Below are 115,343 nucleotides of genomic sequence, written 5' to 3' on the forward strand. Positions count from 1 at the left end.
CCGGGCTGGCAAATCAGCCTCTCCGGCACAGCTTCGCGCAGGAACGAATCTTCGTTGCTGCCTGCATCGCCTGCGCGACCTGTGCACTGTCGTGGGCGTTTGCCGCGTCGCTCGCGCTTGGCGGCGCCGGCTGGGTAACGGCGTTATCGGTCCTCGGCGTAAACTGCAATTCGCCAGTCCGCGCTGGGTGGCGGGGCGGACCATCTCGATCTACAGCGCCATCACCTATGGCGGCATCGCTGGCGGCAGCTGGCTCAGGGGACGCGCCGAGACCCACTCGCTTTTCTCTGCGCTCGCAGCTTCCGCCGGGGCGTCGCTGTTCGCCGCCGCCTCGGGTGTCAAGCTGTCGATCAGCAATCGTCTCGACCCGGCACTCGAACCGTCCGGGTCGTTCGTCGCGCCGGCGATCGCGCTCGATCTCAAGCCCAGAGACTGGCCGATCCTGGTCATCATCGAATATTCCATTGCGGACGACAACGCCGATCGGTTCTGTGCAGACGCCGGCATGTGCAAAGCCGGGCTGGGGCAAGGCAATGGACGTTCACCTGCGATGTCAGCGAACCTTCGCGCTGGCTCGAGACCTACCGCACACCAACCTGGATGGATTATCACCGGCTGCATCACCGCCCGGCCGCGGCCGACAAGCAGTTGGACCGGGACCTCATGGACCTCACCCCCGCCGCCCAGCCGCCGAAAACCGCCATTCTCGTGAACGCCCGCCAGGCGCCGCCCGCAAGCCGGCTCCGCTCGTTTCCTATGTTTCGCAGAAGTGAGCAACGCAATGGATAACGGTCGCCCCCTGCGACACCACCCGCGCGTAGCGCAGCTAAAGGTTTCCAAATGCAGTATTTTCGACCCTCGCACTGTCGGTTGACCACCGGTCTCGCCGGACCTCCGTCCCGGCCAAGCGCTGCCGCTTGCGTCAACGTCTAAAGAAGGGCGTCCCACAGGACGCTCGTGTTGTGGAGATTTTCTTATGCAGACAAACGAATCCGCGCTGTTTCGCATCACTTCCGCCGGCATTGAAGGCGCACCCACCGTCGACGAGGCGATCAGAGTTGTTCAGGCGAACTATGGAGTCGACTTCGTCACTTATCATCTCGCCCAGACCATCGCAGGTGCCGTGGACACGCCCTTTGTCAGGACCACCTATCCCGATCCCTGGGTGGCACGCTACCTCCTGAAGGACTTCGTCAAAGTCGATCCTATCCTGCACGAGGGTCTCGTTCGGCAGTTGCCCTTCGATTGGCGCGAGGTCGAAATCCCGAAGGCGGCGCTGGCATTTTATGCCGACGCTATGACGTTCGGTCTTGGCGAGAACGGGTTCTCGATTCCGGTCGTCACCAAGTCGCGCCGCGCGCTCTTTTCGCTGAACTCCAAAAAACCAGACAGCGAATGGAGTGCCCTCGTCGTCGAGCAGCGCGAAGAATGGGTGGAGCTCGCCTTTCTCATCCACAAGAAGGCGGTCCGTGAACTTTATGGCGAAGACGATCCGGTTCCTTTGCTAGGGGGCCGCGAGGTCGAATGCCTGCACTGGGCCGCGCTTGGAAAGGAAGCTCCCCAAATCGCCGCCATTCTCGGCCTGTCAGAGCACACCGTTCGTTCCTACCTCAAATCGGCACAATTAAAACTGGAATGTGCGACCAGATCAGCCGCAACCGCACGCGCAGCACAACTGCGCCTGATCAATCCCTATGGCAATACCCACACTTGAGAGTATCAGGTTGCGGACATTTCCTCCCTGCACTTTCGATTGCATGTTCTCGCCGACATCCAAATGGAGGCGACCATGTATGCATTCGTCCAGGGCCATCAGTACGGCCGATATGAACACTTGCTGGATCAATATTTCCGGTTGAGGAAAACAGTCTTTGCCGATCAGCTGGGCTGGAAGGTCAAGACATCCGGTCCGTATGAACGCGACCGCTATGACGGCCACAATCCGGCCTATCTCATTTGGTGCGATGACGATCGAGACCAGCTCTATGGGGCGGTGCGGCTGATGCCGACCACCGGCCACACCCTTCTTCACGACGTTTTCCGCTCCACTTTTCCCCATGCCGCCGATCTGATCGCACCCGGCATATGGGAGGGCACGCGCATGTGTGTCGACGAGGAGGCGCTTGCCCGCGATTTTCCTGACATGCGGTACGAGCGGGCGCTTTGCCTCCTTCTGCTGGCGCTCTGTGAGCTGGCGCTCGACAACGGTATCCACACAATGATTTCGAACTACGAACCGCATATGCGGCGCATCTATGAAAAAGCCGGCGCAGCCTTCGACGAGCTCGGGCGGTCAGATGGCTTTGGCAAGCGTCCCGTCAGCTGCGGTGCTTTCGAGGTGTCAGCCCGAGTGTTGTCGAACATGCGTGCGAGAATGCAAATCGCAGTGCCTCTTTACCAACACCGTATAACGCCTCGGGCTTTCCGCCCGACTTGCGAGGCGCATCCCGCCTGAACCACGCCGGTCGACCTGCTGCAAGAAGCCAGAAGTGGTGGGCCTCTCCGGAGATAGGCAATTGTATATACACGCTATGGAAGCATTCGTCGCGACCAACGATGCACCAAAGATCAGGTCAGACATCCTCGCATGTATGATCGAGAGATTTCAGTCGGCCGCGCCGCGCTTGAGCGGCGAGCAACTCGACTTCGACGCAGGCCGTGCGATGATGGAAGCTATTAGCGACGGTTTGCTGTTCTGGGTCGGCGCGAATGATTTCTCGGCTTGCTGCGGCATTCGCGCTTTGGTTGAGACGAGTACACGGATGGTCGCACCTAACTTGGATTTTGACACGTGGTATTTTGCGGAAGGCAATCCTTTCGAAACAGTGCGGCGCACTCTTCTGGGACCGCCTGCGGGATGATGCGTTGTGAGCCCTGGTCACATCGAGACGGGTCCAAATGGGCTCCTACTTGTCTAAGTGCGTGCCTACGGGTGCATAGCTGCGCAAGATCTGTCGAAGCACCTAGTCGGTTGATCTGTTGATGTCGCCATTTGCGGCGAAAAACTCGATCATGTCCTTGGGAGTGGTGTAGCTTCGGCGATCGCCGTGCCTTCCGGACAGAGCCGGCAATTGGTCAGCTTGGGGCTGGCAGGCTGATGAGCGGATCCTCGCTCATTGCTGCTATGCCCGCACGCTCAAGCGCACCCTGCCCGCCGTGTTGCAGTTCGATACTGGCATGTCACGGCTCGGTTTTCCGGCGAAGGAGCGTTCTGCCCTGGCGAAGGCGCTCGGCGATAAAAGCAACCTCGAAGTGCTGTTCATCATGAGTCACCTCGCCGCGGCGGATGAACCGGATGAGGCACAGAACGCGGAACAACTCGCCGAGATGCGCCGGGTTGCCGACGAATTGCCGGCCTCGACATCTCCTTCGCCAATTCCGGCGGTGTGTTACTTGGCGAAGCCTATCATGGTGTTCTCGCCCGCCCCGGTATCGCGCTCTATGGCGGTGCGCCGACGACAGGCGTGCCAAATCCGATGGAGCCGGTGGTCAGCCTCGATGTTGCCGTCGTCCAGACCCGCACCGCGCCGGTCGGCACCAAGGTCGGATACGGTGGCGCCCACGTGACAGAGCGCGAAACACGGCTTGCGACCATCGCCGCTGGCTATGCCGACGGGCTGCCACGGAGTTTGAGCGGTCGCGGCGCGGTTTACTATCAAGGGATCCGCCTGCCCATCATTGGCCGCGTGTCGATGGACAGCATCACCATCGATATCTCTGCGCTTCGGAAGGCACGTTGACACTTGGCAGCCTCGTCGAGGTCATCGGCCCCCACCAGACGCTTGAAGACGTCTCGCGCGACGCCGGCACCATCGCCTACGAAATCCTGACCGGTCTCGGTCATCGCTATCACCGTCAGTATCGCTGAGAGCCATACTGCTTTTCAGTCTTGAGGAAATCATGAAAGTCGTTGTTCTCGGGTCCGGCATTGTCGGGGTCACATCCGCCTATCAACTGGCAAAAGCAGGCCATGAGGTCACAGTCATCGATCGTCAGCCCGGTCCTGCACTGGAAACGAGTTTCGCCAATGCTGGCCAGGTTTCGTTTGGCTACTGCTCGCCATGGGCCGCACCCGGCATTCCGATGAAGGCGCTGAAGTGGCTGTTCATGGAGCATACGCCACTGATCCTCAGGCCCAAATTAGATGCCGCCATGCTTTCCTGGCTGCTCAGGATGCTGTCGAACTGCACTTCGGAGCGTTATGCCATTAACAAGAGCCGGATGCTGCGCCTGGCAAACTACAGCCGCATCGCGCTCGCCGAACTGCGCTCGGAGACCGGGCTTGCCTATGACGAGGGCATGCAGGGCACGGTGCAGCTCTTCAGGACCCAGCAGCAGCTCGATGCGTCCGCGAAGGATGTGAAGGCGCTTGCTGCCGACGGCGTTCCCTATGAGGTGCTGGATCGGGACGGCTGCGTGTGGGTCGAACCGGCGCTCGCCCATGTCCGCGACAAGATCGTCGGCGGCCTGTTGACGCCCAAGGACGAAACAGGTGACTGCTTCAAGTTCACCAATGCGCTCGCCGCCAAGGCCGAAGAGATCGGCGTCCGCTTCGTCTAAAATACGGTGGTCAAGCGGCTCGATGTCGAGGGTGGCCAGTTGCGCGGTGTCGTCACCGATCATGAGCGGTTCGGTGCGGATGCGGTCGTGGTGGCGCTCGGCAGCTATTCGTCGGTCTTCCTTGAGCGCTACGGCATTAAGCTACCGGTCTATCCGGTTAAGGGCTATTCGCTGACGATCCCGATCACCGACGCGTCGCGGGCGCCGAAGTCGACCGTGATGGACGAGACCTACAAGATCGCCATCACCCGGCTTGGTGACCGCATCCGGGTCGGCGGCATGGCGGAGATCTCCGGCTATACCAACGATCTCGGCCAGGCCCGCCGCCGCACGCTTGAGCATTCCGTCACCGACCTCTTTCCCGGCGGCGATGTTTCGAAGGCGAGCTTCTGGTCGGGGCTGAGGCCGATGACGCCGGACGGCACACCGGTGATCGGCCCGACGAAGATCGCCGGCCTCTATCTCAATACCGGACACGGCACGCTCGGCTGGACGATGAGCACCGGTTCGGCCCGCCTGATCAGCGATCTCGTCAGCGGCCGCAAGCCGGAGATCGACGCCACACAACTCGCGGTCGCCCGATACGCCTGACGAACCTTCCGACAATGCACACATGGAGTAAAGAACGATGATCACCGCCATTTCCACCGACGAAGCACCGGGCGCTGTCGGCCCTTATTCGCAAGCGATCAGGGTTGGCCATCTGCTGTTCGTCTCCGGACAGCTGCCGATCGATCCGGCGACCGGCGAATTCAACTCCGCCAATGCCATCGAGCGGGCCGAGCAGTGCTTGAAGAACATGGCTGCCATTGCCAGGCAAGCCGGAACAGACCTCTCGAAGACGGTCAAAACCACTGTGCTTTTGACCGATCTGGGGGATTTCGCGGAGGTCAACCGCGTCTATGCCGGCTTCTTTTCGACCCCCTACCCGGCCCGTGCCTGCTATGAGGTCAAGGCGCTGCCAAAGGGCGCCAAGGTTGAGATCGAGGCCGTCATCGCCATCGACTGATTGGGTTGAAGAGAGTTCTGACGCTGCTTGGCCGGAGCGATCGGAAAGGATCGCTCCGGTGCTGCCGTTTTGAGGACGACCGGCTATAGAGTGCGGCTGTTGCAAACCCAAGAGGGGGATCACCGTTGACGCTTTCGCAGTCACTGATGCGGCATCTGAGCAAGCCAGACCTGTTCGCGGACCTGGTATCCGTTGTCGACCTCACCGCTTTGGGGAAGCGTCGGCGCTTTCCGGTGTTCAATCCGTCCACCGGCGAACACCTGGCGGAGCTTCCCGACATGGATGAGGCGGACGTCGCCGTGGCGATTGATCGGGCTGACGCCGCACGGGAGCCCTGGGCCGGTCTCACCGCTCGCGAGCGCTCCGAAGCCCTGTGGCGTTGGCATCAGCTGATCCTCGAGCACAGCGATGATCTTGCCGCCATCCTGACCGCCGAGATGGGCAAGCCGCTTGCCGAGGCGAAATCCGAAATCGCCCATGCTGCGGCCTATTTGCAATGGTATGCCGAGGAAGCCAACCGCATCTATGGCGAGCCGATCTGGGCGCCATCCAACGACCGTCGGATGCTGGTGATCAAACAACCGATCGGTATCGTCGGTGCGATCACGCCATGGAACTTCCCCGCATCGATGGTGGCGCGCAAGATCGCGCCGGCGCTTGCCGCCGGCTGTACCGTCGTTTTCAAACCCGCCGAGCAGACACCGCTCATCGCCGGCGCGATGTTTGTCCTGGCGCGGCTCGCCGGCTTTCCGGACGGAGTGCTCAACCTCATCTATGCCTCCGAGGGCGACGCGGTCGGCCGCAAACTCTGCTCAAAACCCAAGGTGCGCAAGATCAGCTTCACCGGTTCGACGGAGGTCGGCCGGCTGCTGATGCGGCAGTGCTCCGACCAGATCAAGAAGGTGAGCTTCGAACTCGGCGGCAACGCGCCCTTCATCGTCTTCGACGACGCGGATGTCAATGCCGCCGTCGACGGCGCGATCCAGACGAAGTTCCGCAATGGCGGCCAGACCTGCGTTTCTGCCAACCGGCTCTATGTCCATGCCAGCCTGCACGACGAGTTCGCAGCAAAGTTCGCCGATCGGGTCCGGCGTTTACGCGTCCGTGACGGCTTTGACGCCGACGCCGCGATCGGTCCGCTGATCGATCAAGCAGCACTTCAAAAGATCGAAGCCCATGTCGAAGATGCCGTGGCGAAAGGCGGGACGATCCGCTGCGGTGGCAAGCGGATCGGTCAGTCCGGAACATTCTTCAAACCGACCGTGATCACCGGGGTGACAGGCGATATGCGGGTCGCCAAGGAGGAGACGTTCGGGCCGCTGGCGCCGCTCATCGGCTTCGACGATGCCGACCAGGTGGTGCGCGCAGCCAATGACACGATCTACGGTCTTGCCGCCTATTTCTACGCCTCCAATCTCAAACGCGTCTGGAAGGTCGCCGAGGCGCTCGAATACGGCATGGTCGGCATCAACACCGGCCGTATGTCGTCGGAAGCAGCCCCCTTCGGCGGCGTCAAGCAGTCAGGCATCGGTCGCGAGGGATCTCGGCACGGCCTCGAGGACTATCTCGAGATGAAGTATCTCTGCATGGGCGGGCTTTAGTCCGCGGGCCATGCTCATCAACGTCACAGATATCCAACGGATTCCGTGGCCGCGTCTTGCTCAATCAGTCAACTCCATTCCTTGGCCTGAGTTGCTAAAAGAAGGTGAGTGGTGACGATCGCGGTGTCCCTTCCGCTTGGCGCATGAACCGCCTCGCTCATTCGGTTCCCATGCTACCGCCAGGTCACTGCGACGGCACCATCGAAGCCCGCCATCCGTTTCACCGGGGGAAGCGAAGATCTGCTGCAACGGTCGATCACCTTGTCGACGCGCAATTGGAACCGCATGCTGTTGACTCCCACCTTCAACCGTTTGAAAAGAAGTTTCCAACCGGGAGCGTACCATGGCGGACGAAGAAATTCTGGAACAAGCCGAGCCCTTGACCGAGACCGAGACGGCTCCTCCCCCGAAGAAGCGCACATCATCGGCGAAGGGGAAACGTTTGTCTGCCGGCGCGAAAGCGAGCAAGGCTGAGCCGGCGGCGATCAGTGTGCGGCAGCGCCGTTACTCCGACAGCGAGCGCGCCGAAAAGCTCGCGCAGATCGAGGCGCGCGCATCGGCCGGTGACACCCTGAAGGCGGCGATCAAGGACGCCGGGATTTCCGAGCAGACCTATTACCAGTGGAAACGGACCGACGGCGCGGTGGAGGCGCCAGCCGCCAAACCCCAGCCAGACGCCAGGGTCGAGCCAAGCGCCGGCGTCGATACTCTGGCGGACCTGGTCGCGCTCGAAGAGGAAAACAAGCGGCTGCGCCAGCAGCTCGCGGAAAAGCTTCGCGCTGAGAATGCCGAACTGCGCAAGCGGCTCGGTCTGGACTAGGCTGACAGGCTATACCGCCCGCGTGGCAAAAACGCACGCCTTTGCCTATCTGTGCGGTGAACCCTACGTGTCACCGGGTCACTTCCTTCATTTCCGGATAAAGGTCCGCATGAAAGCAAGACGCAATTTCATTGTCGAATTCAAGTCGGGCCGGCGTCAGCAAAGACGCCAAGGCGCCTCGATCTGGGGTGATACCGACCTCAAGGCGATCGCGCGTGCGGTGGAATCCGATCTGGCGGTGACCGGCGGTAGCGCTGACGCAGAGCTCGGTGCGGTGCGGCCATCACCTGCACCCCATCGATCCGAGTCCAGAATTCTCGAGACGATCGTGAAACCCGACGAACAACCGTCCGGGGCGGCCCTCGTGAAGGCGACGACCTCTGACTTGCCGACGCAGCCGGCGGATTTGCCACAACCATCGGCGAAAACGGATGACGCTGCAAACGTGCCAGTGCTCGTCCCCGCGCAAGAAGAGACAGCTCCCGCCGCTCCTGCGAGGCGCCGCGCCGCCTCGAAAGCGATGGGGCCGAGGAAGAAAACGCAAGCCCGATCCGCTTCCGCGGGGATATCGCAGCAGGCTGGCGCCGACGACCTCAACGCGCTCGAGGCCGAAAACCGCCGGCTGAAGGCGCTGTGGCGGGCGCATCTGCATGCGGAGAATGCTGAGCTTCGGAACATGTTGGCCCGCCTTTCCGTGATCTAACGCATCAAGACCCTTGCCGTTGACAAGGACGGTCGGCGATCCGGCAGACCGGAGCGATCGATGGTGCAGCGCCGCTCGCGGTCCCGGTTGCGCTCGCTAATTGTCGGCTGGTCAACGTCAATTCGTTGGTGCTGAAGCTCCCGTTTCGTGCCGCGGCCGCGACCTATCGGAGATGACGGAAGCCCATGTCGTACGCGTGACCCATTGGTTTGGGAGCTAGTCACTTTCGTAGGGTTGATTGCGTTCTTGCCATTCGCAGGGACGATCATTGTCAGACACCATCTTGCCTCGGCTTAGCCAGGTGGCAGCTGCAGAACTCTTGCATGCGGCTGCGACCGCTTTGATGCCGATGGACCCGTAGTTTTGCAGGATGGCGTCCCGCTCTTTGGAGCACGGGGCATTCGGTGGCATGGGCGTTCCCTTTCTCATCATTGGAATGTCGGCCTATTCGTGGGTGGCGAGTGCGTGCTTCACGCGAAGCACCGTGGCCGCCACCGCGACGAATACGAGCGGGATCGACCCGAGAATCAGCAGCGGACTGACTTCCCATCCGGCGTGCTGGCATGCCTCGAAGGCAGTTTTGATGAGGCCGATGAGGTAATAGCTGATGGCAATGATCGAAAATCCCTCGACCGCGCGCTGGATCTTCACCTGCGTCGCCGCCCGTTCCGCCACCGACTTGATCTGGATTGCATTCTGGAATTCGATTTCGACCTGAATGCGGGTTTGCAGCAGATTCAGAAGATGCATAGTGGCGCCAGACAACTGTTCAAGCCGATGGGACGTGGCTTCGCAAGTGCGAACCGCTGGTTTGAAGCGTCTTGTGACGAATATGCCAAATCGTTGGAAGCCCGGCAGATGCGTCTCGCGCAGCTCGCTGATGCGTTCCTCGACGATTTTCGCATAGGCTGCGGTCGCACCAAAGCGGCTGCGGGTTTCCGCCGAAGCCGTGATAATGGCGGAAGAGAATTCCGAGATTTCGTTGAGGAGGCTTTTGTGCTGGTCCGCCGGCGTCGATTGATTGCGGTCTGCCAGGTCTCCAAGGCGCGCCTCGAACTCGGCAAGGCGCGGCGCGAGACGCCGCGCGAGTGGCAGGCCGAGCAGCGCCATTGAACGGTAGGTCTCTATCTCGTAGATCCTGCGGACCATTCGGCCGAGGCGATAGGCGTTCAAATCCCTGTTGAAGAGCAGAATATGGCTCCATCCGTCTGAACGAACACGAAAGTCCGAACATACTTGGCCGGCCCCTGCCCCAATTATTGAAGCGGCGGTGTCACCAAAGCCGAATTTCGCCAGGACATCTCCCAGTTGTTCCGGGGCAGGCCCCGTCACCAGAATACTAACCTGACTGATAACTGTGATTAGGCATGGAATAAGGACCCCGCAAATGGGGTGATCGGCGTCCAAACGGGACCCCCATCTGCGATGGGGTTACAACAGCCTCCGGTTTCATCGGAGGCTTTTTATTTGGATGCTTGTTGTGGAGACAATTCTGAAGATACGGCGGCTTTCCCGTGTGCAGGGTAAGTCGATCAAGGCGATCTGCCGGGAGCTGGGCATATCGCGGAAAGTGGTGCGGAAGGTTCTGCGCACCGATGAGACGGAATTCAAATACGAGCGGACCCGTCAGCCTCAGCCGAAGCTCGGCCCTTGGCGCGATCAGCTCGATGGAATGCTGCTTGCCAATGAAGCCAAATCCTCCCGCGAACGGCTGACGCTGATCCGGATATTCGAGGATTTGCGCGATCTGGGCTACGAAGGCGGTTACGACACCGTCCGACGCTATGCCCGGACGTGGGCGAAGGAGCGCGGGTCCGTGACGGCGGAGGCCTATGTGCCACTCTATTACGCGCCGGGCGAGGCCTACCAGTTCGATTGGAGCCACGAGATCGTCGTGCTGAACGGTGTGACGACGACGGTGAAGGTGGCGCATGTCCGGCTCTGCCATAGCCGGATGATGTATGTGAGAGCCTACCCGCGCGAGACGCAGGAGATGGTCTTCGACGCCCATGACCGGGCATTCTCCTTCTTCGGCGGGGCCTGTACGCGCGGCATCTACGACAACATGAAGACCGCGGTGGAGACGGTCTTCGTCGGCAATGAACGGCAATACAATCGCCGCTTCCTGCAGATGTGCAGCCATTATCTGATCGAACCGGTGGCTTGCACGCCGGCGTCGGGGTGGGAGAAGGGCCAGGTCGAGAACCAGGTCAATCTGGTGCGGGAACGCTTCTTCACGCCGCGGCTGCGCTTCAAATCCTACGACGAGCTGAATGGCTGGCTGCTGGACAAGTGCATCAGCTACGCCCGTGCTCATAAGCATGTCGATCAGACGGAGCGCACGATCTGGGAGGTATTCGAAACGGAGAAGCCGCATCTGGTCAGCTATCCGGGTAAGTTCGACGGCTTCCATGCTGTGCAAGCCTCGATCGGCAAGACCTGCCTCGTGCGTTTCGACAACAACAAATACTCAGTGCTGTCGACCGCGGTCGGTCGCCCAGCCGAGATACATGCCTATGGAACGTTCGCAAATCCTCGACATGATGGGCACGCTGAAGCTGTTCGGCATGCGCAGCGCCTATGACGAGATCATGGCTTCCGGCATCAAGCGCCAGCACGAACCGCCGCGCATCGTCGGTGACCTGCTGAACTCGGAGATCGCCGAGAAGCAGGCGCGCTCCATCAAATACCAGATCACCGTTGCCAAGCTGCCGCTGGCCAAGGACATCGACGACTTCGACTTCACCGACACGCCGGTCAACGAAGGGCTGGTGCGCCAACTCGCGACCGGAGCCTTCCTCGCCGAGCAGCACAACATCGTTCTGGTCGGCGGGACCGGCACGGGAAAGTCCCACCTGTCCATCGCGCTTGCCCGTGCCCTGATCCGCAACGGCGCACGAGGCCGCTTCTTCAACGTCGTCGACCTCGTCAATCGGCTCGAGACAGAAGCACGTAGCGGCAAACAGGGGCGGCTTGCCGACTTCATCACCAGGCTCGACTTCGTCATCATGGACGAGCTCGGCTATCTCCCATTCGCCCAGGCCGGTGGACAGCTCCTCTTCCATCTGATCAGCAGGCTTTACGAGCGGACCTCGATCATCGTCACGACGAACCTGGCGTTCGGCGAGTGGCCGGCCGTGTTCGGCGACGCGAAGATGACCGCCGCTCTGCTCGACAGGCTCACCCACCATTGCGAAATCGTTGAGACCGGGAATGAATCCTGGCGCTTCAAAAACCGCTCTCAAAGCTAAAGCCGAAAAGACAAACAACCCGCGCCCGCAGGCCCCTGCGCTAAATGGACAGCTCCGGGCCTACGCGCGCTGACCCTATGCAACCAGAGGAAGGGGTCCCTTTTGGAAGCTGATATGGGGTCCCGTTACGAAGCCGATTGACACGCAAGAATGCGTCGGACAACAGTGCGGTTGTCCCCTCCAGCCTAGAGTCCGCTTCATTGGCGTGGACTTTCATGCCCGCTCGCCGTACGTCATCAGTATTCTGGCTGTTAAAACCACCTCCCCTCTTCTCCGCGCCTCGTGCTCAAACCCGCTTTTTGATCGCGCATGACGGCCATTCAACATTCAACTCGCGGATAAGGAACACCCGTTTCGGGCCTGATCTTATAATTAATCAAGCATATGGACTGCGCCACGCATGGGGAGAGAAAGTGCGTTTCCGCATATCTGAGTTCGACAAGGCACCATGGTACTCAGCCAACCCGATCCATGAGTTCGGATTGAAGCGTCCTCGCGGTGTACAGCGAAGCGTCCAAGGGCAGGTTCCCAAACGCCACCTGACAAAGGAGATAGTTTGCTCCCGCCTCTTCGACCTGATCTAGCAGAGCCCGTCGGACAAAATCCGCCGTTCCCACCACGCACAATTCATTTTCGATTGCTGCATCGAAGCTCAAGGGGAGATTCGGTGGAACCGGGATTCCATTTAGGACGTACAGGAATTTGAAAGTTTCAAGCCATCGTTCGAAAGCAGGAGCGGCGAGCGAATATGCATGGTCTGCAGACTGCCCGACCACAATCATGCGAAGCAGTCCGAGGAATGGCGCCTGGTTGTTCGCGTCACTGTTGTGTCCTTGCTCGCAGCGGAAGGCGTCGGTGACCTTGCGGACGAATGTGGCAGGACCTAGAGACGCGATGTTCGCGCCGTTTGCAGCGGCCCAGCGTGCAGACTCGGGTTTGTTGGTGGCGATCCATGTCGGCGGGTGCGGGCGCTGATGAGGCTTCAGTGTCAAAGGAACATCGTTTAGCTCAAAATGGTGGCCGCTGTAGGAAAGAGTGCCGCCCCTCATCGCCTCCATCAGAATTTCGCTGGCTTCGAGATAGCGTCCTGGCACTGCGTCCGCACCAATCCCGAAGTAAGCTAGCTCGATTGGAAGGGACCCGCGCCCTATGCCCAACTCGACCCTGCCACCGCTCAAATGGTCAAGCATGCAGATCTCCTCAAATGCACGCAGCGGATGACAAAGGCTAAGCAGCATGGTGAGGGGGCCAAGACGAAGGTGACGGGTGCGCTGCGCGACACTCGATAAGAACAGGTTCGGTGATGGGCCTCTTCCATGCGGCGAGCAATGGTGCTCCGCTACATGGTAAGCATAAAAGCCGAGCCGATCATACGCTTCCGCCAGCTTGAGACGGTCTGCGTATTGTCGCGCAACGGCGTTACCATCCTCGTCCAGATGGTCGAATATGCCGAAAGTTAGGTTTGAAGGAAGGGCTTTTCTCATTGAACTGTCTCCGACTTTGTTCCGATAGCTCCGGACCTTGATTCAAGCGAAATTAGATTTGGGGCTTTTCTTGGCCGGACATCGCTACTGATGCAGAGTCCGGGCCACACGTCCTTCCACGCTCGGCTGTTGCTCAACATCTTTAGTGCTTCTGCCGGGGAAAGCTTCATTGCCTTCGCGGCTATATGCTGTTCTGCAGTTTGACGGCTGGAGAACATGACGTACGACACGTGCAAGCGGGCTATGCATCTGCCTCCTCCTCCCAGGGAGCGGTAGAGCTGGTCAACGCTGTGGGGAGATCTTGCGATCGTTGCTCTGTGTCTTATTGCCGCGATCATTCGCACAGAATGGAATATGTAGCTGCTAAACGGCCGATCGTGTGGAGCTCTCAGCTCCCAAAATCTCATCGACAGCTTCAAGGAACGCATCCATTTGCGATTTTGTCCCGATGCTAACGCGAATGCAATCTTCCAGACCCTCATCAGGGAGGACGGCCACTAGTATCTTTTTTTGCTTCAAGTAGGTTTGCCACCAAGCGCCGTCTCGCCCTGGTGGCACACGGGCCAGCAGGAAATTCGCATGAGAGGGAGTTACAGAGAACCCAAGTTGCGACAGTGCGAACATCACGCGCTCTCTCTCAAACTTAATATGTCTACGGTTCTCCTCGTAGGCCGTGCGGTGAGCAAGGATGCTGACACCAACCGCATGGGCGATCACATTCATGTTGAACATGTTCTGGAGATTGCGCAGCCGCCCTACAACCTCAGGATGGCCGAATCCGAAGCCAACGCGAAGGCCGGCCCCCGCATAGCTCTTAGAGAACGTTCGCAAGATCAGAAGGTTCGAATTGCGGTCAATTAAACGGAGAGCGCTGTCAGGCGCAAAGTCTACATAGGCTTCGTCCAGCACGATCAACCGGTCAGATTGTGCGACGAGACTTTCAATATCCGCAATCGGGACAAAAGTGCCGGTAGGATTGTTCGGATTAGCCAAGAGAATAAACTTGGCCTCCTTTGCAGGACCGAAAAGCAGTTTGTGTATCGGCAACGAGCAAGACTCGCCGGATCTGATTTCAAGCAATCGAGCACCTTGCAGCAGCGCGAGCTTGTGGTTGTATGCAAAGCCAGGGGACAACATCGCGACGCTGTCACCCGGGTCAAGGAATGCTCTGTATAGAAGCGAAAGAAGTTCGGAGGAACCGTTGCCGGCGATCACCTGATCCGGGGAAAGGTTATAGGATGCGGCAGCTGCTTCCCTCAAGCTGACGTTATCATCCTCCGGATATAGATACTGCCGTTCGAGAGCAGCGACAGCGCTCTGCATTACCGCTGCCGGCAAGGCAAATGGATTCTCGTTTGTGTTTAGTTTGACACAGTCGGCATCTGGTCCCGGACGACCGGACGGAAGAGGATTCAGCTGTCTATACACCTCTGAAAGAGACGAAAGCACGCGTTGCAGTTTGGTGTCAGACATAGTTCTTATCTTTTGCAGTCGCAGACGATAGTCGCTTTCTCAGCCATTCACCGCGAGCCGATTATCAGGTGCCGTGCGGTTACTGGCCTAAAAACTCAATGGACGATTCTTCTAGTTCAGGTCTGCCGCTCCAGCAAAATCATTTGTTTGCATCGCAGCCATAGATGCGATGAATAGTGAGCGCGACGAACAGCCCACGGCTTTCGGCGTTGACGGGATCGCAATAGCGCTTTCTTTCAGAACTTCTGCTTTGCCCGCTTCGGCATAAAGTAGGTTCGGATATTGACGAGTGCTTCTGCCACGGCACCAGCATCCTGGCGGGTCGCTTTCCGTTTTGTCTCGCCGAGCTTGCGGATGGGCGCGATGATATCGCCCGTGACGGCATGGCCTCGAAGAACCGGCTGCCAAAGCCTCGGCGCGTATCCTGTTCCCAGCAAAAAGCAGAGGTCCCAGTCGAATGGATCAAAGGTCTGATCATCAATCCTGGTGAACCTGGGCCGGTGGTCTTTCGGTGTTTCGGAAAGGCTCGCAGAGATGCGGTTATACTCTGCAACGATCGTCTGTACGGCCTGATGTTCTGTTGTCTCCATCGGCAGGTTGAGGGCATCCGGACCGGTCAGTTCCGGTATCCATTTGCGTGGGTCGATGAACTTGGGACCGATGATGAGAGCCGTAAGATAACCATCGAGACCGCTCATTGACCAGATTGGCGATGCTGGACGACGTGCCTTATAAACGCCTCGAACGCCTCATCATCAAGCTTCGGTCGTGCGGTCGTCTCTTGGCCGTTGTGCGTCATGCCGCCCGTCGCTCCTGCTCTGTCATCGCCTCGCGCTCAGCCTTCCAGGTCCAAGGCAGGAGACTTTCCATCTCGTTGGCTTTCACCTTGCCCGCAATGATGCGTTCCAGCACATCGTCAAGCCAAGCCTCGGGGTCCACGCTGTTCAATTTACAGGTGTTGACGAGCGATGCGAGGACCGCGAAGGTCTTGCCACCGCGCTCGTTGCCCACGAACAACGAGTTCTTCCTCGTCAGGGCCACCGATTTCATCGAACGCTCGACCACATTGGAGTCCACTTCGATCCGGCCATCCTCCAGGAAGGCTGCCAGTCCGCTCCAGCCCAGCGCCGATTTAGCCGACACCTCGTCGCGCAGTTCGGTGAGATGGACGTTCAGTTCTCTCATGACCGGAGCTGCCTCGCGACGCCTCACGACGAGCCGGATATCGGCACTTTCGCCGAGCAGTCTCGCTTCAATCCGATAGATCTCGGCAATCCTGGCAAGGTTTGACAAAGCCTCCGAAGAGCCGGTCAGCTTGACGACATCGACGAACTTCCGCCGGGCATGGGCAAGCCAGAAGGCCAGCCGCATCGGGGCGATATTGCTCTTGCCCCGACGTTTGACCATTGTTTTATAGGCTTGGTATCCATCGACTTGCAGCACGCCGGCGAATGACGACAATTGTCGCTCGATCTCGCGCGCGCTGCGGCTTTCGGCAAAAATATAGGCGACCGCCGGCGGCGCCGGACCATTCCAGGGGCGGTCGTCAACCGCTTGTGCCCATAACTGGCAGACCTTGGTTCGTTTACGCCCCGAGCCGCGGGAGCGGCGTCTCGTCACCGAATGCCCTCGGCTGCGAGCGGATGAAGGCAGTGAGCGCATCATAGAGAAGCTCCAGCTACCAGGCGACCCGCCCGACCCAGGCGCAGAGCGTCCCGCGATCGATGATGACGCCGCAGGAGGCCAGCATCTGCGCCTGTCGATTGAGCGGGAGATGTCAGGCAAACTTCGAAACAGCGACATGCGCGGCAAACGCCGTGGTCACCATGCCACCGTCCATCACGCGCGCTGGTGCCGACGCCTGCACAACAACGCTTTCGCAGGCCCGGCATGCATAGCGCGGCCGGATCGTCCGTTTGACCCGGACAACCGCGGGCACGATGTCGACCGCCTCGCTGACGTCCGTGCCGATGCAATGCAGTTCGAACGAACAGCACGGGCAAGTCTTGCTTTCCGGCTCGATGACCTCGTCATAACGCGGAAGGTGCTTGGGCAAGCGGCCGATATTGCGGGCTGGTGATCGCCGTATCTGCGCTTTGTCGTCACCGACCGGCGCGACATCGTCATTGGCAGCAACGGGAATGTCGCTCACATCGCCAAGGTCGAGCATTGCCTGCGTCGGATCGATGATTGTCATCTTCTCCGATTTCGTCCCGAAGAGCTGGCGCTCGAGGAAGGCCACGCGCGCCTTGAGATCGGCATTCTCTTCGTCGAGCGAGAGAATGATCCGGGTCAATCGCGCAGCATCCTGGGGCAAGGGATCGGGTCGAAGCGGCATGACAGACCCTGTCATATGAGCCTGAATCTTTAAGCCAAACCAATCGAATCAGCCTGCTTTTGAGGGTTTCCTCACCGCGTTTCGTTTGACGCGCGTCCAGTCAATGCCGGCCAGCAAAAGCGAGAACTCCTGGGCACTCATCTGCATCGCGCCATCGCGGATCGGCGGCCAAACGAACTTGCCCGCCTCCAGCCATTTGTACCTCACAAGAGAATGCAGCCGCGACCAGCGCAGATGAGCAGCTAGTGCGGGTCACACATCCGTTTCATCCACTACTTGGACAGCAGTTGCCGTGTGTCGGCAGGCGCTGCAATTCGCATGGGGAGCGTCTTTTACTGCAGACAGAGGATGCCACCGTTTGGTCCGTTCCCCCGCAATGGACTGACCTTGTGAGCCCAGATCCTGAAGTTGTCATGGGCAACGGACGGTCGCTCTTGCGGGTCGCCGACTTAATGGAATTGGCCGCCCTGGTAGAGCGCCTTTCCAGAACACGATGATGTGCGGATGTGTAAAGATAAATATGCCGCATCTGTAAAGCGGATTATGCCGCATATGTCTTATTTTTGTGGAATTATTCCCGCAATTACAGGACTGAATGATGCTAAACCATGAGGACCACCTTGACGAGGCAGAAAAATACGTCATAATTAACATTACGATTACGTCGCTTCATGTCCTCGGAGCCATCGATGTCTGCGAAGTACGACAGCAAGCGCACAAAGACGGATGCCCTCATCGAAGAGGGTACGTTCAATCCCACCCCCGAGAAGGTGCGCGATCCAAAGTTTCGGGGCAGCGAGTTCTTCGATCCGCACGACGCCGTGCAGGTCAAATACGAGATGCTGCGTCGCGTCTCCATCGACAAGGTGTCGGTGACGGAGGCCTCCGACGAGTACGGTGTTTCCAGGCCGACCTACTACCAGGCCAAGGTGAACTTCGATATGGCCGGCATTGCCGGACTGGTGCCGACGAAGCCGGGGCCCCGCGGTCCCCACAAGATCGACGACAAGGTCGTGGCATTTCTGCAGGCGCAGCTCGCTCCAGGAGAACCCGTTCGCGCCCGGGAACTTGCCAAGCTGCTTCGCCAGGAACTCGACATCGAGCTTCATCCCAGATCGATCGAGCGGGTTCTAAAAAAAAGCGGCAGGTAAACATTGCCGCGACGGCGGCATGCCCGATCCTACCGTCGACCATCGCCTCCCAGTACGAGGTCTTGCGCAAGGCTGCTCTCGGCGCAGCGCTGCCGCTTATGGCCCGTAGCGGCCTGATGCTCTTTTTGCGCCGGGGCATGTGGGGATGGGCTCAGACGCTGACCGCAACAGCAAGCACCCCGCGAGAGCAGAATTACCCATCGTCAATTGCTTGGCCGCTGCACCGCGGACACAGCGCCGTCGTCCACGTCCTTGCGACAATCGCCATGAGCATCAACGATCGGAGATCACGATGAATGTACATCTCAAAGTCCAGCCTCATCACCTCGAACGCAGCGCCTACCTCTACATCCGCCAATCTTCGATGCGGCAAGTCATCGACAATACCGAGAGCGCCATGCGGCAATATGCGCTTCGCGGGCGCGCTATCGCCCTTGGTTGGCGCGAGGAGCAGATTATCGTCATCGATAACGATCAGGGTGAATCCGGCGCATCGGCGGTCTGGCGCGAGGGATTTCAGCGGCTGGTCAGCGATGTCGGCATGGGGCATGCCGGGATCGTCATGGGCCTGGAGGTCTCCCGTCTGGCCCGCAACAATGCCGACTGGCAGCGTCTGCTGGAGATCTGCGCCCTTGCCGACACCCTGATCCTCGATGAGGACGGCGTCTACGATCCGGCAAGCTTCAACGACCGCCTCTTGCTCGGCCTCAAGGGAACAATGAGTGAGGCCGAACTGCATGTGATCAAGGCCCGGCTGCGCGGCGGCATCCTCAACAAGGCGCGGCGCGGCGAGTTCCGCTGCCCCCTGCCAACCGGGCTGGTCTATGACCATTCCGGCAATGTGGCACTTGAACCAGACATGCAAGTCAGAGAGACGATCGTCCATTTCTTCGAGACGTTCTCTCGCGTCGGATCCGCCTCCCAGACCGTCAAGGCCTTTCGTCAGGAAGGCATTCTCTTTCCCTCACGCCTGCACGACAGCCAGACGGTATTCCGGCCACTGACGACTTCGACGGCGATGCGTGTGCTGCACAATCCACGTTACGCCGGAGCCTATGCCTATGGCCGCCGCCGCTATCGACGCACCATTGATGGCAAGAGGATTGTGCGTGAACAAGATAATGATGATTGGACGGCATGTATTCCAGATGCCCATCCCGGCTACATCAGTTGGGAGCAGCATCAGGAGAACCTGAGGATTCTGAAGTCGAACATCTGCCATAAATGGAACGCGGGGGTCGCATCACCTCCGCGCGAAGGTCCGGCACTGCTGCAGGGGCGGGCCGTGTGTGGGCAATGCGGCAGGCATTTTCGCATGCGCTACGCTGCCCGACGCGGCCGGCAGGAAGCCTGGTACGTTTGTGATCGCGCCCGTAGCGATCGCGGTGAACCCCTGTGCCAGGCGATCGCTGCACCTCCTGTCGACGAAGCCATCGGTATGCTGATCGCCGAGCAGATGACGCCGGCAGCCATCGAACTGGCGATTGAAGTCCGCAAAGAGATCGAAGCGCGACATGAAGAGGCGGATCGGCTGCGCTGTCGCGCGATCGAGCGCGCGCAAACTGAAGCCGATCTCGCCCAGCGCCGTTTCATGCTCGTCGATCCCAATAACCGCCTCGTCGCCGACACGCTCGAAGGCGAATGGAACGAGAAGCTCCGCATCCTGGCCAATGCCCGCGAAGAGCGCGAGCGCGCCCGGGAGCACGAATTCATCCTCGATAAGGCCGTCCACGAGCGGTTGGTCGCAATGACGGCGGACTTCAAAAAACTCTGGACCAATCCAGAGACCCCGAACCGCGAACGAAAGCGCCTGCTTGCCCACATCATCGAGGACGTCACCCTCCTCAAACTACCGAAAAGAGGCACAACCAAGGCTCATATTCGCTTCAAGGGCGGTAAAACCGAGACACTCGTCACCATGAGCCCAAAATCTCCCAGCCAGCAGATCAAGACGAACCCCGATATCATCGCACTGATCGATAACCTCCTCGACAATCATATTTTTTCCGAGATCGCAGAGATTCTCAACGATCAGGGATATCGTCCGGGCTCGGTGACGCGCCGTGACCAGCGCAATGCACGCTTCACAACCAAACGCGTCACCTATCTCGTTCGCGAATATAGGCTGAGATCACGCTATGACCGGCTCCGGGATCGCGGGATGTTGACAAAAAAGGAGGCGGCTGAACACCTCAATATCCATGAACATACACTCGCCAGATGGGCTGAACACGGCCTCGTCACCAGCCACGCCTACAACGGGCACTACTACCTGTACGAGCTTCCGAAGACGGATTTACCGCAAAAGCAATGCAGTCGATGGAACCAGCTCATCGATCGCGTCGCCGCCCGTAAGCAAAATGCCGGACACGCCAAAACCTTCAACTGAATGCGAAAGAGAGATGCAGTATGAATGCAGATCGTTCGTTGCCAGGATCATGCCTGATCCATCCCAGTAAATGCAGCGAAGTCTATCCAGACGCTTGGCGCGGAACACGAACACGTCGCCGCAATAGGGATCGGCCGCAAGAGCTGACGCCACCAAAGCCACCAGGCCATTCATGCCGCGCCGGAAGTCGACAGGTTGCGTCGCAACCATGATCTTCACGCCATTTGGCGAAACTCCGATCACCGGCACCCTCTCAACGCCGCCACCATCGCTTGTGCCAGCTCAGGCGCTACCGAGCCGATAACCGTCATGCGCGCGCCAGCAAGCTCGATCTCAATCCGACCCGCGGCGAAGTGGGCAAAATCCGACGGCGAGCTCTCGGGAGGCGTTCGATCGCCAACCACCGTCACCGGCACGAACATCGCCTGCTGCGCGCAGGTCTTGGCAGAGCGAAGAGAGGTCAGGCCAGCTTCCCGACGCCAGACGTTCAGCAAGCCGCGATTGACGCCCCAGCGCCGGGCAACGGCCGAGATGTTCACGTCAGGTTCTGCGCTTTCCGCAAGAATCCGCGCATTCTCCTCGTCAGTCCAATTCCGCCGCTGCCGCCGACCGGTGATCACCTCGATCCGACCTTTCCCTCATGCCTGGCTTCATGCATGCCTTCAAGCATGGCATCAGCGCGATCTCCAACCATTCCATTCCGCTCCTATCGATGAAGAAGCTTATCTCGCGGCCTCAATCTCAAAAGGAAAGGTGGGGTGTTTGTCGCGCTCACATTTATGCAGGGCGCGGATGGTACCATGCGGATAATTAATTTGACCCCTCTTCTCCAATGTTACGACTAGAATCGCATTTAGGCCGGAGGAGACAATTAGCACCGCCGCGAGGCTCGTCGCAGTTGTCTCAAGGATGAGTCGGCAGGATTTGGGCCATGAGCTTAACGACGGATTTTATTGCAGAGCTGAGCAGGGCTGCAAACGGCGTAGAGAAACTCACGCATTATGAGGTAAGCCGCCTCTTAGAGCTATCAATCGATACCATCCGCGACAAGCGTAGGCAGACTGGCGTCGCAGGAATACACAGTGCTCGAGACGTTCAGATTGATCTCAGGTTATCCTCGGAGCGCGCTCGCGACCTGCTGCCGGAACAAGTCCAGGACGCTCTCATGGACGCAGCCGACGTCCTTGGGTCATTGAAAATCGTACTGGACCGGGACTGAGCGAGTTGTTGACGTCACTTGTCCCGACTGAAGCCGATCTGGGACAGCGTACTTCATTAATCAAGCCCGCAACAAGTCATTGCGGCAGGATCCCGCCGGTCACCACGGCATTACCAAGGAAATGAATGTATACTGGGGCCTAAAAGGCTGTGACAACCTAACCGCTTCCTGCGTTCTTGGGGCTTGCGCCGACAATACCGCTGCTGAAGAACGCACTCTTTCTGTTGGCATGTGTCATGGTTCGATGGACGTAGCTATGAACAGCTGGGCGAGTGAGGTGGAGAAATACATGAGGCGGTCAGTGATGTAGTCGCCATGTGGAATGTGGGGGCTGTGGGCGCGCAATCGACAGCGGGGGTGGAAATCGCTTGAAAGCGAGCTATCACATGACCGCCATCTGCAAGCACGTAGCCGAGGCGCACGCCGGCCGCGCGAAACGTTCAGCGCCGCACGCAGGTCTTCGACTTGCTGGTCTGGCGCATGATCTAGACGAACTCACTGCCGTTATCCACGTCCAGGACCAGAAGGGGAAAAGGCAAACCGGCGCGGATGCGCTCGAGTGTCTCAACGACGAAACTGCCTTTCCGAACCACAATCGGGCAGCCTCCGTCCAGCCGGTGGTGATATCGGTCAGCACCAAGCTGTGAATGAAGCTGCCGCGGTTGGCATTCCCGCAATGGTCAACCAAGTCCATTTCCATGCTGCCGGGAAGCGGTTCATTTCAATCGGCGAACGTCCGCATTTTGATCTGACGTTTTGGTTCTGGTACGATGCGCGGCTTTTTTGCTCGGCTGCTGTGCCTCGGCATCCTGAGTAGGCGGTCGATCGTCGCGGCACTCATCGACAGCGTCTTGTGCCGAATCTCCTCCTCGAGTTTCAGGTGACCATTGCGTTCCAGCGCGGGCAATAAGACCGGCAACAACGCCTTGAGGCACTTGCCGCAAACTCGATCGGAAGCCTCCCACAGCACGATCATCGCGCTCCGAGCGGCCTCGTCGTAAAGCGGCCGGCGCTGACGGACCTGCCGGCTCGTCGGCGCCGGCTGATGATTCAGAACACGGATGGCGGATTTCTCGTGATATCCCGTCGCGGCAATGAACTCCTCCAGGATCCTGCTTTTCTCTTTTCCGGTCGCATTGGCGAGTTCCATGCGCATCGTGCGCGGCATCGCTGTTGTCATCGTGATACCCTCCCTGGCGGTCAGGGTATCCATCACGTGCAGTCACAAGTAACATTCTAGATGAGGAAACGAACGCGCTTGGTAACATTTTCACTGAGGCAACGCGACTTGATGTTTGGCGCCGATTTTATGACATTAGGCGTCGCCGAAGTAAGGCAGTCGATACGAAGAAGGGCAATACGCCAAAAATGAAAAGTATACCAAAATGGAACATCACGTCGGCGGCTGGCCGGCCGAACATTGCCGGGCGAATGAGGTCGATCGCATGTGCCAGCGGCAAGAATGTCGCCATCTGCTGAACTTTACCGGGCAATTGAGTTGCCGGGTAGACAGCACCGGACAAGAACAGCATCGGCGTGAGAATGAGGGTCTGGTAGAAGATGAAATAGTCGTAGCTGGGCGCGAGCGCCACAACGATCATTGCCAGACTCGCAAACGCGATTCCGGTCAGGGCTATCACCGGCACCACATAAGGAATGGATGACCAAACCGCATAACCCAGAATGGCTGCGACGACCGCAATCGCAGTTCCGGCCAAAAGGGCCTTGGTGGCTGCCCAGGCGACTTCTCCCAGCACTACGTCGCCAAGGGTCATCTGCGTGTATAAGATCGCCTCCCAACTGCGTTGATCGCGCATGCGCGCGAAGGCCGCATAGATGGTTTCGAACGTAGACGCCGTCATCGCGCTAGCCGCGACCATGCCAGTTGCCAGGAAAGCAATATATGACATGCCTTCGACTCGTCCGACCATCAAACCAAGACCGGTCCCCAGACCAAAAAGATAGACCATGGGATCTGCTAGGTTGCCGAGAATTGACACAAGCGCGGCTTTTTTCCACGCGAGGTAGTTGCGGCGCCACATCGCAGTCCAGTTCCAGCCATTGGCAGGCAGAACTGCCGCATAATTTTCCCACATCTTTCAATCCTTCATCTCGCGCCCAGTCAGTCGTAGAAAAACGTCCTCGAGATTGGGGGGGCGCTGTAAAAGACGCAGATCCGTACGCTCCCGCAATTGTATTCGCACCTGCTCAGGAGCGGAGGAGTAACAAAAGAGGGTTTCTCCGCTTACCTCAATGCGCTGCGCGCATGTTTTGATACGCGCGCGCAGTTCATGTGGATTGCCGCCATTGATCTCAATGACTTGGCAGCCAATCTGCTCGTCGATCAGCTCTTGGGGCCGACCTTCGGCGATCTTCTGTCCTTCTTCAAGGACGCATAGCCGGTCGCATAACCGCTCTGCCTCCTCCATGAAATGCGTAGTAAGCAGGATCGTCTTGCCGCGTGCCAACAGCGAGCGCAGCCGCTCCCAAATCAGGTGGCGCGCGTGCGGGTCGAGACCGGTGGTGGGCTCATCTAATATGAGCAGTTGTGGGTCGTTGATGAGCGCGCGTGCCAGCATCAGGCGCCGTTTCATACCACCGGAAAGGCCTGCGACCCGCGCATCCGCCTTACTCTCAAGTCTGGCAAACTCTAGGAGTGACGGGATAACGGCTTCGATCTGACGGGTGCTCATATTGAAGTAGCGCCCAAAGACCAACAGGTTCTCACGCACTGTGAATTCCTGATCAAGGTCGTCGAATTGCGGAACCACCCCAATGCTTGCCCGCGCCAGACGAGCCTGCGCAGGCACTGGTGCGCCAAGCACCGTGATCTTGCCTGCGTCGGGCGGCGTCATACCAAGGACCATGCGCGCAATCGTGCTTTTGCCGGCACCGTTGGGCCCGAGGAGCCCGAAGCACTCTCCTTTTTTGACGGCGAACGAAAACCGATCGACAACAGTTCGGTCGATATAGGTTTTCGTGACGTCAATCAAACTGATTGCTATCGCGGCCATGTGCTTGCCGAGAAAGCCGTGCAGTCCACCGGGGATACATCGGTTTCGCTCGTCCTTGTAAGCAGCAAGCCATCGCACCATACGTGGCCTATTTGTCCCCACTCGCAAGCCGCTGCAGCGTCGGGGAAAAAACCCCGGCCGTGATAGTTGGCACTCGTGTTGCAAAGCAGCGGAATACCGGTGAGACTTTCATATTCGGCCAAAAGCTTCGAGACTTCGTGCTCGGAGTTTCGCGAGATCGTTTGAAGTCTCGCAGTTCCATCAAGGTGCACTACAGCAGGGATCCGTGCTCGCCATTCCGGGCGTGTCGTATGATCGAAGAGCATGTAGGGATCTGGAGTGCCGGGGTCGAAGATATCCTGTGCGCGGTCTTCGAAGCAAATTGGGGCTACAGGCCGGAAATGCTCGCGGAATTTCACTTCGTTGAGATGATCCTTCATTTGCGGGGAAGTCGCGGCGGCCAAGATGCTTCTGCCTCCCAACGCCCGTGGCCCAAGTTCTGCACGGCCGGCAAGAAAAACAACCGGTTTGTTAGATGCCAATATCCTGGCGAGTTCGGCCAAGGTGCATGGAGCAGCTTTCCACCCTGGCGGGATCGCGCTACTCTTCAGCTCAGGGCCGCTGTAAACTGACCAGTCAAGCGGAGCGAGACCACGCTCGACAGCAAGCGCGCAGCAGGCGGCGCCAATAGCCGATCCGCTGTCGTTGGGAAATGGGGGCACCCAGACTGATTCAAACAGACCACTGGCTCTGAGCGCGCTGTTCCATTTGATGTTAAGGCCGCATCCGCCGGCCACGCACAAGTTTCGGGATTCGAATTGCGACTGCGTCTGTAAAGCAATCGTCATCTCTCCAACGAGGAGGTGTTCAAGGAAAACATGAAATGAAGCAAGTACATCCTGGGGTTTTTCAGACTGTAACCGGGACGCGCTTGCGTCGAAGTAATCATTCACGCGTGCAAGCAATGCGTCTGCATTATGAATGTTTTCCCTATAACCGACCGCGCGCAGCGTTTCTCCGGCGAAGTGTTCCTTGTAGAGCTCCCGAAACACGTTTAGGATGTTCTCCTGAGCCGCGCCAAGTGCAATGTAGGCCATTAGCTTTCCAGCGACACCCAGGTCCCAGCTTTTTGGATCCGCCTTCCTGTACGGCCCGAAGTGATGGCCGGCGACAGCATAGGCATGACCTATCATCGGGAACATGCACTTGATTGATCGGATCCCTTTGGGCTCCGCATAGTAGAGCCGTGGAAATATGCAGCCATCCCATACCAAGCAGAACGAAGGTTCTCCGGCTCTGGCAAACGGACTGGTGCAGTACGCGGAGACGACGTGGCTTATGACGTGCGGAAAACTTTTGTAGGGGAGGATCGAACCGCTGAGCGAGAGACCCGAGCTGTCATGGGACTTTAGAGGGCTCTCTGGCCACCGTTCGATATAGGGAGCTCCACTGAGAGTTATGGGGAGGCCTTCGCTGAAGACCTGGAACTCTGATTCAAGTTCTCCGTCCCACCCGTCGATGACGAATTGATCAACGTCCCCTACGCTCAAACCGTGTTCGTTCAGGGCTTGGACAATCGCGTCAAGGCTGTCGATAGCTTGATAGCGGAGATTGTTGTTGCGCTTCTCCTGCTCAATACAGAAGATAAGTTTCCCGTCTTCGATGAGGGCAACTGCACCGTCGTGTGTGAGTTTAATTCCGCAGATGCGCATAAGATCTCCATATCTAACGCGGTAGCCGGATCATTGAGAAACGGGGTGGCGATATCGGGTAAGCAAACAGTCTTCGTTGGTGGTTTGGCCGACGCATCGCACACGATCAATTTGGACCAATTCCTGATCCAACATCGTAATGACGGTTTCGGCACCAGCCACGTGACCCCAACGTTGGCAGCTCGCATCACCTGCCGATCCGAATATTAGATGCCCGGATGGCGCGAGCATTTGTGCCAAGTTGCGGACAGCCGTTCGCATCTCAGCAACGCTCTCAAGGTAATAGAGCACCTCAGCTACCACGATCAGATCAAAGAGTTTTCGTGCCGAGAACTGGAGGATATCGCGGCTTATCCAGGAGATATTCGGCGGATCCTTTAGTCGTCGACGCGTTCGAGCGAGCGCATGGGGCACCACATCAATTACGGTGAGTTGCTCGCAATGCGGCGCAAGTCTTTCGGTGAACGCCCCGGCTGCGCATCCGACTTCGAGCGCGTTTGTTATTGATTGCTGCGCAAGCGCCAGCCGTAGCATTTGACTATGTCGCTCCTGCTCGAACGGGTTGCTGTCAAGCCGCCATGGATCGTCTTCAGCCAACTCATCATGCAGCAACTGATAATGCTTTTTCTGATTCAACTTCCTGCACCTCTTTTGGCCAATCCCGCAACTGATGTTAGGTTTGTCCGCCTTCAGCCTCGCCGTCAGCTGGAACATCCAAAGCCGACCAAGACTTCGGATGCTCGCGAAAAGGTTAATCCATCGGTAGAGATTTAAGGGATGATGTTTCCGCGCTGCGGGGGGGGGGGTTGCAAGACATCAGTGCGAGAGAGCCAAGCACTATTGCTTAACGTACACAGCGCATATGCTTTAAGGGGAAGAATGAGGAAAAGGTTGATTGGCGTGTGGGCAGCGAAAGTTAGAAATCGAAGCTGGCGAGCGCGAAGCGCAGCCACACAGGTGCGCACCACCGTCATGAATGCTATCATCGTTATCGTCGACCACGGTATCGTGGCTGCCACCGCAATCTGCGCAAGCCCCATCAATACCGACACAGCAAGAAGCAGCGGCCCGAGATTCTGCCCGATCACGTCCAATGTTAGATACCGGTCAAGCCTGCGTAACAAGCGCAGCGCTAGCAACGTGTCTCGGAAGGTGCTGCGCGCCCAGCGCAACTGTTGGCGCAGATACGATGCGAGCCGGTCTGGCACGACTGTGGCTGCAATGGCATCCGCAACATACTCGGTCCGAAAACCAGCTTTGAGCATTAGGATTGTAAGATGACGGTCCTCACCAAAATCGCTTGTTTTGCCGCGAAACAGTTGCGTCTCGTATTGGTCGAGCACCAAAAGCAGTGCAGATCGGCGGTACATGGCGCATGGACCACAACAGCACATCACCGCACCAAAACGTGCCTGTGCCGCCCGCTCCTCGTTGCAGGCCAGCCAGTATTCCATGTCGATCAGTCGTGTCAGCCATGTGTCGCTGCGATTTCTGGCTACTAATTGTCCCATAACCGCGCCTATCGATGGATCGCGCATCTTGTGGACGAGCTTCGTGACCATGTCGGGAGCAAGCGTGGTGTCTGAGTCGACGTTTAGAAGCAAGTCACCGGATGAGCGGCGTATCGCGGCGATCTGCGCCTTGCGCTTTCCGGCATTTGTAGGGAGCAGAATGAAGTTGAACCGCGGATCTCCCGCATATGTGTTGTGTACGGGTGCGAGGTCCTCGCGGTTTGTAGAACCATCATCTACCACAAAAACCTGCAGCTGCCCAGAATAATCCTGATTTGCGACAGACTCGAGGCACGCCGAGAGAATGTCCGGGTGTTCATTGAAACAGGGAACAATCACGTCGACGCTTGCCAGCGCGGCGGAGGGGGGGGGGCTTTCGGAAGAGGCAGAAAAAGAACTTGCCGTTGGGGCATACAGGACCTGCATGCCCTTATAGACGCCAGAAAGAAGCGCATACAACGAAATTGCCACCGTGCCGGCTGTACCAAATAGATCCATGCAGATACCGTCCGTTAATTATCCTGGGAGAGCGTTCGGATGACAAAACCACGGTCGTGCAACCCGGTAATGACACGGGAAAGCGCCATGAGCGTCTGGTCGCGCAAGCCAGAAAGCTTGTGTCCTACAAGCTCGTTAGGGGGGCACCCGTCGTGCAACAGCACGATGGCGCCTGGCTCGACTGAAGCCAGCACTGCATCAACAATGGCGTTGACACCAGGGCGCGACCAGTCCCGCGGATCTACGGACCAATGTACAGCTTGGAGCCCCATGCGCGCTGAGATGCTTAGCACGTTTTCGTTCCAGAGCCCGTATGGAGCGCGGATAAACTTGGGTTCAGCCTGAGGAGAGGCCGACTTGATGGCCTCTCTTGCTTCGGTGATCTGATATTTTATTTCCTCGATTCCGCATGTCGTCAGATCCGGATGGGTCATAGTATGGTTGCCAACCTCGTGCCCTTCGGCAACGATTCGTCGGATAAGTTCTGGTTGATCCGCGGCATAAGCACCGATGACGAAGAACGTAGCGGGTACGCGTTGCTCCGCCAGAACATCCAGGATATCAGGCGTGCAATATGGGTTTGGTCCGTCGTCGAACGTCAGATAAACGCTACGGTTGGCGCTGTTGCCCGAGACTTTGCAACTACAATCCAGCTGTTTCATAGCTCTGGGCCATTACGATCAATTAGCGTGCCGGAAGGCCACTCGTTCATTGAGCGCGCTATGGGAAACACGACAGCGAGGGGGTCCTCAATTCGCGTGGCTGGCAGATCGAGGTAGACCTCTGGGAGAGTGGAGCGGACGCGGACCCCTGGGAGGATGGTCGCAATACCGCCGCGGCACAGTCTCTCAACGTGCTTGTACAGCGCGTGCCGAACCGTGCCGAACGCGAATGGGACGCCGAGCCGCTGCAACTCCGGATACAGCGTAAACATTGAATGACTAAGCCCAAGTCCTTCAAGATCGGCACGCACTCCCCACAACCCCAGTTCCCCCACCAGGAGATCCACCTCCCCGACCTTGATGAAACGCCGCAACATGCCCATGTGGGCGGCAACGCCATGCGAGTCGTAAGCAATCACGCGCATTTCAGGCCGCGCTCCGGCCCAACTCCGGCCACCTTCGAAGGGCATTGCATTGAACGCGCCTGTCGGCCCGTAGGTATTACGAAAGAATGCAGAAAGTTCTGCGTGATCATCGACCTGCAGCTCATTTTCCCAACAAAGGTTCCATTGCACGTCAGCAGGCATTTTTGTCTCTCTATGCTTCTGGCAAAACTTGCGGTTATCCGCACGCGTCTAGTATGCAGCATATGAATAACCAGTGGTATTAGTTCTATGCAGTAATGGCTGCAATCAGTGAAATTGATTGTTTGGATGAAACTCATCCATCCCGTGGATGGAGCATATGTGCAGAACCTGTTTGGCCCGCGATCGGTTTCTTCTCCACTTGCAGCTCCTGCGTGCTTTGGTTAATCAAGCATCAAACTTTTTCCGAACGCAGATGGTCCAGTTGGAGCTGCGCATGGATGTCTTGCTACTCTAGCTTCGGTAAAGCCGAGATGGGAAACTCGCGGTCGTTGCTATACTTCCCTGAACGCTAGAACTGCGTTCAGGCCCCCCATGGCAAAGGCGTTGCTTAGCGCTATTCGAATCTTCCTTTCACGCGCAACATTTGGCGTGACGTCGAGATCGCAATTGGGGTCGCGTTCATTGTAATTTGCCGTGGGCGGAACGATCCCTTCGCGGATCGCCATCACACACGCAATCATTTCGAGGGCGCTCGCCGCACCCAGGCAATGTGCGTGCATGGACTTGGTAGACGAGATCGCCATTGAATATGCGCGCTTACTGAAGACGTGCTTGATCGCTGCCGTCTCGACTTCGTCATTCGCTTTGGTGCCAGTGCCGTGCGCATTAAGATAATCGACGTCGTCAACATTCAACCTCGCATCTTTGAGACAGGCGCGCATCGCTGCTTCGGGTCCCTCAGCCGCCGGCGCCACAATGTCGAAGGCATCCGCCGAAACGCCGATACCGGCGATCTCAGCGAGGATAGATGCGCCACGTCGTGAAGCGTGCTCATAGCTTTCCAAGACGGCCATGCCTGCACCCTCTCCAAGCACCACTCCCTTGCGGTCCGCGGAGAAGGGGCGACAAGTGTCCGGGGCAAGTATGCGCAGAGCCTCCCATGATTTCAGCACGCCCCACACAAGCGGCGCATCGCTGCCGCCGGCGAGCATGATGTCGGCCCGTCCAAGCCTGATCTGATCCGCCGCCAAAGCAATCGCGTGATTAGCCGAAGCGCAGGCAGACGTTGCGCCAAAAACTGGTCCGCGCAGACCGAATTGCATGCTGACCTGGCCGGCAGCTGCGCAAGGCATCACCTTTGGCGCCGTAAGAACTTCAGCCCGCTTCGCGCCACTCAGAAGGAGTGCGCGGTAATTCTCCTCAATCGCCTCCCAGCCGCAGACACCGACGCCAACGGCGGCACCAAAGCGGTGCGGATTTCCTTCTTCACCGGAGAGCCCGGCCTGTTGCATTGCTTCTCGCGCGGCAAGCACGGCAAGAAGACTGAAGCGGTCCATGGTCGCGAGCTGCCTTCGACTGATGTCGTGCTTCGGCAACGTCTTGATCTCAGAGCCAACGACACCCGCCAGCTCACGGAGCTGAGGATTGGCCATCGGCCCGATGGCGGAGACGCCTTTACACATGCTACGCCAGATAGAGGCGGCATCCGTACCGAGCCCGCACAACCCACCAACTCCGGTGATAACGACGCGCCCATCCATTCAAGCCTCCTTGGCAAGCAAGCTTCGGACAGCCACGACCACATCGCCGACCGTCTGTAGGTTCGACCAAGCATCCGCCGTATTCATCTCGATCTTGATGTTGTAGGCTTGCTCAAGGTCCCAGAGGATATCAGCGAACGCAAGAGAATCGAGGCCGAGCGAGGTCAACTCGGTTGCCATAGTCAATTCGGCGCTCGGAGTGGCGGTTGTCGACTCATCTCGCTCCGCTAGCGCGCGATTGTTGATTGTGGCAATAACCTCCCTAGCAAGTTGATCAGACATACTGTTCCTTTCATCATAAGTTTCAATTTAGACGCCGCCTGATCCTGAACTCGTTGCTGAATTGAACCCAGCAAGCTCGTGCCGTCGATCAAGCCGATTGTGAATGGAAATCGGATGTGAGCCGGCCGGATCTTGGCTGAGCATCGAGACCATCGAGGGTTGCCATTGCCCTGAGCATCAGTTGCTTTTGCTATGCAGCATTGATGGGGATAAGAAAAATCTATTGTTTCGATTGCAGCCATCCATACCCTGGATGGAAGGATCTCTTTGTTGAGGCGGATGGAGCGGATGCGCGCCTAGACTAGATGCCGTAATGGGCCGGCGTCTCATGAGTAGCCAGTTGGGTGGCTGTCCCTCAGAATGATGATGTTTGGAAACGAGGTCCGAGCGATCGGCCTCAAGCATCATGAGAGGAACAGCCATGGAATATTATGCAGGAATCGACGTCTCGCTGAAAGAGAGCAGCGTGTGCGTGGTCGACGCGACGGGCAAGTTGGTTCGCGAGGTCAAGGTAGGCAGCGAGCCTGAATGCCTGGTCGGGTATTTTGATCAACTGGACTTTCCGGTAGAGCGCATCGGCCTTGAAGCGGGGCCGTTGTCCCAATGGCTACACGCGGCTCTCGTTGCTGCGGGTCATGAGGTGGTTTTGCTGGAAACGCGGCATGTGAAGGCGGCGCTTTCGGCGATGACGGTGAAGACCGACCGCAAGGATGCACGGGGGATCGCGCAACTGCTCCGCATGGGGTGGTATCGTCCGGTCCACGCCAAATCGTCGCCGGCCCAGGACACTCGGGCTCTCCTGGTTGGCCGCAAGCTTCTGCAATCCAAGCTGCTCGACGTCGAGCTCAGCATCCGGGGTATCCTGCGTGGCTATGGATTAAAGGTCGGCGAAGTCAGCCGAGGGCGTTTCGAGGCGCGCATCCGCGAACTGATTGCAGGGCATGCGATATTGTCGATGGTGATTGACGCGATGCTGACGGCGCGAGCAGCGCTGTGGAGCGAATTTACGAAGCTGCACCGCGAGATGCTCAGGATCGCCCGCGCCGACAGAGTTTGCCAACGGCTGATGAGTGCGCCGGGTGTCGGTGCCTTGGTTGCGCTGACCTACCGCTCCGCGGTCGATGATCCAGCCCGGTTCGAAAAGTCCAGCACAGTGGGTGCCTACTTCGGGCTGACGCCGAAGAAATATCAATCCGGCGAAACTGATCGCGATGGCGGTGTCAGCAAGGTCGGCGACGCGATGGTGCGAACCGCATTGTTCGAGTCTGCGCACATAATGCTGACGCGGGCGACGCGCTTTTCCAGTCTAAAGCGCTGGGCGCTCGATGTGGCCAGGCGTCGCGGGATGAAGCGCGCGAAGGTTGCCCTCGCACGCAAACTGGGTGTCGTACTTCACCGCATGTGGATGGATGCGACGTATCCATCCGAGGTGGGCCGCGGGACTTGGGGTCTCGCGCGTGGTAGCATAGCAGAATGGAGATCGACGAGGACAAAATCGATGACGCGGTCCTGTGTGATCCGTTGAACAAGTCGAAGTCGCTGGTCCTGACGGACGAAGGTCTACGGCGTTCGGAAGAACTATTCCGCCGGTTGTTTACACGGTAAAATCCAGTTTCGGCTTTCACCCACAGCCCGGTGTTCAGGTTTTGCGTCGCGCTTTTCGGACCCATTTTGCGGCGAGGTCATCGACGGCTTTGTTGAGCTGCGAGAAGTTGGCGCTGTTGGGATTGTAATCGCTGCTGCCCCACCATTCTAGGATTTCGGCATGTCGCTCGTGCGCCGGGTCTGCAAGCGCCTCGCGGAACTCCTGATAACCCCATGGACCACCAACGTCTTCTGGCGGGCAGTGTCCCGTTGCTTCGAGGAGCATCGGTCCTTCCGTGCCGACTGCAGGAAAGGTGCGCTCGATCTTGATGCTGTGTTCCCAACCGTCGCCAAAGTCGTAAAGGTATTTGAACGATTTCGCACCGGTGTCCTGGACTGCCGACAGCAGCGAGACCCTGCGGGCATCGATCGGACCATCCCCCCATTCCTCGTCTGGCAAACCAAAGCCGACGTCACGCATGCGGAATTCGTAAAGGTGGCTGTTGGTCCAGCCCATCGCCGCCTGCAATACCTCGTGCAGCCGACTGAGCCTGATGGTGAACGGTACGACAACGCGCCGCATCACTATCGGCTCGACATGATCGAGGGTGACCTTCAGGCGGACGGCAGAAGCCACCATCGTCAGGCCGCCAGCATTACGGTTGCCGGCGATGCACGTTTCCACTCCCAGGGCAGCAGTTCGTGCAGGCGCGTCACAGGATGGTCGGCGATGCGAGCCAGGACATCGGCAAGCCACGCCTTTGGGTCGACATCGTTGAGGCGGCAGGTGGTGATGACGGTCAGCATGACAGCGGCACGATCGGCCCCACGCTGGGAACCGGCGAAGGTCCAGTTCCGTCTTCCCAATGCGACACTTCTCAGCGCCCGCTCGGCTGCGTTGTTCGTGAGACAAACTCTACCGTCTTCGAGGAAGAGGGCAAAGCCCTCCCAGCGCTTGAGCATGTAATCGATCGGCTCGATGACCTCGGACGATCTGCTGAGCGTGGCGCGTTCCTTCGTCAACCACTCGTGCATGTCATCGAACAGCGGCTTGCTTCTCTCCTGCCGCGCAGCCAGTCGTTCTTCGGCACTCAATCCGTTGATCTGCCGCTCGATCCCGAACAATTCGTCGTAGCGCTTGACGGCCTCAAGCGCGATCGGCGAGATCGGCTTGCCCTTGCGTTTGCGATCCCGCGCATTCTTCTGGATATCGGCCAGCTCAAAGAATTTACGCCGCGCATGCGCATGGCAAAAGGCGAAGGTGATCGGCACCTCTTTCGTTGCGGCAACAGCGATCGGCTCGAAGCCATTGTAGCAATCGCTCTGTAGAATGCCGCCGTATCTGGCCAGGTGCTTCTGCGGATGTTCGCCGCGCCGGTCACTCGACGCATAATAGATTGCGGCTGGCGGCGCTGTTCCCCCGAATGGCCGGTCATCGCATACGTAAGTCCATATGCGTCCGGTCGTGCATTTGTCCCTGGCCTGAATGGGAATGGTGGTGTCATCACCGTGAAGACGCTCGGCCGCAAAGACATGCGCCTCGATCAGATCGAAGACAGGCATGAGAGCGGCTGTTGCGTACCCGACCTGGTCGGCCAGCGTCGAGGTCGAAAGATCGATCCCCTCGCATTTGAACCGGGCACTCTGCCGGTTGAGCGGGCTGTGCATGCCGAACTTGTCGAACAGGATCGTCGCCAACAGATGAGGACCGATGAAGCCGCGCGGCGTGGCATGGAACGGTGCCGGCGTCTGACTGATCGCCTCACAGTCACGGCACGTGAACTTTTCCCGCACCGTCTCGATCACCTTGAACCGGCGCGGAATCTCTTCCAGCGTCTCGGTGACGTCCTCGCCCAGCTTCGACAAGCGTGAACCACCACAGCAGGCGCAAGTCGTCGGCGGCTCGATGACGATACGTTCGCGCTCGATATCGTCCGGCCATGGCTTGCGCACCGGTCGTTTGCGCGTGAACGAACGTACGCTCGAGGTTCTGGCGCTTGCTGCCTGTGCCGCGACCTCGTCCTCCGTCGCCGCCGTCACGAGTTCCTCGAGCTGCAGTTCCAACTGGTCGAGCAGGCGCGCCGTGCGTTCAGAGCGCTGGCCTCGCAACTCGCGCCTGAGCTTCTCGATCTTCAATTCCAGAGCAACGATCAGCGCCTCGTTGTCAGAGAGCATCGCCTGCGCATTGGCCGCTTCCGCAACTGCGATAGCGTGTTTAGCCTGCAAGGCTTCATGCTCGCCAAGCAGCGCCAGGTAAGCGCCAACAACATCCACAGGAAGATCGACAGGCTTTGAGATCATGAAGCCATTCGATCAGATTTCCCCTGTATTTTCAATTGAATAATGCTAGCCGACCTTCGTCGGCCGCCAGGTTTCTTGAGGGTGCCTCCAGTCGATCCCGGACAGAAGATAACTCAGCTGCGCGGGTGATATCGCGATCGCGCCGCCTTCCGCAGACGGCCAGACGAACCGGCCGCGGTCCAACTTTTTTGTAAAAAGGCAGCTCCCCTGGCCGTCACTCCAGATCACTTTTATCAGCGATCCGCTACGACCGCGGAATACAAAAAGATTGCCGTCCAGAGGGTTCAGTTTCAGCACCTCCTGCACCCGCAACGCAAGCGATGGAAACCCACACCGCATGTCGGTATGGCCCGTTGCAATCCACACCCGCACATTTTGACCGGAAGGAAGCGTGATCACCGCAACGTCTCCAGACCCCGCATGATCCGCAGCAGCGCCTCAACGTCGACGCTGCCGTCCACGACCACACGACGGCCGTTCGCCGCGACAATCTCCATGCGGCCGGAAGGAGGCGCTACCGGATGCTCCATCGCAGCAGGTGGAGTGACCTGCTTCACCGGCACAAAAGTTTCCGGCATGACGAACGCCGGCACAAAACCATCGGTTTGTTTCTGGCTGTGCAAACCCTGGCGAACCGATTGCGCCAACGGTTTAACAGCGAGCGGCTGATGCCGTACTGACGGGCCGTGGCCGACGCCCGGCCTCTCCCCGCAAAGCTTTCTGCGACAATCCGCAGCTTCTCATCCTCAGTAAATCGACGCCGCCGTCCGGTGTTGATCACCTCAAGACGGCTCACCCGAGACCCGCTGTCCCCTTCAAAAATCTCCATCTGCCCAACTGTCCTTATGCCTGGGAATAAGGACAGGGTCTGAACAGTTTTATCCAATATTCAAAGGCGGTCTCGCTCGGACGGATACGATGCGACGGACTTTCGCTGGAGCGCAAACCCTATGGCGGCATGAAGAGAGCTACGTGATTGACGCGGGCAAGTGCAAGGCTTGCGTCTGATGAGGTCCCGTCGCTGGGACGCAGGCTTGGCAAGGTCGTGTGTAGTGCTGTGACCGCTTCGGCGAAGCACGCTTTCTAGATTGACCTGTCGGCTTGTTGATCTGATGGCATAGTGTGGCGGTCTTCGTGCTGACCACGGACAGAAGCATGGCCTCAGCGACGAGATAATCATTCAGAGGGACTTGACGAACAAAGGCCCATTACAGAAGCATTACAGTTGCATTTATTTGCATTGCCTGAATCTATAGGTCTCCATGATTCGGAGGTCATGGATGATTGGTGCATCGATAGAGACGACGCTGGAGCTTTGGGCATCCTCGCTGCGCGAGGTGAAGGGTCGTATGAGCGGATTGTTTACGCAGGAGCGCGTTGCCGCATCGGCAAACCTTTTTCTGGACGGCTTGCTGGGTGACGAGCGGCGCAAGACGGGATGGATGCGCGCGGAAGCGGCTGGCGATCCCGGCCCGTGGCGGCAACAGGCGATTTTGGGCCGGGGACACTGGGATGCGGATGCTTTGCGCGACATCGTTCGTGGCTATGTCCTTGAGACACTGGCTGATCCTGATGCAGTCCTGGTGATCGACGAGACTGGTTTTCTCAAGCAAGGCAAGGCGTCCTGCGGGGTCGGTCGGCAATATACAGGTTCGGCGGGCAAGATCACCAATTGCCAGATCGGCGTGTTCGCATCGTATGTCTCCCTGCATGGTCATGCCTTCATCGACCGGGCACTCTATCTGCCGAAAGCCTGGACGGATGACCGGGAACGTATGGCCAGGACCCATGTGCCGGACAATATCGGCTTTCTGACCAAGCCGGCATTGGCGCTCACGATGATCGAGCGGGCGATCGCTTCGGATGCGCCGTTTTCCTGGGTGGCTGCCGATAGTGTTTATGGCGTGGGCGACATCGAAATGGCACTCAAGCGAGCCGCCAAGGGCTATGTGCTGGGCGTGAACGCCAACCATCCCTTCCGCTCCTGGGGTAAGCCGCTTGCTGTGGCCGGCACGGCGAAGGACATCGCTGAAGCCCTGCCTGAGAATTTCTGGCGACGCCTGTCGGCAGGCGATGGCACAAAAGGCGCACGGTTGCATGATTGGGCATATCTCGAACTGGCCGATCTCGACGCCGATGTTTTCGACGCGGCATTCCCCGGTATCTGGACACGCGGACTGCTGATCCGCCGCAGCATCGCCGATGGCGATCTTGCTTTCTTCTCCACATGGTGCCCGGTTGGCACGTCCATGGAAAAGCTGGTGACGGTGGAAGGCCATCGTTGGGCGATCGAAGACAGCTTCGAGACTGCCAAAAACGAGCTTGGTCTCGATCACAATGAGACCCGATCATGGCATGGCTGGCATCGCCACGTCTCCCTCGTCATGCTCGCATTCGCCATGCTGGCAGTGATCCGGTACCGCGCCAACGACGCGACACCCCAAAAAAGACCGAGGATGCCGACCATCAAGATCTGATCCGCTGGTCCGTCCAGGAAATCCGGCGCATTGCCACCAGGCTTGCCAAGCGTCGCATAAAGCCAGCCTACATCATCGCATGGTCATGCTGGAGGCGAGCCCATCAGGCCGCCGCTCGACGAGCTCATCTGAAAACTAAAATGCAACTGTAATGCTTCTGTAATGGGCCTTTGTTCGTCAAGTCCCTCTGAATGATTATCTCGTCGCTGAGGCCATGCTTCTGTCCGTGGTCAGCACGAAGACCGCCACACTATGCCATCAGATCAACAAGCCGACAGGTCAATCTAGAAAGCGTGCTTCGCCGAAGCGGTCACAGCACTACACACGACCTTGCCAAGCCTGCGTCCCAGCGACGGGACCTCATCAGACGCAAGCCTTGCACTTGCCCGCGTCAATCACGTAGCTCTCTTCATGCCGCCATAGGGTTTGCGCTCCAGCGAAAGTCCGTCGCATCCATCCACATGCGGTGAAGTACGACACCCAGTTTGCGTGCGAGGGCAACCTTCGCGCGCTTCATCCCGCGACGCCTGGCCACATCGAGCGCCCAGCGCTTTAGACTGGAAAAGCGCGTCGCCCGCGTCAGCATTATGTGCGCAGACTCGAACAATGCGGTTCGCACCATCGCGTCGCCGACCTTGCTGACACCGCCATCGCGATCAGTTTCGCCGGATTGATATTTCTTCGGCGTCAGCCCGAAGTAGGCACCCACTGTGCTGGACTTTTCGAACCGGGCTGGATCATCGACCGCGGAGCGGTAGGTCAGCGCAACCAAGGCACCGACACCCGGCGCACTCATCAGCCGTTGGCAAACTCTGTCGGCGCGGGCGATCCTGAGCATCTCGCGGTGCAGCTTCGTAAATTCGCTCCACAGCGCTGCTCGCGCCGTCAGCATCGCGTCAATCACCATCGACAATATCGCATGCCCTGCAATCAGTTCGCGGATGCGCGCCTCGAAACGCCCTCGGCTGACTTCGCCGACCTTTAATCCATAGCCACGCAGGATACCCCGGATGCTGAGCTCGACGTCGAGCAGCTTGGATTGCAGAAGCTTGCGGCCAACCAGGAGAGCCCGAGTGTCCTGGGCCGGCGACGATTTGGCGTGGACCGGACGATACCACCCCATGCGGAGCAGTTGCGCGATCCCCCGTGCATCCTTGCGGTCGGTCTTCACCGTCATCGCCGAAAGCGCCGCCTTCACATGCCGCGTTTCCAGCAAAACCACCTCATGACCCGCAGCAACGAGAGCCGCGTGTAGCCATTGGGACAACGGCCCCGCTTCAAGGCCGATGCGCTCTACCGGAAAGTCCAGTTGATCAAAATACCCGACCAGGCATTCAGGCTCGCTGCCTACCTTGACCTCGCGAACCAACTTGCCCGTCGCGTCGACCACGCACACGCTGCTCTCTTTCAGCGAGACGTCGATTCCTGCATAATATTCCATGGCTGTTCCTCTCATGATGCTTGAGGCCGATCGCTCGGACCTCGTTTCCAAACATCATCATTCTGAGGGACAGCCACCCAACTGGCTACTCATGAGACGCCGGCCCATTACGGCATCTAGAGCTGGGGCGCCAGGTTCGAGACCCCAGCCGCAGGAAATCCGGGCCGAAACCGGAAAGCTAGGGCGGCGCGCCGGGCAGACGGTGGCGAAGGTGTAGGCATTTGTAGCCGGTCCCGCGGCCGCGCGAACAGGCTCCACGTGGGGCTAGACCCGTATCAATGTTCCTTATTGGCCGATTTGCCTCATGTTTTTGAATGAGGTCGCCTCCTCTCGGGCGACTACGCTTCGTCATCCAAAAAGAAGGAGCCACCGCATGCAAATCAGGCAGATCGGGGCCGACATCGTTTTTCGTCAATAATTCACCAGATCACGGCTGATCACGTTCTTCGAACAAAATGGCCAAAAGCGTTTCGTCGCCTTCCAGGCTTGTTCCGGCGCATGTTGGCTGGCATTCCAGCGGCTCCCATTGTGGCTTGGGCAATTTCGCCCAAATAAGCCGGATTCGCTGAAGCAGGATCTGACGGGACTGTCGTTTCTTCTTGCAAAGCGGAGGCGAACCATACACTCGAACCAATTCGATCATTTTACCCTTGGCGAGGCCACCGGCGATTTCTGCCACTGCGGCGGGGAAGTCTTTTTGCATCCCCCTGGGTCCCTTCCCCTGGCTTCGGGTGACGGGGACGCGGCGTCAGCCGCACGAACGCGAGTTCGGCCAGTTGCGCGGCCACAGTGCGCTCCTGCATGACAGCCCCGAGCATCTCCTCGATCCGTCGCTTCAGGTCTTTGCGCCGCCAGCGCATTACGCCGTAGCGCTCGGGATCGGGGTCTTGTTCCACCAGCGCCACCAACGCGGCCTTCTGCGCCGGCGTCAGCCATGGCGGGCGCCCCGGTGACCTACGGTTGGAAAGCCCGCTCAGCCCGTCCGCATTGTAGCGATGGACCCAGTCGCGCGGCGTCTGGCGATCCATGCCACAGGTCTCGGCCGCCGTCTTATGGTCGACGCCCTCCAAGACCAGAGCAGTCGCCAGCATCCGACGCGCCCCAGGGCATCCCGCATCTTCGCTGCAGCAGCCCGAACTTGCGCCGCCGTCAGGTCCATCCCTGTGACTGCAATCCCTGCCATCCAAACCTCCTTCAGCTCGGGTCGTTGCTATCATTCCATGTTGGCGCAGATTTTCCACGGCAGCGCCGATCTGCTGCTCAGTCCTAGAGCCGGTTGACCTGTGTTGAACAAAGGATCGAAGCAATGGTCGCGCTGGCTTCTCCCAAGGCTTCCGCCATCTCCATCGTGCATGTGCAGGGGGCAATCTCGGCGGCTATGGTACGCTTTTCGTGAATGCAAAGCGGATGCGTAGGAACTCCATAAGGGCAAGGACTTCGCGGCCCGATTAGGCCCAAAGCTTCAACACGGTGAGCTTCGCCTCTCTCATTACTCGGCTAGTGGAAAATAGCGGCCGCCACGATAAACCAATGAGCCGCCGTTGCCGATGCAAATGCCGACGACGCGGCCGAGCACAATTACATGGCTGTATCGTTCTATGGCTTCCTCAACCTTGCAGTCCACGGCCGCCACGGCATCCTTAAGGACAGGCGCGCCGCTGATCAATTGCGTCCACTCAGCACCGCGATAGCGTTCCGCGCCTTTCAGCCCGCCTCGACCGGCGAACTGGTTCGCCAGTATCTCGTGGGCGTGGCCCAGGATGTTGACGCAAAAATGCTCGAACCGCGCGACGGCAGGCCACGTCGACGAGGAACGATTGAGGGAAACGAGCATGCATGGTGGCTCGATCGAGAGGGCAGTCGCGGAAGTAACAGTTGCTCCTGTACGCTCTTCACCCTCCCCTGCGGTGATGATGCTAACGCCACCGCCCATCCTGCGCAAAGCACATTTCAGGGCGTCGGAGTTCACCGGGTCTGCGCCATTGCGGATCACTATGTCGGTGTGCACGTGCAACTGGTCCGGCATGGGATTACTCCTTTGTTTAGGAAGCAATCTTCCTCGAGCCGCCTCACCCAACGGGGTAAACGAAACAGCGTGCCCATTGCTGCGATCTATGGTGCTGTCGCAGGATTATGCAGCATGCGGCGAGATGCGAGAAATCGCTTGTTTGCATGGCAACCATCGGTGCCGTGAATGCGCCAAGGCATGCATCAGGTTCGCGTAATCATAGCAGAGCTTGATCGCCCTTGCCGAACAGGCCTTCGCGAAGTCCGGATTTGTGCCAGGTTCGATGTCGCGAGGCCAGCGACAAGCATTTCAATTGCACAAAAGCGTCGGCTTACCCATCGGGCTTATGGAGCGTCGACCTTGAGCTCCGTAGAAACGTCTGGTGTGAGGGCGCTAGAAAAGCGCGACCAGCCTGCGCGAGTTGAGGCGTGCGATGGATGGGCACACCTTGGTGAGAGCTAATAGCGAGGCAGTCGCTATTAGCTCCGGGTGCTTCAGTCGCTTAAGATATTCAGTCTCAGACCCGGTGCGTTCGGGCAGCGCGAGCGCAGGATTTGAGCCACTTTGATGGCAAAGCCGTTTGCCACAGGCCCTTCCCTCACAGCTCTTGACCACGGTGGCATACTCGTTACTCTGATCGAGATAACCTAGGTGCAATGTCCGGCCGCCACATTTGTTCCCGCGATCAAATGTGAGCCTTTGCAGAAGCCTTATATCCAGCATCGCTGGTGTGCCTGGGCCCGATAGCGCCGCCGCGAGAAGGGGCTCGCGCGCGCACCGGCAGTGCCTGTGCGGCGTGGCACTATTCAGCTCGCTTGGCGCTTTCTCCAGTTCCAGAAGGACGGCGCCGTGCCCGCTGATTCGACGAAAGCGTGCCTACGACCGCAAAACCACTGGAAGAAATGATCGCGGCGCTTGCCTGCACGTTGCCGATTGCACTCTGGCCTCTTGCCACTGCAGGCGAGGTGCCCGAGGGCATTGTCCTGCGGCCGGCTTCCTGAGAGACGCGCCCGGTCCAAAAGCCCAAAGCCTATCATTCAGTCTCCTCACCCCTTGATTTGTCGTTTGGTGCGTTCCGGTCAGGTCGCGCTGCCGCGGCGATTTCGTGGCGGAGCCACTGATGTTCCGGGTCACGATGGGAACGCTCGTGCCAGATCAACGCAACCTCATATGGCGTCAGGTCCACGGGAGGATGGAGAACCGCGAGCGGCAGCATGGTAGCGATCTGGGTAGCGATGCGATGCGGCATGACGAGGACAAGATCGGTCGCCGCAATCACAACTGCCGCCGTCAGCACATTGGAGACCGCGATCGGATACCGGCCCAATATCCCCAGCTTGGAAAGTTCGTCATAGACCTGACCGAAGCGGTCGTTGGCGTCTGACAAAATGGAGGCGTGACGCAACTCAGCGAAGGCACTTATGCTCCACTCTCGCTCTAGCACTGGGTGGTCGTGGCGTAGCAGACAGGTGAGGCGGTCCGCGTAAAGCTTACGCCGCAAGAAGCCCGGCGGTGCGGCACTGATCTGCCCAACAGCTAAATCAATCTCACCTTGCTCAAGCCGCCGCAGCGCACAGTCCAACAGCGGATTGGTGACGATGTCGAGATGAGGTGCACGCTCCTGCAGACGGGGCAATAGACGCGGAAGCAAGATGAGCGCTTGATGGTCGGGAATCGCGATAGTTGCCTTCCAGCGCATGTCTCTGGGGGTTAAGCTACGATTCACCATTTCGCGGATCGCGTTCAATACAGACGGCAGCATATTGCCCAGGCGTTCGGCCCGCGGCGTCGGCACCAAACCGCGCGAGCCGCGAACCAACAGATCGTCATTGAACATGCCACGCAGTCTTGATAGTGCCCGGCTCATTGCCGGTTGACTTCGGCCGATGTGTTGGGCCGCATGTGTTATATTCCGGTACTGCAATAGCGCTTCGAGCTCCACCAGCAGGTTCAGGTCGATTGATGTCAAGCTCGGCATCTGTCGTTGCTGTGCGGCGTCACCGTCAACGATGAACGAATGTGACCTCTTCCAAACGGAGTGATCCATAATTTTCTCTCCTCGGACAATGATGTTCTCACCCCACACCCTTGGCCGTTTGCGAGGGATTAAGAAAATCCTTCCTCCGCCTTTCACGATAGCGAACGGCGGGTCGGTTGGAAGCACTTAGGCTATGACGATGCGTTCAAGGGTCCGGCGCGGTATAGACATTTGCAGGCATTCCCTAACTTGAGTTTAGCTCAACGCGCCAAAACAGCATGCCCGACATATGCCGAAATTATATTCGTTTCCTGAACTCAGTTTATTGGATGCCCGAACTGCCAATTATGATCCCTTTGCAACAATGCCTCTCGGCGTGATTCCACTTTGCCTGCGATAGTGCACACGCCTTTCTAGTCGAATTCCCCGAGAGTGCAAAAATCGAGTTTCGCATGGCTGTCATCCACGCCATGGATACATTCGTTTTCATGCTTCTTGGTCAATGTGCTCGTACTAACTGGAGGCCCTCACCTCCGACGCTCAGGACCTGTGTCGCGCCAGCGGCCCTGTCCGGCCGCGTTGATGAGCCCTACGCCAGCGCTGTTTCGCTAACGCTTCTTCGCAAGGAGTTCCTCAATCATGTCCGCAGCGCATGTTGGGATTTGAAGTTTGCATGGCAAGGAAACGTCAGAAAGCACTAGGATGTCCTTACTATTCATTTATCGGAGAGAGATCCCATTGATGTGTCCACGACATTGCAGCCCGGAGCCAGGCCCAACAAAGATGATGCGGTTTAGCAGTGGGCGGTGGGACGCACAAATGGGGGCTGCGTGCTCTGCCGGCGAGCTGACGCACCAAGGCGGCCATACGCTAGACCAAGGCTGCACGACACCAAAAGCTATTCTGAATCTTGACGCGCGGGTGCCTATTCAGCCACGCACTTCATGGCAATTGCATCGCCGCTAAAATGATCATGACGATTAGCTGCGGTCAAATTGACTCGGCCACGTTGTGGTCGAGCGCCCATTCGCATGAGGGTGTCTAAGACACGCCAGGTTGAGTTCTACTGAGCGCCTGATCCCTGTTTCGCGGTTTCATAGAGACCCGTGACTTGCCCTGAGCGCCGTTACCCCGACGGCGTCATTTGGCAATAAGAGTTACTGTTTGGATGTCAATGACCCGCACTGTGGACACGTCAAAGCATGCGTTTTAAGGGCCTCGATCTCAATCTTCTAGTTGCGTTCGATGCTCTGATGTCACAACAAAGCGTCACCGCAGCTGCACGTAGCATTAACCTCAGTCAGCCGGCCATGAGTTCTGCTCTCGCCCGGCTACGCACCTATTTCGGTGATGAGCTGTTTACAATGCAGGGCCGCAAATTCCTCCCAACTCCGCGTGCCAAAGCCCTTGCCCCCGCAGTCCGCGATGTTCTGCTTCATATTCAGTTTTCCATCATTTCATGCGACGTGTTCAATCCTGCCATGTCCGAGCGACGTTTCAGAATTATTGTGTCCGATTTCGTGACACTTGTCTTCTTCGAAAAGGTTGTAGAGCGTGTGGCGCGGGAGGCTCCAGCCGTCGGCTTTGAATTGCTGGCTCCCGCCGATGAACCCAATGAGCTACTCCGGCGCGGTGAAATCGATTTCCTAATCCTTCCTGAGCAGTTCATGTCGAACGCGCATCCCCAAGCGAGACTGTTTGAGGAGACACTCGTCTGCGTGGGCTGCGCCATGAACAAACAACTTTCACAGCAGCTTTCCCCTGAGAAATACCTGTCGATGGGGCATGTTGTAGCCAAGTTCGGGCCTGCGCTGAAGCCCTCCATCGAAGAATGGTTACTGGTCGAGCACGGTCTAAAGAGGCGCATTGAGGTCGTCGCGCCCGGCTTCAGCTTGATCCCGCCGCTGCTGTCAGGGACCGAGCGTATAGCGACCATACCCTTGCGGCTCGCCTGTCATTTCGCAAAGTTAATTCCCTTGCGGATCGTCGAGCTCCCGCTGGCACTTCCAGCATTTACCATGGCCGTCCAGTGGCCCGCCCGTCGCAACAGGGATCAGGCAAGCATTTGGATGCAAGAGATTTTGCTACAGGAGGCCGGTCGCATGGCTGCCCTGACTAACGCCAGCGGACGTCCTGGGCCCAGCGGCGTTTGAGAAATGCATTTCACAGACTTTGACAGTTCTCATGGTGTGCTAGGTGTCGCCGCTGCACGAGGCCCTTCTCGCCCTTGCACTTAATGTAGCCATCCATTACGTGGTCTGCTCGTCGACTTGGCTCCTTCTAGCAGGTCTGGCTGGTCCTCGCCTTGCCATTCGAAGAAGAGCTGGCCGAGCTCGGCGCGCGCCGCCGCCGGCGGCACTACCCCAAGAGGGGCCGCCACCGAGAGCCAATCGATCTGACGGAATAGGCTTTGCCACCCGCTTCTGTCAAGCGAAGCGAGGAATTGACCCCTTGGGCGAAACGAAGATTTGACCCCCTTCATTGATTGGTCGTTTCGTTTGGTTCAAGCGCCGCTCCGGCCTTCTGCAGAAGGCCGGAGCGGCGCTTTTCGCGAAGCCGATAGCTGTCGCCTCGGATGGTGATCACGGTCGAATGATGAAGCAGGCGGTCCAGTATCGCCGTGGCAACCACTGGGTCACCAAAGACGCTTCCCCATTCTCCCACAGAGCGGTTGGAGGTGATCAGGATTGATCCCTTCTCATAGCGCCGAGAGACCAATTGGAAGAACAGGTGGGCGGCGTTGGCTTCGAACGGAAGATAGCCGAGCTCGTCGATGATCAGCAATTTCGGCCGCGACAAGATCGTCAATTGCTTGTCGAGCGAACCATCGTTGTGTGCTTTGGCCAGCATCGCTACCAACGTGGCAGCGGTCACGAACTGCACGTTGTAGTTCTGACGTATCGCCTCGCGGCCAAGGCTGACAGCAAGGTGGGTTTTACCCGTACCAGGAGGCCCAAGGAATAGGACCGTATCGCCGTGAGCGATCCAGCGGCAGGTCGCCAGTTCCCTGATTTGCCCATGATCAAGCGACGGCTGCGCCTCGAAGTCAAAGCCGTCGAGTTCGCGCACGAACGGGAACTGCGCCAGCTTGCTCGACATGGAGATGCGCCGCTCATCGCGCCGGGCAATCTCTCGCGATACCAGGAATGCCAGAGCTTCGCGCAAGTTCATCTTCGAGCGGGCCGCCTCGTCAAGCAGAGTGTCGAGCTGATCGCGGATCGCCGTCAGTTTCAGTCGATCGAGTGTTGCGATGAGCAGGTCGTGATCCACGTTCGTCATCACCAGCCTCCTCCAACAACCGCCTCGTATTCGGCGAGCGGCCGCAGCAAGGCGGCTGGCGCTATCTCAACTGGAGCTGTGCGCACCAGTCCTTCGCTACCAGCCACGCCAACAAAATGGGACCGGTCCACGATCCGTTGTCGCCGTCCCTGGCAGAGAGCATGATCGGCCACTACCTGGCCCGCGTGACGGATGATCACACGGCCTGTTCAATCCGGCTTGCGTGACTTGCAGGGAACGGACGATGCGGGGACAGCCTGGTTTTTGGGATCTGGACGAGCGGTATCAGCAGGTGAGTGCCGTCGGCGATCCGCTGGAGAAGCTCAACGCCATCATTCCCTGGGCTGTATTCGAGAAGTCTTTGGCGAAGGCGCTGAAGCGATCCGACGGATCGAAGGGGGGGACGGCCTGCCTTTCCTTCGGTGCTGATGTTCAAGATCCTGGTGCTACAGGCGCTCTACAATCTCTCCGACAACCAGGCTGAATTCGTCATACAGGACCGGCTGTCGTTCATGCGGGTCCTCGGCCTTTCCCTGTCCGAGAAGGTGCCGGACGCCAAGACGATCTGGCTGTTTCGCGATAACCTGGTGCGGGCCGGTGCCATCGACAATCTGTTCGCCCCGCTTCGACAAGCATCTGTTGCGGTCCGGCTACCTGGCCAAGGGCGGTCAGATCGTTGGTGCAACGATCATCCAGGCCCCCAAGCAGCACAATAGCCAGGACGAGAAAGAGGCGATCAAAGCGGGCGAGATCCCCGAGGCCTGGAAGGACAAGGCCGGCCAAGCTTGCCCAGAAGGATCGTGACGCGCGTTGGACGGTGTTCGAGGACATGCGCTACCTGGAGAGCCGGATCGCAGAGGCAAGTCGACAGATTGAAGCCGTCGCCGATGGCAGCGACACCGAACGCCGACTGATGACCGTTCCCGGCATTGGCGCTCTGGCGGCAACGGGTCTCATGGCTGCAGCCGGGACTGGGCGGCAGTTCCGCAGAGCACGCGACATGGCGGCTTGGCTCGGTCTGGTTCCCCGAGAGTATTCAACCGGAGGCAAGACGACGTTGCTCGGTATCAGCAAGCAGCTCCTATCTGCGTAGATTGTTGATCCATGGTGCCCGAACGTGCTTGCTCCACCTCAATCGAGCCCGCGACCGTCTTGGGTCATAGCTGGATAGCCTCCAATCCCGAATGCACAACAACAAGGCGGCCGTTGACTAGCGCCTCCTTCAGATCGCGGCTTTCACGACGCAGCGCTTTCACCTCATCACTGGTCGCCGAGCGGGCGGTGTCACCGGCAAGCCGTTTCTTGCCCGCCTCCAGGAATTCCTTCAACCAGCTATAATACAGGCGCTCCGCGATCCCCTCGCGACGGCAGATCGCGGCGATGCTGTCGTCGGCGCGAAGGCCCTCCAGCACGATACGGATTTTGTCCTCGGCCGAATGATGCTTGCGCGTGGGGCGCCGAATGTCCTTGATTGTCTTCTCGGCCGCCGATGTCTGCGGCCCGGATTTATGTCCCATGTTCACTTCCTTCGATAGAGCTACGATGAGCCGAAAATCCTCTTTTCTCAACTAAACCAACGCTGTCTCATGGGCGCTGATCCGGGACAATCGACAATGGATTCTCAGCAACATCGCCTTCGGCGCGAGGCTGTTCGAGCACTTCGGCGAACTGCTGCAACAATGCACGAGTTCCCGGAAGCATTTCCTTCGCTGGGCCGATGATATGGCATACGAGGCGATAGGCAAGGCGTCGCTTCTCGCACTCGGGCAACAGAATCGGCAGGGTCTGGATCGCGTGCTCCACCTCATCGCTGGCTATAGATGCCTGCTGACGAATTATGGTTTGCAGGCGTTCAGTGTCTAGCGACTTAAAAGGTTCAATTTTGAGGACATCCACCCAGCGCCTGAGACGATCGCGGCGTACTGAGTGACGATCTTTCACAAGGAGCACCAACATGCGAATGACAGCTTCGACGAAGCCGCCGGCTTTGCTGTCCGAAAGCGCTGTAATGGATCCGGATACCTGCTGCCGATCATCAACAAGGGTGCTTTCTTCGTTCCACTTGCGGAAATGTTCAATGTAGCATACCCAAGGCGTGTTCCAGAGGGTGAGAAACAACATCTCACTGGACATGTCACGACACTCGCGCCAGAACTCCAGGGTCGACCTAACGCTCAGGACCCAGGCAGCTTCCACAGCTAGAAAGGGGTTATCCTCTGAGGCTTTGTGGCGGCATTCTCTTACCAGTTTGGCTGCATACTCGACGCTGCCAGTGAACGGATTGTTTGAAGACGTTAACGTCCGCGAAAGACGCAGCGGGTGCATGGCCCGGCCGAGTTCTGCTCCAAAATTCGTGACTGCCATCTTTACAAACGGGCGTGCCAGCATCTGATAGAGCTGCGCCTGAAACTCGGAGACGCGGCTGACGGCGGTGAAGGCGCTTTCGCAATCAAAATTGTCGCAGAGAGCTCTAATGTCGTCAAAGCTGCGCTCCGCGATTTCGACAGAATAAGGCTCGTTTGCTCCAACCTCTTTGAAATTCTTAATGCATAGCTCATAGATACCGGGTGCCAGCAACTCGATTGCATCTAGCGTTGTGACGACCTCGTGGTACTCTTTGCTCATGACATCTGACGAGATGAAAATTCCGAGATGGCCAACTTCATCGTTTAGTAAGTAGATGATGCGCTTGCCGAGCAAGCGTAGTTCTTGCTTGTGCTGGGGGAGTAATTTGGTCGCCGTGGCTGGAAAAGACGACAAGGGGTGCGCGGATTTCCTTCAGATCGATAGCTGGTCGCCCAGGCTCCAATCGAGCTCGGCCTTTCACGAGCCGACTGCCGACAAAAAGATGTTCAATGATCCAACGGATTTCGTTCTCAGCGAGAAGGCAGAAGCTACTCCACCATGTCTCGGCTCGAATAAAAGTCTCCTGCGCCGTGTCTACGTCGCGGAACAGATCGAAATAGCGGAACAGCTGACGATCAGGTCTGAACATCAAGAAATTCAATGTGAGATGGGCGCCGTCGAATAGTCCGCCCCCAAGATCGGACAGGAACATGACTGTCCAAGTCCCACCGAGTAGACCTGCATTGTAACGGAAGGAGTGGTGTCCGAGCTTGCCCGCGGTGAACGACACTGGAGCGCCATTGACCACGACGGGACCTTCCAAGTCGGGGTATGTTGCAACGAGGTTAAGAGTCGCCCAACCACCTTGGCAGTTTCCAATCAAGACTGGTTTGCTGGCGTTTGGATGCCGACGCGCGACCTCGCGGACGAATACCATTTCGGTCTCCATGACGCTAGAGAGATTCTGCCCCTCCTCCGGCAGGCGTCGGAACGAAATAAGGTAGACCTGATGTCCGCAGCGCAGTGCCCAACCAACTTGGCTTTCGGCGTTGTGGCCGCCAGCGCCTACACCATGTCCAGCGCGCGGACAGATTATAATAACTGGGCGACGAGTTTCATCGACCACTACATCATCTGGCGGGATTATACGAAGCAACAAATAATTGGACTTTACGGGCAAATCCCGTCCATCCATGATTACTTCATGTTCGTAGAACAGTACGGGGGGACATCCGGCCGCCTCATGTTCGTTGAAGAGGTCGCCAGTCACTCTGAAGACATCCGCAGTTAACGCGGAGCGTTCGGCCGCGTCCTGAAGGTATTCCCACCAAAACGCCTCAAGTTTTCCGTTTTCGTTCACTTCGAGCAGCCGCGCTAACAACTCCTTATTACTCCGGAGTTTGTGGGCGTTGCTCTCCAATTGGGCGTTGACTATGCGCTGAATGCGCCGATGTAGGGCGATCAATATGGTGAACGCAGCGCCATTGGTTGCAGCCACAATGTCTTCTAGGAAGGTCCCAAAGCAACGTGGAATGCAGAACTGTTCTAGTTGACTTGATGTCGCTTTCGAACGGCGGACCGGATCGTGCATTGCAAATTGGTTTGCCATGATATGCTCTCCTTCGCTCGTTTGCCGCTGTCGATGGTCGGCAGGCTCAGGTTCGACATAAACTCGTTCGACGGATGTGAGCCGAATGGTACGGCTTGGGCAGCAGTCTGCCTGCCCACCTCTTCGGTCATCACGCGAGTCGATCCTTGCATGTGTCGAAGTCCTCGGTCGTGATCCCATTACCAACAGGCAACCTCAACAACTTTGCGGCGAGCAGTTCCGAGATTGTTGATCTCCTCGGATCGCTAATCGTGAGACGTATCTCGCCCATCTTTTGAACCGCACGTGGCATGCCAAACGAGAAACTCTTTAGTAACAACATGATCGCGCTGAAACACAATGGCTCATTCCGAACATTGTCCAACATCCGACCAAGGGTTCGAGGTGTGCGTTTAGGTTGACCTGCCACTGAACTTTCATCGAGCGGCGATTAGAGTCTCGGTGGTTTTGAACCGCTCCCAAACGTTGGACCAGCGGAGGCTGGAGTTTTCCGGCTTCAGTCAGGGAGGCGGGCTGGTTACGCTTCCCGGATTCATCAGTGCGATCGGGACCTTGTTTCCGATCGCACCATGTGGCCGAACCTCATTGTAGTCTCTACGCCAATCCTCCATCTTTTCGCGGGCATCCGCAAGGGTCAGGAACCAATGTTGGTTCAGGCATTCTGCCCGGAAGCGGCCGTTGAACGCCTCGATGAATGCGTTATCGGTCGGTTTGCCAGGGCGTGAGAAGTCCAGCGTGACGCCTTTCGCATAGGCCCAGAGATCGAGATCGCGTGATACGAACTCGGTGCCCTGATCGACGCGGATCGTCTTGGGATAGCCGATCTGGCGGCATACCCGCTCGAGCGTTTGCACAACATCTTCTCCGCGATAGCTGTGCCTTGGATCAAGCACCGGGACGTAGCGTGAGAAGGTGTCCACCACGGTCAGAACGCGTAGCTTCTTGCCGGTGGCGAGCTGGTCGTGAACAAAGTCCATCGCCCATACATCATTCGGTCCGACGGCTATTTGCCGATCCTCGCGCAGCTTGGCTTTCACCCGGCGTTTCGGTGTCTTGTTACGCAATTGCAGGCCCAAGTCCCTGTAAATGCGGTAGGTCCGCTTGATATTGGCACCCCAACCCTCGCGCTCCAGCAGCACATGCACACGACGATAACCATAGCGGACACGGGTCTCGCAGATCTCACGGATACGACGCTCAAGACCGGCCTGATCGGCACGGCGGGAGGTGTAGTGATGGGTCGACCGATCGAAGTCCAGCGCCCCACAGGCACGCCGGATCGATATCGCCCAGTCCTGGCACATGCCTTTCACCATCTCCCGCTTGCGAGCAGGCCTTAGAGCTTTCGGCGAATGACGTCCTGCAACATCTCGCGGTCCAACGTCAGATCCGCGACGATCTTCTTCAGCCGCGCATTCTCGTCCTCGAGCTGCTTCAGCTTCTTCATCTCCGGAGGCAGCATGCCCGCGTATTTTTTCTTCCAGTTGAAATAGGTCGCCTGGCTGATCCCCGCCTTCCGGCAGATCTCGGCGACCGTCACGCCTTCATCACCCTGCTTCAAAATGAACGCCTTCTGTGCGTCCGAAAACTGCGATGCTTTCATCGTCTTCCGTTCCTTTCCCAGCCAGGAAAAATGCACCGGAAAACTCTAGCCAAAACTGGTCCAGTTTGAAGGGTTCAGATCACTTGCGGGTATGACCCCGAGTAAAGTGGACGTGCTCTAATAGTCGCTTGGTTTGAATTGGCTGTCATGGCGGCAAAACGTGACGGCGACATACGGCAACAAAAGCCTCTCCATTCGCCCAAGCTGCGGTCCCCGACGGAAGATGGCCCAACTCATCAACGCCGAGGCGTCAAAGCCACAAGTTACTCCAAATGAACTTCTAGTGGCTCAATTAGTCTCCTGAACGTCGCCAGAACGATCCACATTCCCAAGACAACCAAGGCTATAGTGGGATGTCCATAGTCGGGAAACTGAGCAAAGAAGCCTGAGATGTCATTATTCAACCCTTCGGAGATCGGCTGTTCATACTTTTGGAGCATATGATTGGTGAGTAGCCAGCCAAAACAGGCAAGGAAAAACGACGTCAGGCTTGACACCCCGAAGCACTTTATCAACAAAGGTACATAAAAGGGGAGAAAACTATAAAATATCCTGGTCACGTCCGATCCGCCACCTATTGACAAAAATCCGGAGTATACTGATGCGACGATGGAAAATATCACGGTGTCGTCCGATTTAATGTGGTTAAATGTCCGCTTATCCAAAACAACGTACAGCGGACCGAGAGTAAGCGATATAGCAGCGAGCGAGCCTAAGACATGAGCGGGCTCAGATAGAAAGCGATAGAACCAAAAGAGTGCGGTAATGAGTTGCGATTGGGGTTCGCACTCGGATACTAAAAGCATCAGTTCTTTTAGAGCATACCCCGAGATGATAATAGATATACATGTCATCCAAGCGGCGCTGCTTCTCTGTGCATTTTTGATATAGAAACCTACCAGCAGTGGCAGAAGATAAAAACCAGCTTCCCTGAATGGAATTCCTGCCAAGCATATAATACTTGCGAGAAGATAGTTCTTCTTTATGATGAAAATCAGACAAAACGAAAGGATAAGGAGAAACGGGGGGTCCATGTAAGCCGGATAGAAGTTTGTAAATTTTACCGGCGCAAAATACAGGAAGGACGACGCCGCAATCACTGCCGTCAAACCTTTCATGCTCCCATGCCAGAGTGAGCGTGTTGCAAGTAGCAAAGTGGCGGAGAACAACCCCGAGGCAACCAAGTTGAACCCATAAAAGCCGAAGCGATTATGAAAAATGTTCACGAGGATCCAAGGTGTCCCAACGCGGGCACAATATGGAAAGGCTATGCGCGACCGCAAGCTACCCTCAGCAGCTAAGAACCGAAGAAGTCTGTCATAGTATACTGCATCCCACTCCGAGCCATTCGATATGCGGAACGGTTCTTGAGCAATGAAAATCCATATCACGCCGAACATGCCAGCAATGATGAAAGATCCAGCAATAAAGTATTCTATTTGCTTTGTTGTTGGAACGAAGCCGATCACATCCTTACCCTCTTGAAAAGCCCCTCCGGGATAAGTCTGATGATCAGCATGATCATATGCCAGGCTGGACGAACGTATATAACGTTCTTCTTTCGCTCGACGGCGACGACGATACTTTCGGCAACCTCGCTCGGTTGCGCCGTGAGCCTTGCTGGGAGATTCATGCCTTCAGTCATCTTGGTCGCGACATAACCCGGTAGCACAGTCACAACATGTACGCCGCGTTTCGCCAAACGACTGCGAAGCCCGGACAGAAAGGCAGTGAAGCCCGCCTTCGCGGAGCCGTAGACGTAATTGGTCGCGCGTCCGCGCGTGCCCGCGACCGAACTGAGGCCAACCAGAGTGCCGGATCCGCGTTCTTCGAACCGGTTGGCCAACAATGCCAGGATATTGGCAGGCCCTTCGTAGTTGCTACGCATAATGCAACTGGCGAGGAGCTGATCGCGCTCGCTTCGTTCCTGGCTCCCCATCAAGCCGACGACGCTTACGGCGACCTCGGGCAACTCGGGCAGCATGGCCAGGAACTGGGCGTGAGTTTCCGTCAGAAGTGCATCAAATTCATGTAGGGTGACTGGGACTCCATATCGTAGCTGCAAATTAGTCTTTTCAGCATCGAGTGTTTCTGATTGGCGCGCGGCTAATTGGATCGGATGGCCCAGCGCTGCAAACTTGTGCGCCACGGCATTGCCTACATCCGAACGTGCACCCAAGATAAGAACGGACGGCTTCATCACAGCACAAGTCTTTCCGCTTGCGCCGATTGGAACGAGCTTTTCCAGCCGTTTTTCGCCCTCATTCGAACGAAGCTTGCAACCCGGCCATCGGAAGCACGTAGCGTTTCAGCAGACATGCGGCTGTCCTTTGCGAGATAAAAGCGCCCGCCGTGCTCGATTGTAATTCGGTCAAGGTTTGCCAATAGATGGGAGGTTTTGGTCGTGATGGGAAAATCAAGAGCAAGGGAGTAGCCTTCCATTGGGAATGAAAAGCGGCTCTCCTGCGGACCGAACCGCTTGAGAACGGCCAAGAACGATCCAAAGCCTGCCTTGGCGACTGTCTGCAGCAAAGCCGAGAGCCCTTCTTCCGAGCGCTTTATGGGAATGACGCACTGGAACTGGGCGAACCCCTTGCGCCCGTAGATCCGATGCCATTCGGCAACTGCGTCGAGGGGATAGAAGTAGCTATCCCAGTCAACGAGTTGCTGACCTCGATTCCAAACGCCAATTCGATAGTATAGCGCGTTGAAGGCCCGAAGACTAAACCGATTGAGAGCAAAGCCTGGAAAATTGAACGGAACGGAAAGTTTGCGTTTTGCCGGAGTAGCGAAAGGGTGCAGAGACCGATATGTTGGAAGATCAGAGGCGTTCGCGTGATCTCCCAGGAAGACAAGGGAGCGCCCCAGGTTTTTCCCCGTCCCAAGGCAGTCAATCCACGCCACAGAATAAGTCGAATCTTGAGCCCGTTCTAGAGCTGTCATCGCTGATTTGAGGTTCGGCGCGGGTATTGTTGTCTGGCGGATCCATCCGGTTTCGACTGAGCGCAAACGGATTGCCGCCCGCAAAATGATTCCGGTCAGCCCCATGCCGCCGAGAGTGTGCTCAAAGAGCTCTACGTGGCTTTTGCGTGAGCAGCGCTGGATGGAGCCATCGACCCCCATTACATCGATCCAGTCCACGCATCCCCGAAAACTTCCATGCTTGCGATGGTTCTTGCCATGAACGTCGGCGGCTATCATGCCGCCCAACGTCACGAACTTCGTGCCCGGCGTGACCATCGGGAACCAACCTCGGGGCAGGAAAGCCGCGATGATGTCGCAAAGAATAACTCCAGCTTCCGCGATCAACTGTCCCGTTTTCGGATCAAAGGCCAACATTCGGTTCAAACGCCGCATATCAATTGTTGCTGATGAATTGATGGCGCTGTCCCCATAGGCCCTACCGCAGCCGCGCGCGATCACACTCGGCTTTGAAGCTAACAGCTTCTGGAGAGCTTCGAGGTCACGGGGCACATAGACTTGCGCGTTCACGAGCGGAGACCTTCCCCAACCCGAGAGCTTCATGGAGCAATCCTCACTCGGTGACCTGCAAACACGAAGCGTTTATCTAGTTGGTACTTGACCAGATAGCCGATTGTCAGACCAACGGCAGCACCCAAGTCACGCATCAGCTCAGTTCTCCAGACCCACCAGGAAGCCGCCTCAGCACTCCAGAAAATGATTGTGGTGAGGGCGCCCACTGCCGTATAGAGTGAGAACTTCCACCCATCGTTTTTGAGGCCGATTTCCTGATCGTCGAAAATCCAAAACTTGTCGAGCAGGTATTTGATCATCAGCCCGGCAATGGTGCCTACGCTCATGGCAAGCACAAAAATGGCGCTCCTATTCCCGAACTGAAGGACGGAATGTTGCATGGTGACATTGACCACCATTGCGATGGCGGCGAATGCCGCATAGCGTAACGCTAGACCCTGCCGTTTCACCTCAGCACTCCGCCTGCAACGAAGACCAGAATGATCGCTAGGCATACCTGGCTGGTCCGATCCTTCGCGGCGTAGATCACCGGGTCGTCATGCATATTGCCGCGGTGCGACACCATCACTGTGCGGGTGATCCAATAGAGCAGGATTACGCAGACGCCCCACAGCATTTGAGGATGGGGATAGAGCTCCATTACGAGAGGCGAATTCACATAATATGTCATCACCAGCACAGATACGTACCCCGCCCCAACCGCGATCATGGAGATGATTGGCAGGTCGTTGACGTGGTAACCTCGACCCGTAGCCTGCAGACTCCTACGCTCGGCGCCGTCAACCAATTCACTTTGTCGCTTCACCGCGGCTAACGACAGAAAAAAGAATACTGAAAAGGCAATGAGCAAGACGGATAACGGAGTTGATGTCGCGATTCCACCGGCAACGATGCGAATGGTGTAGAGACCTGCGAGAATACAGATATCGATTACAATGCGTCGTTTCAAATGCAGGGAATAGGCCGTGGTCACAAGGAAATAGCCCGCCACCACCAGGAAAAAGCCCCAGCCGATGAACATTGCTATCAGTCCGCCTGGAAGAATGAGCCCCGCTGCCATCCAGGTTCCGTGTGCGGTGGGGATGCTGTGTGAGGCAAACGGGCGGTACCGCTTGCGCGGATGCGCCCGATCTGCGCAGACATCAAGGAGATCGTTCATGACATAAACGCTAGAAGCCACCAAGCTGAAGCAGACGAACGCTTCCAGTGATAAGAGGAGCGTCGGCCAATCGAGTTTATGTGCAGCGAGGGCCGGCAAGAACACCAACACATTCTTCAGCCATTGGTGCGGCCGAAATGCATTGACGTAGGGCTTGAAGGACCTCGCTTCAGCTATAGTCGTTTCCGACACTGTCTGGCCACCCCCGCAATGGGTATCGGCGAACCCATCGCAGGCATCAGACTTACCGTCGAGCATTGCGGCAACATCATTTGCCCCGGCGTTCTCAAAACCATAGGGCGCGACGGTAAACACCCGCGGCCGAACTGTTCTCTTGAATACCGTGGAGTCAAATGCATGGTGGGTGATGTGGGGCTCGAACCCGATGGTCCCAGTGTCACCTGGACTTGGGTGTACATGAGCCTTCTCGTCTTTGCTGCCGACACTCATAGTATCCTCTCACTTTGAGCCAAAATGGCATCAAGCTGGCTTACAAAAAACATCCAGTTGAGCACCATAGAAATGGTCCAGTCGGAAGGCCGATCCGAACTCAGTATCTGCCTGGTTGCGATGAGACCAACTGGTTCGACGGGGCGGCCTCACCACATTAGAAGCTTCTGCTATGCAAGATTGAACAGAATCAGGAAAATTGATTGTTTGGATGGTTGGCATTCACACTATGGATACAAGCGAATTGTTTTCAGCACAGAACTAGCAGTTGAAGGAAGCGAAAATGGCCAGCGACCGAAACCACTGGACTACTTGATCTGGCGGATCTTCGGATTGATCAGTTCGGCAACCAGCCAGCGGGGCCGGAAGTCCTAAGAGTATGCTCGATCAATAGTTATCCTTTCTGGGCTCGCGCGATTTGCTCTTGCCGTTTGCCGGACTGATGCGCTCAAGAGCCAAGGCTCGGATGAGGCGATTGACGCTTCCAAGTCCTTGTCGAGGTGCAGGCATGGCCGAGCCATGCGAAAGGGCCCGGTGCGTACGTCGCTGCGAAAACGGCCAACTGAGAGAACAGATCGGGAATATTCTGCTCGTGAGTTGAATGGGGGATGTCCGCACGCAAAGATGCCTGCACGCAGGCCGAGTCGTGTGGGAGCGTGGCGTGAAACGAGATTGGGATGGAGCAGAGCTTTCCAGGTGGTGGAGCCTGAGTTTTGACGAACTGGAGCTGATCGAAACGAAACCGCCGCGGACCCGGCTTGGTTTTGCCGCACAGTTGAAGATGTACCGCCTTGCTGGCCGCTTCGCCGAACATGTGGGTGAAGTCGCGGCGGAACCCGTCGCCTATTTGGCCGAACAACTCGCGGCCGCCCCGTCCGATCTGGAGGAATATGACTGGGCCGGTCGCACCGGCCGACGACACCGCGAAGAGATATTGGCGTTTCTTGCCATCCGTCGCATGACGGAGGACGATCGAAACGATCTCGCAACCTGGCTTGAAGCTGAGATCTGCCCCAAAGCGATGTCGGTTGCGGCGATGGTTGACGAGGTTTGTCTGTGGTGCCGCGACCGTGACATCCAAACGCCGGCGATCGGCGAGGTGGACCGTTTTACGCGCTCGGCGCGCCGCACATTTGAAGGGGGCTTTCTGCAGCGGATTGCTTCCGTCTTGAGCTCGGATGCTGCCGCAAAACTGGAGGTTTCGCTGACCGACGCCGACAGCCCGACTGGCTTCAATACCATGAAGGCCGATCCGGGGCGGGTTGGATTGGAAAGCATCTTCGTCGTGGCTGAGCGGCTTTCCTTTATCCGCTCGTTGCAGCTTCAGGCCGGCCTGATTGCCGGTGCAGGCGCCGCTACTGTGGAGCGGTTGTACCGCCGCGTCAGCCAGGAAACCGCGCGAGAAGTTCGGCGCCACCCTCAGCCGCGGCGCCTGGGTCTTTACGCCATCTTCCTTGCCTGCCGCGAGGCGGAAATCGTTGACGCGGTCGTCGATCTCCTGGTCGAGACGGTGCACAAGATGGCAGCGAAGGCGGAACGCAAGGTCGTGGCGTCGATCGCCAAGGACATTCAGAAAGTGCAGGGCAAGGAGCGCCTGCTGGCTCGGATCGCCGAGGCGGCGATCGACGCGCCGGATGGAGCGGTGCGCGAGGTCATCTTTCCGATTGCCGACCAAGCGATACTTGCGGCTCTGGTCCGCGAATACAAGGCTGGCGGTTCCTACCAACAGCGAGTCCATGCGGTCCTGCGTTCCTCCTACGGCGGTCATTATCGACGCATGCTGCCGAAGTTGTTGAGCCTGCTCGAATTCCGGTCGAACAATGCAGCACATCGGCCCGTCATCGCGGCGCTGGAATGGCTCAAGCGTCTGCTCGACGAGGGCGACGACCGACGCATCGTTCGCCCGCAGAACGGTCTGCCGATTGAGGGCGTGGTTCCCGCACGGTGGCGAGACCTGGTCGTGGAGTCGGACGATGCTGGCGGTTGGCGTGTCAACCGCATCAACTATGAAATCTGCGTGCTGACATCGCTGCGAGAGCGGATTCGCTGCAAGGAAATCTGGGTGGTTGGAGCCGACCGCTACCGCAACCCGGACGAGGACCTGCCCCAGGATTTCGGCGAGCGACGTGCCGACTATTATCGCGATCTCGGCCAGACCATGGACGCACAAGCATTCGTTGCCCGTCTCAAGGGGGAGATGACGACGGGGCTGCGTCGCCTGGATGCCGGCCTCCCCGGCAATCGACATGTTCGGCTCTTGTGGCGCGGCCGCAACCGTATTTCGCTATCGCCTCTGGAGCCACTGCCGGCCCAACCAAATCTCGATACGGTGAAGGCGGAGATCGAACGCCGCTGGCCAGCGACCGGTCTGCTGGACGTGCTCAAGGAAGCCGCGCTGCGGACAGGTTTTCTGGAGCAGTTCAGGACCTCCGGCGATCGCGTTATCCTCGACCCTGACACCCTGCAACGCCGGTTGCTGCTTTGCCTTTACGGTCTCGGCACCAATGCCGGGCTGAAGCGTGTCAGTTTCGGCACGGAGGGTGTCACCTATGCCGAGTTGCTCCATGTCCGTCGTCGCTTCATTCAAAAAGAGGCGCTAAAGGCAGCGACTGCCTCTGTCACCAACGCCTTGCTTGCCGTGCGCGACCCTCTTGTTTGGGGCGAAGGCACCACGTCGTGCGCGTCGGACTCGAAAAAGTTCGGCGCCTGGGATCAGAACCTGATGGCCGAATGGCATGTCCGTTATGGCGGGCGCGGTGTGATGATCTATTGGCACGTCGCACGCCAGGCAACCTGCATTTATTCGCAGCTCAAGCGCTGCTCCTCTTCCGAAGTCGCAGCGATGATCGAAGGGGTATTGCGGCATTGCACGGACGCTGAAATTCAGAGCCAGTATGTCGACAGCCATGGGCAGAGCGAGGTCGCTTTCGCCTTCTGCCGGCTGCTCGGTTTCGAACTCGCGCCGCGCCTCAAGGCGATCGCCCGCCAGAAGCTCTACCTGCCTGATGCCGGAATGGCGCAGGAGCTTCAAAACCTGCTGCCGATCCTGACGCGGGCGATCGACTGGAAACTGATCGAGCAGCAATATGACGAAATGATCAAATATGCGGCGGCCCTGCAGCATCGTACAGCCGATGCCGAATCGATCTTGCGCCGTTTCGCGCGGACAAACATCCAGCACCCGACCTATAAGGCGTTGGCCGAGCTCGGCAAGGCGGTCAAGACGATCTTCCTCACCCGCTATCTCGACTCGGAAGCCTTCCGGCGCGAAATCAACGAGGGGCTGAACGTCGTCGAAAACTGGAACAGCGCCAACGGCTTCATCTTCTTCGGCAAGAGCGGCGAGGTCGCGACGAACCGGCTCGAAGACCAGGAAATCTCGGTTCTGGCTTTGCACCTGCTGCAGAACTGCCTTGTCTACGTCAATACCCTGATGATGCAGAATGTGCTGACCGAACCGGCCTGGGCGGCACGTATGGCCGTCGAAGACTACCGGGGACTGACGCCGCTAATTTACGCTCACATCAACCCGTATGGCGCCTTCGATCTTGATCTTGCGCGCCGGATCGACTTCGACGCGAGATCCGCCGCCTAGCCGGAAGCGTACCCCCGAGCCTACAAACAAGGCCGCTTATAAACAAAATGTCGCTCTTGCGTGTAAACACGCCTCATCTACAATCACGTGGCCATGTCGATCCAGAGAGCTCGCTCGACCACCTTCAGTCTCGGCCTTGCCATCCTGCTCACCTGTTCGGTGGCGCCGGCGGCCAGAGGGAACATGTCCTCAAGCGACCCGCTGATCTCCCTCCACGAAGGCTTCGCTGACGAGGCGGAATGCGCCACCTGCCACCAGAGCGAGGTAGACGCTCTTTCGACGTCGCACCACGCCAAGGCGATGGCGGTCGCCAACGACAGGACGGTGCGCGGCGATTTCGACGATGTGACCTTTGAGCATGACGGCATCATGACAACCTTCTTCCGCCGCGACGGGGACTATTTCGTCCGAACCCAGGGGCCGGATGGCAAGCAAGGCGAATTCGCGATCAAATACACTTTCGCTTACGAGCCGCTGCAACAATACCTGATCGATCTCGGCGGCGGCAAGCTGCAAGCCTTCGACATCGCCTGGGATACAGAAGCGCGACGGTGGTTCTGGCTCGGCAATGGAGATCCAGCAAATCCGGGCTCCACCTATCATTGGACAGGACCGTTCTATCGCTGGAACCGGACGTGCATCGACTGTCACTCCACCGACCCGGTCAGCAATTTTGCGCCGACGACCGGCTCCTACGCCTCCTCCTATGTCGCGACCAGCATCGGTTGCCAGTCGTGCCATGGGCCGGGCGCTGCGCATATCGCCTGGGCGAGGGCCGGCAGCATGAGTGGGGACAAGGGATTGCCCGAGGTCGGGCCGGACGCCTGCTTCGGCTGTCATGCACGGCGTGTGCGGCTTGTCGAGATGTCCCGACCCGACCGCGCCTTTCTCGACCAGTACGCGCCTGATCTGATGCGCAGCGAACTCTATTTCCCGGACGGACAGATCCTCGACGAAGTCTTTGAGTACGGTTCCTTCCAGAGGAGCAAGATGGCGCGCGCTGGCGTCACCTGCCTTGATTGTCACCGTCCTCATGAGGGAAGGGTAAAGGCCGAGGGCAATGCGCTCTGCACCCAATGTCACGCCGAGACGGCGCCGGACCGCTTTGCCGACACGAGTTTCGATCCGAGTGGCGAATTCGACACGCCGGCGCATACCCATCATACGAAGGGCTCGCCCGGCGCAGAGTGCGCCAACTGCCACATGCCGAAGCGCACCTATATGAAGGTCGACCCCCGGCGCGATCATTCCTTCGTCATCCCAAGGCCGGATCTTTCGGAAACGATCGGCACGCCCAATGCCTGCACCACCTGCCACCAGGACAAGACGAACATCTGGGCGGCGGAACGGCTGGACGATTGGTACGGAAGCGACTGGCGTAAGCGGCCGTCGATCGCCCATGCTTTTGCAGCCGCCGGCCATAACGACATCAGCGCCGTCGACGCGTTGCGCCGCTTTCTCGCCGACCGCGGGCAGCCCGGTTTTGTGAAGGGCAGCGCCGTCACCGAAATTGCCAGGCTCAGCGGAGCGGCGTCAGTGGATGACGTCAAGCGAGCGGCGTCCGATCCGGATGCGCTGGTGCGACTGGGCGCTGCACGCGCAGCCGAGAACCTGCCGCCGGAGTACAGGCTGGCGGCGATTGGTAGCCTCCTCTCCGACCAGGCTAGGGCGATTCGCATCGCTGCCGTCACGGCACTCGGTCCTGTGCCGTCACTTTCGCTTTTAGGAGACCAGCGTCGCGCCTTCGACACGGCTGTGGCGGAACTCGAGACCTATGCCAAGGCTAATGCCGACGTTGCCGGGGCACAAACCGATTACGGACTGTTTCTCGCCCGTCAGGGTCGCCCGGGCGAGGCGGAGACGCTTCTCAGGCGCGCGATCGCACTGGATCCATCACTTATCGGCGCGCACGCAAATCTTGCGGAACTCTACCGCAGCCAGGGCGACAACGCACAGTCCCAGCGCGTCTATGCCGACGCGGTCGCCGCTCTGCCAGACAGCGCAGAATTGCGCTATGGTCACGGGCTGTCGCTGGTGCGGACGCAGGAGCGAGCAAGGGCCCTACAGGAATTTCGGGAGGCGTCCCGGCTTGATCCGGCCAATTCGCGTTACCGCACAACGCTGGCGATCGCGCTTGACGACGTCGGCAGAACCGGTGAGGCATTCGATATGCTCTATTGGGCGGCTGTTTCGGGCGCCAGCGACGCCAACATGCTCGGCACAGCGATCCAGTTCGGTCTCAAGCTCCAACGATTCGACGAGACGCTGAAGCTGGCCGAGGCCTTCAATCGCATGCAGCCGGGGAATACGCAGGTCCAAGATCTGCTGCGGCAGCTACGCGCCATCGCTGGAGCCGGAAGATAGGGACGCGCGGATCGTACATGATGGCACTTGCGATCCGCGCTAGTGGCTTTCGGGAGGCCTCCAGCCCGCGTTTCTGAGGCCCTTGACCAGTGCGTCCACAATGTCTTCAGTCGCCTGGTGGCGGCGATAGACGGCGGCTGGATCGCGATTGAGCGCCGGCGCGACTGCCGCCATCCTTTCGAGCGCGTCGCGGGCGGCCGCCTCGTTTCCAAGCGCGCCTTGAGCGATCGCCACCAGTGACCAACTCACGCCGGAACCGTCAACGGTGCCGTTCTTTGCGGCGTTCAGCATTTCCGCATAGCGCCCGTTCAGGTAGTGGTCGATAGAGACGAGGTGGAAGTACCAGCCAGGCGGATTGACCGTGCGGTCGATTGCCTGTTTGAGATAGGGGATCCCATCTGCGAACTTTCCGCGCACAGCCAATCGCCAGCCGAGTTGCGCCAGCGTATCGGGGTCGTTGTGATTGAGCGACAGCGCCCGCCGCTGTATGCGCTCGCCCTCCTCGAAGTTGCCCATGTAGTGGTTGATCGAGGAAAGCGCCTTCAGGGCCAGCACGCTACGGCCGTTCAGGGTCACTGCATGGGAGGCAGCATCGAGTGCAAGATTGTATTCCCGTTCGAGATTGCCGTCGGCCGTCCAGCCGAAGCGCCCAGTATCGAGATGCGTCCAGCCGAGCATGGCCCACGCCTCGGCATAATCCGGGTCGCGCTTGACCGCCGCCTCAAGGCATGTCTGGACCGGTCCATACAGGACGCGCGTGAAGCTGCGACGATAGGCATAGGCCTGCAGCACGCATTCATAGCTTGGCATACTCGGCGTGATATCCCGTGGAAGGTGGCTCGTCTCGTCGTTGTGGACAACGCCATAGGGTTGTCCGAGCACCGTCGCGACCTCTGCGGCGATCTCGCCCTGAACGTCGAGCAGGCTCGCCGCCGTTAGCTTGCGATCATAGGTGCCGGTCCATAGGATGCGCCCGCTTGATACGTCCACCAGTTTGGCGCCAATACGCACCGTATCTGCATCGGTGCGCACGCTGCCGTCGACGACATAGGAGACGCCACGACGTCTGCCGGCCTGCATTGGATCTTCGGCTGCCTGCGGACTTGTCGTCGGCTGAGGCAGATAGAGGCGGATATCGGGAAACGGCTGAGTTCGGCGGTGATCTGGTCGGCGATGCCGGTGGCCATTAGTCGATATCGCTCGCCGTCACCTTCCGCCGAAAACGGCATGACCATCAGCGCCGTTCCGCGCTCCGCCGGTTCCACGGCTGTTTCCTGGCGATGCTCCCTGCCCAGAATATACGAGAGGACCGCGATCGCCAGGAGGCCTGCAAGGGCGACGGCCCAGGTCCAGAACGGGAGGCTGCGCGGAACCGACGCTGTTGCGGGATTGCTTGTGTAGGCTGCGGCGGAAGCAGCCTCCATGGGATTTGCGGCAGCCTGCGGCGGCAAATGGCGTTCCGCCTCCCGGACGATGATTTCCGGGACATATTGACCCTTGGGAATGACGATGCGCAGCAGACTGTCGCGGCCTTCGGAGACATAGTAGCCGTCGAGGTCGTGGCGCAGCCGGCGGGCCTCCAGCCGGACGACTGGATCGGCCTGCGGATCGAAGTTCTCGTCACGGCCGAAGATGCTGACGCCGACCGAATAACCCTTGAGGTTCTCGCCGCGACCGGCAAGTGTTTCCTCGACGAGAAAGCGCAGCATCGCGCGGCGCCTTGGTGTGGCGCGAAATTCGCTGCTGTCGAGAATGCGCTGGAGTTCCACCCGGATGTCGGGGGGCGAGACATTGCTGCCCGGAGCCGTAGTTCCTGGTCCCGTTTGCCGCGCAGATGCTATCTGGAAAAGCTTGAAGCTGCCGCGCAAGAGACGCCCCTCTCAATCTCCCGTTGCGGGCGCAGTGTATTCCAACTCGAGCCAGACCGGAAGCGCCGAGAAGTCGAAGTAGGCAGGCGAATCACCTGTTCGTACCTGTTCGCACCTTGTTTGTGACGGAGTGCGACGGCCACACTCACGTCCGTGACGATCAAATCCGGGGGGCAGGTGATGCCGGACGTGGCTTTTGTCATCGGACGTTTCCCAAGACACGAGCTGGCGGTCCGACGACTCTATACGGCGATGCCGGAATTCAAGTCTCTCTGCGAGGCCTACGCCACGGCGTGTCGCGCCCTCGATACATGGAAGGAGGATCCGGCCAAGGCAAGTGACTACCGCCAAATCCTGAATGAGCTCGGAGAGGAGATCCTCGACCTGATCGAGGCTGGACCGCGCACAGATGACGGGTCGGGATAAACCCGGCCATCCAACCACGGAGATTGACGATGCTAAGACGGACGGCAGCCAGACTGCTTCTCGCTTGCGGGGCGATTTCGCTCGCGAGCGCGACAGCACTTGCGCAGGATGCGCAATCAAAACCGAATATCCTGTTCATCGTTTCGGACGATACCGGCTATGGCGACCTCGGCCCCTATGGTGGGGGCGAAGGGCGCGGCATGCCGACGCCCAACATCGACCGGCTGGCCAATGAGGGCATGACTTTCTTCTCGTTCTACGCCCAGCCGAGCTGCACGCCCGGTCGGGCCGCCATGCAGACCGGTCGGATCCTCAACCGCAGCGGCATGACGACCGTGGCCTTCCAAGGGCAAGGCGGCGGTCTGCCCGCAGCGGAATGGACGCTCGCTTCCGTCTTGAAACAGGGCGGTTACGACACCTATTTCACCGGCAAGTGGCACCTCGGCGAAGCCGACTACGCGCTTCCGAACGCGCAGGGCTACGACGAGATGAAATATGTCGGCCTCTATCACCTCAATGCCTACACCTATGCCGACCCGACCTGGTTCCCGGACATGGATCCGGAGCTGAGAAAGATGTTCACGGAAGTGACCAAGGGCTCGCTCTCCGGCAAGGCCGGCGAGCCCGCCAAGGAAGACTTCAAGATCAACGGACAGTACGTCGACACGCCCGCCAAGGGCGTCGTCGGCATCCCCTATTTCGACGGTTATGTCGAGAAGGCGGCACTGGAGTTCCTCGACGAAGCGGCGAAAAAGCCCGACACCCCGTTCTTCATCAATGTCAACTTCATGAAGGTGCACCAGCCCAACCTGCCGGCGCCCGAATACGAGCACAAGTCTCTGTCGAAGAGCAAATATGCCGACAGCGTCGTCGAACTCGACTCACGCATCGGTCACATCATGGACAAGCTGCGTGAGCTGAAGTTCGACCAGAACACGCTGGTCTTCTACACCACCGATAACGGCGCCTGGCAGGATGTCTATCCCGATGCCGGTTACACGCCGTTCCGCGGAACCAAGGGCACTGTGCGCGAGGGCGGCAACCGCGTACCGGCGATCGCCTGGATGCCCGGCAAGATCGCGGCCAATTCCAAGAACCACGACATCGTCGGCGGCCTCGACCTGATGGCGACCTTCGCCAAGGTCGGCGGTGTGCCGCTGCCGGAAAACGACCGCGAGGACAAGCCGATCGTCTTCGACAGCTATGACATGACGCCGGTCCTGTTCGGCAGCGGCAAGTCGGAGCGCAAGGCCTGGTTCTACTTCACGGAGAATGAGCTCACACCGGGCGCTGCCCGCGTCGGAAACTACAAGGCCGTCTTCAACCTGCGCGGCGACAACGGTGTCGCCACCGGCGGCCTCGCCGTCGATTCTAACCAGGGCTGGAAGGGACCCGACAAATATGTCGCAACCGTTCCACAGGTCTTCGACCTCTGGGCCGATCCCCAGGAACGCTATGACATCTTCATGAACAACTTCACGGAGCGCACCTGGACGCTGGTGACTATCAACGATGCCGTCAAAGAGCTGATGAAAACCTATGTCAAGGAACCGCCGCGCAAGCTGCAGAGCGAGGTCTACACCGGTCCGGTCACGCTCTCACAGTACCAAAGACTGCAATATGTGCGGGAGCGGCTGAACACGGAAGGCATCAGCATACCGCTGCCCACTGGCAACTGACGAAAGCCGCCGTCGCCGGCCCCTCGTCGGCGGCGACATCTCTTTGACCTGAACCAGAGGCAACCCATGTCTCAGCATTTCCTTTGCCTTCCCAAGGCTACCTTCGCAGCGATCGTGATGACTAGCCTGACCATCTCATCCGCGCTTGCGGCAGATCTTGCGTCCTGGAACGACGGCGCGACGAAGAAGAGCATCATCGATTTCGTCACTGCGGTGACGACCGAGGGCGGACCGGACTATGTCGCACCGGCCGATCGCGTCGCCACCTTCGACAATGACGGAACACTTTGGAGCGAGCAGCCGATGTATGTGCAGCTCGCCTTCGCGCTTGACCGGATCAAGACGATGGCTGCAGATCATCCCGAATGGAAAGACCAGGAGCCCTTCAAGTCGGTGATCGCAAACGACATAAAAGGCGTGGCGGCTGCTGGCGAGAAAGGTCTCACGGAGATCGTCGCCACGACGCATGCCGGCATGACCGGCGAGGAGTTCACCAAAATCGCCACCGACTGGATCGCCACGGCGACACATCCGAAGACCGGCAAGCCTTATACCAAGATGATCTACCAGCCGATGCTGGAGCTCGTCGACTATCTGAGGGCCAACGACTTCAAGGTCTTCATCGTTTCCGGGGGCGGCGTCGAGTTCATGCGGCCCTGGACCGAGACAGTCTACGGAATCCCTCCGGAGAACGTCATCGGCTCCTCGATCAAGACCAAATACGAGGTCAAGGAAGGCACGCCTGTCATCGTTCGCCTACCCGAGATCGATTTCATCGACGATAAGGAAGGCAAGCCGGTCGGCATTCAGAAGTTCATCGGCAAGCGCCCGATCGCAGCCTTCGGCAATTCCGACGGCGACTTCCAGATGCTGGAATGGACTACGGCGGGTTCCGGCAGGCGCTTCGGCCTGCTCGTGCACCATGACGATGGCATTCGAGAGGTCGCCTATGATCGGGAATCGCATTTTGGCAAGCTCGACCGCGGCCTCAACGAGGGGCCGAAACGGGGTTGGACCATCGTCAGCATGCAGGACGACTGGGGCCGGGTCTTCCCGGAATGAATGACATCAGGATCGACCCACTTTCGACTTACTCAGCGTAACGGCTATCGCGATCGCGACTGGGAGACCCGAGTTGGCGCCGTCGATCTGCGGATTCCAAAGCTTCGCACCGGCACTTACTTTCCGATGAATCATCGCTCAACAGCCGGCCTTGGGGCGGCCTGAAATCAGCCAGAGAAGCAGCCTCACGTCCCACAGCTGTGGCGGCAGGCCTCGGCTAGCCACGCCCACTGAATACTTGGGGTAGGCGCGAGTTCAGTATTGAGGAAGAGTGTAACTAAAGGTCGATTCTGAAAACCTTTTGGGGGAGTAGGAGCTGTCTGTAAGCGAGAGTCGCGATGACACGCGTATAAACGGGGGAAATATGCGTACCATTCGTGTTGGAATCAGTGCTTTTATCGCTGCCGCCATCGCCGGCTTCTCCTGGCTGGCTGTGTCAGACCAGGCATATGCAGCCAATTGCAGTGCTCGCGGTGGTTTGGCTTATCTCGGAAACACCAAAGGGGCTGCCAACTCCGTCTGGCTTTCGGGCACGAGCGCCGGATCATTCGGTCTTGAAGCGGCGCAAGGCAATCAAACTGTTGATACGTGGAACAAGACCAGACGCGGCCTTCATCTCTCGCTTTCACCGGTTGTTTCAAATGGCAACGGAGGCACGCACAAGCTCTATGACCTCTCGGGCGGAAAGCCATGCCGGCTCAACACCCAGAACCAGGTGCGCGGCGGGATACTCCCGAGCATAGACTGGCCCGACGGTCGGCCAGATGTCGGACCACAACCGGTCTTCCCAGGCTTCGATTGGCCGTCCGGACGTCGGGCCGCAGCCGGTCTTTCCAGGGTTCAAGCCGCGTACGCCGACTGTGACCAGAGGCGGCCGCGTGGTCGCAGCCAGGACACCGGATACCTGTATCGACCAGCGGTCGTCCGATGCCCAAGAACGGCGCGATCTGCCGATCTGCAGGGACCTCGCTGCCGAGGAAGCCGCCGCGCGAAGTGCCGACCGATCACAGGTGCCATTGACACCCGGCCGCGATCTGCCGGCGCCTTCGCTCTGGAACTTCTGGTCGGACCTCCAGTTCACCGACATTTCCGACGAACGCTATGACCGCGACAGCGACACGCTCGCCCGCTCGTTGACGATGGGTCTCGATCGCCGGATCGCCGACAACTTCGTCGTCGGCATGACCGTTTCGCTGGAGGACAGTTCGACCGATACCTTCGACGGCACGTTGGGCATCGACACCGACGGCTTCAGTTTCGGTCCCTACGCGGCCTATCGCCTCTCGAAACACTGGGCGATCGACGCATCGCTGACCTATGGGCGCTACAACAACGACATCGAACTAAGCGCGCTGAACGGCGAACAGGATTCAGAGCGACTTGCCGGCGAGATCGCGCTCCACGGTCAGTACAAGCTCGATGCCTATGACATCCGACCCAAGCTATCGGTCACCTAGTCGCATATCAACAGTGACGACTACGACCTCTCGGGCAGCATCCTCGACATACCGGTCAGCATCTCCCTTCCCGGTGACAGCTACAATTATGGCGTTCTTGTCTCTCGACCGAGGTCAGCCGCTACTTCCGCCTGCCAGACGGACAGCCGTTTCTCGTCTTCGCCGAACTCGGGGGCGAATACCAGTTCGAGCGACCCAACGACGGCAAGATCCTGACCGGCGACCTGTCGGAAGTAACGCCCTCGCCCTGGTCGTTCTCACTGCGCTCGGGCTTCCGGATGCTAGTAAATAACAATCTCCAGATCGAAGCGACCGGCGGCTACTTGAGTTTCGGCCAGGACGATCTCGATGTATGGGAGGGCAAACTCCACGTTTCTTGGAGTTTCTGAACCGCGCTACCAGCTGTTCCCTGCCTGACGACGGTTTGCGTCAACACAGTAGGAACGCGCGGACCACATGGTTTGGATCGGCGCAACGAGGCACTTTCGTAGTCGCGGTCTGAAGGTTCGCCACATTCTCCCGACCTCGTTTTCAGTGCAGGCCGACGAGACGGACGCAGGCCTTGCCAAGCCCCTCGTCGAGAAACGCGATTTGGGCAAAACGGCCGAGCGCAAACGTTCGTTTGCGCAACGGTTTCCCGGCGTCAGCAGAAACAGGAGCTTGATGCGCGCGCAAACCTGTTGCATAACAATAAGCATTGGCAACAGATTTATGTGACAGCAATGCTCGTCGGCTATGCTCGTGTCTCCAAGACAGACGATCAGGACCCTGGTCTGCAACTTCGTGCGCTCAAAGCTGCTGGCTGCAAGCGGATTGCGGAGGAGCGAGCATCGGGAAGACGCTGGGATCGACCCGAACTCTATCGGCTTCTTGGCGAACTCGACGAAGGCGACATCGTGGTTGTCTGGAAACTTGACCGACTAACCCGGTCGCTCAAGGACATGCTTCTTATCCTCGAGAAGATCGAAGCCGCTGGCGCCGGGTTCCGGTCACTGACCGAGGCAATCGACACGACCACGCCGGCAGGCCGCATGATGATGCAGATGCTCGGCTCCTTCGCCGAATTCGAGCGCGCCATCGTACGTGAACGCACCATGGCGGGACTACAGGCGGCCAGGGAGCGCGGGCGAAAAGGCGGTCGTCGCCCGAAGCTGACGTCCGATCAGCGCTCCGAAATCATCGGCATGCTGAATGACGGCCGCCCCGCGGCTGAAATCGCCCGTCTCTTTCGCGTTCATAGGGCTACCGTCGGACGCATCGGCGCTGAGGCCAAAGTAGCCGTTCGCTGATTGTTCTTTCAGTTGGCCGTTTTCGCAGCGACGTACGCACCGGGCCGAGCTGCTGACCGACCAGGATGTCGAAACGCTCAAGCATCTCGTCAACCAAGGCATGGGCGACAATACGCTGCGGGCTCTCACCTCCGACCTCGCCTATCTCGAAGCCTGGGGATTGGCCGCGACCGGCCGCTCCTTGCCCTGGCCGGCGCCCGAAGCGCTGCTGCTCAAATTCGTCGCCCATCATCTCTGGGATCCGGAAAAGCGCGCGAACGATCCCGATCATGGGATGCCTGTAGACGTCGACGACAAGCTTCGGCACCAGGGGTTCCTGAAGTCCGTTGGCCCGCATGCGCCGGATACCGTGCGCCGGCGGCTGGCCAGCTGGTCGACCCTCACAAAATGGCGCGGCCTCTCTGGTGCCTTCGCCTCCCCTGCCCTCAAATCCGCCATTCGGCTCTCCGTGCGAGCCGTCCCGAGTCAGCGCCGACGCAAGAGCGCCAAGGCCGTTACCGGCGACGTGCTGGCAAAACTGCTGACCACCTGCGCGACCGACAGCCTTCGCGATGTCAGGGACCGGGCGATCCTAATGGTCGCCTTCGGCTCCGGCGGCCGCCGGCGCAGCGAGGTTGCCGGGCTACGCGTCGAGCAGTTGACAGTCGAGCCGCCGATCGCGGTGCCCGGCGGCGCTCCCCTCCCCTCTCTCGCCATTCATCTCGGCCGCACCAAGACGTCCGATGGCGAACAGGATGAGGTGGTCTATCTGACCGGCCGACCTGTCGAGGCGCTCAACGCCTGGCTTGCGGTTGCCAGGATCGAGACGGGCAGCGTGTTTCGGGCGATCGGGCGCTGGGGCACGGTGTCGCGGCGCGCGCTCGATCCGCAGTCGATCAATGCCATCCTGAAGCAGCGGGCGGAGATGGCGGGGTTGGCCAAGGGGGATTTTTTGGCTCATGGGTTGAGGTCGGGCTATCTGACCGAAGCGGCGAACCGCGGCATCCCTCTCCCTGAGGCCATGGAGCAATCGAGGCATCGGTCGGTGCAGCAGGCCTCCAGCTATTACAACAACGCGTCGAGGAGGACCGGCCGGGCGGCTCGGCTTCTCTTAGATGATTGAGGCCGAGGCCGTTCGTTCACCGTCCTTCTGTGCCGCGTGCCTATTGCTCCTTCATCAGCGAAAGCAGGAACAAACTATTTGCGGCACAGCCCACGCCGGCGAATCCATCAAAACTCATCCCACCCGCCGTCTGACGCAGCCGTCGCGGGACCTCTAACGGCGCCCGCTACTCTTTTTAACATTCTGAGGGCGGGAGACGCTACCGGCCTGTCAGTCGTTGTGGCGAGACCGATTTGCCTCTGGCTCTTTCCTTCGAACCGACGCCCGAGTTGGAAACCCTCGACCAAGCCGCGCAGCCGCGCCGTCTCCTGAGCCAGAGTCGCGCCGGCGGCATTCGTTTCCTCAACCATCGCCGCATTCTGTTGAGTCACCTGGTCCATCTGATTGACGGCAGAATTGACCTCAGAAAGCCCGGTGGCCTGCTCCTTGGCGGAACTGGCGATCGCCTCCATATGGTCGTTCACCGCTGCAATATTGTCCTGGATGGTGCGCAGGGAATTCCCGGTCTCGCTGACCAGCTTGACGCCGGTGCTGACCTCCTCGCTCGAATTGCGGATCAGGCCCTTGATCTCCTTGGCGGCCTGAGCAGACCGCTGCGCCAGCTCACGGACTTCCTGCGCGACAACGGCAAAACCCTTGCCGGCCTCGCCGGCGCGTGCGGCCTCGACACCGGCGTTGAGCGCCAGGAGGTTTGTCTGGAAGGCGATCTCATCGATCACGCCGATGATGTTCGAGATCTGGTTTGATGAAGTTTCGATGCGCGACATGGCTGCAACAGCATCGGCAACGACCTGACCTGAGCGCTCGGAATTGCCGCTTGCGGTCGCTGCAGCATGTCGGGCCTCGTCCGCCCGTCGGGCTGCATTCGTGACGTTGAGGGTGATTTCGTCAAGCGCTGCCGCCGTCTCCTCGAGCGAGGCGGACTGTTGTTCGGTGCGGCGGGACAGGTCCTCTGCGCTCTGACTGATCTCGCGCGTACCTACGTCGATCTGGTCCGTCGAATGCGCCACAGCACTCAGCGCATTTCGCATTTGGCTGAGCGCCTCATTCATCGTGCGCCTCAGGTCTTCGAAGTCTGCTGTGAAAGGCTCGTCGAGGCTGAAGGATAGGTCGCCTTGCGCCAATTTCGTCAACGCAGCGCCGATCGTGGTTACCGCATGCACGCGCTCAGTGACATCAGTCGCGAACTTTACCACCTTGGTAATTTTTCCCTTCGTGTCGAGGATCGGATTGTAGGCGGCATTAATAACAACGATCTTGCCATTCTTGCCGTAGCGGGTGAACTCCGCCGACTGGACTTCGCCCCTGCGCAGTGCTGCCCAAAACTCGCTATACTCCGGCGACTGCGCATAGGCCGGATCGACCAGCATACTGTGCGGCCGGCCCTTGATCTCATCCAAACGGTAACCGATGGCCTTGAGAAAGTTCTCGTTAGCGGTCACTATTTCGCCTTCGGTCGTGAACTCTATCACACCCTGGGAGCGACTGATTGCGGTCATCTGTCCCTGGTAGTCCATGTTTTGCAACCGCTCTTTCGCGTCCGCCCACTCGACGGCAAAACCGGTTATTTTGCTGCCGGAGCGCAACGGGGTCACGATGAGGTCGAAGGCCCGATGGCCGATCCAGATCGTTGCCCTGTGCTGTGACTTGAGCGCGGCGAGCATGTTGCGTTGATGCGACAGATTCTTGTGGAAGATGTCGATGTTGCTGCCGATAAGCTTGGCGAAATCGAAACGGGGAAGCTCTTTCTTCAGGTCCGCTTCCGCCTCCCTGAGCAATTCCTTAACGGCGTTGTTCATGTACCGAATGTTGAGACTTGCGTCAGCGATCATGACGTTCGCCGTGATCAGATCGAGCGAATTCGTTTGCATAAGGGTCTTGCTGGCATGACCGAACATCTAATGTCGTTCCTTGGGTTAGAAGACTGCTTAAAACGGTTGCTGAACCCGCAGTCTGATTTTGTCTAAGGCTGCTTTTGAGTTTAAAGATCCCCGTTCTATGGCGCTCGATTCTCCAAGGTTTCGGTAACAATAGCCTCAAGCGTTGTGGTGATAGCAGCAAGACGATGTCGCAACTGCATTAGGCAACCCGTGAGATCATTGGTGCTCTCATCGGCTTTCGCCTCCGCTGCATCCGCAGAATGGTGATCCTTTGCACCGCGATGGGGAAAGACCAGAATGTTTGACGTCGACATTTCCCTTGAAGGATACGGGAAGAGCCGCTCGGGAATTGGCCAGCTTGGGCTCATCAAAACTCCTCCCAGCTTCCGACTTGCGCGGCAGCCCCGAAACCGACGGCACCAGCGACCTTGGAGAGCATCCGACGGGCGGGCGAAGAAAAAGGAACATGGTCGGCTCGCGCTGGTTCCGGGCTCCGATTGACGGCCCTTGCGGCACCAAGCTCGATGCGAAATTCGCCGACGATGCTTCTCAGCCGGTTGACTTCGCCTGCCAGCGAACTGCTTGCCGCAGTCGACTCCTCGACCATTGCAGCATTTTGTTGAGTAACCTGATCCATCTGGTTGACCGCAGTATTCACCTCGGCAAGACCGACCGATTGTTCCTTTGCCGACGTTGCAATAGCGTCGAGCTGGCTGTTGATCGAGGCGACTTGCTCCTCGATCACTTTCAGAACCTGGCCGGTTTCTCGCACAAGCGTGACGCCCGTGCTAACCTCATCGACCGAATTGCGAATTAGATCTTTGATTTCCTTCGCGGCCTGCGCCGACCGCTGAGCGAGTTCGCGGACCTCCTGAGCAACGACCGCGAACCCTTTGCCAGCCTCTCCCGCTCGGGCAGCCTCGACGCCAGCGTTCAGAGCGAGGAGGTTCGTCTGGAAAGCAATTTCGTCGATCACGCCGATGATGCTGGAAATCTGCTGCGACGACTGCTCGATCCGCTGCATGGCGTTCACGGCATTGGAAACGACCTCGCCGGAATGGCGCGCCGACTTGTTCGCTTCTGCCGCGACGTGGCGCGCTTCTTCAGTTCGCTTTGAAGAATTGGCCACATTGGTCGTAATTTCGTCCAGCGCGGCTGCGGTTTCCTCCAGCGACGCGGCTTGTTGCTCCGTGCGCTTTGACAGATCCGACGCACTCTCGCTGATCTCGCGCGCGCCATTGTCTATTGAACTTGTAGCTTCGGAGACAGCGCGAAGACTTTCGGCAAGTTGGTCCACAGCTGCGTTGAAATCGGACCGAAGCGTTTCGAAGTCTCCAGCAAAAGGCTCGCTCAGGCGGAATGTCAAATCACCATTCGACGGCACATTCTATCTCGAACTGCAACAAAGGCGCTAAGCTGCCTGCTTTTCGGGAGCCATGGTTTGATCCGTACCTTTTCGCATTTGAGTTTTGACGAACGCCGATCGATTTCCAGGATGTTGGATCAGAAGTTTAGCCAGTCTGAGATCGCCAGACGCCTCGGCCGGGACCGCGCGACCATCTCCCGGGAGATCAAACGCAACTACTGGCACGATCAGGAATTCCCCGATGCCGAGGGCTACTGGGCGATGACCGCCAACGACATGGCGCGCGACAGGCGCCGGCGGATCGGCAAGCTCTTTCGTCGCGAGGATCTGCGGAACGAAGTGATCGGAAAGTTGGAATCCGGCTGGTCGCCGGAACAGATTGCTGGACGACTGAAGATCGAACCAGCGGCCAAGGCAAGCGTCTGTCACGAGACGATCTACCGATATGTCTATTCACCGGAAGGACAACGGCAGCAACTGGCGCGGCTTCTTCCGGAACGGCGGAGAAAGCGCCGGCCGAGATATGCTCGCAAACCGCAGAACCCGGTCTTTCCAGATGAGCGTTCGATCAAACATCGGCCGGAAGCCATCAACGATCGCAAGGAATTCGGTCACTGGGAAGCCGATCTGATGATCTTCGAAAGGGTTCAGGGCAATGCCAATGTGGCAACGGTTGTCGAGCGGATGAGCCGGTTCACCATGCTGTTCAAGAACAACGACCGGCAGTCCAAGCCGATCATGGAGCGGCTCATCAACGTGCTCAGCCCCCTGCCCAGGCATGCCCGGCAAAGTTTGACGTTTGATCGCGGATTTGAATTCGTCTCCTGGCGGCGACTGAAGCAAGGAATGGGAACCGATGCATGGTTCTGCGATCCGTCTGCGCCCTGGCAAAAAGGCTCCGTTGAGAACATGAATCGGCGGATTCGGCGTTACCTGCCGAGGGATACTGCTGTCCTGTCCGTTCCTGATGAATCGATACGATCACTGATCGATCGGTTGAACAGTACGCCGAGAAAATGCCTTGGGTTCCGCACCCCAGCTGAAGTGTTCAGGCGTGAAGTGAACAAATGACGGCAAGCCGGGGCGGAGGACGGATTTCATGAATGATCCTGCGGTGATTGCGCGGCGAGAGAAAGTGTTATTAGGCAGCCAGCGGCAGAATAGAGATCGTCAATGCACGCCGATATCGCTTTGCGTATCCGATTCCAACTGCAGGCAAGCTGCCCAAAGTGGCGTCTTGTGGAAGGATCCATCCTGCAGAAGAGTGAGCCCCTCTCGTGCCTCGTAGAGCAAGCCGAGCCAGCATAAGCGTTGGAAGACGCCATACTGAAGATCGGATTTCAACTCCCAGGCTCCTATGGTCATTTCGGTGTCCGACAAAGGCGCCAGGTCTGGATAGAGGATTTTCACAACGTCCATTGGCGTGCAACCTTCTCTGGCCTTGATATTGAGAAGATTGAGGAACATGCGCCACCAGCGTAACCGCGCTCGGACCTCCTCTTCCCGCTCGGTGGCGTGGACATAGGAATAGAGATAATCCGTGGCGACCAGATCGAAGAAGGCTTGCGGGTTCACCAAAAACTCCCGGCCGCGTCTGGTTGGCAGCAGCACATCCTTTTTCCCGCGAAGAAGCTTCAGATGACGGGCCATGTCGCGCACGACCCAAAGCGGCGGCATGTCGCTTTCATTGAGCACCTTGTTCATGCTGTAGAGGTCCTCGGCTGTGAATCCTGGCCAGAGGAAGTGCACAGCGGCCCAATGCACGAACTTGCGGTTCATGGCGCCGGTCGCCGTCAATCCTATGCCACCCTCACCGTCAGCATAGGCAACCGAAAGAAGCATGCCGCGAAGAAGTGGTGACAGCGCGGCGATGTCGACGTCACCTTGCAGGTTGATTTCCGGAAGCATCGTGCGGCTTTGATCCCCAACTGCGCCATGCAAGTCCCAGCGAGTATCGAGCGGTAAAAGAACAATTGCTAGTGAGAAAGCTAAAGCCGAAGGGGTGCGTCATCACCCGCCCCCGCTCCGCCCTTTCAACCCGGCCCAGCCGGTCGGATCGGGGGCTGATCTCCCTGCCCTGTAGTAGCCTTTAAGCCCTTGTTGCATTTACATTAGAAGTCACAGACATATGCTTCAGACCTTTCGCAAGGCCTGAGGTCGCCTGCGCCATATCCTCCGCGCGCCGACGTTCCTGTTCAGCCGCCCGCGCCCGCTCCGTTGAACGCGATGCGCTTACGGTCATCAGGTGTCGTCGCCGCGAGACGTGCAATTTCGATGTCGAGCATCCGCCGGTTGGGAAGCCCTGTCAGGCCGTCATGGAAGACGGACCAGTTTATCTTTCGCTCCGCGTCGCTGCGTCGTTTGGCCTCGACCCTCAGATCCTTCAAACGCAAAATCGAATAGGCGAAACCAAGAACGCCAGCGACGGTCAGCGCAGAAAATACGTCGTCGAGCTGGTAAGCCTCATGCGAGAGGAAGAGCCGATCGAGCGCCTCATGCGCATCGAACTCCACCGCAAGCGCGGTGACCACCACATAGACGGCAATCCACGCAAGTATCTCGACGTGGTATCGATTACGGAAATACGGCATGCAACCTCCGACGCGGATTGGCCTCATGCCAGCTCAAGAGGTCTGCATCGACCTTCTGATATGTGACACAGCAGCTAATGCCACCCGCCCCAACAACGGCGGCCAGCACCCGCAGCAAAAATTCTCGACCGCAGCCTGCGTGTCCCCTGCCTCAGTTGGTCGGTGTGCCGGCATTCATAGTTCCAAAGAGCGCCCGCTGAAGCGGCGCGGCAAGCGTCGCCGCAAAAGGGGTCGCGATGTGGTGGCGGTCGCGGAAAGTCAGCTTGCCGCCAATCATGGCGGGGCAGGTCGTTCTGTTGCAGAATAGGTCGGTGATGTCGACGTAAGAAACATTCCCGATATCCGAAATGGCCTTCCTTTCCGCGTCCGGGATCGTCTCTTCCATCGCCCCGCTGCGCGGCGTGTCACAGGTCTCGGGCGCCCTTTTTTGCCAGAGCGCGCGCGCGACGCATTTGTCGAGATAGGTCTTGTGCACGGGCCCATCCCGGAGCACGGCGATCTTTGTGACAAAGCTTCCCAGGGCGTCCACGGTCCTGCGGAGCCCCCGAGCCCATGTGGCGGCGTCGATCTGGTGGGCAGATATGACGTTGGCGTCATTCTTGACGTAGGACGAGGAATATTCCGAAATGATCACCATGTCGGGCTTGCGTGTGGCAATCTCACGCATCGCGAGCTGCCGCCATCGATCGCATTCCTCGTAATTCCGCATGAGCATCGAATTCCAGATCGTGATGTCCGCCGCTGGGCAGGAAGATTTCAGATAGGTAACGAGCTGCCACTGGTTACTTTTGGCGATGCTGATCAGCGGCGTCGACCAGTGGTCGGCATGTGAATCCCCGAAGAGAACGATCGTCTTGCCGGGGTTTTTGGCGCCGAATTCACAGGGTTTGGGCTGCACCTGTTGGGCGTTGAGAAGACAGCCATCGTCGAACTGCCGGGCGGACGAATCGAGCTCAGCGCTTCGGAGGATAAGATTCTGCTGGGGATCGATGTTGTGATTGGCCACCTGTGCGCTTCCATAGGCTGCCGCTGCACCACACGCGGTCAGAAGCGCGGCAAAACCGAGGGAGCGGCTCGTCCTTGCCAACAGCCAGGGGTTCCTCCGCATCGGGTTTTCGACCAAGCAGTAGCTGAAGACTGAAAGGCCTAGGATCAGCGCGAGGCACAGGAACCGTTCGAAGATAGTGAGCTCGGGTTTCAAGATGCTGGAATAGACGATCACCGGCCAATGCCAGAGGTAAAGCGAATAGGATATCCGTCCGAGCCACTGCAGCGGCGGTAGCGAAAGGAGGACTTGCGGTCCCGCCGGGCCCGGCCGGGTGCCGCTGAGAAGCACCATCACTGTGCCGGCCACCGGAACCAGAGCAGTCAGTCCTGGAAAGGGCACGTCCTCTGACATGCCGAGATAGGCCGTCACGATCAGGCCGATTCCAGTCCAGCCAAAGACGGGCGTCAGCCGAAAGCGCTTGGCCGCTTCCTGAGAGATCATCGAGGCGAGTCCTCCGCAGGCGAACTCCCACGCCCGGAGCGGTGAAAAGTAAAATGCCCATGGTTGGGATATGGCGGTATAGCGCCAGCAGAAGGCGAAGGAGATGACGCCCACTAGCGCCATTGGGAGGAAAAGCCCGTATCTGCCGAGGCGGAGCCGAGCGAATAGGAGCAGCAGGGCCGGCCAGACGAGATAGAATTGCTCCTCGATTGAGAGCGACCAGAAATGGATGAACGGATTGTTAAACGCGTCCGGGGCGAAATAGTCGGCGGCCCAGCTGATAAGCCACACATTAATCATATAGGCGGACGCGTAGAACGACTCCTTAGAATAGAGCTGCTGCTCGGGCGGCGAAAGAATGAAGTAGCCGAAGAAGAGCGTCGCCAGGATGACGAAACAGGATGCAGGAAGAAGCCGGCGAGCTCGTCGCGCGTAAAACCGCAGGAGGTCGAGCGAGCCGGTTCGCTCGATTTCCAGCTGGATGTGCCTGGTGATGAGATAGCCAGATATGACGAAGAAGATATCGACACCGACAAAGCCGCCGGGCACACTGGTCATGCCAAAGTGAAATGCGATTACTCCCGAAACGGCAAGGGCACGCAGCCCCTCGATATCCATTCGGAAATGATGTGTTTCAGTTCGTGTAGCCATATCGAAACTTGAATGCCCTATGTTGCGGTCTCACCGCATCAGTACCGACGAAAAAGTACAGATCTTGCTGGCCAGCATGTGAAGGCAGGCTCTCCTATGCATTATCCGGAACCGCCATGCGTGACGCCTCCTCGATCAATATCTGACGCATCCAGATACTGGCCGGATCACCGTTATGAAGTGCGGGCCACTGAACTGCTTCCGTGAAAGCAGGAAGCGGCAGCGGAAGATTCATAACTCGCAAGGGTATCGCTTTCTCAAAATACTTGACCAATCGTAAGGGCATAGTGGCGATGCGGTTTGTGCCGCTCAGCACCTGTGGTATCAAGCTAAAACCTTGCATGACGACTTCGACGCGTCTCTTGATCCCATGTTCGAGCAAGTACCATTCTTCGATCGAGGGCCTCATCGAGCGCCCGAACATAACTGCGACGTGTCCCATCGACATGTATTGCTCGAATGTGAGCTCCCGCGGTGCCGCGTTGTTGGTTGGACAACTCACGCATACGAGTTTCTCGTCGAAGAGCTTCGCGGCGGGATGCGAGTTCGCCATAAACAGATCCGGTAGCAGGAGAAAATCAACCTCACCGCGCCGGAGGAGCTCGTTCGGGTCACTATCGAGAGACAGAAGCTCGAAACTGACGGCAGGTGCTTCCCGCGCAACACGGGCAATGACCCTATGAAGAAAAACAAGCGTCATGAAATCCGAAAGAAGGATCCTGAACCGACGGTCGGATTGAGCTGGGTTGAATGGCTCCCAAGAAATAATTGAACATCGAATTTTCAGGAGAACGTCGCGCACCGCCGGGGCGAGTCCTTCGGCTCGGGGTGTGAGGCAAAGTTCACGGCCGTTCATCGTGAACAGGTCATCGCGAAAATATTCTCTTAGCCGGCCGACGGCCGCACTCATGGCGGGCTGACTCAGATTGATGTTGCGTGCCGCCACCGTAAGATTCCGTTCGGTCATCAGCGCGTCGAGCGCGACGAGAAGATTTAGATCAAGGCCTTTGAATCGCACGTTTGAAACCATCCATACTGTGGATCTTTTTCGGCTACCAATTTCATGGAGATGCCATTGACAGCAGCCGCTGTTGGCAAGCGCTCCGAACACGGCCGAAACAAGCGATGCGACGACCACGGCTCCCGCTACAAAGGCATGGTGGATGCTGGCCCTCAGCCGCACTTCGATCGTATCCTCTTTGCTTTGGCCCAGATTGGCATCATACTGGCCGGTAAGAAACATCCAGTTTGGCAGAAAGGAGATAGTCCAGTCGGAAAAGCAAGTGGCGACCGGGCGCGCGCCCAAGACGGGTGCGCGCCGGATTTTTGAAGCGCTCAAGCATCAGATTCTCCGTCGCGTCTACGAAGCGGGAAGCCAGCTGCCATCCTCACGCAGCCTGGCGAATGAACTGCATGTGTCGCGGACAACGGTCACGGTCATCTATGAGCAGCTTGCCGCTGAAGGCGCTTCTTGGAACTGCGCCATGGCGGGTGTGCACGGGGTCACGGCGTTGCAGCTGCGACAGCGCCTGCGTGAAATCAAGGCTGCCGCTCTCGCGTCTGATATGCTCACGGAGCGCTTGGTAACACTCCATGCTCATCCGCTCAATTCTGGGTGCAGGCACGGGCGTAAAGGGCAGTCCGGCTTCGCGAGAACAACGTGCGAGGCAAGCGAGCAAACGCCGGGGCTGTAGTAAAGTTTCGGGCAGAACTCCGGGGAAACGCGAGGGTAGTTGGGATGATGACATCGCTTGGGGGATTGCTCCCTTTCAGGCACAGGCCTTTATCGACGCGGTGCGACGGGCGCCCGCTTGCCGCGGCCCCACAGGATGAAGGTCACGAGGGGAAGCAGGATGAAGTTGAGCGGCAGGGCGGCAAACTCACCCCGCATGGCATGGAAGATGATTGCGCAGATTTGCAATATTGTGCAGCCCAGCGCCGCAAGCACGGTGAGGCGCGGCTGGATGCGGGTAAGAGCAGGCAAGAGGATGCCGATCCCACCCGCTACATCGATCAATCCGGTAAAGCGCAATAGCGTTGGATGTTCGACTGGCCATTGCGTCTGCCACATAGCTGCCAACGCCTCGGCGGGCATGAAGAGTTTCTGAAAACCGAACAGGGTGAAGGCGGCGAATATCAGCGTTTGAACGCTCCAGAGGCTGATTTGCAGTACTTTCCCGGCTGGCTGGATGGGAGTGGAGACGGTGTTTGCTTGCATGGAAAACTCCTGTTTCAGTAAGGCGGCTTCAGGCGGCGATCCGCGCGATCCGCGCCCGCGCGGCGGTCACGGCATTTGCGGCGCCATCGGCGCCTCGGTTCACACCTTCGACACGGATCACCTCGACATCGGTGATACCGATGAAGGCGAGCACTGACTTCAGGTAGGGCGTGGCATGATCAAGCGCTGCCGCCGGGCCTTCGGAGTAGATCCCGCCCGAGGCTAAGACGATGTAAGCCTTCTTTCCCTTGGCCAGTCCCTCGGGACCGCTAGCCGTATATTGGAAGGTCTTGCCTGCTCGGCCGATATAGTCGATCCAGGATTTCAGATTCGAGGTGATGTTGAAGTTGATGAAGGCGGTCCCAATCACCAGCGTATCTGCCGCCAGAATCTCTGCCACCAGTTCATCCGACAGGCAGAGTGCAGCCGCTTCAGCAGCGGTCAGGTCTTTGGCAGGTTTGTGGATTCCGGTCGTGAACCCACCATCCATATGCGGCAACGGGTTGGCGGCGAGGTCACGGTGAACAAGGGCGCCGGCAGGATTGACTGCTTGAAGCCGCTCGGCAAGCTCGATGGCGATCTGGGTCGAGAAGGAGCCGGGGCGCGGACTGGCGGTGAGAAGCAGGATGGATGACATGTGCAGTTCCCTTCGAAAGAATGCGGCAGGTGAATTAGCCATGACATAAAGCTTGCTGGTCATCGGGAAAATCGGCATAAATTCGAACCAACATATCGATAGGGTCGATGAGATATGCAGCCCCACCCAACCTTGGATCAATTTCAGGTATTCCTTGCCGTAGTGGAGAAAGGCAGTTTCTCGGCGGCGTCCCGCGCGCTCAATCGCACCCAATCGGTCATTAGCTATACGATCGCCAATCTCGAGGCGCAGCTAGGAGTGGCGCTCTTCGGCCGTTCCGGGACGAAGCGGCCGCAACTTACGGAGGCTGGCAGGTCCGTTCTCGAGGACGCGCGCCGGTTGCTTGGCGATCTCGATTTGATGCGGGCGCGGGTGAAGGCGCTAAACGAGGGCCTTGAGGGAGAGCTGCCCATCGCCATCAGCAGCGCCGTGCCCTCAGACATCGTTGTCGCTGTGCTGCGCGCCTTCCGAAACCTGTACCCGACCGTGTCTGTGAATGTCACCGTCGGCACGCTCGGGATCGTGATGGATGCGGTCATTACCGGTAGGGCGACCGTCGGCTTCGGCGGTTCCATGGCGACGGGAAATCATCAGATCGTTTCCGAACGGATCGGCCATTCGGCGATGATACCCGTCGCAGCTCCGGACCATCCCCTTGGAATGCTGGGTCGGACTATCAGCCTCGCCGACGTCAGGGACGAGACGCAGCTCGTGGTATACGACGCCTCTGGGCTGACAAAGGGACGCGACTTCAACGTCTTCTCACTCAAGACTTGGCGGGTCAGCGACAACGCAACGAAGCATCAGTTTATCCGCGGCGGATTGGGCTGGGGCGGGCTCCCGGCATCCCTGGTTAAGGATGACATCATCAATGGCCGCCTTGTCCAGCTTTGGTTTCCCACTTTCGACCAGGGCGAGTATCCGATCTACGCCATCCACAATGTCGCCAACCCGCCGGGGCCGGCCGCGGGGTGGCTTACCGCTGAGGTTCGCGCAAGGCTGTCCAGCGAATTCCACGGCTCGAATGGTGTCGGTACCGATCCGTGACAGCAGGTCCTCAGCGCTCGTGGTCACTCGAGTGCTTGACTGTTCCCTCGAAGAATACTCACCAGTCCGGGTATACAGGTTCAAACAGGAATTGGCCCATACGTCTTCACGTTCTCCATCGACACACAGGTGCGGAAACTTCTGACATTTCCACCTTCGAAGAAAAGGGTCCTCGTAAGCTCGTTGTATTCCGCCATGTCGCGGACGTTGCCCGTCTCCGACTTCCTCAAGCTGCGCGACGTACTCGCCCTTGAGATCGCCGACGGCTCGCCGTGCATCTGGGAAATCCGGATGGTGAAGACCCCGGCCGAGATCGACCACATCCACTATATCTGCCAGATCGCAAGCGATGCCTACGAGGCCCTCCCCGCCGGCATCGCCGTCGGCGAAAGCGAACGCGAGATCGTGAGAAAGCTCAGGATCGACATCGCGCGTCGCGTCGCGGACTCCACGCCGTTCATGCCGGCAATTTCCGGACCCGGCGGCGTCCCGCAGATCGTCTGCGGTCCACATGATCGTTTGGTGCAGGAAGGCGACGTGCTCTTCATCGACACCGGATCGACCTTTGACGGCTACTTCTGCGACTTCGACCGCAACTACGCCATCGGCAACATCTCCGACGATGCCAAGCGGGTCCACGATGCCCTTTGGCTTGCCACTGAGGCGGGGATCAAGGCCGCGGTTCCCGGCGCGAAGACCGATGACGTGTTCCGCGCAATGGCCGAGATCATCGAGGAGGCCGGAGCCATCGGCAACAATGTTGGCCGACTGGGACATGGCCTCGGCATGCAGTTGACGGAACCGCCATCGCACAGGCTCGGCGACGGGACCGTCATTGTCGAGAACATGGTGCTGACGATCGAGCCGGGGATGGAATACGCCCTCGGCAAGATGATTGTCCACGAAGAAAACATCGCCATCACCAGGGACGGACCGCGGCTTTTGACGAAACGCGCCCCCAGAGAGATGCCGATCATCCGGTGACCCAAGGTTGACGGAGACAGAAATCGTCACTCGGGCGGATGGTCCGTCCGGGCAATCAAAAAGGGGAATGAAAATGAAAAAAATCGCAATGAAGACCGCTATCCTGCTCGCCGCGATGACGACTCTCGGCACAGCGTCCGCCGCCGTCGCCCAAGATCTCAAGACGATCACGCCAGGTATAATCTCGGTTGGCTCCGACCAGGTCTATCCGCCCTATGACTATCTCGAGGACGGTGTGACAAAGGGCTTTGATGCCGATGTCATGGCCGTGCTCGCTCCAAAGCTCGGCGTTAAAGTGCAGTTCATGAACACCAGGTTCGCCAGCCTGATTCCAGCTTCAGGCGAACCGCTTCGATATGATCGCCTCCGCGCTCTATGTCACGCCCGCCCGTGCGCAGGTCGTGGACTATATCGCCTATGCAAAGACGGGCGGCTCGCTGACGGTCCCCTCCGATGACACCTTCGAGCCCAGGAAGCCTGAAGACCTTTGCGGCAAGCGCGTCGCCAATCTCAAGGGCGCGGCCTGGGTGCCGGAACTCCAGAAGGTCTCTCAGGCCAAATGCGGATCCAACCCGATCGACGTCAAGGAATTCGCCACGTCGGCCGAGGCGGCACAGGCGCTGCTGTCGCGCGGTGCGGATGTGGTGTTCGACGATGCCGGCGTCTCCAAGGCTGCCGTCGTGGCTTCGGGCGACCGTCTCAAGATCACGTCCACGGAAATCCTGTTCCCCGTCGTCATGGGTCTGGCGGTGAAGAAGGGTAACGACGAGCTCTTTAACCGCCTGAAGGAGGCCTTCGAGCCTCTCAAGAACAGCGATGAATACAAGGCTATTCTCGCCAAGTACAACCTCGCTCTGCCGACCGACGCCGAGGTCGCCGCGGCTCTCGTCGAAAGCAATTGATCCATCCTCCCGGGCCGCTACCGGCGGCCCGGTCAACTTCACTGGAAAAAGACAATGGCTTTCGATTGGTCTTACACGATCGGGTTCTTCGTCGCGCTCGCGGACCGCTCCAGCCTGATGGTGGTTCGTCGGGCTGCCAGACTGTACGTCTGGTTCTTCAGAAGCCTTCCGCTCCTGGTCCTGCTGATCTTCGTCTACAATCTTCCGCAGGCGTTCCCGTCGACCTCAGGTCTTCTGTCCATTCCATTCGTCGCAGGCCTTCTGGCGATGGTGTTGAGCGAGACAGCCTACATCGCGGAAATCCACCGCGGAGCGCTTGTCGCGGTCGGCAAGGGCCAATATGAGGCGGGAAAGGTCCTTGGGCTTTCGCGCACGGGCGTCCAGCGGCACATCGTGATCCCGCAGGCGCTGCGCATTGCCCTGCCCTCGCTCGGGAACGAATTCGTCTCCATCGTAAAGCTGACGTCTCTCGTGTCGGTGATCTCGCTTGCCGAAATCCTGCTTGTCGGGCAGCGCTACTATACCCGAAACTTCAAGGTCATCGAAACCATGGTGGCGGTCGCCTGCTACTACGTCCTGATCGTCACCGTCTTGCGCTCAAGGCGTTTGAGCGCCGCCTCGACTTCTCGCGGCGTCTTGCCGAGCTGACCACCGAAGAGGCCGAGCCTAGCGGCGCTGTCGTCAAGCAGATCGTGGACGACGTCCGCACCTCGGCCGCCGAACCCGCCATCCGCCTCGAAAAGGGCGGGAAGTCCTACGGTATTCACCAGGTATTCAAGGACCTAGACCTGTCGGTCAAGCCGGGCGAAGTCGTCTCGATCATCGGGCCGTCCGGCTCCGGCAAGAACAACGCTCATCCGCTCCCTCAACGGTCTTGAGACACTGGAACACGGGGTCGTCTATCTCGAGGAAAAGCCGTTTCTTGCCGGGACCCGGGAGAAGCTCGCGAAGACCATCCGGCATGACAGCGCTGATGCACTAAGGATCGGAATGGTGTTCCAGAACTTCAACTTGTTTTCCCCACAAGACGGCTCTTGAAAACGTCATGATGGGCCCGGTCTACCATCATCGCGGCAGCCTTTCGGACATTCGGAAAGACGCACGGTCGCTTCTCGCCCAAGTTGGCATGCTGGTCCACGAGAACAAGTACCCGCACCAGCTCTCCGGCGGACAGCAGCAACGCGTTGCTATCGCCCGGGCGCTGGCCATGCATCCCTCCATTCTGCTTTTCGACGAGCCGACTTCGGCACTCGACCCCGAGACCGTTGGCGAAGTGCTCCGCATCATGGCTGCTCTCGCCAAGTCCGGCCGGACCATGGTGATCGTCACCCACGAAATGAAGTTCGCGATGGAAGTCTCCGACCGGGTGATCTTCATGGAAAAAGGCAAAGTCGTGTTCGACGGCTCCCCGTCACTGCTGGAGGAACGCAGAAAGCAAGATGGCCGTATCGCAGAGTTTGTCCGGATTTGACCCACGGCAACCCCCTGATTAGCCACCGCTTAAAAATGACCGACTTGCTCGGAGGAATGAACATGACCGACATTTCGATAGACGGCGCGCGGTTGATCGGCCGGATCCAGGAACTCGGAAGTCTTGGACGAGATGGTGACGGGCGCCTGGCGCGCCTCGCCGCCAGCGACGCCGACAAGCTTGGACGAGACCTCTTCGTCTCCTGGCTGCGGACGGCGGGCCTGGATGTGGCGGTGGATCGCATCGGCAACATCTTCGGCATCTGGGAGCCTCCGGTTGCGAAGGCAAACTGCCATTCATGATGGGCTCCCATATCGACACAGTCATCAACGCCGGCATCTATGACGGATGCTACGGTGTCCTTGCGGCGCTGGAAGTGATCGAAGCCATGCAGGACGAAGGCTTCGTTCCGTCTCGTCCGGTCGTGGTCGCCGCGTTCACCAATGAGGAAGGCGTTCGCTTCGCACCCGACATGATGGGCTCCGTCGTCTACTCTGGTGGGATGGACACGGACACAGCCTTGGCTACGGTCGGAACCGACGGGGCCCTTCTCGGCGATGAACTCGGCCGGATCGGTTTCGCCGGACCAAAGGAGCCGGGGTTTCTCAAACCTGTTGCTTATGTGGAACTCCATGTCGAACAGGGGCCAGTCCTTGAACGTGAGGGTATCGACATCGGTGCGGTCGAAAACCTGCAAGGCATCTCTTGGCAGAAGGTTACAATCAACGGTACCGCCAATCATGCCGGCACCACGCCGATCACCATGCGCAGCGACGCGGGATACGGCGCTGCGCGCGTCGTCACCTATTTGAGAGAGCGGGCTCTGGCCTCCACTTCGCCGATGGTCGCGACTGTGGGATGTATTGAATTCGAGCCCAATGCGATCAACGTGATCCCGTCCCGGGCGACCCTGACAATCGATCTTCGCCACCCGGTCGAAGATCGGCTGCTGGAAGAAGAACGAGCGCTGTCGGAGTTCCTGGGGCGGCTGGCCGCCGACGAGGGACTGTCGATCAGCACCGAGCGACTGGCGCGCTCGACGCCCGTTGTGTTCGACCAAGAGATCGTCGCCGTCATAGAGGACGCGGCGAAAAAGCGCGGGTTATCCTATCGGCGGATGACGTCGGGGGCTGGACACGACGCGCAGATGATGGCGACGATTGCCCCAACCGCCATGATCTTCGTACCAAGCGTTGCCGGTATCAGTCACAACCCAGCCGAACTTACTCATGACATTGATCTGATCGCGGGTGCCAACCTCCTGTTGGATGTCGCACGGATTCTCGCCAAGTCTTGATGGTTTTGTAAGCTCAGGCTTCTTGCCGCGGTTGACGACGTGATCGTTCACGCAGTTCAGCTCACGATAGCAGCTTTCGATAGGTTGTCGGCGCCAAGAAGCTGCGCCGCAAGAGCATTGTCGGATGTCCGGAAGGCAGACCTGTGGTCGCGCAGAATCTGGAATCGGGCGCGGTATTCGTTCGGAGTGACGCCGATAGTCTTGGCGAAGGCCCGCCGCATGGCTGCGACATCTCCGAAACCGCATGCCTTGGCGATTGCCTGAAGTGGGCGCTCGGTATCCTCCAGGAGCCGGCGTGCAGCATCGGTCCGCGCAGCGATGATGAAGTCGAGCGGGGTCATTCCGAGCTCATGTCTGAATACGCGGCCAAAGTTGCGTGTGCTCATTCCGACATTCCTGGCGATTGCATCGACATGCAACTCCCTCTCAAGATTGGCCAGTATGAAGTCTTGCGCCTTCTGAATGAAGCTCGTTTCGGACATCTGGCCGACAAGGTGCGTGCTGAACTGCGATAGACCGCCGGGCCTCTTCACGAACATAACCATGTATCTGGCCACGGCCAGTGCGACCTCGCGCCCAAGATCCTCCTCCACAAGCGCGAGAGCAAGGTCGATGCCGGCGGTGACCCCGGCGGCGGTGATGAGTTTGCCGTCACGGATATAGATGGCGTCCGGTTCAAGCTCGATGTGGGGGTATTCCTTGCGGAAGCGTGGCGTGCATTCCCAGTGGGTCGTGACCCGCTTTCCTTCAAGCAGTCCTGCCGCAGCAAGCAGGAAGACACCGGTACAGATTGATCCATATCGCCTGACGGTGGGCACGCGTCGGCGCAGCCAGGAAATAACCTTCGGATCGATTGCCTGAAACGACGGGTCGCCTGCGACCAGCAAGGTATGGATTGGTTCATCGCTGTCAAAGATCGTACGATCTGCAAGGAACCGCAACTGGCCGGTGCCTCCGATCGAAGGTTGGCCGGTGGACATAATCTGGATGTCGTATCTGCTCATGTCGCCGCAGCGCCGCGCGGCCTCCCAGAAGACCTCTGCAGGACCCACAACATCCAAGGATTGGACGCCCGGTGGCGCGAGAATAACGATCCGCATTGGCGTACCCTTGAACAGGTTTGTCTATCTGAAGTCCGAAGCAAAATTCCTGCCAATAAAAGGCCACCGCCCGGGCGCGGGCGATGGTCACCTTCAGAAATCACTTGGCCGAGGTCAGTCGGGTGTCGAAAAAGCCGGTGCGCGACATGTCCCTGGCGGACTTTGCGGCAGCGAGCACCATGACATCGACGAGCGGCTCGATCAGGATCACTGCCATGTAGGCAAGACCGAAATTCCCGATGGACAGCAGGTTCTCAAACGTGAAGCCGTGACCGTAAAGCGCCCAGAACGCCACCCAGGAAACGATCCCGCCCTGGTAGGCCGTCGATAGTGTCAGCGCCTGTCGATATTTCAAGTCGACATAAGCGGTATTCGGCGTGACGACCTTGCTTGCAATGACCTGCAGCGCGAAGAGCGGCACGAGCAGGGTCGTGACGTTCATACCATATTGGGGCAGGTCGAACGGCGCGAAGAACAATCCCTGGAGCAGCAATCCAGCAGCAAGGCCGATTGCCGCCGGCGCTGCGCCGAACAGCAGGAAGAGCGTCGAACCGAGGATCAGATGCACCTCCGACACGCCGACCGGATAATGCGGAAGGATCTCGAAGAAGGAAAAGACAAGGGCCGTTGCGATGGCGCTTCGCCCCATAAGTGAGGACAGCCCTCGACGCCGGAGCTCGGCGCGCGCATATTTCAGGGTGAAGAGCGCAGCGCCGGAGGCGGTGGCGTAACTCAGGACGATCTTGGCGCCGTTCACGATACCAGGTTCGATATGCATGTGGGTGTCTCCGTGAAAGCTGTTACTGGTTGACTTGATCGCCGAGAGAGAAGAACTCACGCAGTTCCGAGGCGGTCAAAAGGTTGGTCTTGACGACGGCGCTCTCAAGCGCCGTCAGAAATTGATCGTAATAATTCCACGATGAATAATCGGCGGGATGTTCATCTTCCCACCTCTTGATCGAGGCAATCAGTTCATCGCGAAAATAGTCCCATTCGAAATAACCTTCCTTTGCGAGCGCGAGCGCAATCCCGAAGGACGTACGTTCCCAGTCGGACCCAAAGCAAAGAGTGCCATTGGCCCGAGGCGGACTGTCCGGCTGGCCCAGCATTTCGGTGACGGCAAAGTGTTCGAACTGCGTCAGCATCGGGACCTCAGGCTGCCTTGGCGACGGCAACGCCCATCATGGCTTCCGGTGTGACGAGAGCTTCAAGTTCTGTCTCCGACAAACCTTCGGTTCCTGCTGGCCGCTCAGGCACGACAAACCAACGGATCTGAGCACTCGAGTCCCATACCTTGACCTCAACATCCTCCGAGATCGGCAAGCCGAATTCGGCAAGCACCGCACGCGGCTCGCGGGCAGCACGGCTACGGAAGGTCGGATCCTTGTACCAGTAGGGCGGCAGCCCAAGAACCGGCCAAGGGTAGCAGGAGCAAAGCGTGCAGATGATCAGATTGTGGACGCCCGGAGCATTTGCGACGGCACGCATGTGCTCGCCTTCCGCGCCGGCCATGCCGTCCGGCAGGTCGAGTTCAGCGATCGCCTTTGGCGTATCCGCGACAAGCCGTTCCTTGAAGGCTGGATCCACCCAGGCGCGGGCGACGATCTTTGCGCCGTTGAAAGGCCCCATCTTGGTCTCGAAGAACTCGAGCACGGTATCGACGGTCCGGTCGGTGATAATGCCCTTCTTGATGAGCAAGGCTTCGAGAGCCCGCACGCGCGCCGCACTGTAAGCTTCGCGGTCATCGCGATACTTGAAACGTTCAGTCATTTGTTTCTCCCCGATGAATTGATTAGGCGGCCTTGACCGATAGCGGAACATCGGCCGGGGCGACGTAGCGCGCGTAAAGGTCGGCATAGAGGCTGAAGTTCGGTTCAGCATTGCCCGGCCACAGTTCGTTCGGATCGAAGCGGACGCAGTAGACGGTCATCGCTTCGCCGATACCGTCGGGGCCGGTGTCGCAGAGATACGTGTAAGCGCCGGGATACACGGTTTCGACGACTCCCGTCCTATTCCGCAAGAAGCCAGGCAGACGAGTATGCTCGACGCTCGGGACATTCGCGATCCGGACCACGTCGCCGACGGAGAACTTAGCCGCCACCGGCACGTCGCGTGCTGGACTGTCGCCTTCGACCAGATACTGGACGACACGGTCATCGATTGCAGCGTCGCCTGCGCTTGGCAGGGGCTTCGAGGGGTCGGCGTAATACTCCTCCGTCAGAGCGTCGAGCTCCTCCTCAGTGATGTAGCCATGCTGAATAAAGTAGCCCGAAATTCCGCCCAGCCACTTCTCGTAATAGCGATACCTGAAATAGTCGAAGGGATTGAGGCTTTCGGCCCCCTTGCGCAGATCGGCCCAGGTCCAGATCGTATGGAAGGCCGATGGCGTTTGGGGAAGCGGCAATTGAGCCGACAGAGCCATCATCGCCGTGTGGATCCCGAAGATTCGCGTTTCCCAGGGTTCAACGAAGACCCTTGTTTCTGTGTTGACCGGACCGAGTCCTTCCAGTCCGCCAAGATAATGTTGGATCTTCATGATGATCTTATCCTAGTTAGAGCAGACGATGAGTCAGGCCGCCATCGCCTTTGAGCCGGCGAGCAGGCGCGTGCCAAGCTCCGAGACGAAACCAAAGATCGCTCCAATCAGCATGGCGGCCATGGTCACGAGAGTTGGATGGGACAGACTTGACGTGACGATGGTGGTGTCGGTTGCCGCCGACGTGCCGACGAGGGAGGCATAGCCAAACACGACAGCAGGCGTGAAATTCAAGATTGGCACTGCGGAGGTGAGAACCACGAGCGAAGTTTCAGCACCGACAAGGATGGCTGCGAACAGGGGATGGGCGGGGCCAAACTCGACGATCAACAGGGTGATTGAGGCAATCGTGACACCCGCCCAGTTAGAGGCGAGCGATTTGATCAGTCCTGCCTGGCCGCCTCCACAAGCGAAGAACGATGCCCAGGCAATAAAGGTGACCCAGACCGGAACCGGAAACAGGGTCGCCGTGATATAGGTGTCGAGTGCACCCAGAACACCGAGACTGATCATTGCAGCGACAAGAGGTGGCATGAGGCTTCTCCTTGTTGTGGTGAGGCACTTCTCATGTGGCCACGGCCAGGGCGCAAGGAACACAACTTTCGAGACCGCGGCCAAGCTCTGCCTCGTCGAGATTGCGGCCGATAAAGACGATCTCGCTCAGGCGGGGATCGCCCATCCATGGCTTTCCCGGACGGCCCTCGAGCGTCATATGGACGCCGTGGAATACATAGCGGCGGGCTTCGCCGGCGAAGTTCACCACCCCCTTCATCCGTAGGATATCGGCGCCGCTCGCCTGTACGAGGCGGTTCAGCCAGCTATTGAAGGCGGCTGGGTCCAATGGTTCTGCACGCTGCAATGCGACGCAGGAAATGGACTGGTCATGTTCATGCTCATGATCTTCGAGGATGGCCGGATCGATCGACAAGATGTTCTTGAGGTCGAAGGCACCAAGGTCGAGAACCGAGCTCATCGGAATAGCACAGTCTTTGGTGTGAACGACCCGAGCCAGCGGATTGAGCTGCCTGATACGTCTCTCCACCACGGCCAACTTATCCAAGGACACCAAATCGGTTTTGTTGAGCAGGATGAGATCGGCAAAGCTGATCTGTTCGACGGCTTCATCCTGACCGAGCTGCTGATCGTCGTGACAGGCATCGACAACCGTGACGATCGCGTCCAGTTGAACATGGCTCGACAAGACCTCGTCCAGAACGAAGGATTGGATGACGGGCGCCGGATCGGCGAGACCCGACGTTTCGATGACGATGCGATCGAAGGCGCGATCTGACGCAAGAAGATTGCGAAGGGCGCCGATCAGGTCGTCGCGCACCGTGCAGCAAATGCAGCCGTTATTCAGTTCGACGACGTCCTCCGTCGTTTCGATGACAAGCTTGCCGTCGATACCGACCTGACCAAACTCATTGATGACGACCGCGATACGCTCATCGGGGCGTTCGGTCAGAAGACGGTTGAGCAGCGTTGTTTTGCCCGCGCCCAGAAAGCCGGTGAGAATGGTCGCGTTGATTTTTCTCATTTTTGTCTCCAGTTCAAAACAACACTCGACCAGCCCGATCCCGTGAGATCCGGAGAATGGCTTCAGATGGTGGGGTCAGTAAGCCTGTCTGGATTGCAGTATTGGCCATCATTACATTACGAAGGTGCCCGGCTCACAATGGGTCCATGAATGCAGTTTCAGCCAAATCACATGCAGAATACGCCAATCTGCGCCCAAAATATATACACGGCTAATAATTGAGCATATGAGCAAAATGTGGGCGTTGGCTGGAGATGCTGTTACCCAACTGCCAATGCGCTGTAGCATGCCGATAAACTCTGGGAGTAGGTGGATTGCGAGATCAACCCGCTTTGTCGTCGTTCGCCGCTCTGCCCAAACCCGATTCACGGAGGCGTCCCTCAAAGAACGTCGACGGACGCTGGAGTATCGCGCCATCTGACTTGAAGCGTCGGTATCGGTACATCTTGGGGAGCCGGCGTTCACCGAAGTCGATTTTCGCGAGCTTGTCGATCGCCTCTCGCGACGATGCGCCCTGACGAAGCAAACGTCTCCGACGGAGTCTCCCCATACGCTTCACTATAGGCTGCAGCGAACCGTCCCATGTGCGTGAATCCAGCCTTCCGCGCCACGGTAGAAATCGATGGAGGGGACGTGCTGTTTAGCAACTCCTCGCGTGCAGCCGCGAGCCGCATCGCTTGGAGATAGCTGAGAGGTGTAGTTCCTTTGAACCGCCTGAACGCGAGCTGCAAGGCCCTGACGCTTATCCCAGCCTCGCGCGCAATGGATGCCACCGTCATGGAGTGCCCGAGATTGGCGCGCATATATCCGATAGCGCGCTTTACGTGCCAAGGCATTGCCGGCGACGCAGATCGCCCCTTTCGTCGAAGAGGACTTGCGACGATTGCCCAACAGAGGGCGGTAACAACGGACTGGACGAGGCAGTGGACAGCCTTGCACCCAAGCCGATGTGCTTCCGGGGCGTCGATACAATCCCAGATGAGATCGACAAGCCCTGCCAAGTGTGATCCGGTCGGCAAGTCCAGGTCGATTTCCTCATCCAATTCGGAACCTGAAAGTGCAGACTTCCCGAGGAGCACACTCAAGGCTTTCCCTAATGCGGCCGCCTCGAACGCAAAAACCAAGTGGTTGCCCGCGTCGACCAGCAGGCGTTCTCTGGTGGCGCTCCAGCTACTTGAAAGGAAACCGCGGGCTTGAGTCTTCATAGCGGATCCGACGCCGCTGGCTGCTTTATCCGCGTCGATTATTGGCAGGCACAGGATACAAAGCCCGGACATCTTACTCAGAGCATTTATGATTTCTGAAACACGGTCTTCGCCGGCCGAACCCGTTCGGCCAATCAAGAATCTGTGCCCTGCGATCGCGTGGTCCTGATCTCCCAGCTTGAGTGTGCCCTGATTTAGACCGGACCGACCATGAAACCCAGGCTGCCCACATCCGGTAGCAGCAATCTCAATAAGCCGCACAATCGCCCTCCGCCAAGCAGATAGTCGCGGAGGTAGGCGACGCACAGCCTTCCACCCCCAACCATCAATCAGTCGAAGATCGGTCAGCAATCCTCAGGCCAGTTCGAAACCGTTTATTAATACTTTGAAATAATTGCCTTATCGAGTCGGAAAGCGCCTCTCCGGGATCCAGTTTCCTCACAGAATGTCCCACAATTGAGACGCGCGGTATCATCGCTGAAACATTCAGGCAAGATGCTGGAGGAAGCATCCCCACAAGCCGATCCTGGAGTTTGCGGCCGGGCGACCGTCGTCGAACGGGAGCGTCAAGTGAAACTCCGCCGGTTCGAGCCGGCGGGGGAGCTCGCCACTCATTCCGCTCGACGAAGAATACGACCTGGCGACAGCCATTTCTTTGAAATGACGATGCAAATGCGACCGGTCAACGCTCACTGGCTCAATCCACGCCATCTCTGTCCATATTGCGAACATTGTCCAGATAACGCCGCGAACCATGCACGTCGATCTCGTCTCTATGACACTGTTAATACTTAGCGACTCAAATCCACAACATGTCGGGCTCGATCTGTTGACAACGCATCCAAGTAGGGAATGCGCGGCAAACAATAATCGTAAGGCCCCGAGAGTCTTAAAACCCGTTCAATACCCGGAGAGAAGGATGCGTAATATTTCAATGCGGAATAAGCTGGTTCTGTTCATCTGTGGCCTGGCATTCGCGTTGTCCATAACGGCGGCCGGCCTGGTCAAGACCGCCATGGACAATGTCTCAGGTGAGCGGATCGAGGCGTTGAAGAGCCAAGTGGATATTGCCTATTCGATCATGAATCACTTCTACGAAGCCGAGAAATCCGGAGCGTTAAGTCATGAAGCGGCCCTGTCCTCGGCTGCCAACGCAATTGAAGCGATCCGCTTTGAACCAACCGGCTACATATTCGGGTACGACTACAATGGGGTGCGCGTATTGATGCCGGACAAAAAGGACGTCGGGACGAACTTTATTGGCACCAAGGACAAAAACGGGGTCCCCGTCGTCAAAACATTGATAGAGCTTGCTCGCAATGGGGGCGGATCATTGCAGTACTACTGGCCAAAGCCGGGACGTCCTGCCGAGGAACAAGTCGTGAAAACGGCTTATGCGCGGGATTTTGCGCCATGGCAGATCGTGCTGGGGACAGGTACCTATATGGACGATATCGACGGCAAGAACTACCAGATTTACAAGAATGCTGCGATTATTGGCCTATCAGTACTTGCTGTCAGCGTGGCTATTGCAGTTGCTTTGCTGAGAAGCATCACGGTGCCATTTTCGGAGATCCGCAAGGCGCTCGGTGCAATAGCCGCACAGGACATCTCCTATCAAATTCCCTACACTGATCAGCCAAGTGAAATCGGCATGATGGCCACTTCGATCAAGACCCTTCAAGACAGAGTGAGAAGGCGGCTGGAGTTGGAGCGTCGCGATGCCGAGAACAAACTCGCCCTAGAAGCCGAACGGGAGCAGCGATTGCAGCTCGAAGAGGCTGAGCGATCGGTCCAAGCGCATGTTGTTTCCACGATCAGTGGGGCACTGGAAGCATTATCCCGCGGCGACCTTACCGTCAGATGCGCTGATCTAGGCGAGAAATATGCTGCCCTGCGCTTGAACTTCAACACTGCGATAGAGAAACTCGAACTGGCCTTGGCTGTCGTCAACCAGAAAGGCCAGGTCATTTCGATGAGCAAGGATGAAATTTATCGCGCGTCAGCCGATCTTGCACGCCGAAGCGAGCTTCAGGCAGCGAACCTCGAAGAGGCTTCAGCTGCGATTGATGAACTGGCGGTTACCGTCCGGGAAACAGCGCAGGGAGCGCATAGCGCAGCAGCCAAGGTTAGCGCCATCAGCCAGGAAGCTACCCAAAGCGAAGCAATTGTCGTGAAAGCAATCAGCGCGATGGCTGGAATCGAACATTCTGCGAGAGAGATCTCCAATATCATCAGTGTCATCGATGAGATTGCGTTCCAGACCAACCTCCTTGCACTAAACGCTGGCGTCGAAGCCGCTCGAGCAGGTGAGAGCGGTAAGGGCTTCGCAGTTGTTGCCCAGGAAGTGCGCGAGCTGGCACAGCGTTCAGCCTCTGCTGCGAAAGAGATCAAGGATCAAATCTCCAAGTCGACGCTTCAGGTCACCGAAGGTGTGAGCCATGTTGGCAATGCCGGTCAGGCGCTCCAGCGCATATCGAGACAGATAGAAGAAGCCGATGAATTCGTAGCAAGTATCGCCCGTAGCGCCAAAGAACAGGACACGACACTCTCCAGCGTGGCAAGCTCGATCAATGAACTTGACGTGGCAACCCAGAAAAATGCTGCCATGGCGCAGGCATCGACCGAAATTGCAGCGGCTTTGGCAACTGATACCGAAGGCCTGCTCAGCTTGATTGCCAACTTCAAAACCGAAGCCAGCAATCGTGACACTCTTCTTTCTGAGGCTGCGTAACGCGCGAGCGCGTTCGGTGAATGAACTGCTTTTACCGCAAATGAAACTTCACTGCCTTCGACGGCTTCGTGCCGCCGGAGGCAGTGGACCCCCACCGGGGCAACACAGCGCTCAAATTGCGAGGCATTGTTCTGCAAAGCCATAGGAGGTGCAAATGCGTCTTGGAAGTTGTCGGATGAAAAGAGCCAATAGTGACTACCCTTCTCCCTTACGTACCAGTGACGTTGGGTTCACTGTGCCACCTTGTTCTGTCGGTTCGCGATCAGGTCATCCACGACAGCCGGATCTGCGAGCGTCGAGGTATCACCGAGCGCGCCGAAATCATCCTCGGCGATCTTGCGCAGGATACGGCGCATGATCTTGCCGGAACGGGTCTTCGGCAGACCGGGCGCGAACTGGATCTTGTCCGGTGTGGCGATCGGGCCGATTTCCGTACGGACATGCTTCACCAGGTCCGCCCGCAGCGCGTCATTGCCTTCGTGGCCCGACATCAAGGTGACGTAGCAATAGATGCCCTGGCCCTTGATGTTGTGCGGGTAACCCACGACGGCCGCTTCGGAGACGAGGTGGTGCGAGACCAGCGCCGATTCGACTTCGGCCGTGCCCAGGCGGTGACCGGAGACGTTCAGGACGTCGTCCACGCGACCCGTGATCCAGTAGTAGCCGTCTTCGTCGCGGCGGCAGCCGTCACCCGTGAAATACTTGCCCTTGTAGGTGGAGAAGTAGGTCTGCACGAAGCGATCGTGATCGCCATAGACGGAGCGGGCCTGGCCCGGCCAGCTGTCGGTGATGCAGAGGTTTCCGTCGGTCGCGCCTTCCAGCACTTGACCCTCATTGTCCACCAGCTCCGGCTTGACCCCGAAGAAAGGTCGCGTGGCCGAACCGGGTTTCAGCGCGGTCGCACCCGGCAGCGGCGTGATCATGATGCCGCCGGTTTCCGTCTGCCACCAGGTATCGACGACGGGCGACTTCTGCTCGCCGACGACGTTGTAATACCACTCCCAGGCTTCCGGATTGATCGGTTCGCCCACGGAGCCGAGAAGGCGGAGCGACGAACGGTCCGAGCGCTTCACGAACTCGTCGCCGGCACCCATCAGCGAGCGGATCGCGGTCGGTGCGGTGTAGAAGATGTTGACCTTGTGCTTCTCGATCACCTCCCAGAAGCGGCCCTGATCCGGGAAGGTCGGGATACCCTCGAACATCAGCGTCGTGGCGCAGTTCGAAAGCGGCCCGTAGACGATGTAGGAGTGACCGGTCACCCAGCCCACATCGGCCGTGCACCAGTAGATGTCACCATCGTGATAGTCGAAGACATATTCGTGCGTCATTGAGGCATAGACGAGATAGCCGCCGGTCGTGTGCATGACGCCCTTCGGCTTGCCTGTCGAACCCGAGGTGTAGAGGATAAACAGCGGATCTTCCGCCTTCATCTTCACCGGCGGGCATTCGGCCTTGACCGTGTGCACTTCCTGATGGTGCCAGATATCGCGGCCCGGTGCCCAGCCGATCTTGCCGCCGGTGCGGCGCACGACCAGGACCTTGTTGACGATCACATACTGCTTGGCGGCGATTTCGATCGCGATATCGGTGTTTTCCTTGAGCGGAACCGGTTTGCCGCCACGAACACCTTCGTCGCAGGTAATGACGAAGGTCGATTCACAGTCGACGATGCGACCTGCGAGGGCTTCTGGCGAGAAGCCGCCGAAGACCACCGAATGCACCGCGCCGATGCGGGCGCAGGCGAGCATGGCATAAGCCGCTTCCGGGATCATTGGCATGTAGATGGTGACGCGGTCACCCTTCTTCACGCCGTGCTTCTTGAGGACGTTCGCCATGCGGCAAACGTGCTCGTAGAGCTCGTTATAGGTGATCTTCTTGTCGATATAGGGGTTGTCGCCTTCCCAGATGATGGCGGTGCGTTCGCCATGCGTCTTCAGGTGACGATCGATGCAGTTGTAGGAGACGTTGGTCAGGCCGTCCTCGAACCACTTGATCGGGACCTTGCCCTTGAAGGACGTGTTCTTGACCTTCGTATAGGGCTTGAACCAGTCGATCCGCTTGCCGTGCTTGCCCCAGAACTTCTCGGGATCCTCGATGCTCTCCTGATACCACTTCTGGTACTTCTCGTCATCGATCAGGGCACGAACTTTTGCCGATTTCAGCACCGGATAGGTTTTGGCTGACATGAACTCCTCCTCATAAATTAGCGATTTTCCTGAAGCATCAGGCACTTCATTGGAGGGTGAATCTCAGGAGCCCCCTGCAGCTTGCTTTTTGTGGTCGCTGCACGAGACCGCCGCAGGATGTCCTCGCAGATATTCAAGCATTTCAGGGCCCGCGGCTGCACCGGCCAGAGCTCAACTCGTGGTCCGCCTAATTTGTGAGTTGATCAGACTCTTTTGACGGGGCGTTCCGCGGACCCCTAAGAGAAGTCCGGGCGAGTTGCCCGGACTTCGTCTACGTCGATCTGTTGGCGGCTCAGGAAACCAGGCGACTTGACAGTCGACTTGCCGAGTGAACCACTTCGCCGCGTCAGCTGTTCAGATCGCGGCCTCGCGTTTCAGGCAGGAGAAGCGCACCGATCACGGCCGTCAGTCCGGCAAACGCGACGGTGTACCAAAGTCCACCGAAGATGTTGCCGGTGGCGATCACCACCGCCGTCGCGACAAAGGGAGCGAATCCCCCGATCCAGCCGTTCCCGAGCTGCAAGGCGACGGAAACACCACTATAGCGGATACGGACAGGGAAGAGCTCCACAAGAAGCGCTCCGAGAGGGCCGTACACCATCGTGGCCAGGAACACGAGGCAGAACAAGATGCCGATCACTGCGGGTCCGTTCGGTTGAACGGGTGCTTTCGGATCAGGCAAGCCAGTTGCAGTCAAAGCCGCGAGCAGTTCGGCTTCGTTATACGGCTTCGCCTCGCCGCCGTTGACTTGAACCCGCAGGGGTTCTGCGTCGGTCTTGACCGTGTAGGGGACCGCCCGGGCTGTCAGAAGCGCCTTCGCCTTCTGGCAATCAGTCGTCGCCTGGGGACTGAACAATTGCCCGATGAATGACTGATCGTGGTCGCAGTCGTTTCCAACGAGCGTGACCGACGTCTTTGCACGGAACTCGGCAAGGGTGGGGTTGCCGTAGGTCCCCAGCGCCTGGAAGAGTGGCATGATCAGGAACGCCGACAGTGCGCAACCTGTCACGACAATCCATTTGCGTCCGATTTGATCGGAAAGCCAGCCGAAGAACAGGAAAAAGGGCGTACCGAGCGTCAGCGCGATCAGGAGGTAAAAGTTGGCCTGATCATGCGTCATCTTCAGCGTCGTCGTCATGAAGTAGAGGCTGTAGAAATGGCCCGTGTACCAGATCACAGCCTGGCCTGCGACGACACCAAAGATCGCAACCATAATCAGCCGAAGATTCCGGCTATCACCGAGGGTCTCGGCGATCGGATTCTTCGAGCCCTTACCCTGTGCCTTCATCTCTTGGAACACAGGCGACTCATGCAACTTCAGTCGGATGTAGAGCGAAAGAACCAGAAGCACGATCGAGCCGACGAAAGGCAAGCGCCAGCCCCAGCTTGCAAAGGCTTCGGGCGACATCGAGCTGCGGCACAGCACAATCACGAGCAACGACAGGAAGAGACCGAGCGTCGCCGTGATCTGGATCCAGCTGGTCGTTAAACCACGTTGATTGTGATCGGCGTGCTCGGCAACATAGGTCACGGCGCCGCCGAACTCGCCACCCACAGCCAATCCCTGGAGAAGACGCAAGGCCACCAGCAATGCAGGGGCAGCCCAGCCAATCGATTCGTAGGTCGGCAAGAGACCAATTGCAGCCGTTGCAAGGCCCATGACCAGCATGGTGACGAGGAAGGTCTTTTTCCGGCCGACGAGGTCGCCTAGCCGTCCAAAGACGACCGCGCCGAAGGGCCGAAGGACAAAGCCGGCGCCAAAGGTCGCAAGTGCCGCAAGAAGTGCCGCGGTCTCGTTACCCTTGGGGAAGAACAGCGTACTGAAGAATGCGGCAAGCGACCCATAGATGAAGAAGTCGTACCACTCGAAAACGGTCCCGAGCGCAGCAGCGAAGACCGTGCGTTTTGTGTTCCGGTCGAGGCCCTCGGCCTTTGCTACGGTTCCAGACGAAAGTTCATGAACAGACATTTCGAGCCCTCCCCTAGATGGCATGTTGCGAGAGGCCTTGGCCGCTCGTCTGAGAAACCGGATCTTCACAGGCCCGCAGAAATGCTGCCAGCATTTCATTGAATTTGTGAGGCTGCTCGAGCATCGGGAAGTGTCCCGCATTCTCGACCACCTCCAGCCTGCTGTCCGGTATGCCCTCAGCCAGGATCACCGACTCCGCCGGCGGCGTGATGATATCCTCGTTTCCGACGACCACCAGGGTCGGGACCCTGATGTCGCCAAGACGCGAACGACTGTCGGATGCATTTAGTGACGCGATCGCTTCGCGCGCCACGAAATCGGGGGTCTGTGCGACCTCCTGCCTGGCAAAGTTCAGGAGTTCCTGACTGGCCGCGCTGCCGAACGACCGATCAATGACGTTCTGGCTGGCCTGGACAACGCCGAGGTCGTCAATCGCCTTCAGAACATTATCGACATTGACGTCCTCTCCAAGTCCATGCGGCGTCGCTCCGACGAGCACCAACGCCTGTACGCGCTCCGGATGCGCCAGCGTAAAGCTCTGTGCGATGGTTCCGCCCATCGAGAGGCCGACAAGGACGGCCTGGCGGATGTCGAGCTTGCTGAAGACTTGGAGCACGTCGTTTGCGAAGGCGTCGATGGTATAGCTGCGACCGGCAGGTCTTGGCGACACGCCGTGCCCCGGCAGGTTGATACGGATGACTTTGTAGCGGGATGAGAAGGCCTCGACCTGCCCGCGCCAGAATTCCGCGGTCGTCGTAAATCCGTGCACGAAGACGAGCGGTTGGCCCGCGCCCGACACCCGGACGATCGTATCGCCTATCTCTATTGTTTCTGTATGCATGATATCTGCTCCCCTTTCGGTTTTTACGCCAAGGAGCATCGCAAGCCATGGGCCAGTTCCACGTATGCCAGTCTTGCTCAATCTAACACCCTCAAGACAAACGATTATTGGGAATGGAAGGTGGATTCCCACTGTCTTGCTGACCAGGTGAGCTCCATCTCTTTGTCTCGTTTGCGGCACAAAAATTCTCGCATCTGAGACAAAACCCGCTAACATGCGATTTGCGATATCTCAGTAGTAGTCAGGCAGCTGATATGACCCTTCCCGAATGGCTAGCAGGTTCTTCCGAGGAAGCCGGATTCCTCCGGCTTGTCCTCGATCACGTTTCCGATTGCCTTGTCGCCGTCGACACGGAAGGAACGATCGTCCTGATCAACGACCCCTATTGCCGCCTCCTTGGCGGTGAGGCCGAGGAATTTCTCGGGCGGCACATCACCGATGTGGTGGGGCCGCAAACTAGACTTCATTTCGTCGCGCGGGGTATTGGCACTCATATTGGTTATCCGCTCGAAGTGCGCGGCCATAAGCTGGTGACGAAGCAGGTCCCTGTGCACAAGGACGGAAGGATCATCGGCGCCGTGGGTCTGGCGCTGTTCTCCGACTACGATGCCCTGAAAAAAACCTACGGCCGGATTTCGAAGGCGGAACTCGCCATTCCTTCGAAGCCGAAAGCTTGGCAGTCGAAGTTCGGTCTCGACGATGTCATCGGGACTGATCCGTTGATGGAAGCGCATCGCGACGCACTTAAACTGGCGGCCGCGTATGATCTGCCGGTTCTCATCTGCGGTGAGACAGGCACCGGCAAGGAACTGGCCGCGCAGGCAATCCATTCCTTGTCGGACCGCTCTACCGGGCCATTCGTGTGGGTCAACTGCGCATCCATTCCCAGCGAACTTATCGAAGCAGAGCTTTTCGGCTATGAGGGCGGGGCTTTCACGGGTGCGCGCAGCCAAGGTAAACCTGGCAAGTTCGAACTGGCGACTGGCGGCGTGCTCTTCCTTGACGAGATTGGCGACATGCCGCTGGCCCTGCAGGGCAGTCTTCTGCGCGTGCTCCAGACCGGCGAGATCGTCCGCGTCGGCGGCACCAACCCGGTCGGCATCGATCTTCGCATCATCTGCGCTACCAACAAGCCACTCGTCGAACTGGTGCAGACAGGGCGTTTTCGCGAGGACCTCTATCACCGGCTCAACGTTCTGCCGATCGAGGTCCCGGTCCTGAGAGAAAGGGGCGATCTGGCTCATCTTGCCGAACACCTCCTTGCACGCATCGCCACGCGGCTGTCCGTCCCGGCGCCAGTATTGACAGCTGAGGATCATGAGCGGCTTGTCGCTCATACGTGGCCGGGTAACGTCCGGGAACTGGAGAATGCCCTCACGCGCATGATCGTGACGGGGCATCTATCCACTGCATCGCTCGATAGTCGTCGCCCGTCACCCTCTGCGAATGCGAAGAGCGACTTGAAGAGTCGCATGAAATCCGAAGCCCATGCAGCCCTGCGCGCCGCCCTCCAGCAGGCCGGAGGCAACAAGCAACGTGCAGCCGAGATGCTCGGCATCAGCCGGGCGCAACTCTATCGGCTGTTGAAAGAACAAGGCCCCGCCTAGCAAGGAGCGCTTTAGTCGCGAAAGGCTTAAGCCGCCGAATGCGATATTGAGCCTGAGGTCCGGCTGGTCGGAACCAGGTTATGCAAATTCGAGCGCCGTCAGAAGATCTTCAACGAGATCTTCGGCGTCCTCGAGACCGACCGAGCATCGAATTGCGTCCTCGCCGAGGTTGACGCAGAACTGGCTGCCGACAAGGGACAGATGACGGGCACCGGTGAGCCGAGCTGAGCCACAAATGAAACTACCAACCTCCGCCAGATCTCCGCCTGACTTGATCAGGCTCAGTCTCTTGATCATTGCCGTGGCGCCCTCCGGGCCTGTCTCAAGCGCAAAGGCGAGCATCCCGGAGCCGCCCGACATCTGACGGCGCGCAATTTCATGATCGGGATGTGACGTGAGGAAAGGATATCTCACCCAGGCAACCGAGGGATGGGCCTCCAGTGTCAGAGCAAGGACGTGCGCGGTGTTGCAATGCTGATTCATTCTGAGCGCCAGAGTACTGAGCCCGCGCAGGATCAGGAACGCAGCTTGCGGCGAGATGGTGGTGTCATGGCGCTCGCGCAGGCTTTCGTGGCGCAATTTTCGAATATCCGCCGCCGTCCCAAGTAATGCGCCGCCGACCGTATCACCGTGCCCGTTCATGTATTTCGACAGCGAGTGCAGCACGATGTCCGCCCCATGTTCAAGCGGCCTTTGAAGGGCCGGCGTTGCAAATGTGCTATCAACTGCCACCTTGAGGCCGAACGCGTGAGCGTGTTCAGAAATGGCCGAGACATCCAGAACGCTGTTCAAAGGATTGGTGGGCGTATCGAAATACACCAATCTTGTCCGTTCGGTTATCGAACGGCCGATCACGTCCGGCTCCGAAAGATCCACCGCGACAAGCCTTGCGCCGACCGCCGAAACAATCTCCAGCATTAGGTACGCTGTGTCGGTGCAGACCGGCCTGTGAACAATAATCTCGTCTCCGGCAGCAAGAAATGACCGGGCAAGCGTGCGAAAGGCAACCAGACCTGAGGAGAGGACAAGACCGGCCTCCGCCCCTTCAAGACGGGCAAGCTTGTGCTCGAGCAGCCATGTCGCCGACCGATCCCCGTCCGCCCCGCCTGGCTGGACAAGGGTGGTCCGACCGCAGACAGAAGCCGATGGTCTACTCCGAAGGGAGGCAATCGCAGTAGACGGGAACGGCTCATGTATGGAGCGGGTCGAAAAGCCGAGATCATTGACGTCAGGCGAGGCCTTGGCCGAAACTGGCTGATTTGTCGTTATCTTGCTGCTCATCTGCGCCCCGATCGTCGATCGCTAAAGACCCGTCCTCACCCGAGGTCGCTGCAGTTCCGCCACAGCCATTACGAACCGTAGTTCATCGTTTCCACAATTCATGTAGGCGTGCTTGTCTTCGGTTCGCGCCAGAACGGATGAACCCGCGTGAACCAAGTGCTCGCTGTCTGCAAACTTCAGGGTGAGCTCACCCGTTTCGACGTTAATGAGCTCGAGTGTGCCGGGCGAATGGCCGGGAGATTCAAATATCTCGCCCGGGAAAAGCGTCCAGCGCCACAGCTCGATCTCGTCCGGCCCGTTGGTTCCAACGAGAAGTGTTGCGCTTCCGCCCTTCGGACCGTGCCACAGGGTCGATGCGTCCTGTGCCGGGACTATGCGAACAGGAACACTCGACGCCACCCCGACGAAATCCGCAACCGACACGCCCAAGGCGGTAGCGGCCCGGCACAGTGTGGCGATGCTCGGATTGGCTGTTCCCTTCTCGATCTCGACCAGCATGCCCTTGCTCACGCCGGACTTCCGGGACAGTTCGTCCAGCGTCAGGCCGCTCTGGCGCCTGAAGGTTTTCAGGTTCTGGGAGACGGTTGCGCTGACGCGCTCGACATCGGCGACCGTGTCGGTCGATATATTGACTTTCTTTTCCATGGTCGGTATTATAGACTAAATTGGTCAATGGGAGCTAGAGGGCATGTTGGATTTTCCGCTCATCGACAGGTCTGTCGCAGAAATAGCGCCGGATTTCCGTGCGATCAGCATCTTGGTTGATGCCAGCGATCCGACCCGCGGGCCAATGGCGCGCGACGTGCTTGGGGAAGCCTGTGATTTCGTCCGCGCCGGTGGACCACAATGGGGCGACGCCCATCTTGCCAGTTGGGCGGACGTCTATAGCCGTTTCGGGGCCAAACCCAACCGGACGCCGTGCTCTGCACAGGCGCTGAAGAAGCGGGTTGAAAAGGACGGTCGCCTACCCACCATTAATCCGTTGGTCGACCTCTACAATGCCGTCAGCCTGCGTTTTGCCGTGCCCGTCGGGGGCGAGAATTTTGATGCCTATGTCGGCAAGCCGCGGCTGGCGATTGCCGACGGTACGGAAGCGTTCGACACGGTCGCGAATGGCGAGGCAATCGTCGAACATCCGTCCGTTGGTGAGGTGATCTGGCGCGACGATATCGGCGTGACATGCCGCCGGTGGAATTGGCGACAGGGAACGCGCACGCGCCTGGATTCAATCGGTGGTCGAATGTGGTTCATCCTGGAGAGCCTCGAAACGATGCCAGAGGAGGCACTTGAGGCGGCCGCCGACATGCTGGTCAGTGGTCTTCGGCAACTGGCGCCGGGGTGCGACGTCTATAGGCAGAACCTTCTCCCAACATAGCTGGCGCCTACGGAGCAAGTGGCGAAAGTCAAGATATTGACCGGTGGCCGCTGGCTGGGGGTGGAAAGCAGCTGACAACCGGCGTCACTCGCCACACGGAAGAAAAATTGCGTCGCGGCGTCGCGGCGGCGGCGAAGCTTTGCCCGGAGGAGCGGGCACTCGTCGCATCGTAAAGGAGGAACAATGCGCACTGAGAAACACCCGCCCGCTCTGGTCGTGAGTGATGTTCACAAGAGCTATGGAGCCCACAAGGTCCTGAAGGGCATTTCCCTGTCGGCCGAGAAGGGCGATGTCGTCTCGATTATTGGATCGTCAGGTTCGGGCAAAAGCACCTTCCTGCGCTGCATCAACTTCCTTGAGATTCCGGATTGTGGTTCCCTCCGCATCAATGGCGAAGAAGTCGCGTTGCGAAGTGGGCGCGGCGGAAAATCGCAACCCGCCAACTGGCGCCAAATCGAAAGGCTGAGAACCGGCCTGGGCATGGTCTTCCAGAGCTTCAACCTCTGGCAGCACATGACCATCCTTCAGAACGTCATCGAAGCGCCGGTACATGTGCTCGGGGTCGAGCGGGCCATAGCCATCGAGAAGGCCGAAGCACTGCTGGCCAAGGTCGGTCTTTACGACAAAAAGGACGCCTACCCCGCCTTCCTGTCAGGCGGACAACAGCAGCGCGCGTCCATCGCTCGTGCACTCTGCGTTGATCCCGCTGTCATGCTGTTTGATGAGCCGACATCGGCTCTTGATCCCGAGCTTGTCGGGGAGGTGCTGAAGGTCATCCGCGGCCTCGCCGAGGAGGGCCGCACCATGATCATGGTTACCCACGAGATGAAGTTCGCTCGGGATGTCTCGACACGCGTCATGTTTCTGCACCAAGGCCAGGTTGAGGAGGAAGGTTCCCCCGCACAGGTCTTCGGCGCGCCCACGAGCGCTCGCTGCAAAGAATTCGTTGCAGCCGGTTCGCACTGACCAATCAATCTTTTCAACAGCAAAAAGGGGAATGCAAATGAAGCATCTGGGAAAAGCTCTGGCCATCGGCATGATCATGATGGCGGCAAATGCGCACGCCGACATCCGCTTTGGCATCGTCAACGAGGCCTATCCGCCTTACACGACCAAGGACGCCTCCGGCAAGGCGATCGGCTGGGAGATCGACCTGATGGACGCCGTCTGTGAGGAGCTGAAGGAAAAATGCGCGATCGTCGACGTTGCCTGGGATGGCCTCATTCCGGCGCTGGAAAGCAAGAAGATCGACGTGATCTGGTCCTCCATGTCGATCACCGACGAGCGCAAGAAGCGGATCGACTTCACCGACAAGTACTATTCAGCGCTGGCGGGGATGATCGGCCCGAAGGACGGCGCCATGGGGGTTGCGGCCAAGGAGCTGAAGGACAAGACGGTGGGCATTGCCGTCTCGACCACCCAATCCGCCTATTTCAAGAAACACTTCGCCGACGTCGCGAGCGAGAAGAGCTATGCGACGGTCGATGAGTCCTTCCAGGACCTTGCCTCCGGACGCATCGACTACGTCTTTGCCGACACCGGCCCGCTCAAGGAATTCCTGAAAACAGACCTCGGAGAAGAGTGCTGCGAGTATAAGGGCAATGTCGAGCCGGACGACACCATCCTCGGCGCGGGGGTCGGCGGTGGTGTGCGCAAGGGCGACGACGCGCTGCGCGAAAGACTGAACGCCGCCATCAAGGCCGTCAGGGACAGCGGCAAGTATGCCGAATTCAGCAAGAAGTACTTCGACTACGACCCCTATTGAGACCAAGGCGGTTGCGGATCGCCACACAGCTGTGCGGCGATCCCTGCCTTGACTGGAAGGCTTCCCATGAACCCCACACATTCAGCGCTGGATCTTCTGTCCATCGCGCCTCCCGGCTGGGGAGGCGTGCTCCTTGCGGGTGCCCTGGCCACTGTCCTGATCTCGTCCGGAGCATATCTGGTCGGGATGCTAATCGGACTGTTCGGCGCGCTCGGAAAACTGAGTGGGTTTCGGCCGCTCCAACTCCTGCTTAATGCCTATACCACGATCATTCGTGCCGTACCCGAGCTGATACTGATCGTTGCCCTCTATTACGCCGGAACAGACGGCGTGAACCGTATCCTTGCCTGGGCGGGACTGGGACCTATCGAAATCAACGGTCTTGTCGCGGCTATTGCGGTCCTTGGCTTTGTGCAGGGTGCCTACATGACAGAGGTGCTGCGCGGCGCAATCCTTGCAATCCCTGTCGGGCAACTGGAAGCCGCGAAAGCGTTCGGAATGCGTCCGGCGTTGCGCTTCCGCAGGATCGTCTTGCCAGGCCTCATCCCGAACGCGCTGCCGGGCTTTGCCAATCTCTGGATGTCGGTCATCAAGGACAGTGCATTGATCGCCGTCGTTGGTTACCAGGAACTGGCGCTTGCCGCGCGCGTCGCAGCAAGCAACACCAAGGAATACATGGTGTTCTTTCTAGCTGCTGCGGTGCTCTACCTCGTCATCACCATAGTCTCGAACATGCTCTTCGCTGCGCTGGAAGCCTACTTCCGTCGCGGACAAAGACCGAATGCGTAAGGGAAGCGGACATGGATTTCAGCTGGATTTTCCCCTACCGCGATCTCATTCTGCAAGGTGCTTTCCTCACCTGCCTGCTGCTTGTGATCTCGGTGACCTGCGGCTTTGGCCTGGCGATCTTCCTTGCGATTGCCCAGGTGGGCAAGAGCCCCGGCGCACGCTGGGTTGCGAAGGGATACTGCACGTTCTTCCGCGGCACACCGCTTCTGATTCAGCTCTGGCTCATTTACTACGGCCTGGGCACGTATCTGCCTTACGTACCGGGACTGAGAACAAGTTTCCTGTGGCCGATATTGCGAGAAGGCCTGTTCTTCGCCGCCTTTGCTTTGACGCTGAATTTTGCAGCCTATCAAGGTGAGATCCTCAGAGGCGCCATGTTGGCGGTTCCGAAGGGTGAACTAGAGGCTGCTCGCGCCGTTGGCATGTCGCCCGCCATGATCCTGCGCCGGATCTGGCTTCCCCGTGCAATCCGCATCGGCTTGCCCACCTTTGCCGGAGAAGTGGTCCTTCAGCTCAAGGCCACACCGATCGTGTTTTCGGTGACGGTCATGGACCTCTATGGCGCCGCCTACAAGATCCGCCAGGACACGCTGCTCGTCTATGAACCGCTGCTCCTCGTCACCCTCTTCTATGTCGGTCTGACCTTTCTCATCACCCAGGCCTTCCAGAAGCTCGAAAATGCTGTGCCGACGCGCCGCTAGCGCGGCCCCTAAACCCCGAACAACCAGAGACCCACGACATGTCCAGACCAGACAAACACGAGCTTTCGACGCTCTCCTTCAACACGCTTTCGGTGCATGGCGGCAACGAGATCGACAAGACCTCCGGCGCGATCCGCACACCGATCGTCATGGCCAATTCCTATCTTCTGCCCTACGACCCCTCGACCATGGACTGGTCGGACACGGAGGCGCCTTCCTATACACGCAATTCCGGTCATAACCAGATCTGCCTGCAGCGCAAGCTGGCGGCCATGGAAGGTGGAGAGGACGCAGCCGTCTTCGCAACCGGTGTAGCTGCCCTCCACGCCGTGTTCTTCACCTTCCTGAAAAGCGGCGATCATGTGATCGTCGGCGATGTCACGTATGAAGCCGTCTGGCGGCTCTTCGCCGAGCTCTTGCCTCAGCGCTACAAGATTGAGGCAACCTTCGTCGATATGGGCGACATGGAGGCAGTCAGAGCTGCCGTCCGGCCCAACACGAAGCTTATCCATACGGAAACGATCGCCAATCCGACGACGAAGGTTGCCGACATCGCGACACTGGTCTCCATAGCCAGGAAGGCTGGCGCGCTTCTGTCGGTCGACTCCACCTTTACGCCTCCCCCATTTTTCCGGCCGCTGGCGCTCGGCGCCGATCTCGTCATCCACTCCCTGACCAAGTACATCAATGGCCATGGTGATGCGATGGGCGGTGTGGTGGTCGGTTCCAAGGAACTCATCCATCATGTCAAGGCGGACGCCCTTGTCGATCTCGGCGGAACAATCTCCCCCTTCAATGCCTGGCTGATTACCCGCGGCTCGGTCACGCTTCCATTGCGCCTCAAACAGCAGTTCGCCACCGCACAGGTCGTTGCGAATTCCCTTGCTGGCGACGAGCGGGTTGCCTACGTCACTTATCCCGGGCTCGAAAGCCACGACCAGCACCAACTGGCAAAGGCTCAATTTGCAGGCAAGGGTTATGGCGGCGTCATGGCCTTCGCGGTCGAGGGGGACCCGGACGCCCAAAACCGCTTCGTTTCCAATCTGAAGGTGATCACCTCGGCGGTCTCGCTCGGCCACGACGAGACCCTGATCGTGCACGTCGGGGGAAGCGGCCGCGGAGGCGCCGAACGCTATCCGCTGAATTTCCAGAAATATGGACATCTGCGTCTTTCCATCGGCCTGGAGGATCCCGAGGATCTCATCGCCGATATCAATAACGCTCTCGACGAGACCTTCGACCGGTCCTGAAGACGCGAGTTCCGACGCCAGGTGCAGCGGGAAGCCCTCTCGTCGGGATCTTCCCGCTATGTCAGCGACGTTCTCAAGGAAAACACACTATGCATTGGATTATTCTGCTCATCGCCGGGCTGCTCGAAGTGGTCTGGGCCTTCTATATGAAAAAGTCCGAAGGCTTCACACTGCTTGTTCCGTCGGCAATCACGGTCGTCGCAATGATTGCAAGTGGTGTGCTGCTTTCATTCTCGATGCGCGTTCTTCCGCTTGGCACGGCCTACACTGTCTGGACTGGCATTGGAGCCGTCGGGTCGTTCCTGCTTGGCGTCCTGGTCTTGAACGAGCCAGCTGCCCCAATGCGCATTCTCGCCGGCGCCATGATACTCTCCGGTCTTCTGATGATGAAGCTGTCGAACGCCGGATGAAAGAAGGTTAGCGACGGTCATTCGCGCGCTCCGGTGGCAGCAATTTTGCGCGCCAAGCCCAGACAAGAACAAACTTCGCCAACCGTCACATGCAGACTGGACTCGAGCCATGATAGACTACCAGGCAGTCAAGGCCGTCGTTTCTGTCATCAGATTGGGCAGTTTCGACAGAGCTGCTCGCGAACTGAAGGTTACGCAATCAGCTGTGTCGCAGCGGGTCAAGCAGTTGGAACAACGCCTCGGCGTCGCGCTGATCGTCAGAGGAAGCCCGTGTTCCGCCACCACGGCGGGTGCTCAGCTCGTCTACCATTTCGAGCGCGTCGAACTGCTCGAGCGCCAATTGGCCTCCAGAATGCCCGGTCTCATCGGTCCTGGCTCACTGCCTGAACGCATGACCATCAGGATTGCCGCCAATCCGGAATGGCTCGGGAGCTGGATCCTGGATGCCGTCTCCGACTTCGTACGATCCGCACCGTTTCTCGTCGACCTGGTTCTGAATGAAACCATTCGGACGCTAGAAAGGCTGCGAGCCGGCGAGGTTGTCGCTGCGGTCACCTTAGGCGAGGAACTGCTTGAGGATCACGACAGCCGTTCGTTGGGCAGCCTTCGCTTGGTAGCCGTGGCAACCCCGGGCTATAGCAGCCGCCATTTTCCACAAGGGGCAAGCGCCGAGGCGATGGCCAAAGCGCCTGGTCTGGCCATGGGGTCGACGGACCCCTTTCCGAAGCGATGGGTCAAAGTTGCGCTCGGCGATGATGTCGAGTTTCCGGTGCATCGGCTGCCCTCGCGCGCAAGCATCTTCGATGCAGCCCTCGCAGGCATCGGATGGGGCGTTGTCCCGGCTCACCTTGCTGCGGCCCATCTCAGGTCCGGCACTCTGACAGAATTGATCAAAGGGACAGGTGTCGACTTGCCGGTGCGATGGCAGGTTCATCGCGTAGCAGTCCACCAGCTGGAGGGGCTGACCGCGGCCATCGTTCGTCTTGCGCAGCAAAGCCTTGAACTCGATGGAATTTCATAGATGTCAGTGTTGTTGCAGGACCTCCAGCAGCTCGCCGGATTGCTCGCAAAAGAAGCAATGAGCGCAAGCGTCGTGACGCTGGCATTTTGGGCGAAATGCCTCCTCCTTTGGCCGATTTGCGCCGTTCCCACTGAGCGGTCTGCCTCGCATTTTCGGCGAGCAGAGAACGTCATTGGTGTCATTGGAGGATTGTCATGACCGTCTACAACATTGCTCTCATCGGCTTTGGCGGCGTAAACCGCGCTTTGGCCGAGCTTATCGCGACAAGGAACCCGCTGTGGGAGCGGGAGCTTGGGTTCCGTCTGAATATTGTCGCTGTGAGCGATCTTTATCTCGGCTCCGTGATCTCACCAAACGGGCTCGACGCGAAGACGCTGATTGAAGCCAAGTTCACCAAGGGTGGGTTCGGCCAACTCTCAGGCGGGAGTGCGGAAGCGGACAACGAAACGATCATCAGGACCGCACCGGCAGACATTGTTGTAGAGGCAACGTTCACCAACCCGACGGACGGCGAGCCCGCAGTCTCCCATTGCCGCTCAGCGCTTGCAAGCGGCAAGCATGTTGTCACGACGAACAAGGGTCCGGTGGCACTTGCGGCGTCGGAGCTGAAGGCCCTCGCTGAGGCAAATGGCGTCCGATTTGAGTACGAGGGTTCCGTGATGAGCGGAACGCCGGTGATCCGGATGGCCGAGAAGACGCTCGCGGGCGCTGAGGTCGATGGCTTCGAGGGAATTCTGAACGGCACTTCCAACTTCGTTCTGGGACGGATGGAAAGTGGCCTGGATTTCGATACCGCCGTCAGGCAAGCACAGGAGCTCGGCTACGCGGAAGCCGATCCCACGGCGGATGTCGAAGGCTTCGACGTCCGCTTGAAGGTCGTCATCCTTGCCAATGAGCTGCTTGGCGCACAACTCAAACCGGATGATGTCTCCTGCAAGGGCATTTCGCAGCTTTCGCCTTCTGACATCAGGGATGCAGCCAAGGCCAACAGCCGCTGGAAACTCATTGGTTCCGCCTCCCGGGGGGAAGACGGCCGCGTCGTCGGAAGCGTCATGCCGAAGCAACTGCCGTTGGAGCATCCTCTCGCCGCCGTCAACGGTCCAACCAATGCCGTTTCGTTCAGCACGAAGCTGCTCGGCTCCGTGACGGTTACCGGACCCGGTGCGGGACGAATTGAGACTGCGTATGCTCTATTGTCCGACATCGTGGCAATTCACGCGCAAAGCACGTCCGCCATTGCCAGGGAGGCTGCATGATGCACAGCCTCGCCCTGACCAGCCCCATGCCGAGCGATGAGATCGTCGTGCGCAACCCTTTCGACGGATCGGTCGTCGGAACTGTTCCCAGCAGCGATGCTTCTTGCGTGGGCAGCCTTATCGAACGTGCCGGCCGCGGAGCGCAGGCCGCCAAAGCTCTGCCGCGCCACAAGCGAGCTGCAATCCTTGAAAAGGCAGCCGCCGCCATCGAGGCGGCGCATGAAGAATTCGCGCTTCTGATCGTCAAAGAGGCCGGCAAAACGGTAAACCAGGCCCGCAAAGAGGCGACCCGATGCGTCAACACGCTAAAACTCTCGGCCGATGAGGCCAAACGCAACGCCGGCGAGGTCATTCCGTTCGAGTCCTATGCTGGGTCCGAAGCCCGGCAGGGTTGGTACACCCGGGAGCCGCTCGGGATCATTGCGGCCATCACCCCTTATAATGACCCGCTGAACCTGGTCGCCCATAAGCTTGGGCCGGCGATTGCCGGTGGAAACGCCGTGCTCCTCAAGCCGTCTGAGCTTGCTCCCCTGTCGGCGCTCAAACTGGTCGACGTTCTGGTGCAAAGCGGCCTTCCGGAAGAGATTGTTACGGTTGTCATCGGTGGCGCGGATCTTGGCAAGGCACTCGTCGTGGCAAGAGACGTGCGAATGATTTCGTTCACGGGCGGGTTTGCCACGGGGGAGGCAATCGCCAAGGCTGCAGGCATCAAGAAGCTGGCGATGGATCTGGGAGGCAATGCACCAGTCATCGTCATGGAAGACTGCAATTTTGTCGCTGCGGTCGACGGCTGCCTGTCTGGAGCCTACTGGGCGGCCGGTCAGAACTGCATTGGCACCCAGAGGATCCTGATCCAGCGCTCCATTTATG

The 115,343-nt window shown here is 58.6% G+C and carries 87 protein-coding genes and 24 pseudogenes (2 of these 111 running past the window's edge); 52 read left to right on the plus strand and 59 right to left on the minus strand.

Features of this window, described 5'->3' with window-relative positions:
* From NMA58_RS30060 to NMA58_RS30105, 10 genes and pseudogenes are all read left to right on the plus strand, one after another.
* Nucleotides 1–789, plus strand: a pseudogene (locus NMA58_RS30060) (MFS transporter) (it extends 31 nt beyond the left edge of the window).
* Between the two features lie 187 nt (nucleotides 790–976).
* The gene (locus tag NMA58_RS30065; protein ID WP_416068554.1) at nucleotides 977–1,714 is read left to right on the plus strand and encodes a LuxR family transcriptional regulator; all 738 of its coding nucleotides are present in this window, start codon (nucleotides 977–979) and stop codon (nucleotides 1,712–1,714) included.
* Nucleotides 1,715–1,789: 75 nt separating this feature from the next.
* Nucleotides 1,790–2,455 carry an acyl-homoserine-lactone synthase gene (locus NMA58_RS30070; RefSeq protein WP_416068553.1) on the plus strand — a complete coding sequence of 222 codons (666 nt, stop codon included), beginning with the start codon at nucleotides 1,790–1,792 and terminating at the stop codon, nucleotides 2,453–2,455.
* Nucleotides 2,456–2,516: 61 nt separating this feature from the next.
* Nucleotides 2,517–2,861, plus strand: a complete 345-nt coding sequence (locus tag NMA58_RS30075; RefSeq protein WP_434714999.1) for a hypothetical protein — start codon at nucleotides 2,517–2,519, stop codon at nucleotides 2,859–2,861.
* 265 nt (nucleotides 2,862–3,126) lie between these two features.
* Nucleotides 3,127–3,868 (plus strand): annotated as a pseudogene (gene alr / locus NMA58_RS30080) (alanine racemase); the annotation flags it as partial.
* Nucleotides 3,869–3,900: 32 nt separating this feature from the next.
* Nucleotides 3,901–5,151, plus strand: a pseudogene (locus NMA58_RS30085) (D-amino acid dehydrogenase).
* 37 nt (nucleotides 5,152–5,188) lie between these two features.
* Nucleotides 5,189–5,569, plus strand: coding sequence for a RidA family protein (locus NMA58_RS30090; RefSeq protein ID WP_416068551.1), 381 nt, complete (start codon nucleotides 5,189–5,191; stop codon nucleotides 5,567–5,569).
* Nucleotides 5,570–5,715: 146 nt separating this feature from the next.
* On the plus strand, nucleotides 5,716–7,170 hold the full coding sequence (locus NMA58_RS30095) for an NAD-dependent succinate-semialdehyde dehydrogenase (RefSeq protein WP_416068780.1): 1,455 nt from the start codon (nucleotides 5,716–5,718) through the stop codon (nucleotides 7,168–7,170).
* A gap of 343 nt (nucleotides 7,171–7,513) precedes the next feature.
* The gene (locus NMA58_RS30100) at nucleotides 7,514–7,990 is read left to right on the plus strand and encodes a transposase (protein ID WP_416068550.1); all 477 of its coding nucleotides are present in this window, start codon (nucleotides 7,514–7,516) and stop codon (nucleotides 7,988–7,990) included.
* A gap of 22 nt (nucleotides 7,991–8,012) precedes the next feature.
* Nucleotides 8,013–8,693 (plus strand): hypothetical protein, encoded by a 681-nt coding sequence (locus NMA58_RS30105; protein WP_434715001.1) that lies wholly within the window; start codon nucleotides 8,013–8,015, stop codon nucleotides 8,691–8,693.
* A 444-nt stretch (nucleotides 8,694–9,137) separates the two neighbouring features.
* Here NMA58_RS30105 and NMA58_RS30110 read toward each other — a convergent pair.
* Nucleotides 9,138–10,049: pseudogene (locus NMA58_RS30110) on the minus strand (DUF3422 domain-containing protein); the annotation flags it as partial.
* Nucleotides 10,050–10,164: 115 nt separating this feature from the next.
* On the opposite strand from NMA58_RS30110, the pseudogene istA reads away from it, so the two are divergent.
* Together istA and istB (NMA58_RS30120) are read left to right on the plus strand one after the other, a co-directional pair.
* Nucleotides 10,165–11,268 (plus strand): annotated as a pseudogene (gene istA / locus NMA58_RS30115) (IS21 family transposase); the annotation flags it as partial.
* The gene (istB, locus tag NMA58_RS30120) at nucleotides 11,210–11,944 is read left to right on the plus strand and encodes an IS21-like element helper ATPase IstB (RefSeq protein ID WP_416068548.1); all 735 of its coding nucleotides are present in this window, start codon (nucleotides 11,210–11,212) and stop codon (nucleotides 11,942–11,944) included. The pseudogene istA and the gene istB (NMA58_RS30120), both read left to right, overlap by 59 nt.
* 455 nt (nucleotides 11,945–12,399) lie before the next feature.
* Here istB (NMA58_RS30120) and NMA58_RS30125 read toward each other — a convergent pair whose 3' ends face one another.
* From NMA58_RS30125 to tnpB (NMA58_RS30145), 5 genes and pseudogenes are all read right to left on the minus strand, one after another.
* Nucleotides 12,400–13,428 carry an LLM class flavin-dependent oxidoreductase gene (locus tag NMA58_RS30125; protein ID WP_416068547.1) on the minus strand — a complete coding sequence of 343 codons (1,029 nt, stop codon included), beginning with the start codon at nucleotides 13,426–13,428 and terminating at the stop codon, nucleotides 12,400–12,402.
* 363 nt (nucleotides 13,429–13,791) lie between these two features.
* Nucleotides 13,792–14,901: a histidinol-phosphate transaminase gene (hisC, locus tag NMA58_RS30130; RefSeq protein WP_416068546.1), complete on the minus strand. Its 1,110-nt coding sequence runs from the start codon at nucleotides 14,899–14,901 to the stop codon at nucleotides 13,792–13,794.
* A 236-nt stretch (nucleotides 14,902–15,137) separates the two neighbouring features.
* A pseudogene (locus tag NMA58_RS30135) lies at nucleotides 15,138–15,700 on the minus strand (UPF0149 family protein).
* Nucleotides 15,697–17,239, minus strand: a pseudogene (gene tnpC, locus NMA58_RS30140) (IS66 family transposase). The pseudogenes NMA58_RS30135 and tnpC (NMA58_RS30140) overlap by 4 nt, the downstream one beginning before the upstream one ends.
* Nucleotides 17,240–17,287: 48 nt before the next feature.
* A pseudogene (tnpB, locus tag NMA58_RS30145) lies at nucleotides 17,288–17,440 on the minus strand (IS66 family insertion sequence element accessory protein TnpB); the annotation flags it as partial.
* A 44-nt stretch (nucleotides 17,441–17,484) separates the two neighbouring features.
* Here tnpB (NMA58_RS30145) and NMA58_RS30150 point away from each other — a divergent pair.
* The 3 genes from NMA58_RS30150 (at nucleotide 17,485) to NMA58_RS30160 (ending at nucleotide 20,779) form a co-directional block, all read left to right on the plus strand.
* Nucleotides 17,485–17,736, plus strand: coding sequence for a DUF5372 family protein (locus tag NMA58_RS30150; RefSeq protein WP_416065938.1), 252 nt, complete (start codon nucleotides 17,485–17,487; stop codon nucleotides 17,734–17,736).
* Between the two features lie 192 nt (nucleotides 17,737–17,928).
* Nucleotides 17,929–18,390 carry a helix-turn-helix domain-containing protein gene (locus NMA58_RS30155; protein ID WP_062369699.1) on the plus strand — a complete coding sequence of 154 codons (462 nt, stop codon included), beginning with the start codon at nucleotides 17,929–17,931 and terminating at the stop codon, nucleotides 18,388–18,390.
* Between the two features lie 292 nt (nucleotides 18,391–18,682).
* Complete coding sequence (locus NMA58_RS30160) at nucleotides 18,683–20,779, plus strand: recombinase family protein (RefSeq protein WP_416065937.1); 2,097 nt, start codon at nucleotides 18,683–18,685, stop codon at nucleotides 20,777–20,779.
* 21 nt (nucleotides 20,780–20,800) lie between these two features.
* Here NMA58_RS30160 and tnpB (NMA58_RS30165) read toward each other — a convergent pair.
* Nucleotides 20,801–21,022: pseudogene (gene tnpB / locus NMA58_RS30165) on the minus strand (IS66 family insertion sequence element accessory protein TnpB); the annotation flags it as partial.
* Nucleotides 21,019–21,473: pseudogene (gene tnpA / locus NMA58_RS30170) on the minus strand (IS66-like element accessory protein TnpA). The pseudogenes tnpB (NMA58_RS30165) and tnpA (NMA58_RS30170), both read right to left, overlap by 4 nt.
* Nucleotides 21,474–21,710: 237 nt before the next feature.
* Between tnpA (NMA58_RS30170) and NMA58_RS30175 the strand changes: the two are divergent.
* Nucleotides 21,711–21,998, plus strand: a complete 288-nt coding sequence (locus tag NMA58_RS30175; RefSeq protein ID WP_416068545.1) for a hypothetical protein — start codon at nucleotides 21,711–21,713, stop codon at nucleotides 21,996–21,998.
* Between the two features lie 368 nt (nucleotides 21,999–22,366).
* Nucleotides 22,367–22,645, plus strand: coding sequence for a hypothetical protein (locus tag NMA58_RS30180; RefSeq protein ID WP_434715004.1), 279 nt, complete (start codon nucleotides 22,367–22,369; stop codon nucleotides 22,643–22,645).
* 74 nt (nucleotides 22,646–22,719) lie between these two features.
* On the opposite strand, the gene NMA58_RS30185 is transcribed toward NMA58_RS30180, so the two are convergent.
* The 10 genes from NMA58_RS30185 to NMA58_RS30230 all read right to left on the minus strand — a co-directional run bounded on the left by NMA58_RS30185 (nucleotide 22,720) and on the right by NMA58_RS30230 (nucleotide 31,805).
* Complete coding sequence (locus NMA58_RS30185) at nucleotides 22,720–23,211, minus strand: hypothetical protein (protein WP_434715006.1); 492 nt, start codon at nucleotides 23,209–23,211, stop codon at nucleotides 22,720–22,722.
* A 94-nt stretch (nucleotides 23,212–23,305) separates the two neighbouring features.
* Nucleotides 23,306–24,094 carry an ABC transporter permease gene (locus NMA58_RS30190; protein ID WP_416068542.1) on the minus strand — a complete coding sequence of 263 codons (789 nt, stop codon included), beginning with the start codon at nucleotides 24,092–24,094 and terminating at the stop codon, nucleotides 23,306–23,308.
* Between the two features lie 3 nt (nucleotides 24,095–24,097).
* On the minus strand, nucleotides 24,098–25,012 hold the full coding sequence (gene nodI / locus NMA58_RS30195) for a nodulation factor ABC transporter ATP-binding protein NodI (RefSeq protein WP_416068541.1): 915 nt from the start codon (nucleotides 25,010–25,012) through the stop codon (nucleotides 24,098–24,100).
* A complete protein-coding gene (gene nodU, locus NMA58_RS30200; RefSeq protein WP_416068540.1) occupies nucleotides 25,000–26,724 on the minus strand; it encodes a nodulation protein NodU in 1,725 nt (574 codons plus the stop codon). Before nodU ends, nodI begins: the two co-directional genes overlap by 13 nt.
* Before the next feature lie 30 nt (nucleotides 26,725–26,754).
* Nucleotides 26,755–27,360 carry a nodulation methyltransferase NodS gene (nodS, locus tag NMA58_RS30205; protein ID WP_416068539.1) on the minus strand — a complete coding sequence of 202 codons (606 nt, stop codon included), beginning with the start codon at nucleotides 27,358–27,360 and terminating at the stop codon, nucleotides 26,755–26,757.
* A 134-nt stretch (nucleotides 27,361–27,494) separates the two neighbouring features.
* Nucleotides 27,495–28,733: a chitooligosaccharide synthase NodC gene (gene nodC, locus NMA58_RS30210; protein ID WP_434715009.1), complete on the minus strand. Its 1,239-nt coding sequence runs from the start codon at nucleotides 28,731–28,733 to the stop codon at nucleotides 27,495–27,497.
* Nucleotides 28,734–28,747: 14 nt separating this feature from the next.
* Complete coding sequence (gene nodB / locus NMA58_RS30215) at nucleotides 28,748–29,395, minus strand: chitooligosaccharide deacetylase NodB (protein ID WP_416068537.1); 648 nt, start codon at nucleotides 29,393–29,395, stop codon at nucleotides 28,748–28,750.
* Nucleotides 29,392–29,982, minus strand: a complete 591-nt coding sequence (locus NMA58_RS30220) for a NodA family N-acyltransferase (RefSeq protein ID WP_434715011.1) — start codon at nucleotides 29,980–29,982, stop codon at nucleotides 29,392–29,394. The genes nodB and NMA58_RS30220 overlap by 4 nt, the downstream gene beginning before the upstream one ends.
* Before the next feature lie 332 nt (nucleotides 29,983–30,314).
* Nucleotides 30,315–31,523, minus strand: a complete 1,209-nt coding sequence (locus tag NMA58_RS30225) for a beta-ketoacyl-[acyl-carrier-protein] synthase family protein (protein WP_416068535.1) — start codon at nucleotides 31,521–31,523, stop codon at nucleotides 30,315–30,317.
* Nucleotides 31,524–31,805: an acyl carrier protein gene (locus NMA58_RS30230; protein WP_416068534.1), complete on the minus strand. Its 282-nt coding sequence runs from the start codon at nucleotides 31,803–31,805 to the stop codon at nucleotides 31,524–31,526.
* Between the two features lie 421 nt (nucleotides 31,806–32,226).
* Between NMA58_RS30230 and NMA58_RS30235 the strand changes: the two are divergent.
* Nucleotides 32,227–33,222, plus strand: a pseudogene (locus tag NMA58_RS30235) (IS110 family transposase); the annotation flags it as partial.
* A gap of 56 nt (nucleotides 33,223–33,278) precedes the next feature.
* Nucleotides 33,279–33,410 carry a DUF6429 family protein gene (locus tag NMA58_RS30240; RefSeq protein ID WP_416068533.1) on the plus strand — a complete coding sequence of 44 codons (132 nt, stop codon included), beginning with the start codon at nucleotides 33,279–33,281 and terminating at the stop codon, nucleotides 33,408–33,410.
* 34 nt (nucleotides 33,411–33,444) lie between these two features.
* Here the strand turns inward: NMA58_RS30240 and NMA58_RS30245 are convergent, their stop codons facing one another.
* From NMA58_RS30245 to tnpA (NMA58_RS30260), 4 genes and pseudogenes are all read right to left on the minus strand, one after another.
* On the minus strand, nucleotides 33,445–34,029 hold the full coding sequence (locus tag NMA58_RS30245) for a plasmid pRiA4b ORF-3 family protein (RefSeq protein ID WP_416068532.1): 585 nt from the start codon (nucleotides 34,027–34,029) through the stop codon (nucleotides 33,445–33,447).
* A gap of 2 nt (nucleotides 34,030–34,031) precedes the next feature.
* Nucleotides 34,032–35,690 (minus strand): IS66 family transposase, encoded by a 1,659-nt coding sequence (gene tnpC / locus NMA58_RS30250; protein ID WP_416068531.1) that lies wholly within the window; start codon nucleotides 35,688–35,690, stop codon nucleotides 34,032–34,034.
* Nucleotides 35,691–35,735: 45 nt separating this feature from the next.
* Nucleotides 35,736–36,029, minus strand: coding sequence for an IS66 family insertion sequence element accessory protein TnpB (tnpB, locus tag NMA58_RS30255; protein ID WP_112982801.1), 294 nt, complete (start codon nucleotides 36,027–36,029; stop codon nucleotides 35,736–35,738).
* A 56-nt stretch (nucleotides 36,030–36,085) separates the two neighbouring features.
* A pseudogene (gene tnpA, locus NMA58_RS30260) lies at nucleotides 36,086–36,519 on the minus strand (IS66-like element accessory protein TnpA).
* 433 nt (nucleotides 36,520–36,952) lie between these two features.
* On the opposite strand from tnpA (NMA58_RS30260), the gene NMA58_RS30265 reads away from it, so the two are divergent.
* Entirely contained in the window at nucleotides 36,953–38,167 is a 1,215-nt protein-coding gene (locus tag NMA58_RS30265; protein ID WP_416068529.1) for an IS701 family transposase, read from the plus strand.
* A 409-nt stretch (nucleotides 38,168–38,576) separates the two neighbouring features.
* Here the strand turns inward: NMA58_RS30265 and NMA58_RS30270 are convergent, their stop codons facing one another.
* The 4 genes from NMA58_RS30270 to NMA58_RS30285 form a co-directional block, all read right to left on the minus strand.
* Complete coding sequence (locus NMA58_RS30270; RefSeq protein ID WP_099086550.1) at nucleotides 38,577–39,608, minus strand: IS110 family transposase; 1,032 nt, start codon at nucleotides 39,606–39,608, stop codon at nucleotides 38,577–38,579.
* Nucleotides 39,609–40,252: 644 nt separating this feature from the next.
* Complete coding sequence (locus NMA58_RS30275; protein WP_416068528.1) at nucleotides 40,253–40,699, minus strand: helix-turn-helix domain-containing protein; 447 nt, start codon at nucleotides 40,697–40,699, stop codon at nucleotides 40,253–40,255.
* Between the two features lie 398 nt (nucleotides 40,700–41,097).
* Nucleotides 41,098–41,634, minus strand: coding sequence for a flavin reductase family protein (locus tag NMA58_RS30280; protein ID WP_416068527.1), 537 nt, complete (start codon nucleotides 41,632–41,634; stop codon nucleotides 41,098–41,100).
* A gap of 1,015 nt (nucleotides 41,635–42,649) precedes the next feature.
* On the minus strand, nucleotides 42,650–43,663 hold the full coding sequence (locus tag NMA58_RS30285; RefSeq protein ID WP_416068526.1) for a LysR family transcriptional regulator: 1,014 nt from the start codon (nucleotides 43,661–43,663) through the stop codon (nucleotides 42,650–42,652).
* Nucleotides 43,664–44,796: 1,133 nt separating this feature from the next.
* Between NMA58_RS30285 and NMA58_RS30290 the strand changes: the two genes are divergently transcribed.
* Complete coding sequence (locus tag NMA58_RS30290) at nucleotides 44,797–45,747, plus strand: LysR family transcriptional regulator (protein ID WP_416068525.1); 951 nt, start codon at nucleotides 44,797–44,799, stop codon at nucleotides 45,745–45,747.
* Between the two features lie 325 nt (nucleotides 45,748–46,072).
* Here the strand turns inward: NMA58_RS30290 and istB (NMA58_RS30295) are convergent, their stop codons facing one another.
* Together istB (NMA58_RS30295) and NMA58_RS30300 are read right to left on the minus strand one after the other, a co-directional pair.
* Nucleotides 46,073–46,873 (minus strand): IS21-like element ISSme2 family helper ATPase IstB, encoded by an 801-nt coding sequence (gene istB / locus NMA58_RS30295; protein WP_416068524.1) that lies wholly within the window; start codon nucleotides 46,871–46,873, stop codon nucleotides 46,073–46,075.
* Nucleotides 46,873–47,079 (minus strand): annotated as a pseudogene (locus tag NMA58_RS30300) (IS21 family transposase); the annotation flags it as partial. The pseudogene NMA58_RS30300 and the gene istB (NMA58_RS30295), both read right to left, overlap by 1 nt.
* A gap of 38 nt (nucleotides 47,080–47,117) precedes the next feature.
* On the opposite strand from NMA58_RS30300, the pseudogene NMA58_RS30305 reads away from it, so the two are divergent.
* A pseudogene (locus NMA58_RS30305) lies at nucleotides 47,118–48,033 on the plus strand (transposase); the annotation flags it as partial.
* Nucleotides 48,034–48,078: 45 nt separating this feature from the next.
* Here the strand turns inward: NMA58_RS30305 and NMA58_RS30310 are convergent.
* The 8 genes and pseudogenes from NMA58_RS30310 to NMA58_RS30345 form a co-directional block, all read right to left on the minus strand.
* Nucleotides 48,079–48,390 (minus strand): annotated as a pseudogene (locus tag NMA58_RS30310) (transposase); the annotation flags it as partial.
* A gap of 67 nt (nucleotides 48,391–48,457) precedes the next feature.
* Nucleotides 48,458–51,008: pseudogene (locus NMA58_RS30315) on the minus strand (DUF3141 domain-containing protein).
* A 320-nt stretch (nucleotides 51,009–51,328) separates the two neighbouring features.
* A protein-coding gene (locus NMA58_RS30320) for an IS3 family transposase (RefSeq protein ID WP_416068523.1) occupies nucleotides 51,329–52,431 on the minus strand; the annotation gives its coding sequence in 2 pieces (ribosomal slippage) (nucleotides 51,329–52,170 and nucleotides 52,170–52,431; 1,104 coding nt in all).
* 263 nt (nucleotides 52,432–52,694) lie between these two features.
* The gene (locus NMA58_RS30325) at nucleotides 52,695–53,900 is read right to left on the minus strand and encodes a hypothetical protein (RefSeq protein WP_416068521.1); all 1,206 of its coding nucleotides are present in this window, start codon (nucleotides 53,898–53,900) and stop codon (nucleotides 52,695–52,697) included.
* Nucleotides 53,897–54,631, minus strand: coding sequence for an SDR family oxidoreductase (locus tag NMA58_RS30330; RefSeq protein WP_416068520.1), 735 nt, complete (start codon nucleotides 54,629–54,631; stop codon nucleotides 53,897–53,899). The genes NMA58_RS30325 and NMA58_RS30330 overlap by 4 nt, the downstream gene beginning before the upstream one ends.
* Complete coding sequence (locus tag NMA58_RS30335) at nucleotides 54,631–55,956, minus strand: FAD-binding oxidoreductase (RefSeq protein ID WP_416068519.1); 1,326 nt, start codon at nucleotides 55,954–55,956, stop codon at nucleotides 54,631–54,633. Before NMA58_RS30335 ends, NMA58_RS30330 begins: the two co-directional genes overlap by 1 nt.
* Nucleotides 55,953–56,375 carry a GtrA family protein gene (locus NMA58_RS30340; RefSeq protein ID WP_416068518.1) on the minus strand — a complete coding sequence of 141 codons (423 nt, stop codon included), beginning with the start codon at nucleotides 56,373–56,375 and terminating at the stop codon, nucleotides 55,953–55,955. Before NMA58_RS30340 ends, NMA58_RS30335 begins: the two co-directional genes overlap by 4 nt.
* Nucleotides 56,372–57,535: a UbiA family prenyltransferase gene (locus NMA58_RS30345; protein WP_416068517.1), complete on the minus strand. Its 1,164-nt coding sequence runs from the start codon at nucleotides 57,533–57,535 to the stop codon at nucleotides 56,372–56,374. Before NMA58_RS30345 ends, NMA58_RS30340 begins: the two co-directional genes overlap by 4 nt.
* A gap of 661 nt (nucleotides 57,536–58,196) precedes the next feature.
* Here NMA58_RS30345 and NMA58_RS30350 point away from each other — a divergent pair.
* Together NMA58_RS30350 and NMA58_RS30355 are read left to right on the plus strand one after the other, a co-directional pair.
* Complete coding sequence (locus NMA58_RS30350; protein ID WP_434715016.1) at nucleotides 58,197–61,130, plus strand: Tn3 family transposase; 2,934 nt, start codon at nucleotides 58,197–58,199, stop codon at nucleotides 61,128–61,130.
* Between the two features lie 93 nt (nucleotides 61,131–61,223).
* The gene (locus NMA58_RS30355; RefSeq protein WP_416068515.1) at nucleotides 61,224–63,494 is read left to right on the plus strand and encodes a tetratricopeptide repeat protein; all 2,271 of its coding nucleotides are present in this window, start codon (nucleotides 61,224–61,226) and stop codon (nucleotides 63,492–63,494) included.
* 39 nt (nucleotides 63,495–63,533) lie between these two features.
* Here the strand turns inward: NMA58_RS30355 and NMA58_RS30360 are convergent, their stop codons facing one another.
* Nucleotides 63,534–64,574 carry a hypothetical protein gene (locus NMA58_RS30360; RefSeq protein ID WP_416068514.1) on the minus strand — a complete coding sequence of 347 codons (1,041 nt, stop codon included), beginning with the start codon at nucleotides 64,572–64,574 and terminating at the stop codon, nucleotides 63,534–63,536.
* Nucleotides 64,575–65,551: 977 nt separating this feature from the next.
* Here NMA58_RS30360 and NMA58_RS30365 point away from each other — a divergent pair.
* From NMA58_RS30365 to NMA58_RS30395, 7 genes and pseudogenes are all read left to right on the plus strand, one after another.
* Nucleotides 65,552–65,788 carry a hypothetical protein gene (locus NMA58_RS30365; protein ID WP_434715018.1) on the plus strand — a complete coding sequence of 79 codons (237 nt, stop codon included), beginning with the start codon at nucleotides 65,552–65,554 and terminating at the stop codon, nucleotides 65,786–65,788.
* 29 nt (nucleotides 65,789–65,817) lie between these two features.
* A complete protein-coding gene (locus tag NMA58_RS30370) occupies nucleotides 65,818–67,467 on the plus strand; it encodes an arylsulfatase (protein ID WP_416068512.1) in 1,650 nt (549 codons plus the stop codon).
* Nucleotides 67,468–67,533: 66 nt separating this feature from the next.
* Nucleotides 67,534–68,529: an HAD family hydrolase gene (locus NMA58_RS30375; RefSeq protein ID WP_416068511.1), complete on the plus strand. Its 996-nt coding sequence runs from the start codon at nucleotides 67,534–67,536 to the stop codon at nucleotides 68,527–68,529.
* Between the two features lie 24 nt (nucleotides 68,530–68,553).
* Nucleotides 68,554–68,655: pseudogene (locus NMA58_RS30380) on the plus strand (transposase); the annotation flags it as partial.
* Nucleotides 68,656–69,293: 638 nt separating this feature from the next.
* The gene (locus NMA58_RS30385) at nucleotides 69,294–69,986 is read left to right on the plus strand and encodes an autotransporter outer membrane beta-barrel domain-containing protein (RefSeq protein WP_434715020.1); all 693 of its coding nucleotides are present in this window, start codon (nucleotides 69,294–69,296) and stop codon (nucleotides 69,984–69,986) included.
* Nucleotides 69,987–70,708: 722 nt separating this feature from the next.
* Nucleotides 70,709–71,275: a recombinase family protein gene (locus NMA58_RS30390; RefSeq protein ID WP_416068779.1), complete on the plus strand. Its 567-nt coding sequence runs from the start codon at nucleotides 70,709–70,711 to the stop codon at nucleotides 71,273–71,275.
* A gap of 25 nt (nucleotides 71,276–71,300) precedes the next feature.
* A pseudogene (locus tag NMA58_RS30395) lies at nucleotides 71,301–72,377 on the plus strand (site-specific integrase); the annotation flags it as partial.
* Between the two features lie 107 nt (nucleotides 72,378–72,484).
* Here the strand turns inward: NMA58_RS30395 and NMA58_RS30400 are convergent.
* Nucleotides 72,485–74,248, minus strand: a complete 1,764-nt coding sequence (locus NMA58_RS30400) for a methyl-accepting chemotaxis protein (RefSeq protein ID WP_416068509.1) — start codon at nucleotides 74,246–74,248, stop codon at nucleotides 72,485–72,487.
* Between the two features lie 376 nt (nucleotides 74,249–74,624).
* Nucleotides 74,625–75,635, minus strand: a pseudogene (locus NMA58_RS30405) (methyl-accepting chemotaxis protein); the annotation flags it as partial.
* A 63-nt stretch (nucleotides 75,636–75,698) separates the two neighbouring features.
* On the opposite strand from NMA58_RS30405, the gene NMA58_RS30410 reads away from it, so the two are divergent.
* Complete coding sequence (locus tag NMA58_RS30410; protein ID WP_210633345.1) at nucleotides 75,699–76,694, plus strand: IS30 family transposase; 996 nt, start codon at nucleotides 75,699–75,701, stop codon at nucleotides 76,692–76,694.
* 99 nt (nucleotides 76,695–76,793) lie between these two features.
* Here the strand turns inward: NMA58_RS30410 and NMA58_RS30415 are convergent, their stop codons facing one another.
* From NMA58_RS30415 to NMA58_RS30430, 4 genes are all read right to left on the minus strand, one after another.
* The gene (locus tag NMA58_RS30415) at nucleotides 76,794–77,531 is read right to left on the minus strand and encodes a hypothetical protein (RefSeq protein WP_416068508.1); all 738 of its coding nucleotides are present in this window, start codon (nucleotides 77,529–77,531) and stop codon (nucleotides 76,794–76,796) included.
* A 287-nt stretch (nucleotides 77,532–77,818) separates the two neighbouring features.
* Nucleotides 77,819–78,214 (minus strand): hypothetical protein, encoded by a 396-nt coding sequence (locus tag NMA58_RS30420; protein WP_416068507.1) that lies wholly within the window; start codon nucleotides 78,212–78,214, stop codon nucleotides 77,819–77,821.
* A gap of 151 nt (nucleotides 78,215–78,365) precedes the next feature.
* Entirely contained in the window at nucleotides 78,366–80,354 is a 1,989-nt protein-coding gene (locus NMA58_RS30425; RefSeq protein ID WP_416068506.1) for an acyltransferase family protein, read from the minus strand.
* Nucleotides 80,355–80,448: 94 nt separating this feature from the next.
* On the minus strand, nucleotides 80,449–81,372 hold the full coding sequence (locus NMA58_RS30430) for a LysR family transcriptional regulator (RefSeq protein ID WP_416068778.1): 924 nt from the start codon (nucleotides 81,370–81,372) through the stop codon (nucleotides 80,449–80,451).
* A 145-nt stretch (nucleotides 81,373–81,517) separates the two neighbouring features.
* On the opposite strand from NMA58_RS30430, the gene NMA58_RS30435 reads away from it, so the two are divergent.
* Nucleotides 81,518–82,048: a GntR family transcriptional regulator gene (locus tag NMA58_RS30435; RefSeq protein ID WP_416068505.1), complete on the plus strand. Its 531-nt coding sequence runs from the start codon at nucleotides 81,518–81,520 to the stop codon at nucleotides 82,046–82,048.
* A gap of 89 nt (nucleotides 82,049–82,137) precedes the next feature.
* Here NMA58_RS30435 and NMA58_RS30440 read toward each other — a convergent pair whose 3' ends face one another.
* Nucleotides 82,138–82,572 (minus strand): DoxX family protein, encoded by a 435-nt coding sequence (locus tag NMA58_RS30440; protein WP_416068504.1) that lies wholly within the window; start codon nucleotides 82,570–82,572, stop codon nucleotides 82,138–82,140.
* A 28-nt stretch (nucleotides 82,573–82,600) separates the two neighbouring features.
* Nucleotides 82,601–83,209: an FMN-dependent NADH-azoreductase gene (locus NMA58_RS30445; RefSeq protein ID WP_416068503.1), complete on the minus strand. Its 609-nt coding sequence runs from the start codon at nucleotides 83,207–83,209 to the stop codon at nucleotides 82,601–82,603.
* Between the two features lie 114 nt (nucleotides 83,210–83,323).
* On the opposite strand from NMA58_RS30445, the gene NMA58_RS30450 reads away from it, so the two are divergent.
* Nucleotides 83,324–84,256 carry a LysR family transcriptional regulator gene (locus NMA58_RS30450; RefSeq protein ID WP_416068502.1) on the plus strand — a complete coding sequence of 311 codons (933 nt, stop codon included), beginning with the start codon at nucleotides 83,324–83,326 and terminating at the stop codon, nucleotides 84,254–84,256.
* 80 nt (nucleotides 84,257–84,336) lie between these two features.
* Here NMA58_RS30450 and NMA58_RS30455 read toward each other — a convergent pair.
* A pseudogene (locus NMA58_RS30455) lies at nucleotides 84,337–84,465 on the minus strand (Lrp/AsnC family transcriptional regulator); the annotation flags it as partial.
* An 82-nt stretch (nucleotides 84,466–84,547) separates the two neighbouring features.
* On the opposite strand from NMA58_RS30455, the gene NMA58_RS30460 reads away from it, so the two are divergent.
* The 4 genes and pseudogenes from NMA58_RS30460 (at nucleotide 84,548) to NMA58_RS30475 (ending at nucleotide 88,910) form a co-directional block, all read left to right on the plus strand.
* Nucleotides 84,548–85,240, plus strand: coding sequence for a M24 family metallopeptidase (locus NMA58_RS30460; RefSeq protein ID WP_434714916.1), 693 nt, complete (start codon nucleotides 84,548–84,550; stop codon nucleotides 85,238–85,240).
* A gap of 115 nt (nucleotides 85,241–85,355) precedes the next feature.
* A pseudogene (locus NMA58_RS30465) lies at nucleotides 85,356–86,142 on the plus strand (transporter substrate-binding domain-containing protein).
* 54 nt (nucleotides 86,143–86,196) lie between these two features.
* Nucleotides 86,197–87,613, plus strand: a pseudogene (locus NMA58_RS30470) (amino acid ABC transporter permease/ATP-binding protein).
* Nucleotides 87,614–87,675: 62 nt separating this feature from the next.
* Nucleotides 87,676–88,910 (plus strand): annotated as a pseudogene (locus NMA58_RS30475) (Zn-dependent hydrolase).
* A gap of 56 nt (nucleotides 88,911–88,966) precedes the next feature.
* Here NMA58_RS30475 and NMA58_RS30480 read toward each other — a convergent pair.
* The 8 genes from NMA58_RS30480 to NMA58_RS30515 form a co-directional block, all read right to left on the minus strand.
* Nucleotides 88,967–90,010 carry a GlxA family transcriptional regulator gene (locus NMA58_RS30480; RefSeq protein WP_431324614.1) on the minus strand — a complete coding sequence of 348 codons (1,044 nt, stop codon included), beginning with the start codon at nucleotides 90,008–90,010 and terminating at the stop codon, nucleotides 88,967–88,969.
* A gap of 100 nt (nucleotides 90,011–90,110) precedes the next feature.
* Nucleotides 90,111–90,788, minus strand: coding sequence for an energy-coupling factor ABC transporter permease (locus tag NMA58_RS30485; RefSeq protein ID WP_416068763.1), 678 nt, complete (start codon nucleotides 90,786–90,788; stop codon nucleotides 90,111–90,113).
* A gap of 22 nt (nucleotides 90,789–90,810) precedes the next feature.
* The gene (locus NMA58_RS30490) at nucleotides 90,811–91,155 is read right to left on the minus strand and encodes a nitrile hydratase accessory protein (RefSeq protein WP_069457464.1); all 345 of its coding nucleotides are present in this window, start codon (nucleotides 91,153–91,155) and stop codon (nucleotides 90,811–90,813) included.
* Between the two features lie 7 nt (nucleotides 91,156–91,162).
* Entirely contained in the window at nucleotides 91,163–91,780 is a 618-nt protein-coding gene (gene nthA / locus NMA58_RS30495; protein ID WP_416068762.1) for a nitrile hydratase subunit alpha, read from the minus strand.
* Nucleotides 91,781–91,802: 22 nt separating this feature from the next.
* Nucleotides 91,803–92,546 (minus strand): nitrile hydratase subunit beta, encoded by a 744-nt coding sequence (nthB, locus tag NMA58_RS30500; RefSeq protein ID WP_416068761.1) that lies wholly within the window; start codon nucleotides 92,544–92,546, stop codon nucleotides 91,803–91,805.
* Between the two features lie 33 nt (nucleotides 92,547–92,579).
* Nucleotides 92,580–93,080, minus strand: a complete 501-nt coding sequence (locus NMA58_RS30505) for a DUF1097 domain-containing protein (RefSeq protein ID WP_416068760.1) — start codon at nucleotides 93,078–93,080, stop codon at nucleotides 92,580–92,582.
* A 31-nt stretch (nucleotides 93,081–93,111) separates the two neighbouring features.
* Complete coding sequence (locus tag NMA58_RS30510) at nucleotides 93,112–94,083, minus strand: CobW family GTP-binding protein (protein WP_416068759.1); 972 nt, start codon at nucleotides 94,081–94,083, stop codon at nucleotides 93,112–93,114.
* Between the two features lie 461 nt (nucleotides 94,084–94,544).
* A complete protein-coding gene (locus NMA58_RS30515; protein WP_431324663.1) occupies nucleotides 94,545–95,360 on the minus strand; it encodes a helix-turn-helix transcriptional regulator in 816 nt (271 codons plus the stop codon).
* Between the two features lie 847 nt (nucleotides 95,361–96,207).
* Here NMA58_RS30515 and NMA58_RS30520 point away from each other — a divergent pair.
* Nucleotides 96,208–98,022 (plus strand): methyl-accepting chemotaxis protein, encoded by a 1,815-nt coding sequence (locus tag NMA58_RS30520; protein WP_416068758.1) that lies wholly within the window; start codon nucleotides 96,208–96,210, stop codon nucleotides 98,020–98,022.
* Between the two features lie 230 nt (nucleotides 98,023–98,252).
* On the opposite strand, the gene acs is transcribed toward NMA58_RS30520, so the two are convergent.
* The 3 genes from acs to NMA58_RS30535 all read right to left on the minus strand — a co-directional run bounded on the left by acs (nucleotide 98,253) and on the right by NMA58_RS30535 (nucleotide 103,018).
* Complete coding sequence (gene acs, locus NMA58_RS30525) at nucleotides 98,253–100,208, minus strand: acetate--CoA ligase (RefSeq protein ID WP_416068757.1); 1,956 nt, start codon at nucleotides 100,206–100,208, stop codon at nucleotides 98,253–98,255.
* 346 nt (nucleotides 100,209–100,554) lie between these two features.
* A complete protein-coding gene (locus NMA58_RS30530; protein WP_416068776.1) occupies nucleotides 100,555–102,177 on the minus strand; it encodes an MFS transporter in 1,623 nt (540 codons plus the stop codon).
* Nucleotides 102,178–102,190: 13 nt separating this feature from the next.
* The gene (locus tag NMA58_RS30535) at nucleotides 102,191–103,018 is read right to left on the minus strand and encodes an alpha/beta fold hydrolase (RefSeq protein WP_416068756.1); all 828 of its coding nucleotides are present in this window, start codon (nucleotides 103,016–103,018) and stop codon (nucleotides 102,191–102,193) included.
* Nucleotides 103,019–103,272: 254 nt separating this feature from the next.
* On the opposite strand from NMA58_RS30535, the pseudogene NMA58_RS30540 reads away from it, so the two are divergent.
* Both NMA58_RS30540 and NMA58_RS30545 read left to right on the plus strand, forming a co-directional pair.
* Nucleotides 103,273–103,458 (plus strand): annotated as a pseudogene (locus NMA58_RS30540) (PAS domain S-box protein); the annotation flags it as partial.
* A 138-nt stretch (nucleotides 103,459–103,596) separates the two neighbouring features.
* On the plus strand, nucleotides 103,597–104,625 hold the full coding sequence (locus NMA58_RS30545; protein ID WP_434715026.1) for a sigma-54 interaction domain-containing protein: 1,029 nt from the start codon (nucleotides 103,597–103,599) through the stop codon (nucleotides 104,623–104,625).
* 78 nt (nucleotides 104,626–104,703) lie between these two features.
* On the opposite strand, the gene NMA58_RS30550 is transcribed toward NMA58_RS30545, so the two are convergent.
* A complete protein-coding gene (locus tag NMA58_RS30550; protein ID WP_431324615.1) occupies nucleotides 104,704–105,906 on the minus strand; it encodes a trans-sulfuration enzyme family protein in 1,203 nt (400 codons plus the stop codon).
* On the opposite strand from NMA58_RS30550, the gene NMA58_RS30555 reads away from it, so the two are divergent.
* The gene (locus NMA58_RS30555; RefSeq protein WP_431324664.1) at nucleotides 105,847–105,987 is read left to right on the plus strand and encodes a hypothetical protein; all 141 of its coding nucleotides are present in this window, start codon (nucleotides 105,847–105,849) and stop codon (nucleotides 105,985–105,987) included. The two genes, NMA58_RS30550 and NMA58_RS30555, sit on opposite strands and share 60 nt — an antisense overlap.
* Here the strand turns inward: NMA58_RS30555 and NMA58_RS30560 are convergent.
* The gene (locus NMA58_RS30560) at nucleotides 105,928–106,551 is read right to left on the minus strand and encodes a helix-turn-helix domain-containing protein (protein ID WP_077981883.1); all 624 of its coding nucleotides are present in this window, start codon (nucleotides 106,549–106,551) and stop codon (nucleotides 105,928–105,930) included. The genes NMA58_RS30555 and NMA58_RS30560 overlap by 60 nt on opposite strands.
* Nucleotides 106,552–106,594: 43 nt before the next feature.
* Here NMA58_RS30560 and NMA58_RS30565 point away from each other — a divergent pair, with 43 nt between their 5' ends.
* From NMA58_RS30565 to NMA58_RS30610, 10 genes are all read left to right on the plus strand, one after another.
* Nucleotides 106,595–107,281, plus strand: coding sequence for a B3/B4 domain-containing protein (locus tag NMA58_RS30565; protein ID WP_416068753.1), 687 nt, complete (start codon nucleotides 106,595–106,597; stop codon nucleotides 107,279–107,281).
* 183 nt (nucleotides 107,282–107,464) lie between these two features.
* The gene (locus NMA58_RS30570; RefSeq protein ID WP_416068752.1) at nucleotides 107,465–108,247 is read left to right on the plus strand and encodes an ABC transporter ATP-binding protein; all 783 of its coding nucleotides are present in this window, start codon (nucleotides 107,465–107,467) and stop codon (nucleotides 108,245–108,247) included.
* Nucleotides 108,248–108,284: 37 nt separating this feature from the next.
* Nucleotides 108,285–109,046 carry a transporter substrate-binding domain-containing protein gene (locus NMA58_RS30575; protein WP_416068751.1) on the plus strand — a complete coding sequence of 254 codons (762 nt, stop codon included), beginning with the start codon at nucleotides 108,285–108,287 and terminating at the stop codon, nucleotides 109,044–109,046.
* Between the two features lie 66 nt (nucleotides 109,047–109,112).
* On the plus strand, nucleotides 109,113–109,835 hold the full coding sequence (locus tag NMA58_RS30580) for an ABC transporter permease (protein WP_431324616.1): 723 nt from the start codon (nucleotides 109,113–109,115) through the stop codon (nucleotides 109,833–109,835).
* An 11-nt stretch (nucleotides 109,836–109,846) separates the two neighbouring features.
* On the plus strand, nucleotides 109,847–110,536 hold the full coding sequence (locus NMA58_RS30585) for an ABC transporter permease (protein ID WP_416068749.1): 690 nt from the start codon (nucleotides 109,847–109,849) through the stop codon (nucleotides 110,534–110,536).
* Between the two features lie 38 nt (nucleotides 110,537–110,574).
* Nucleotides 110,575–111,786: a trans-sulfuration enzyme family protein gene (locus tag NMA58_RS30590; protein ID WP_416068748.1), complete on the plus strand. Its 1,212-nt coding sequence runs from the start codon at nucleotides 110,575–110,577 to the stop codon at nucleotides 111,784–111,786.
* A gap of 89 nt (nucleotides 111,787–111,875) precedes the next feature.
* The gene (locus tag NMA58_RS30595) at nucleotides 111,876–112,196 is read left to right on the plus strand and encodes a DMT family transporter (protein WP_416068747.1); all 321 of its coding nucleotides are present in this window, start codon (nucleotides 111,876–111,878) and stop codon (nucleotides 112,194–112,196) included.
* A gap of 109 nt (nucleotides 112,197–112,305) precedes the next feature.
* Complete coding sequence (locus tag NMA58_RS30600) at nucleotides 112,306–113,217, plus strand: ArgP/LysG family DNA-binding transcriptional regulator (protein ID WP_431324617.1); 912 nt, start codon at nucleotides 112,306–112,308, stop codon at nucleotides 113,215–113,217.
* A 194-nt stretch (nucleotides 113,218–113,411) separates the two neighbouring features.
* Nucleotides 113,412–114,473 (plus strand): homoserine dehydrogenase, encoded by a 1,062-nt coding sequence (locus tag NMA58_RS30605; protein ID WP_416068745.1) that lies wholly within the window; start codon nucleotides 113,412–113,414, stop codon nucleotides 114,471–114,473.
* On the plus strand, nucleotides 114,470–115,343 hold the 5' portion of the coding sequence (locus tag NMA58_RS30610) for an aldehyde dehydrogenase family protein (protein WP_416068744.1). The gene runs 548 nt beyond the window's last position; 874 of the gene's 1,422 nt are visible here — the first part of the coding sequence; its start codon is at nucleotides 114,470–114,472; its stop codon lies off the right edge, out of view. Before NMA58_RS30605 ends, NMA58_RS30610 begins: the two co-directional genes overlap by 4 nt.

The organism is Rhizobium sp. YTUHZ045 (assembly GCF_051124255.1).
In the GTDB taxonomy this organism is placed as follows: Bacteria; Pseudomonadota; Alphaproteobacteria; order Rhizobiales; family Rhizobiaceae; genus Rhizobium.

Bases quoted from the DNA above. Each gene is read 5' to 3' on its own strand.
- NMA58_RS30065 (WP_416068554.1), top strand. From the start codon at position 977: ATGCAGACAAACGAATCCGCGCTGTTTCGCATCACTTCCGCCGGCATT.
- NMA58_RS30070 (WP_416068553.1), top strand. From the start codon at position 1,790: ATGTATGCATTCGTCCAGGGCCATCAGTACGGCCGATATGAACACTTG.
- NMA58_RS30090 (WP_416068551.1), top strand. From the start codon at position 5,189: ATGATCACCGCCATTTCCACCGACGAAGCACCGGGCGCTGTCGGCCCT.
- NMA58_RS30095 (WP_416068780.1), top strand. From the start codon at position 5,716: ATGCGGCATCTGAGCAAGCCAGACCTGTTCGCGGACCTGGTATCCGTT.
- NMA58_RS30100 (WP_416068550.1), top strand. From the start codon at position 7,514: ATGGCGGACGAAGAAATTCTGGAACAAGCCGAGCCCTTGACCGAGACC.
- istB (WP_416068548.1), top strand. From the start codon at position 11,210: ATGGAACGTTCGCAAATCCTCGACATGATGGGCACGCTGAAGCTGTTC.
- NMA58_RS30125 (WP_416068547.1), bottom strand. From the start codon at position 13,428: ATGAGAAAAGCCCTTCCTTCAAACCTAACTTTCGGCATATTCGACCAT.
- hisC (WP_416068546.1), bottom strand. From the start codon at position 14,901: ATGTCTGACACCAAACTGCAACGCGTGCTTTCGTCTCTTTCAGAGGTG.
- NMA58_RS30155 (WP_062369699.1), top strand. From the start codon at position 17,929: ATGTCTGCGAAGTACGACAGCAAGCGCACAAAGACGGATGCCCTCATC.
- NMA58_RS30160 (WP_416065937.1), top strand. From the start codon at position 18,683: ATGAATGTACATCTCAAAGTCCAGCCTCATCACCTCGAACGCAGCGCC.
- NMA58_RS30175 (WP_416068545.1), top strand. From the start codon at position 21,711: ATGAGCTTAACGACGGATTTTATTGCAGAGCTGAGCAGGGCTGCAAAC.
- NMA58_RS30185 (WP_434715006.1), bottom strand. From the start codon at position 23,211: ATGGATACCCTGACCGCCAGGGAGGGTATCACGATGACAACAGCGATG.
- NMA58_RS30190 (WP_416068542.1), bottom strand. From the start codon at position 24,094: ATGTGGGAAAATTATGCGGCAGTTCTGCCTGCCAATGGCTGGAACTGG.
- nodI (WP_416068541.1), bottom strand. From the start codon at position 25,012: ATGGCCGCGATAGCAATCAGTTTGATTGACGTCACGAAAACCTATATC.
- nodU (WP_416068540.1), bottom strand. From the start codon at position 26,724: ATGCGCATCTGCGGAATTAAACTCACACACGACGGTGCAGTTGCCCTC.
- nodC (WP_434715009.1), bottom strand. From the start codon at position 28,733: ATGGATCTATTTGGTACAGCCGGCACGGTGGCAATTTCGTTGTATGCG.
- nodB (WP_416068537.1), bottom strand. From the start codon at position 29,395: ATGAAACAGCTGGATTGTAGTTGCAAAGTCTCGGGCAACAGCGCCAAC.
- NMA58_RS30220 (WP_434715011.1), bottom strand. From the start codon at position 29,982: ATGCCTGCTGACGTGCAATGGAACCTTTGTTGGGAAAATGAGCTGCAG.
- NMA58_RS30225 (WP_416068535.1), bottom strand. From the start codon at position 31,523: ATGGATGGGCGCGTCGTTATCACCGGAGTTGGTGGGTTGTGCGGGCTC.
- NMA58_RS30230 (WP_416068534.1), bottom strand. From the start codon at position 31,805: ATGTCTGATCAACTTGCTAGGGAGGTTATTGCCACAATCAACAATCGC.
- NMA58_RS30240 (WP_416068533.1), top strand. From the start codon at position 33,279: ATGGAGATCGACGAGGACAAAATCGATGACGCGGTCCTGTGTGATCCG.
- NMA58_RS30245 (WP_416068532.1), bottom strand. From the start codon at position 34,029: ATGGTGGCTTCTGCCGTCCGCCTGAAGGTCACCCTCGATCATGTCGAG.
- tnpC (WP_416068531.1), bottom strand. From the start codon at position 35,690: ATGATCTCAAAGCCTGTCGATCTTCCTGTGGATGTTGTTGGCGCTTAC.
- tnpB (WP_112982801.1), bottom strand. From the start codon at position 36,029: ATGCGGTGTGGGTTTCCATCGCTTGCGTTGCGGGTGCAGGAGGTGCTG.
- NMA58_RS30265 (WP_416068529.1), top strand. From the start codon at position 36,953: ATGATTCGGAGGTCATGGATGATTGGTGCATCGATAGAGACGACGCTG.
- NMA58_RS30270 (WP_099086550.1), bottom strand. From the start codon at position 39,608: ATGGAATATTATGCAGGAATCGACGTCTCGCTGAAAGAGAGCAGCGTG.
- NMA58_RS30275 (WP_416068528.1), bottom strand. From the start codon at position 40,699: ATGCTGGCGACTGCTCTGGTCTTGGAGGGCGTCGACCATAAGACGGCG.
- NMA58_RS30280 (WP_416068527.1), bottom strand. From the start codon at position 41,634: ATGCCGGACCAGTTGCACGTGCACACCGACATAGTGATCCGCAATGGC.
- NMA58_RS30285 (WP_416068526.1), bottom strand. From the start codon at position 43,663: ATGGATCACTCCGTTTGGAAGAGGTCACATTCGTTCATCGTTGACGGT.
- NMA58_RS30290 (WP_416068525.1), top strand. From the start codon at position 44,797: ATGCGTTTTAAGGGCCTCGATCTCAATCTTCTAGTTGCGTTCGATGCT.
- istB (WP_416068524.1), bottom strand. From the start codon at position 46,873: ATGACGAACGTGGATCACGACCTGCTCATCGCAACACTCGATCGACTG.
- NMA58_RS30330 (WP_416068520.1), bottom strand. From the start codon at position 54,631: ATGAAGCCGTCCGTTCTTATCTTGGGTGCACGTTCGGATGTAGGCAAT.
- NMA58_RS30335 (WP_416068519.1), bottom strand. From the start codon at position 55,956: ATGAAGCTCTCGGGTTGGGGAAGGTCTCCGCTCGTGAACGCGCAAGTC.
- NMA58_RS30345 (WP_416068517.1), bottom strand. From the start codon at position 57,535: ATGAGTGTCGGCAGCAAAGACGAGAAGGCTCATGTACACCCAAGTCCA.
- NMA58_RS30355 (WP_416068515.1), top strand. From the start codon at position 61,224: ATGTCGATCCAGAGAGCTCGCTCGACCACCTTCAGTCTCGGCCTTGCC.
- NMA58_RS30360 (WP_416068514.1), bottom strand. From the start codon at position 64,574: ATGCAGGCCGGCAGACGTCGTGGCGTCTCCTATGTCGTCGACGGCAGC.
- NMA58_RS30370 (WP_416068512.1), top strand. From the start codon at position 65,818: ATGCTAAGACGGACGGCAGCCAGACTGCTTCTCGCTTGCGGGGCGATT.
- NMA58_RS30375 (WP_416068511.1), top strand. From the start codon at position 67,534: ATGTCTCAGCATTTCCTTTGCCTTCCCAAGGCTACCTTCGCAGCGATC.
- NMA58_RS30385 (WP_434715020.1), top strand. From the start codon at position 69,294: ATGTCGGACCACAACCGGTCTTCCCAGGCTTCGATTGGCCGTCCGGAC.
- NMA58_RS30390 (WP_416068779.1), top strand. From the start codon at position 70,709: ATGCTCGTCGGCTATGCTCGTGTCTCCAAGACAGACGATCAGGACCCT.
- NMA58_RS30400 (WP_416068509.1), bottom strand. From the start codon at position 74,248: ATGCAAACGAATTCGCTCGATCTGATCACGGCGAACGTCATGATCGCT.
- NMA58_RS30415 (WP_416068508.1), bottom strand. From the start codon at position 77,531: ATGCTTCCGGAAATCAACCTGCAAGGTGACGTCGACATCGCCGCGCTG.
- NMA58_RS30420 (WP_416068507.1), bottom strand. From the start codon at position 78,214: ATGCCGTATTTCCGTAATCGATACCACGTCGAGATACTTGCGTGGATT.
- NMA58_RS30425 (WP_416068506.1), bottom strand. From the start codon at position 80,354: ATGGCTACACGAACTGAAACACATCATTTCCGAATGGATATCGAGGGG.
- NMA58_RS30435 (WP_416068505.1), top strand. From the start codon at position 81,518: ATGCTGGCCCTCAGCCGCACTTCGATCGTATCCTCTTTGCTTTGGCCC.
- NMA58_RS30440 (WP_416068504.1), bottom strand. From the start codon at position 82,572: ATGCAAGCAAACACCGTCTCCACTCCCATCCAGCCAGCCGGGAAAGTA.
- NMA58_RS30445 (WP_416068503.1), bottom strand. From the start codon at position 83,209: ATGTCATCCATCCTGCTTCTCACCGCCAGTCCGCGCCCCGGCTCCTTC.
- NMA58_RS30450 (WP_416068502.1), top strand. From the start codon at position 83,324: ATGCAGCCCCACCCAACCTTGGATCAATTTCAGGTATTCCTTGCCGTA.
- NMA58_RS30460 (WP_434714916.1), top strand. From the start codon at position 84,548: ATGGTGAAGACCCCGGCCGAGATCGACCACATCCACTATATCTGCCAG.
- NMA58_RS30480 (WP_431324614.1), bottom strand. From the start codon at position 90,010: ATGCGGATCGTTATTCTCGCGCCACCGGGCGTCCAATCCTTGGATGTT.
- NMA58_RS30485 (WP_416068763.1), bottom strand. From the start codon at position 90,788: ATGCATATCGAACCTGGTATCGTGAACGGCGCCAAGATCGTCCTGAGT.
- NMA58_RS30490 (WP_069457464.1), bottom strand. From the start codon at position 91,155: ATGCTGACGCAGTTCGAACACTTTGCCGTCACCGAAATGCTGGGCCAG.
- nthA (WP_416068762.1), bottom strand. From the start codon at position 91,780: ATGACTGAACGTTTCAAGTATCGCGATGACCGCGAAGCTTACAGTGCG.
- nthB (WP_416068761.1), bottom strand. From the start codon at position 92,546: ATGAAGATCCAACATTATCTTGGCGGACTGGAAGGACTCGGTCCGGTC.
- NMA58_RS30505 (WP_416068760.1), bottom strand. From the start codon at position 93,080: ATGCCACCTCTTGTCGCTGCAATGATCAGTCTCGGTGTTCTGGGTGCA.
- NMA58_RS30510 (WP_416068759.1), bottom strand. From the start codon at position 94,083: ATGAGAAAAATCAACGCGACCATTCTCACCGGCTTTCTGGGCGCGGGC.
- NMA58_RS30515 (WP_431324663.1), bottom strand. From the start codon at position 95,360: ATGTCCGGGCTTTGTATCCTGTGCCTGCCAATAATCGACGCGGATAAA.
- NMA58_RS30520 (WP_416068758.1), top strand. From the start codon at position 96,208: ATGCGTAATATTTCAATGCGGAATAAGCTGGTTCTGTTCATCTGTGGC.
- acs (WP_416068757.1), bottom strand. From the start codon at position 100,208: ATGTCAGCCAAAACCTATCCGGTGCTGAAATCGGCAAAAGTTCGTGCC.
- NMA58_RS30530 (WP_416068776.1), bottom strand. From the start codon at position 102,177: ATGTCTGTTCATGAACTTTCGTCTGGAACCGTAGCAAAGGCCGAGGGC.
- NMA58_RS30535 (WP_416068756.1), bottom strand. From the start codon at position 103,018: ATGCATACAGAAACAATAGAGATAGGCGATACGATCGTCCGGGTGTCG.
- NMA58_RS30550 (WP_431324615.1), bottom strand. From the start codon at position 105,906: ATGAGCAGCAAGATAACGACAAATCAGCCAGTTTCGGCCAAGGCCTCG.
- NMA58_RS30560 (WP_077981883.1), bottom strand. From the start codon at position 106,551: ATGGAAAAGAAAGTCAATATATCGACCGACACGGTCGCCGATGTCGAG.
- NMA58_RS30565 (WP_416068753.1), top strand. From the start codon at position 106,595: ATGTTGGATTTTCCGCTCATCGACAGGTCTGTCGCAGAAATAGCGCCG.
- NMA58_RS30570 (WP_416068752.1), top strand. From the start codon at position 107,465: ATGCGCACTGAGAAACACCCGCCCGCTCTGGTCGTGAGTGATGTTCAC.
- NMA58_RS30575 (WP_416068751.1), top strand. From the start codon at position 108,285: ATGAAGCATCTGGGAAAAGCTCTGGCCATCGGCATGATCATGATGGCG.
- NMA58_RS30580 (WP_431324616.1), top strand. From the start codon at position 109,113: ATGAACCCCACACATTCAGCGCTGGATCTTCTGTCCATCGCGCCTCCC.
- NMA58_RS30585 (WP_416068749.1), top strand. From the start codon at position 109,847: ATGGATTTCAGCTGGATTTTCCCCTACCGCGATCTCATTCTGCAAGGT.
- NMA58_RS30590 (WP_416068748.1), top strand. From the start codon at position 110,575: ATGTCCAGACCAGACAAACACGAGCTTTCGACGCTCTCCTTCAACACG.
- NMA58_RS30595 (WP_416068747.1), top strand. From the start codon at position 111,876: ATGCATTGGATTATTCTGCTCATCGCCGGGCTGCTCGAAGTGGTCTGG.
- NMA58_RS30600 (WP_431324617.1), top strand. From the start codon at position 112,306: ATGATAGACTACCAGGCAGTCAAGGCCGTCGTTTCTGTCATCAGATTG.
- NMA58_RS30605 (WP_416068745.1), top strand. From the start codon at position 113,412: ATGACCGTCTACAACATTGCTCTCATCGGCTTTGGCGGCGTAAACCGC.